General features: G+C 59.6%; 100 protein-coding genes, 1 rRNA gene and 1 pseudogene. 38 read left to right on the top strand and 64 right to left on the bottom strand.

Annotation, left to right across the window (positions count from 1 at the left end; translation table 11 throughout):
* Positions 1-97: 97 nt before the first annotated feature.
* Positions 98-985, top strand: coding sequence for a LysR substrate-binding domain-containing protein (locus J5M72_RS20790; RefSeq protein WP_207866944.1), 888 nt, complete (start codon positions 98-100; stop codon positions 983-985).
* 305 nt (positions 986-1,290) lie between these two features.
* Entirely contained in the window at positions 1,291-1,647 is a 357-nt protein-coding gene (locus tag J5M72_RS20785) for a VOC family protein (protein WP_207866943.1), read from the top strand.
* Between the two features lie 187 nt (positions 1,648-1,834).
* Here the strand turns inward: J5M72_RS20785 and J5M72_RS20780 are convergent, their stop codons facing one another.
* Positions 1,835-2,227, bottom strand: coding sequence for a MerR family transcriptional regulator (locus J5M72_RS20780; RefSeq protein WP_207866942.1), 393 nt, complete (start codon positions 2,225-2,227; stop codon positions 1,835-1,837).
* Positions 2,228-2,301: 74 nt separating this feature from the next.
* Here J5M72_RS20780 and J5M72_RS20775 point away from each other — a divergent pair, with 74 nt between their 5' ends.
* Positions 2,302-3,381, top strand: coding sequence for an SDR family oxidoreductase (locus tag J5M72_RS20775; RefSeq protein WP_207866941.1), 1,080 nt, complete (start codon positions 2,302-2,304; stop codon positions 3,379-3,381).
* 128 nt (positions 3,382-3,509) lie between these two features.
* Entirely contained in the window at positions 3,510-4,409 is a 900-nt protein-coding gene (locus tag J5M72_RS20770; protein ID WP_207866940.1) for an EamA family transporter, read from the top strand.
* Positions 4,410-4,636: 227 nt separating this feature from the next.
* Here J5M72_RS20770 and J5M72_RS20765 read toward each other — a convergent pair whose 3' ends face one another.
* Both J5M72_RS20765 and J5M72_RS20760 read right to left on the bottom strand, forming a co-directional pair.
* Positions 4,637-6,067 (bottom strand): IS1182 family transposase, encoded by a 1,431-nt coding sequence (locus J5M72_RS20765; RefSeq protein ID WP_207866939.1) that lies wholly within the window; start codon positions 6,065-6,067, stop codon positions 4,637-4,639.
* 145 nt (positions 6,068-6,212) lie between these two features.
* Positions 6,213-6,428, bottom strand: a complete 216-nt coding sequence (locus tag J5M72_RS20760) for a hypothetical protein (protein WP_207866938.1) — start codon at positions 6,426-6,428, stop codon at positions 6,213-6,215.
* Positions 6,429-6,722: 294 nt separating this feature from the next.
* Here J5M72_RS20760 and J5M72_RS20755 point away from each other — a divergent pair, with 294 nt between their 5' ends.
* The 3 genes from J5M72_RS20755 to J5M72_RS20745 are packed head-to-tail and all read left to right on the top strand — an operon-like array spanning position 6,723 to position 9,647.
* Positions 6,723-7,157, top strand: coding sequence for a hypothetical protein (locus tag J5M72_RS20755; protein ID WP_207866937.1), 435 nt, complete (start codon positions 6,723-6,725; stop codon positions 7,155-7,157).
* Positions 7,154-8,611 (top strand): ATPase domain-containing protein, encoded by a 1,458-nt coding sequence (locus J5M72_RS20750; protein WP_207866936.1) that lies wholly within the window; start codon positions 7,154-7,156, stop codon positions 8,609-8,611. The genes J5M72_RS20755 and J5M72_RS20750 overlap by 4 nt, the downstream gene beginning before the upstream one ends.
* Positions 8,612-8,621: 10 nt before the next feature.
* On the top strand, positions 8,622-9,647 hold the full coding sequence (locus tag J5M72_RS20745) for an ATP-binding protein (RefSeq protein ID WP_207866935.1): 1,026 nt from the start codon (positions 8,622-8,624) through the stop codon (positions 9,645-9,647).
* Between the two features lie 630 nt (positions 9,648-10,277).
* On the opposite strand, the gene J5M72_RS20740 is transcribed toward J5M72_RS20745, so the two are convergent.
* The gene (locus tag J5M72_RS20740; RefSeq protein ID WP_207866961.1) at positions 10,278-11,402 is read right to left on the bottom strand and encodes a site-specific integrase; all 1,125 of its coding nucleotides are present in this window, start codon (positions 11,400-11,402) and stop codon (positions 10,278-10,280) included.
* 102 nt (positions 11,403-11,504) lie between these two features.
* Here J5M72_RS20740 and dusA point away from each other — a divergent pair, with 102 nt between their 5' ends.
* Both dusA and J5M72_RS20730 read left to right on the top strand, forming a co-directional pair.
* The gene (gene dusA / locus J5M72_RS20735; RefSeq protein ID WP_207866934.1) at positions 11,505-12,515 is read left to right on the top strand and encodes a tRNA dihydrouridine(20/20a) synthase DusA; all 1,011 of its coding nucleotides are present in this window, start codon (positions 11,505-11,507) and stop codon (positions 12,513-12,515) included.
* A 75-nt stretch (positions 12,516-12,590) separates the two neighbouring features.
* The gene (locus J5M72_RS20730; protein ID WP_243433410.1) at positions 12,591-12,971 is read left to right on the top strand and encodes a DUF2388 domain-containing protein; all 381 of its coding nucleotides are present in this window, start codon (positions 12,591-12,593) and stop codon (positions 12,969-12,971) included.
* On the opposite strand, the gene J5M72_RS20725 is transcribed toward J5M72_RS20730, so the two are convergent.
* Positions 12,972-13,802 carry an undecaprenyl-diphosphate phosphatase gene (locus tag J5M72_RS20725; protein ID WP_207866932.1) on the bottom strand — a complete coding sequence of 277 codons (831 nt, stop codon included), beginning with the start codon at positions 13,800-13,802 and terminating at the stop codon, positions 12,972-12,974.
* Positions 13,803-14,309: 507 nt separating this feature from the next.
* Here J5M72_RS20725 and J5M72_RS20720 point away from each other — a divergent pair.
* The 3 genes from J5M72_RS20720 to J5M72_RS20710 all read left to right on the top strand — a co-directional run bounded on the left by J5M72_RS20720 (position 14,310) and on the right by J5M72_RS20710 (position 17,762).
* Complete coding sequence (locus tag J5M72_RS20720; protein WP_207866931.1) at positions 14,310-15,050, top strand: winged helix-turn-helix domain-containing protein; 741 nt, start codon at positions 14,310-14,312, stop codon at positions 15,048-15,050.
* A 290-nt stretch (positions 15,051-15,340) separates the two neighbouring features.
* Positions 15,341-15,985 (top strand): helix-turn-helix domain-containing protein, encoded by a 645-nt coding sequence (locus tag J5M72_RS20715; protein WP_207866930.1) that lies wholly within the window; start codon positions 15,341-15,343, stop codon positions 15,983-15,985.
* 382 nt (positions 15,986-16,367) lie between these two features.
* Positions 16,368-17,762 (top strand): undecaprenyl-phosphate glucose phosphotransferase, encoded by a 1,395-nt coding sequence (locus tag J5M72_RS20710; RefSeq protein WP_169431182.1) that lies wholly within the window; start codon positions 16,368-16,370, stop codon positions 17,760-17,762.
* A 178-nt stretch (positions 17,763-17,940) separates the two neighbouring features.
* Here J5M72_RS20710 and J5M72_RS20705 read toward each other — a convergent pair whose 3' ends face one another.
* From J5M72_RS20705 to galE, 6 genes are all read right to left on the bottom strand, one after another.
* The gene (locus tag J5M72_RS20705) at positions 17,941-20,019 is read right to left on the bottom strand and encodes a YjbH domain-containing protein (protein WP_169431183.1); all 2,079 of its coding nucleotides are present in this window, start codon (positions 20,017-20,019) and stop codon (positions 17,941-17,943) included.
* Positions 20,016-20,780, bottom strand: a complete 765-nt coding sequence (locus J5M72_RS20700; RefSeq protein WP_207866929.1) for a capsule biosynthesis GfcC family protein — start codon at positions 20,778-20,780, stop codon at positions 20,016-20,018. The genes J5M72_RS20705 and J5M72_RS20700 overlap by 4 nt, the downstream gene beginning before the upstream one ends.
* A complete protein-coding gene (locus J5M72_RS20695; protein ID WP_207866928.1) occupies positions 20,777-21,442 on the bottom strand; it encodes a YjbF family lipoprotein in 666 nt (221 codons plus the stop codon). Before J5M72_RS20695 ends, J5M72_RS20700 begins: the two co-directional genes overlap by 4 nt.
* Positions 21,443-21,454: 12 nt before the next feature.
* Positions 21,455-22,516: a polysaccharide biosynthesis/export family protein gene (locus J5M72_RS20690; protein WP_207866927.1), complete on the bottom strand. Its 1,062-nt coding sequence runs from the start codon at positions 22,514-22,516 to the stop codon at positions 21,455-21,457.
* A 143-nt stretch (positions 22,517-22,659) separates the two neighbouring features.
* Positions 22,660-22,896, bottom strand: a complete 237-nt coding sequence (locus J5M72_RS20685; protein WP_003226528.1) for a hypothetical protein — start codon at positions 22,894-22,896, stop codon at positions 22,660-22,662.
* A 228-nt stretch (positions 22,897-23,124) separates the two neighbouring features.
* Entirely contained in the window at positions 23,125-24,141 is a 1,017-nt protein-coding gene (galE, locus tag J5M72_RS20680; RefSeq protein ID WP_207866926.1) for a UDP-glucose 4-epimerase GalE, read from the bottom strand.
* Between the two features lie 379 nt (positions 24,142-24,520).
* On the opposite strand from galE, the gene galU reads away from it, so the two are divergent.
* Both galU and J5M72_RS20670 read left to right on the top strand, forming a co-directional pair.
* Positions 24,521-25,354 (top strand): UTP--glucose-1-phosphate uridylyltransferase GalU, encoded by an 834-nt coding sequence (gene galU / locus J5M72_RS20675; protein WP_207866925.1) that lies wholly within the window; start codon positions 24,521-24,523, stop codon positions 25,352-25,354.
* Between the two features lie 31 nt (positions 25,355-25,385).
* Positions 25,386-25,796: a mannose-1-phosphate guanylyltransferase gene (locus tag J5M72_RS20670; protein WP_207866924.1), complete on the top strand. Its 411-nt coding sequence runs from the start codon at positions 25,386-25,388 to the stop codon at positions 25,794-25,796.
* A gap of 3 nt (positions 25,797-25,799) precedes the next feature.
* Here the strand turns inward: J5M72_RS20670 and J5M72_RS20665 are convergent, their stop codons facing one another.
* Genes J5M72_RS20665 through J5M72_RS20630 form a run of 8 tightly spaced genes read right to left on the bottom strand, consistent with a single transcriptional unit; the run spans position 25,800 to position 35,282 of the window.
* Positions 25,800-26,948, bottom strand: coding sequence for an SGNH/GDSL hydrolase family protein (locus J5M72_RS20665; RefSeq protein ID WP_207866923.1), 1,149 nt, complete (start codon positions 26,946-26,948; stop codon positions 25,800-25,802).
* Positions 26,948-28,000: an acyltransferase gene (locus tag J5M72_RS20660; RefSeq protein ID WP_207866922.1), complete on the bottom strand. Its 1,053-nt coding sequence runs from the start codon at positions 27,998-28,000 to the stop codon at positions 26,948-26,950. Before J5M72_RS20660 ends, J5M72_RS20665 begins: the two co-directional genes overlap by 1 nt.
* 12 nt (positions 28,001-28,012) lie before the next feature.
* The gene (locus tag J5M72_RS20655; RefSeq protein WP_169431192.1) at positions 28,013-29,116 is read right to left on the bottom strand and encodes a hypothetical protein; all 1,104 of its coding nucleotides are present in this window, start codon (positions 29,114-29,116) and stop codon (positions 28,013-28,015) included.
* Positions 29,107-30,339 carry a phosphoribosylaminoimidazole carboxylase gene (locus tag J5M72_RS20650; protein ID WP_207866921.1) on the bottom strand — a complete coding sequence of 411 codons (1,233 nt, stop codon included), beginning with the start codon at positions 30,337-30,339 and terminating at the stop codon, positions 29,107-29,109. Before J5M72_RS20650 ends, J5M72_RS20655 begins: the two co-directional genes overlap by 10 nt.
* Complete coding sequence (locus tag J5M72_RS20645) at positions 30,336-31,448, bottom strand: polysaccharide pyruvyl transferase family protein (protein WP_169431194.1); 1,113 nt, start codon at positions 31,446-31,448, stop codon at positions 30,336-30,338. The genes J5M72_RS20650 and J5M72_RS20645 overlap by 4 nt, the downstream gene beginning before the upstream one ends.
* A gap of 14 nt (positions 31,449-31,462) precedes the next feature.
* Entirely contained in the window at positions 31,463-32,539 is a 1,077-nt protein-coding gene (locus J5M72_RS20640; protein ID WP_207866920.1) for a glycosyltransferase, read from the bottom strand.
* A gap of 41 nt (positions 32,540-32,580) precedes the next feature.
* The gene (locus J5M72_RS20635; RefSeq protein WP_207866919.1) at positions 32,581-34,803 is read right to left on the bottom strand and encodes a polysaccharide biosynthesis tyrosine autokinase; all 2,223 of its coding nucleotides are present in this window, start codon (positions 34,801-34,803) and stop codon (positions 32,581-32,583) included.
* Positions 34,804-34,841: 38 nt separating this feature from the next.
* A complete protein-coding gene (locus J5M72_RS20630) occupies positions 34,842-35,282 on the bottom strand; it encodes a low molecular weight protein-tyrosine-phosphatase (protein ID WP_169431197.1) in 441 nt (146 codons plus the stop codon).
* A 291-nt stretch (positions 35,283-35,573) separates the two neighbouring features.
* Between J5M72_RS20630 and J5M72_RS20625 the strand changes: the two genes are divergently transcribed.
* The gene (locus tag J5M72_RS20625) at positions 35,574-36,518 is read left to right on the top strand and encodes a glycosyl hydrolase family 5 (RefSeq protein ID WP_207866918.1); all 945 of its coding nucleotides are present in this window, start codon (positions 35,574-35,576) and stop codon (positions 36,516-36,518) included.
* 191 nt (positions 36,519-36,709) lie between these two features.
* Complete coding sequence (tal, locus tag J5M72_RS20620; RefSeq protein ID WP_169431199.1) at positions 36,710-37,636, top strand: transaldolase; 927 nt, start codon at positions 36,710-36,712, stop codon at positions 37,634-37,636.
* Between the two features lie 72 nt (positions 37,637-37,708).
* Here the strand turns inward: tal and rssC are convergent, their stop codons facing one another.
* The 3 genes from rssC to J5M72_RS20605 all read right to left on the bottom strand — a co-directional run bounded on the left by rssC (position 37,709) and on the right by J5M72_RS20605 (position 40,385).
* The gene (gene rssC / locus J5M72_RS20615; protein WP_042560140.1) at positions 37,709-38,191 is read right to left on the bottom strand and encodes an anti-sigma factor antagonist RssC; all 483 of its coding nucleotides are present in this window, start codon (positions 38,189-38,191) and stop codon (positions 37,709-37,711) included.
* Positions 38,191-39,372 (bottom strand): two-component system response regulator RssB, encoded by a 1,182-nt coding sequence (gene rssB, locus J5M72_RS20610; protein WP_169431200.1) that lies wholly within the window; start codon positions 39,370-39,372, stop codon positions 38,191-38,193. Before rssB ends, rssC begins: the two co-directional genes overlap by 1 nt.
* A 323-nt stretch (positions 39,373-39,695) precedes the next feature.
* Positions 39,696-40,385, bottom strand: a complete 690-nt coding sequence (locus J5M72_RS20605; protein WP_169431201.1) for a VacJ family lipoprotein — start codon at positions 40,383-40,385, stop codon at positions 39,696-39,698.
* A gap of 186 nt (positions 40,386-40,571) precedes the next feature.
* Here J5M72_RS20605 and J5M72_RS20600 point away from each other — a divergent pair, with 186 nt between their 5' ends.
* Together J5M72_RS20600 and J5M72_RS20595 are read left to right on the top strand one after the other, a co-directional pair.
* Positions 40,572-41,192, top strand: a complete 621-nt coding sequence (locus tag J5M72_RS20600) for an HAD family phosphatase (protein WP_169431202.1) — start codon at positions 40,572-40,574, stop codon at positions 41,190-41,192.
* A 108-nt stretch (positions 41,193-41,300) separates the two neighbouring features.
* Positions 41,301-41,564: a DUF4404 family protein gene (locus tag J5M72_RS20595; protein WP_207866917.1), complete on the top strand. Its 264-nt coding sequence runs from the start codon at positions 41,301-41,303 to the stop codon at positions 41,562-41,564.
* A gap of 170 nt (positions 41,565-41,734) precedes the next feature.
* Here J5M72_RS20595 and queF read toward each other — a convergent pair whose 3' ends face one another.
* Positions 41,735-42,565 (bottom strand): NADPH-dependent 7-cyano-7-deazaguanine reductase QueF, encoded by an 831-nt coding sequence (queF, locus tag J5M72_RS20590; RefSeq protein ID WP_169431203.1) that lies wholly within the window; start codon positions 42,563-42,565, stop codon positions 41,735-41,737.
* A 61-nt stretch (positions 42,566-42,626) separates the two neighbouring features.
* Entirely contained in the window at positions 42,627-43,160 is a 534-nt protein-coding gene (locus J5M72_RS20585; RefSeq protein WP_207866916.1) for a cupredoxin family protein, read from the bottom strand.
* Between the two features lie 155 nt (positions 43,161-43,315).
* Between J5M72_RS20585 and J5M72_RS20580 the strand changes: the two genes are divergently transcribed.
* Positions 43,316-43,996, top strand: a complete 681-nt coding sequence (locus tag J5M72_RS20580) for a heavy metal response regulator transcription factor (RefSeq protein ID WP_169431205.1) — start codon at positions 43,316-43,318, stop codon at positions 43,994-43,996.
* The gene (locus tag J5M72_RS20575) at positions 43,996-45,336 is read left to right on the top strand and encodes a heavy metal sensor histidine kinase (protein ID WP_207866915.1); all 1,341 of its coding nucleotides are present in this window, start codon (positions 43,996-43,998) and stop codon (positions 45,334-45,336) included. Before J5M72_RS20580 ends, J5M72_RS20575 begins: the two co-directional genes overlap by 1 nt.
* Positions 45,337-45,366: 30 nt before the next feature.
* Here the strand turns inward: J5M72_RS20575 and J5M72_RS20570 are convergent, their stop codons facing one another.
* The 3 genes from J5M72_RS20570 to J5M72_RS20560 form a co-directional block, all read right to left on the bottom strand.
* The gene (locus J5M72_RS20570; RefSeq protein ID WP_169431207.1) at positions 45,367-46,611 is read right to left on the bottom strand and encodes a lipoprotein-releasing ABC transporter permease subunit; all 1,245 of its coding nucleotides are present in this window, start codon (positions 46,609-46,611) and stop codon (positions 45,367-45,369) included.
* Positions 46,612-46,674: 63 nt separating this feature from the next.
* Entirely contained in the window at positions 46,675-47,358 is a 684-nt protein-coding gene (lolD, locus tag J5M72_RS20565) for a lipoprotein-releasing ABC transporter ATP-binding protein LolD (RefSeq protein WP_207866914.1), read from the bottom strand.
* A gap of 7 nt (positions 47,359-47,365) precedes the next feature.
* Positions 47,366-48,616 carry a lipoprotein-releasing ABC transporter permease subunit gene (locus J5M72_RS20560; protein ID WP_169431209.1) on the bottom strand — a complete coding sequence of 417 codons (1,251 nt, stop codon included), beginning with the start codon at positions 48,614-48,616 and terminating at the stop codon, positions 47,366-47,368.
* Between the two features lie 94 nt (positions 48,617-48,710).
* Between J5M72_RS20560 and J5M72_RS20555 the strand changes: the two genes are divergently transcribed.
* Positions 48,711-49,292, top strand: a complete 582-nt coding sequence (locus J5M72_RS20555; RefSeq protein WP_169431210.1) for a PilZ domain-containing protein — start codon at positions 48,711-48,713, stop codon at positions 49,290-49,292.
* Between the two features lie 13 nt (positions 49,293-49,305).
* Positions 49,306-50,028 carry a glycerophosphodiester phosphodiesterase family protein gene (locus tag J5M72_RS20550; protein ID WP_207866913.1) on the top strand — a complete coding sequence of 241 codons (723 nt, stop codon included), beginning with the start codon at positions 49,306-49,308 and terminating at the stop codon, positions 50,026-50,028.
* Positions 50,029-50,070: 42 nt separating this feature from the next.
* Here the strand turns inward: J5M72_RS20550 and sthA are convergent, their stop codons facing one another.
* Together sthA and J5M72_RS20540 are read right to left on the bottom strand one after the other, a co-directional pair.
* Positions 50,071-51,465 carry a Si-specific NAD(P)(+) transhydrogenase gene (gene sthA / locus J5M72_RS20545; RefSeq protein ID WP_065260713.1) on the bottom strand — a complete coding sequence of 465 codons (1,395 nt, stop codon included), beginning with the start codon at positions 51,463-51,465 and terminating at the stop codon, positions 50,071-50,073.
* A gap of 197 nt (positions 51,466-51,662) precedes the next feature.
* Positions 51,663-52,712: an FAD:protein FMN transferase gene (locus tag J5M72_RS20540; protein ID WP_207866912.1), complete on the bottom strand. Its 1,050-nt coding sequence runs from the start codon at positions 52,710-52,712 to the stop codon at positions 51,663-51,665.
* A gap of 75 nt (positions 52,713-52,787) precedes the next feature.
* Between J5M72_RS20540 and J5M72_RS20535 the strand changes: the two genes are divergently transcribed.
* The gene (locus J5M72_RS20535) at positions 52,788-54,080 is read left to right on the top strand and encodes an MFS transporter (RefSeq protein WP_207866911.1); all 1,293 of its coding nucleotides are present in this window, start codon (positions 52,788-52,790) and stop codon (positions 54,078-54,080) included.
* A 65-nt stretch (positions 54,081-54,145) separates the two neighbouring features.
* Here J5M72_RS20535 and J5M72_RS20530 read toward each other — a convergent pair whose 3' ends face one another.
* Entirely contained in the window at positions 54,146-55,609 is a 1,464-nt protein-coding gene (locus J5M72_RS20530; RefSeq protein ID WP_169431213.1) for a glyceraldehyde-3-phosphate dehydrogenase, read from the bottom strand.
* Between the two features lie 354 nt (positions 55,610-55,963).
* On the opposite strand from J5M72_RS20530, the gene mfd reads away from it, so the two are divergent.
* Genes mfd through J5M72_RS20515 form a run of 3 tightly spaced genes read left to right on the top strand, consistent with a single transcriptional unit; the run spans position 55,964 to position 62,707 of the window.
* Complete coding sequence (mfd, locus tag J5M72_RS20525) at positions 55,964-59,413, top strand: transcription-repair coupling factor (RefSeq protein ID WP_207866910.1); 3,450 nt, start codon at positions 55,964-55,966, stop codon at positions 59,411-59,413.
* A 10-nt stretch (positions 59,414-59,423) separates the two neighbouring features.
* Positions 59,424-60,005: a CsiV family protein gene (locus J5M72_RS20520; protein WP_169431215.1), complete on the top strand. Its 582-nt coding sequence runs from the start codon at positions 59,424-59,426 to the stop codon at positions 60,003-60,005.
* 11 nt (positions 60,006-60,016) lie between these two features.
* Complete coding sequence (locus J5M72_RS20515) at positions 60,017-62,707, top strand: DEAD/DEAH box helicase (protein ID WP_207866909.1); 2,691 nt, start codon at positions 60,017-60,019, stop codon at positions 62,705-62,707.
* Positions 62,708-62,749: 42 nt separating this feature from the next.
* Here J5M72_RS20515 and J5M72_RS20510 read toward each other — a convergent pair whose 3' ends face one another.
* The 3 genes from J5M72_RS20510 to J5M72_RS20500 form a co-directional block, all read right to left on the bottom strand.
* Entirely contained in the window at positions 62,750-63,487 is a 738-nt protein-coding gene (locus J5M72_RS20510; RefSeq protein WP_207866908.1) for an S-methyl-5'-thioinosine phosphorylase, read from the bottom strand.
* A gap of 12 nt (positions 63,488-63,499) precedes the next feature.
* A complete protein-coding gene (gene nagZ / locus J5M72_RS20505) occupies positions 63,500-64,498 on the bottom strand; it encodes a beta-N-acetylhexosaminidase (protein WP_169432674.1) in 999 nt (332 codons plus the stop codon).
* Between the two features lie 170 nt (positions 64,499-64,668).
* Complete coding sequence (locus tag J5M72_RS20500) at positions 64,669-65,376, bottom strand: TetR/AcrR family transcriptional regulator (protein WP_007953037.1); 708 nt, start codon at positions 65,374-65,376, stop codon at positions 64,669-64,671.
* A 230-nt stretch (positions 65,377-65,606) separates the two neighbouring features.
* Between J5M72_RS20500 and lexA the strand changes: the two genes are divergently transcribed.
* Together lexA and sulA are read left to right on the top strand one after the other, a co-directional pair.
* On the top strand, positions 65,607-66,215 hold the full coding sequence (gene lexA / locus J5M72_RS20495; RefSeq protein WP_007953044.1) for a transcriptional repressor LexA: 609 nt from the start codon (positions 65,607-65,609) through the stop codon (positions 66,213-66,215).
* A gap of 10 nt (positions 66,216-66,225) precedes the next feature.
* The gene (gene sulA / locus J5M72_RS20490) at positions 66,226-66,699 is read left to right on the top strand and encodes an SOS-induced cell division inhibitor SulA (RefSeq protein ID WP_169431218.1); all 474 of its coding nucleotides are present in this window, start codon (positions 66,226-66,228) and stop codon (positions 66,697-66,699) included.
* Positions 66,700-66,777: 78 nt separating this feature from the next.
* Here sulA and J5M72_RS20485 read toward each other — a convergent pair whose 3' ends face one another.
* The 7 genes from J5M72_RS20485 to J5M72_RS20455 form a co-directional block, all read right to left on the bottom strand.
* Positions 66,778-67,011: a hypothetical protein gene (locus J5M72_RS20485; RefSeq protein ID WP_003226592.1), complete on the bottom strand. Its 234-nt coding sequence runs from the start codon at positions 67,009-67,011 to the stop codon at positions 66,778-66,780.
* A 106-nt stretch (positions 67,012-67,117) separates the two neighbouring features.
* The gene (locus J5M72_RS20480) at positions 67,118-67,642 is read right to left on the bottom strand and encodes a DUF6586 family protein (protein ID WP_207866907.1); all 525 of its coding nucleotides are present in this window, start codon (positions 67,640-67,642) and stop codon (positions 67,118-67,120) included.
* Positions 67,643-67,813: 171 nt separating this feature from the next.
* Entirely contained in the window at positions 67,814-70,444 is a 2,631-nt protein-coding gene (topA, locus tag J5M72_RS20475) for a type I DNA topoisomerase (protein ID WP_169431220.1), read from the bottom strand.
* A 114-nt stretch (positions 70,445-70,558) separates the two neighbouring features.
* Positions 70,559-70,795 (bottom strand): DUF1653 domain-containing protein, encoded by a 237-nt coding sequence (locus tag J5M72_RS20470; protein WP_007953059.1) that lies wholly within the window; start codon positions 70,793-70,795, stop codon positions 70,559-70,561.
* 99 nt (positions 70,796-70,894) lie between these two features.
* Positions 70,895-72,070 carry an acetyl-CoA C-acyltransferase FadA gene (gene fadA / locus J5M72_RS20465; RefSeq protein ID WP_207866906.1) on the bottom strand — a complete coding sequence of 392 codons (1,176 nt, stop codon included), beginning with the start codon at positions 72,068-72,070 and terminating at the stop codon, positions 70,895-70,897.
* 29 nt (positions 72,071-72,099) lie between these two features.
* The gene (fadB, locus tag J5M72_RS20460) at positions 72,100-74,247 is read right to left on the bottom strand and encodes a fatty acid oxidation complex subunit alpha FadB (RefSeq protein ID WP_074689251.1); all 2,148 of its coding nucleotides are present in this window, start codon (positions 74,245-74,247) and stop codon (positions 72,100-72,102) included.
* Between the two features lie 540 nt (positions 74,248-74,787).
* Positions 74,788-75,225, bottom strand: a complete 438-nt coding sequence (locus tag J5M72_RS20455) for a hypothetical protein (protein WP_169431221.1) — start codon at positions 75,223-75,225, stop codon at positions 74,788-74,790.
* Positions 75,226-75,343: 118 nt separating this feature from the next.
* Here J5M72_RS20455 and J5M72_RS20450 point away from each other — a divergent pair, with 118 nt between their 5' ends.
* Complete coding sequence (locus tag J5M72_RS20450; RefSeq protein ID WP_011335197.1) at positions 75,344-75,781, top strand: universal stress protein; 438 nt, start codon at positions 75,344-75,346, stop codon at positions 75,779-75,781.
* A gap of 75 nt (positions 75,782-75,856) precedes the next feature.
* Here J5M72_RS20450 and J5M72_RS20445 read toward each other — a convergent pair whose 3' ends face one another.
* Complete coding sequence (locus J5M72_RS20445; RefSeq protein WP_207866905.1) at positions 75,857-77,779, bottom strand: ATP-binding cassette domain-containing protein; 1,923 nt, start codon at positions 77,777-77,779, stop codon at positions 75,857-75,859.
* 213 nt (positions 77,780-77,992) lie between these two features.
* Here J5M72_RS20445 and J5M72_RS20440 point away from each other — a divergent pair, with 213 nt between their 5' ends.
* Positions 77,993-79,921 carry a transglycosylase SLT domain-containing protein gene (locus J5M72_RS20440; RefSeq protein ID WP_169431223.1) on the top strand — a complete coding sequence of 643 codons (1,929 nt, stop codon included), beginning with the start codon at positions 77,993-77,995 and terminating at the stop codon, positions 79,919-79,921.
* Positions 79,922-80,026: 105 nt separating this feature from the next.
* Here J5M72_RS20440 and J5M72_RS20435 read toward each other — a convergent pair whose 3' ends face one another.
* Complete coding sequence (locus tag J5M72_RS20435) at positions 80,027-81,820, bottom strand: ABC transporter transmembrane domain-containing protein (protein WP_169431224.1); 1,794 nt, start codon at positions 81,818-81,820, stop codon at positions 80,027-80,029.
* A 259-nt stretch (positions 81,821-82,079) separates the two neighbouring features.
* Here J5M72_RS20435 and J5M72_RS20430 point away from each other — a divergent pair, with 259 nt between their 5' ends.
* On the top strand, positions 82,080-82,259 hold the full coding sequence (locus J5M72_RS20430; RefSeq protein ID WP_065260694.1) for a PA1571 family protein: 180 nt from the start codon (positions 82,080-82,082) through the stop codon (positions 82,257-82,259).
* A 57-nt stretch (positions 82,260-82,316) separates the two neighbouring features.
* On the opposite strand, the gene pdxB is transcribed toward J5M72_RS20430, so the two are convergent.
* On the bottom strand, positions 82,317-83,459 hold the full coding sequence (pdxB, locus tag J5M72_RS20425) for a 4-phosphoerythronate dehydrogenase PdxB (protein ID WP_207866904.1): 1,143 nt from the start codon (positions 83,457-83,459) through the stop codon (positions 82,317-82,319).
* A gap of 160 nt (positions 83,460-83,619) precedes the next feature.
* Here pdxB and J5M72_RS20420 point away from each other — a divergent pair, with 160 nt between their 5' ends.
* The gene (locus J5M72_RS20420) at positions 83,620-85,029 is read left to right on the top strand and encodes an MATE family efflux transporter (RefSeq protein ID WP_207866903.1); all 1,410 of its coding nucleotides are present in this window, start codon (positions 83,620-83,622) and stop codon (positions 85,027-85,029) included.
* A 49-nt stretch (positions 85,030-85,078) separates the two neighbouring features.
* Here the strand turns inward: J5M72_RS20420 and tusA are convergent, their stop codons facing one another.
* Positions 85,079-85,330 (bottom strand): sulfurtransferase TusA, encoded by a 252-nt coding sequence (gene tusA, locus J5M72_RS20415; protein ID WP_011335204.1) that lies wholly within the window; start codon positions 85,328-85,330, stop codon positions 85,079-85,081.
* A gap of 65 nt (positions 85,331-85,395) precedes the next feature.
* Positions 85,396-86,469: a 23S rRNA (cytidine(2498)-2'-O)-methyltransferase RlmM gene (rlmM, locus tag J5M72_RS20410; RefSeq protein WP_169431227.1), complete on the bottom strand. Its 1,074-nt coding sequence runs from the start codon at positions 86,467-86,469 to the stop codon at positions 85,396-85,398.
* A gap of 220 nt (positions 86,470-86,689) precedes the next feature.
* Between rlmM and acnA the strand changes: the two genes are divergently transcribed.
* Entirely contained in the window at positions 86,690-89,431 is a 2,742-nt protein-coding gene (gene acnA / locus J5M72_RS20405; protein ID WP_169431228.1) for an aconitate hydratase AcnA, read from the top strand.
* Between the two features lie 337 nt (positions 89,432-89,768).
* On the opposite strand, the pseudogene J5M72_RS20400 reads toward acnA, so the two are convergent.
* A pseudogene (locus tag J5M72_RS20400) lies at positions 89,769-90,023 on the bottom strand (aminoglycoside phosphotransferase family protein); the annotation flags it as partial.
* The gene (locus tag J5M72_RS20395; RefSeq protein WP_085713126.1) at positions 90,010-90,498 is read right to left on the bottom strand and encodes an SRPBCC family protein; all 489 of its coding nucleotides are present in this window, start codon (positions 90,496-90,498) and stop codon (positions 90,010-90,012) included. The pseudogene J5M72_RS20400 and the gene J5M72_RS20395, both read right to left, overlap by 14 nt.
* 134 nt (positions 90,499-90,632) lie before the next feature.
* On the opposite strand from J5M72_RS20395, the gene J5M72_RS20390 reads away from it, so the two are divergent.
* Positions 90,633-91,037, top strand: coding sequence for a lysozyme inhibitor LprI family protein (locus tag J5M72_RS20390; RefSeq protein WP_096822101.1), 405 nt, complete (start codon positions 90,633-90,635; stop codon positions 91,035-91,037).
* A gap of 49 nt (positions 91,038-91,086) precedes the next feature.
* On the opposite strand, the gene peaD is transcribed toward J5M72_RS20390, so the two are convergent.
* The 4 genes from peaD to peaA form a co-directional block, all read right to left on the bottom strand.
* A complete protein-coding gene (gene peaD / locus J5M72_RS20385) occupies positions 91,087-92,205 on the bottom strand; it encodes a quinohemoprotein amine dehydrogenase subunit beta (protein ID WP_207866902.1) in 1,119 nt (372 codons plus the stop codon).
* A gap of 23 nt (positions 92,206-92,228) precedes the next feature.
* Positions 92,229-92,552, bottom strand: a complete 324-nt coding sequence (gene qhpC, locus J5M72_RS20380) for a quinohemoprotein amine dehydrogenase subunit gamma (RefSeq protein WP_207866901.1) — start codon at positions 92,550-92,552, stop codon at positions 92,229-92,231.
* A 1-nt stretch (position 92,553) separates the two neighbouring features.
* Positions 92,554-93,984: a quinohemoprotein amine dehydrogenase maturation protein gene (gene peaB, locus J5M72_RS20375; protein WP_102621854.1), complete on the bottom strand. Its 1,431-nt coding sequence runs from the start codon at positions 93,982-93,984 to the stop codon at positions 92,554-92,556.
* 94 nt (positions 93,985-94,078) lie between these two features.
* A complete protein-coding gene (peaA, locus tag J5M72_RS20370; RefSeq protein WP_207866900.1) occupies positions 94,079-95,659 on the bottom strand; it encodes a quinohemoprotein amine dehydrogenase subunit alpha in 1,581 nt (526 codons plus the stop codon).
* A 363-nt stretch (positions 95,660-96,022) separates the two neighbouring features.
* Here peaA and J5M72_RS20365 point away from each other — a divergent pair, with 363 nt between their 5' ends.
* Entirely contained in the window at positions 96,023-96,379 is a 357-nt protein-coding gene (locus tag J5M72_RS20365) for a hypothetical protein (RefSeq protein WP_169431233.1), read from the top strand.
* Positions 96,380-96,430: 51 nt separating this feature from the next.
* Here the strand turns inward: J5M72_RS20365 and J5M72_RS20360 are convergent, their stop codons facing one another.
* Positions 96,431-96,673 carry a DUF1652 domain-containing protein gene (locus J5M72_RS20360; RefSeq protein ID WP_169431234.1) on the bottom strand — a complete coding sequence of 81 codons (243 nt, stop codon included), beginning with the start codon at positions 96,671-96,673 and terminating at the stop codon, positions 96,431-96,433.
* Between the two features lie 270 nt (positions 96,674-96,943).
* Between J5M72_RS20360 and J5M72_RS20355 the strand changes: the two genes are divergently transcribed.
* Entirely contained in the window at positions 96,944-98,434 is a 1,491-nt protein-coding gene (locus tag J5M72_RS20355; RefSeq protein WP_207866899.1) for an aldehyde dehydrogenase family protein, read from the top strand.
* A 182-nt stretch (positions 98,435-98,616) separates the two neighbouring features.
* Here the strand turns inward: J5M72_RS20355 and J5M72_RS20350 are convergent, their stop codons facing one another.
* The 7 genes from J5M72_RS20350 to J5M72_RS20320 form a co-directional block, all read right to left on the bottom strand.
* Positions 98,617-99,918, bottom strand: coding sequence for an FAD-dependent monooxygenase (locus J5M72_RS20350; RefSeq protein WP_207866898.1), 1,302 nt, complete (start codon positions 99,916-99,918; stop codon positions 98,617-98,619).
* Complete coding sequence (locus J5M72_RS20345) at positions 99,915-100,592, bottom strand: S8 family serine peptidase (protein ID WP_207866897.1); 678 nt, start codon at positions 100,590-100,592, stop codon at positions 99,915-99,917. Before J5M72_RS20345 ends, J5M72_RS20350 begins: the two co-directional genes overlap by 4 nt.
* Positions 100,582-102,300, bottom strand: a complete 1,719-nt coding sequence (locus tag J5M72_RS20340) for an ABC transporter ATP-binding protein (RefSeq protein WP_207866896.1) — start codon at positions 102,298-102,300, stop codon at positions 100,582-100,584. The genes J5M72_RS20345 and J5M72_RS20340 overlap by 11 nt, the downstream gene beginning before the upstream one ends.
* A complete protein-coding gene (locus tag J5M72_RS20335) occupies positions 102,300-104,204 on the bottom strand; it encodes a sigma-54-dependent Fis family transcriptional regulator (RefSeq protein WP_169431239.1) in 1,905 nt (634 codons plus the stop codon). The genes J5M72_RS20340 and J5M72_RS20335 overlap by 1 nt, the downstream gene beginning before the upstream one ends.
* A gap of 117 nt (positions 104,205-104,321) precedes the next feature.
* Positions 104,322-105,347: a histone deacetylase family protein gene (locus tag J5M72_RS20330; protein WP_207866895.1), complete on the bottom strand. Its 1,026-nt coding sequence runs from the start codon at positions 105,345-105,347 to the stop codon at positions 104,322-104,324.
* A gap of 3 nt (positions 105,348-105,350) precedes the next feature.
* The gene (locus J5M72_RS20325) at positions 105,351-106,589 is read right to left on the bottom strand and encodes a Zn-dependent hydrolase (RefSeq protein WP_207866894.1); all 1,239 of its coding nucleotides are present in this window, start codon (positions 106,587-106,589) and stop codon (positions 105,351-105,353) included.
* A gap of 22 nt (positions 106,590-106,611) precedes the next feature.
* Positions 106,612-107,922 (bottom strand): MFS transporter, encoded by a 1,311-nt coding sequence (locus J5M72_RS20320; protein WP_207866893.1) that lies wholly within the window; start codon positions 107,920-107,922, stop codon positions 106,612-106,614.
* A 162-nt stretch (positions 107,923-108,084) separates the two neighbouring features.
* On the opposite strand from J5M72_RS20320, the gene J5M72_RS20315 reads away from it, so the two are divergent.
* On the top strand, positions 108,085-109,020 hold the full coding sequence (locus J5M72_RS20315; RefSeq protein ID WP_207866892.1) for a LysR family transcriptional regulator: 936 nt from the start codon (positions 108,085-108,087) through the stop codon (positions 109,018-109,020).
* Here the strand turns inward: J5M72_RS20315 and J5M72_RS20310 are convergent.
* The 3 genes from J5M72_RS20310 to J5M72_RS20300 are packed head-to-tail and all read right to left on the bottom strand — an operon-like array spanning position 109,014 to position 111,993.
* The gene (locus J5M72_RS20310) at positions 109,014-109,943 is read right to left on the bottom strand and encodes a glyoxylate/hydroxypyruvate reductase A (protein ID WP_207866891.1); all 930 of its coding nucleotides are present in this window, start codon (positions 109,941-109,943) and stop codon (positions 109,014-109,016) included. The genes J5M72_RS20315 and J5M72_RS20310 overlap by 7 nt on opposite strands.
* A complete protein-coding gene (locus J5M72_RS20305; protein ID WP_011335215.1) occupies positions 109,940-110,695 on the bottom strand; it encodes a class II aldolase/adducin family protein in 756 nt (251 codons plus the stop codon). The genes J5M72_RS20310 and J5M72_RS20305 overlap by 4 nt, the downstream gene beginning before the upstream one ends.
* Entirely contained in the window at positions 110,692-111,993 is a 1,302-nt protein-coding gene (locus J5M72_RS20300) for an MFS transporter (RefSeq protein WP_207866890.1), read from the bottom strand. The genes J5M72_RS20305 and J5M72_RS20300 overlap by 4 nt, the downstream gene beginning before the upstream one ends.
* 144 nt (positions 111,994-112,137) lie before the next feature.
* On the opposite strand from J5M72_RS20300, the gene J5M72_RS20295 reads away from it, so the two are divergent.
* Positions 112,138-113,097: a LysR family transcriptional regulator gene (locus J5M72_RS20295; RefSeq protein ID WP_207866889.1), complete on the top strand. Its 960-nt coding sequence runs from the start codon at positions 112,138-112,140 to the stop codon at positions 113,095-113,097.
* Positions 113,098-113,109: 12 nt separating this feature from the next.
* Here the strand turns inward: J5M72_RS20295 and mrdA are convergent, their stop codons facing one another.
* Both mrdA and rrf read right to left on the bottom strand, forming a co-directional pair.
* Positions 113,110-115,002 carry a penicillin-binding protein 2 gene (gene mrdA / locus J5M72_RS20290; protein ID WP_169431247.1) on the bottom strand — a complete coding sequence of 631 codons (1,893 nt, stop codon included), beginning with the start codon at positions 115,000-115,002 and terminating at the stop codon, positions 113,110-113,112.
* Between the two features lie 216 nt (positions 115,003-115,218).
* Positions 115,219-115,334, bottom strand: a 5S ribosomal RNA gene (gene rrf, locus J5M72_RS20285).
* Between the last annotated feature and the right edge of the window lie 9 nt (positions 115,335-115,343).

Genomic DNA, 115,343 nt, shown 5'->3' with positions numbered 1-115,343 from the left:
CATCATGCTAGTGGCACGGTAATGACCCATAAAACGATTTTTCGGCACCCTTTAGTGACTAAACATCAAGGTGGCTGTCTTGACTCCAGGAAAGACCATGCGTCGAAAGCTTCCTAGTAACGCAGCACTGATTGCCTTTGAAACAGCAGCCCGCCATGGCAGCTTCGCCCGTGCCGCAAACGAATTGGCCTTGACCGAGGGCGCAATTAGTCGGCAGATAGGCCGCCTGGAAGCCTTTCTGGGCGTCACCCTATTCGAGCGCGTTGGCAACCGCGTGCGGCTCTTGCCTAACGGTGAGCGCTACGCGGCGCAAGTGCGCGAACTACTCGACCGCCTCGACAGGGACAGCCAGTATTTGATGGGCCAGCCCAGAAACGGCGCAAGCCTGGATATCGCCGTCAGCCCAACCTTTGCCCTGCGCTGGCTAATCCCTCGGTTGTCTGGCTTTAGCCAGCAACACCCAAATATCTGCGTACACCTCTCGGAACGCATGGAACCGTTCGTACTTGCCGGTAGCGGCTTTGATGCCGCCATCCATTTTGAGCACCCGGCCTGGACAGGCATGCACACGCACCGCCTGTTGAACGAGGTGTTAATTCCGGTTTGTCACCCTGCCCTCCTGAATCAGGGCAAGCAGGCAACGGTTCTGGATTCACTGCCGCGATTACACCGACGACAGAACCCGGATGCGTGGCAGCGCTATGCCCAGGAAACCGGGATTGTCCTGAGCAACCCGGCGATGGGCGCGCGCTACGATTTGCATGCGATGTTAATTGAGGCCGCACTGGTTGGTCTCGGTGTGGCACTCGTACCGCGCCTGTATGTGGAAGCGGAGCTGGCGCAAGGCCGTCTGGTTGCGCCATGGCCGCAGGAGAAGAATGTCGCCAAGACCTTTTGTCTCGTGTTACCCGAACCCCTTAAGCTGAGCCGCGCGCCCATCCAGGCATTTGCGCATTGGCTGTTGGAGGAGGCGCAGGTGAAGTAAGGGCATGCGGAGGTGCCAGTACCGGGTCGGTTTCGTAGGCCACGCTAGTGCTGATCCCCCCGGGTGACGGTGTCTATGCACAACCAGTTATTCAGTGGGTAGGTGATAAAGGTTTTGTGTCTGCTTTTGGCCGGTTGCAGCCCTTCGAGACAGGCAGCAATCGGCCAGGAGCAGTCATTCGTGGATGGGCGTTTTCGCCCCATGGCGGTCAATCATGATGTAGCGACGGTAATCGACATCTGCTTTATCGCTTGAATAGCCAAATGTCCTAAACTCGCTTCTCCCAATCAACTAAGGAAGCGACAATGGGCATGCAAGGAAAAGACCGTCAGATCGACAACATCGAGTTCAATGTCGTTGACATCGATCGAAGCAAGACCTTCTACGGAAGCATTTTCGGCTGGAGTTTCGTTGACTACGGCCCGACTTATACCGAGTTCAGCGACGGACGCATGAGGGGTGGATTCACTACTGGAGAGTCAGTACGTACGGGTGGACCTTTGATCATTCTATATGCGGATGATCTTGAGCAAACCCAGCTAAGGATCAAATCAGCGGGTGCGACCATTAGTCGTGAAGTGTTCTCGTTTCCGGGTGGTCGCCGTTTCCACTTCATCGACCCCGATGGCTATGAGCTAGCCGTGTGGTCGACCTCTCCTTGATATTGACGCGAGTCCTAAACGGCGCGGCTGCATCGCTTCAGTGCGGCAGCAATGTCTCCTACATCGCAGAAACAGCCAAAGATCTTTGTTGTGTTGTAATGTCGGCTCCTGGCCGATTTCCGCCCATCGTGACTGGAAGAAATCGGCCAGGAATGGTCACCGTGATGCGCCGGTAAAGCGTGCAGGTTTAATGATTGGAAGAGTTGCTCAGTTGCTGAAGCTCAAGTTGCCTGGCAGCACTGGCTTCTAGGGTTACACGCTCTTCATCCAGATACCGATAAATGCTTTGGAGGTTGGCGATTTTCTGTTTGATTTCTGCCATCTTCTTTTCAATTAGCTGCGCGCCTTCAGCACAATCGATCAGCTTGTTCCGCTGCGCATCCAGAATCTCGCCTATTTCCCCTAGGGAAAAACCCATGCTTTGCGCGCGCTGGATAAAGTCCAGATCCTGCAGAGTTTGCGTTGTGTAAACGCGATAGTTGTTCACTTGCCGTACAGATGAAATCAGGCCGATTTGCTCGTAGTAACGCAGCGTATGGCGGCTGGCCCCGCTACGGGTTTCGAGTTCGCCGATTTTCATGAAAACACCGCTTGACTGTAGAGTTGGGTCGATAGTTTACGCTTGATTTCTCACCGTCAACAAGGAACAGAGAAATGAGCGTGGAGTGCTTTGTCACAGGAGGGACTGGCTTCGTCGGTCAACATTTAGTGGCGAACCTGAGTGCAAAAGGTCATACCATTCGGGTGTTGATGCGTCGCCCGGAGCGATTGGCAGCCTTGCGCGAGCAAGTTGATAATTTGGGAGGATGCGCAAACCGGGTATTTGCCGTAGCTGGCGATCTGGAACGGGACAACCTCGGGCTGAGTGTTGCTGACCGAGAAGTGCTGAGGCACGCCAGCGTTATATTCCACTTGGGCGCCCACTTCGCATGGGGGCTCTCAGTGGAGCACTCTCGTGCGGTGAACGTAGAAGGGGCAAAGCGCGTGGCGCTGTTAGCGACTGAGCAAAAAAGCCGTTTAGTGATGATCGGCGGCTACATGCTGAAAAATCATGAACATCTGCAACGTATCGGAATTGATCCTCGTCATCCGGAGTTGACGAATTGGTCTGCCGTCTACCGGCGTGTCGGTGGTTACGAGGGAAGCAAGCTGGAGGCGCATTTTGCGACGCTGGAGGTCATGTCCGCCAAGGGTGGGGAGATTACCGTTGTCCACCCTTCGACCGTCTGTGGCCATAGCCGCACAGGGCATATCCTTGACGGTCAGCCGCTGGTGGAGCTGATACGCAACCTTGTGCAGGGAAAGCTGACGGCGGTGCCCGGTACCGCCGAACACTGGCTGCCACTGGTAACCGTGGACTACCTGGTTGAGCTGGTGGCAGTTTGTGCTTTTGATCCTGCCATGGTGGGCCAGGAACTGCTGGCGCTTGATGACCAAACTCCAAACTTGCGGGAACTCCTGATTCAGGTGGCACAACCTTTGGGCTTAAAGTCTCCCAAGCATCACATTTCACTCCGATTGCTGAAGTTGCTACTGAGCATTCCTCCCGTCGCGTGGTTTTTGAATACAAAACCCGAAGCCTTGGACTTTATCCAGACCACTCGTTTTGATACAGCGGCGGTCGAACAATTTGCCAACAAGCATGGAATAGCCAAACCGGATATACGTCAGTCTTTGCAGCACACTGCAACATTCGTCAACTCATATTGCATAGCCAAGGGCCAGGCCCTCTGACCTCTGGCAACAAGAAGGCGAATAGCCTTCTACTTGGATTGGGGGGGCTCCTCGTGCCCTCAAACTTTGCGCCGTCGATCCAGGGCGGCATTCATCGAACGACCATTCAGCTACAGGGATCGTCATCCATGCAGTCTACTTTCAGGAAAGGCGTCATATTTGCACTCTCCGCTGCGGCACTGAACGCAACGATCGGTGTACTCAGCAAAATACTCATGAGTAATGGTTTTACCGCTAGCAGTGTTGCTGTCATCAAAACCGTACTGGGTTGCGTGCTTCTCTCGATCCTTTTGTTTTTCCTCAAGCGCCCGGCGGCGTCGACCAAATGGACTCAGGCGGCTATCTGCGCATTCCTTGGCATCTTTGTGCTGTTCCATTTCGAAACGTCCGCCTATCGACACTACGCTGCGGCAGGTGTGGTGGTGGTGCTGATGGCCAGCGCCTCAATTTCCTCGATCGTTCTGGGGCGCATTTTCCTCAAGGATGCGATCACCGCGAATGCTACTGTGGGTGCCACACTGGCTATCGCGGGGATCTCGGTGATCTTCGGCGGCGACCTGCAGCAAGGCTTTACCCTGCAGGGTGCTGCGCTCGCCGCCATGGCCGGCTCCGGCTATGGGGCCTTTTCAGTCGCCATGAAGCGTATGGGGGTGTCGGGGGGGATGCACTTCACCCGGCAATTGTTGTTCTTTGGTAGCCTGTACTTACTGATGCCGGCAGCGGCCGATGGTTTCGTGATAGGCGAGCTGTCGCCGCTCGCGATCGCCGTGCTGCTAGCGCTGGCCACGCTGCCAACAATCCTGGGCTTCTTCTGCACCACCAAGGCCATCGAGTATCTCAAGCCATCCCAAGTGCAAGCGCTGGAGCTGACCGAGCCACTGTTCGCCGCGCTGCTGGCGTTTGTGGCGCTCAACGAAGTACCGCGAGAAAGCCTCTACGCGGGAGCGATACTGATCATAGTCGGCCTGTGTTTCTCCAATGAACTAATACGCTTGGGCAGCAAAACATCCGTCCCTTCGACCGAGTGAGCAATTTTGGATCTTGATTGCTTTAGCAATCAGTAATTTTTAAGTGTTTTGAACGACCGACCGCTGCCGGCCGAGAGTGTGTAAAAACGTCAGATTGGGTTTCTATATCGACGCCAGGAGACCGTGCTCACGTTTCGCAAACTGATCAAGGTCACGACGTTTTCGGGAACAGTTAAAACGGCTCAGCAGCCTCTTAAGTCCTTTGGCCGGGGTGTAAAGACCGGTTTTTACGCCGTTAACGCTTTCATCAGGCCTGTGGTGCCGATGATTTTCATAACCCTTTTCAGATTGTAGGCGAGCACATTCAGGCTCATCTCTGCACTCACCCCGTTAAGCTTTCGGGTCAGGAAGTGTGTCGTGCCCATCCATTGTTTGAGCGTCCCGAAGGGATGTTCAACAGTCCGTTTTCGGATTCGCATCATCTCCGGCGCGTTGCTCAGGCGGGTCTGCATTTCCTCCAGCACGGCTTCATGTTCCCAGCGCCGTACTCGCCGCTCCGTACTCGGAGTGCATTGCGGTTTCATGGCGCAGCCCCGGCATTTCGAACTCCAGTAACGGTGCAACGTCAGGCTTTTTTCAACGTTGGTATAGCGCCAGATCAGCGCCTCTCCAGCCGGGCAAATGTATTCGTTTTTTGCCGCGTCATAGATGAAGGCATCGTTATTGAAACGCCCGTCAGCCTTGGCTCCGGAGGTCATCGGCTTGGGCACATAGGCGGTGATGTTGGCATCGTGACAAGCCAGGATTTCTTCGCTTTTGAAGTAACCTCGGTCAGCCACTACCGACAGCACTTTTGGCGCCATCGCTTCGCGGGCCTGCTTGGCCATCGAGCTGAGTTGATCGCGGTCGGAGCCGACGTTGGTAACCTCATGCGCAACGATCAAATGGTGCTGGGTATCGACCGCTGTCTGCACGTTGTAGCCGACGATTCCAGTGCCGCGAGTCATCATGGAGCGGGCGTCTGGATCGGTCAGTGAGACCTGTTTATCGGGCGATTCATTGAGCTGGATTTCGATCGCCTGAAGCTCCTTCATTTGAGTTTTCAGCTTAGCGATTTTCTCTTCCAGCCGCACGGTGCTGGGCTCGGGAGCTGTGGGTTCTTGCTGGTCGGCTTTGTCGAGCGCAGTCAGATATCGATTAATACTCAATTCAATTTCTTCCATTCGCCGCTTTAGTTTGGCGCTGGTGAAATTGCGGTCGCGGTTGTTGACGGCTTTGAATTTACTTCCGTCGATGGCGACCAGATTTTCTCCGAATAATCCCAACTGCCGGCACAGCACCACGAATTGGCGGCAGACGCCTCGGATGGCCTTGCTGTTGCCTTTTCGGAAGTTGGCAATGGTCTTGAAATCGGGCATCAAGCGGCCGGTCAGCCACATCAGTTCGACGTTACGCTGGGCTTCTCGCTCCAGGCGCCGGCTCGACTGAATGCGGTTCAGATAGCCGTAGATGTAGATCTTCAGGAGGATCGCGGGATGGTAAGCAGGCCGGCCAGTATCGGCTGGAATGGCACCTTCAAAACCCAGTTTGACCAGGTCGAGTTCGTCGACAAAGACGTCGACTACGCGCACCGGGTTGGTATCGCTGACGTAGTCGTCGAGGCTCTCGGGAAGTAAGGTGCCTTGGCCTCGATGTTCACCCTGGATAAAGCGCTTCATGGGCGATCCCTGCGATGAAATCCTCAGAAATCATAGCAAGGGTTCGCAAAAGCGTTTACACACTCTGAGCCAACGCAGTCTCCTATGAGAGGCGACTATTGACCCAAGGCTGACCCTGCTCTCGCGAAACGCGGAGTCGGAGTTATCAGATTTGGAACAGGCGGGAGATCGCGGTCATGGCCTTGTCTCCGTCAGTTTCATAAAGACCGAACAGGCGCGTTTGGTCGCTCAGACGATGAAGCCGAAAATGGTTATAGAACGCTTGGCCTAAGCGCTGATTATCGAACGCTCCGCGTTCCCAAAGAGTTAAAAACTCTTGATACGCAACGCGCTCAATTTCCATTCTCGGCATGCTTTCCATATACACATCCATTTATGTCAGTGATGACCGAATCCTACTGACGCCGGACAGATGCGGCAATGTGCATTTTGGGGGCAATTTTTAATCATCCGAGCAGGTTTTGGAGTTTTTACACACTCTGGGCCAGAGGCAGTCGTTCACAGGAGGCAGCTTTTGAACCCAGGCGGTCACTTAAACTTAAAAACTCATTCGTCCATCGTAATGGACGGCAATTGGTATGCCGTGTCTGGATAAGCGCTCCACGTCAAAAATAGGGTGTACCATCAAACCCTGTCCATCGGAAACCATTTAGCCATGTCCGCGCTAAGCGAAGAGAGCCGCCAGATTGTAGCTTTTCTGGCGCACCGGATTGGCGCCAACGCTGACATCGCAGCGATCGCGCAAGCGATTGTTTCAACCTTGCAGGGTATGGACGCCGCCCTCACACCCATCATTGGTCACCAAGGCGGGGCTGCGCTCTATCGGCGCAGCCTCCTCTTGTGCACCTCCCGGAATCCGCGCCTGGCCGGTATCTATGATCAGGCACAGGTTTCGTTCGATCTGACTGCTCTCAAGCAGGCGCTACTTGAACAAAGCGAAGACGATGCGTTGTTCTTCGGTGAAGTGATGTTGACCACCTTCTATGAATTACTCACCACTCTGATCGGGCCCTCGCTCACCGCAAGGCTGCTTCGCGACGTGTGGGAGCCTCCTTTGAGCAACACCCCCTCGCAGGAAAAATCGCCATGAGCACCAAAGTGACTATCAACCGACTGGCCACCGGCGTGCCAGGATTGGACGAGGTGCTGGGCGGTGGTTTGCCGGAGTTTTCGTTCAACCTGATTGCAGGCCCGCCCGGCTGCGGTAAGACCACCCTGGCCCATCAAATGATGTTTGCCCTGGCAACACCTGAGCGCCCCGCATTGTTCTTCACAGTACTGGGCGAGCCGCCGCTCAAAATGCTGCGCTACCAGCAGCAATTCGACTTTTTCGACACTGAAGCGTTTAACCGCTCGATCCGCTACATCAACCTGGCTGACGACACGCTGGCCGGAAATCTGGACGAAGTGTTACGCCGGATAGTCGACGAAGTAGAGATTCATTCACCGGCGCTGGTGTTTGTCGACTCGTTCCGTTCGGTGGTGCTGGCCAGCCAGACCCAAAACAACCCCAACAACAACCTGCCACAGTTCATTCAGCAACTGGGCATGCTGATGACCACCTGGCACGCGACGACTTTCCTGATTGGCGAGTACTTCACCGAAACTGAGACCAACCCGATTTTCACCGTGGCCGATGGCCTGATCTGGCTGCGTCAGAGTGTTCAGCGCAACTCTATGGTGCGCAAGATGGAAATCATGAAGATGCGTGGCCAGCCGACCTTGCCGGGGTTGCACACCTTCCGCATCGCCTCCTCGGGCATCAAGGTCTTCGCGCCGGCCGCATTCAACCCTGTTGAAGCGCCACTGGAGTTTCCGCTTCAGCGTCTGAAAATGGGCGTGCCGCAGCTCGACAAAATGCTGGGGGGCGGTCTGCCTCGAGGTTACTCATTGCTGGTGGCCGGGCCGTCGGGATCGGGCAAAAGCATTCTGGCAGCCACCTTCCTTGCCGAAGGCGCGCGCAATAGCGAAACCGGCGTGATTGCGGTGTTCGAACAACGGCCCAATCATTCGCAGAACGCGACCCTAGCAACGCTAATTCAGAGCGGCCAGGTCGGGCTGGTCGACAGCCGTGCCCCTGATTTGTCCATCGATGAAATCGTACACTTGTTGTTGGGCGAAATTACCCGATTGAACGCGACCCGCGTGGTCATCGACTCATTGTCGGGGTTCGAACTGGCACTGGCCCCAACCTTCCGCGAAGACTTCCGTGAATCCCTGTCGCGAATGGTCACGGCACTGACGAGCGTCGGCGTCAGCGTGCTTATGACCTCGGAGTTGGAAGATCGCTATACCGACCTGCGTTTCAGTCCTTACGGCACGGCATTTCTCACCGACGCCATCATCGTCCAGCGCTATATTGAAGTAGAGAGCCGTTTATTGCGCATCATGGCCGTCGTCAAAGTGCGTGCGAGTGCTCATTCCGATGAACTGCGTTTGTACCAGATTGACGATAACGGATTACAGATTGGCGAAATGCTGTCGGATCAGGAAGGCCTGCTCGGCGGACGACCTACCAGGCGCGTGGGCAAAGACGACGGGTGAACAAACCATCATGAATGAGGCCAATGGCAAGACCAAGCAGGCGCTAGCCACCGCCGCTAGAGAACTATTCCTGCTTGGCCAGAAAACTGTCGAGGCCCGCGCGGTGCTTGCGGCGCTTCATAAGGAACTAAACGACGCCAACACACAGCTTGCCGATAACCTGCAGCTCGAACAACTGATCGAGGCCAATCAGCAATTGGTCCTGGCGATCCTTTTGGCGCAGTCCGATGCAGAAAAACCAGAGCGCAAACAGCAAGAGCAGCGGCTGTACCTGGAAATGCGCGAAGCCAACGAGCAATTGGTGATCGCAACGCTCAGCGCACAACACCTGCAGGCGGCTGCCGAACTCGCGCTGGATCAGCAACGCAAAGTCCTGACAATTGTAGCCCACGAGCTGCGCAACCCATTGACGCCCATCAGCATGATAGCGGGTCGTCTGGTACGCGTGCCGAGTGAGGAACTGCCGCGCATGCAGGAGCTGATCGAAGGTCAGGTGAAGCATATGTCCCGTTTGGTGGAGGATTTGCTCGACATCGCCCGTGCCAGCACTGGCAAGTTTCACCTCGATTGCAGCAATGTCGATATGACTCAGATCATCCATGACGCTATAGACATCTGCACACCCGTCATGATCGCTCACCAGTTGCAATTTAGCGCGGTACTGCCTGAACGCGCATTGATGGTGAAGGGTGACCCTATGCGCTTGACTCAAATTCTTGGCAACTTGCTGGGCAATGCTGCCAAGTACACCCCTGCGGGCGGTACCGTCAGCCTTTCGGTGACCGCCGAGGACGGAGTGATGAAGATAAACATCCGCGATACCGGCATTGGGATTACCGCTAAGGCATTGCCGTTCATCTTTGAGCCTTTTGTGCAGGACGTCCATGCGGTGGGTTTTAACGGGGCGGGCCTGGGCATTGGTCTGACAGTGGTGCGAGAGTTGGTCGAAGCTCACGGTGGCACAGTTACCGGCTACAGTGCTGGAGATGGCAACGGGAGCGAGTTTGTGGTGACATTAACGTTGCTCAACTATTAATCTCTTAACACCATCTGGAGGTTCAGCATTTGGAGACTAAATCTCGACAGATGTATGCAAATGTACGCCTATGGTTGCAGAGCAAGGGCTGTTGCGAAAACCTACTGGGAATCGCTCATTGGGAAAGTGAGGGCCCGTTGTAGGAGAGCCTGATTGATCCGCCATTTGAGCCTTACAATTTTTCCATGAAAGAAAATTTTTTCGTCGTTTTACACGTATGTCTATGTGTTATATGGGGCGCGACAGTTATCTCGGTGATCTATTGGTTCAGTCAGTAACACTTTGATCGAAACCAGCTAACTCCATCAGTTGAATCTTCCCAACTATAAATGACTGCTTTTGGCCGATTGCTGCCGGTGCCAAATCGCAGCTAGTGGCTGTTAGTAACTCGTCACAAAAATCCACCAAAATCCCAAAGCGGTTACCCGCCATCCGACGCCCCTATGTCTAGGGGGTGGAAAGATGTAATTCCGTTACAGACATGGTGAGTATCAGTTTGGATTTCCCACTCTGATAATCGAATGCGTCGCCTCAACATACCTCCTATCGCCACTGTTCAATAATGTCCAAGCCTGTGGTCGGCTCTTTTTCAGCATAAACATCTGAGTTCCATGTCGTGCAGTTACTGCCTCACTTCAACGTTTTGGCGCCCAACTTTATGGGGGCTTGCAGGATTCGCTCGAGCCACTCCCATGTTGCATAAACATCCCCTCGCCCACGCAAGTGGGTATAGCGGCGCATCGAGTTCCAATCTCGATGGCCCGACACGCTTGCTACACGCGGAATATCCCAATCCATTTCAAAAAGACGACTGACACCTTCGTGGCGCAGATCGTGAAAGTGCAGATCTTCAATGCCCAGGATTTTGCAGGCCCTTGTCCAGGACGTCGACACGGATTCAGCGCTGTAAGGAAAGATCTCAGGCAACACTTTAGGCATGGTCTGAAGGATCTCCCATGCTTCTGGCGGCAAATGACACCAGACGTCGTTACCGATTTTTTGCCCAGGGTTCTTCATGTCACGAACCAGAACCCGATGGCCTGCTTCATCCAAGTCATCCCACCGGATCCGGGTAATCTCTTCTTGCCTACGCGTGGAAAACAACGCGAATCCAGTCAGCTTTAGCATGTTGATAGAAGTCGGACGACGGCTTTGAATACTCCGAAAGTGCGTCAGCAGTTTGTCGAGTTCTTCCAAGGTGGGCCGGCGATCGCGCTCGCGACTTTTCATGTTGTAACCGAGCTTTTTCAACACTCGGCGGGCGTCCGCCATTGCGTGCGGATCCACCTCATACCCCCAAGCGGGCCGAGCTATCGAGAGAACCGCACCCAGGTGTGCGAGATCGTTGCCGGCGGTTTGAGGCTGAACGCCCCCGCCCTCCTTGCCCATGCGCCATAACGCGTATTCGACCAGGTGCTGGCTGCTTACATCTCTGTCGTTCAACTTCCCCAGGTAGCATTCGCTGATCGCCTTCAACGTGCCGAGCTTCGTCTTCCCGAGAGGGCGCGCCTTGGTCATCTCGGCCAAGTACCGATCGATCATTTCCTTAATCGTCGCACCCGGTCGGTTCGCCCGCTCGATCGCACCTGGTTCATCCAGTTCGGTTTCTCTTTTACGTACCCAAGCCTGTGCGGCCTGTTTTCGGGCGAAGGTCTGGCTCTCTTGGTAAACTTGCGCACCATCGCGAAACAGGCGTATCTGTGCCGTGTAACTGGTGCTGCCGTCGGTGCGTTTCCGTGCTCTGATCGTGGCCATAGTCAACTGGTACAATTTGAAAAGTGGTTGGTACATTGTACCAACCGACCTCAGAAAACGCCTATTTACCCCCTGAAACCGGCTTAGAACACGTAGAGCAAAATGGTACAGAATTCAGCTACATACCCAACAAACACAGGCTCTACGCTGTCTAGAAGGTTCTCCGTTGCGCCCATGATGGATTGGACTGACCGTCACTGCCGGTACTTCCTACGCCTGCTGTCGAAAAACGCCCTGCTCTACACCGAGATGGTCACCACCGGCGCGCTGCTCAACGGCGATCACGAACGTTTCCTCCGTCACAACGAAGCCGAGCACCCGTTGGCTCTGCAACTGGGCGGTAGTGTTCCGCTGGACCTGGCCGCGTGCGCACGCATGGCGCAGGAGCACGGTTACGACGAGGTGAATCTGAACGTTGGCTGCCCGAGTGATCGGGTGCAGAACAATATGATTGGTGCGTGCCTGATGGGGCATCCGCAGTTGGTGGCGGATTGTGTGAAAGCGATGCGTGATGCGGTGTCGATTCCGGTGACGGTGAAGCATCGGATCGGGATCAATGGGCGGGACAGCTACGAAGAGCTGTGCGATTTCGTCGGCACGGTACGGGATGCCGGGTGCACCAGTTTTACGGTGCATGCGCGGATTGCGATTCTGGAGGGGTTGTCGCCGAAGGAGAACCGTGACATTCCGCCGCTGCGTTATGACGTGGCGGCGCGGTTGAAGGCGGATTTTCCGGAGCTGGAGTTCATTCTGAACGGCGGGATCAAGACGATGGAGGCCTGCCATGAGCATTTGCAGACCTTTGACGGTGTGATGCTGGGCCGTGAGGCTTATCACAATCCGTATCTGCTGGCCGAGGTGGATCAGCAGTTGTTCGGCAGTTCGGCGCCGGTGATCACCCGGGCCGAGGCGTTGGCGCAGCTGCGACCTTATATTGCCGCGCATCTGGCGACAGGCGGGGCGATGCATCACATCACGCGCCATGTGCTGGGCCTGGGCACCGGGTTCCCGGGGGCGCGCAAGTTTCGGCAGTTGTTGTCGGTGGATATTCACAAGGCCAAGGATCCGCTGGCGTTGCTGGATCAGGCGGCGGAGTTGCTGGCGGGTCGTTGATCGATGCGTTGAGCGTGCGGGCAACGAATGAGCGTTGCCCGGTGTTTTGTTGTACTGACAGGATGTCTTTTGGTTATGCCCGCGTTCAGCCGCGTTTTATTCAAGCGTTTCACCCTCCTCGCTTTACTCTCGACTCTCTATGCCAACGCCTACGCCTCCTGCGATTTCGCGAAGGGATGCGGTGAGGGGGGAGATGGCCCCTTTCAATCGACCCAGATGTCTGGATTTCTGGTTTTCACGACGACGATGGTCACGGTCGACGGGATGTCGGACATTTCCGGACTGAAAAAACGTGTGTATTCGGTAGAGGAAATAGAAGCGGCACGTTATTTCCTCGCCAGCGACGGCATGCTGCAAGCCGCGTATTTCAGCTCGGCCTTGCAGCGTTTTCGTCAGGAATTGCCTGATACGGAGTTGAGTGACCTCGCCATCGCCGCGCTGATCAGCAGTCAGTGATCAGGCCGCCGCTTCTGTCCAGTTCACCCAGCCAAACATCCACGTCGCCAGGATCAGCAAACCAAACGCGATCCGGTACCAGGCGAACGCGGCGTAGCTGTGGTTCGCGATGAACTTGAGCAAGCCGCGTACGGCGATCATCGCGAACACGAATGCGGTGACGAAGCCCAGGGCGAAGACCGGCAGGTCGCCTGCCTGAAACAGGTCGCGGTACTTGTAGCCGGAATACACCGCCGCACCGACCATGGTCGGCATTGCCAGGAAGAACGAGAACTCCGTGGCAGCCTTGCGCGACAGACCGAACAGCAGGCCGCCGATAATGGTGGAGCCGGAGCGCGAGGTGCCGGGAATCATCGCCAGGCACTGTACGCAACCGATCTTCAGCGCGTCGGACCAGACCATGTCGTCGACATGTTCGACACTCACCACGTGTTTGCGCCGTTCGGCCCACAACATCACGATACCGCCCACCACCAGTGCGACCGCCACGGTGATCGGGTTGAACAGGTAATGATGAATGGCGTCGGCGAATAACACGCCGAGAATCACTGCCGGAAAGAATGCGATCAGCAGATTAACGGTGAATCGTTGCGCATTGCGTTGGGTCGGCAGGCCTTTGACGATCTCGAAGATCTTCGGACGGAACTCCCAGACCACGGCCAGAATGGCGCCCAGTTGAATAATAATGTTGAACGCCATGGCGCGTTCGCCACCGAAATCGAGCAAGTCGGCAACGATAATCTGGTGGCCCGTACTGGAGATGGGCAAGAACTCGGTGAGACCTTCTACCGCCCCTAAAACCAACACCTTGAACAAGGTCAGTAAATCCATTAATCCTCCGTCAGAACGCTCTTGAAGAGCGGTCGGTCAACTGCACTCAGGCATTGGGTATCTGAAATTAAACAATTGGCAGATCAACGCCCCTTGCCCGATTCGGTGACGGAGAATAGGTCTTATCAAAAGACACACTCAAGCCATGTTAATAATCGTCCGTCTGTGAACTTGTTCACTTAGTGGCAAAAATAACCTTCAGCCCTTAAAATGTGACCCACCTCACACTCCCCCTGATTCTGGCGACGAACCATACTGGCCATAGGACATAAAAATCGGTCGCCATAATTACAAAATAGTGGCACCATTGCACATCGCCACTATCTAACGACGCTCGTTTCGTTAGTTCAGCACTCCGAGAAAATCAACTAAAAGCTTGAAAAGCTTAATTATTGTTAAAAAACTCGGGAGCCACGTCTAAAAATCGCGCGAATGTTACCAATTGTCAGTCACAGATGAGAACCGGTGCTTTAACATCCCGATGTCCGCACTTTTTCGAGTCAAGGCATGATGCTTACAGGGAACTTAGCGACTAGAAGCTCGCACCAGACAAACGACGCGCCAGGTGTTCTTGCCCTGGCGCGTACCCGTGCTGTGGCCGAACACTTCAAAACGCTAATCGCCCAGCATGTGCAGTCCGGTCTGGCACTGGAAGCCGACTCTTTCACTAGTTCATATCAGCCAAACGAATATCACGGCGCCTATCGCGCCATTTTCATCGTCATCGATACTCCGCAAGCACTGGAAGACAATCTGGCGCTGGTGGAGAACCTGCGCACCGAGAACTTGAAGCCAATCATTTGTGCGGTGATTACCGGTCGCGGCGCCCATAACAAGATCAAATACCATCTTGCCGGCGCAGACTTCTGTATCAAGCTCAATACCCTTTCCGAAGAAGGTGGCGAGTTGCTGGGGGATTTCTTCAGCAGTGAAGAATGGCTGCGTGACATTGATCTGATACTGGACCCGACCCGTATCTGCCTCTCCGACACCAGCAAGAAACTGGACATTTCCTTTGCCGAGATGAAGATCCTGGAAGCGTTCTCGCAAACCAGCAATCACATTCTCAGCCATGACGAAATTGCCGGCATCATGGGGCTCAACACGCATTTCTACGACCCTCGCGCGCTGGAAAAATCCATCAGCCGCTTGCGTGGGAAAATCAAGGACGTGTACGGTACGAACGCCATACAGAGCATTCGCGGGTATGGCTACCGTCTGATGAGGGGGTTGATCTCAACCGCCTGAATCAGGGAAATCACCATTGCAGCATACGAGGGAACGTCTGATGCAACGCTTCAACAATCCACGGTCTCACCGCTTTATTTGCAATATCCATCCAATAAAAAGCTGTCAATTGAATGAGCGCTGCAACACTTAAACATAACAATAAATCATTACTCTAAAAGCAGACCCAGTGGAACTTGTCGCGGGCCATAATTGGGCCCAGACCCTGCCTGTCGATTATTCCGAGCGCGTTATAACTCGTCTGCCGATTACCTTTTAGCCAAATTTGGTGCGTTATTCAGGAGAGAGACATGGAAACCAGTACAACCCTCCCAAGAAAATATTTTGTTGTCGTGACCAATAACTCAGCGTCGCAACGTGAACTCGAGAGCATCCTCTCCAGTGAACGTTTCAATTCGTTCGGTACGTCCCGGGCACAAATGTTTGTTGAAGGTGTTGCTTCGCCCTCTTCCACTCCCACGCTCATGGAGTTCACTTACCCACGCGGCACAAGGAAAAGCGTCGCTCGCAGTATTGAACATGATACACAGCGCATATTGGCCACACTCGAATCCGAGTGGCTGGCAGCACAATCGGTGAACTCATTCCAGAACTCGCCGGTAATAGAAGATACCGGTTCCATTGAAGGCAATGTTCCCTGCACAGAAGCCTGGCATCTGGACAATGATCAGGGCGCACTCGTCAAGGAAGGTGTCGAGATCAGCCTTACCGGCCTTGAAACCGCACTGGTCAGAAAGATGCTGCACCATGAAGAACGCGTCGTCAGTCGTGACGAACTGATCCTCAGCATCGGCCGGGAACCGGAACAATATCGCGGGCTGGAAATGTGCCTGAGCCGTCTTCAAGACAAGTTCAAAAGTGCCAGCAATGGTGAACGACTGTTTCGTGCCGTGCGCAATCGTGGTTATTGCCTGATCCAGGAAGTGGTTGCCTAAGCACAGCCTGCACATTCAGTAATCGAAGCAAGTGCAATAACAAAAATAAAAAAGCACTTTGCTTGTTTGAACCTCCTTTTCGCTAATGCCTCCCTCCTCACCCTTCCTACGATAGCAAACACATTATTGTTTGTTCACCCTTTGCCCTTTGACCTTTTCTAACGTTCGATTATTTCCCAATACAATTGATTGGCACTTTGCCATCTTGTTAGAACTCGTCAGACAGCATCTTTCCCAATAACTTAGTCTATTCACTGACGACAGTTCGGCATACCGATGTTGTTCCCTCAAGACACCGGCACCTACAACAAAAACAAGTCTGTTTGACAACTCGGATTTCAACTGTCGAAACCTGAATGGAAGTCTTTTGGGGATATCGCATATGGATCTCACTCTACGTATCAACCGAAACACCGGCCTCAAGGGACTTACCTTCTGGGGCCAATGGGCACTGGCACAGTGCTTTATTGTTTCACTGTTGTTTATATTGGCTGAGCAGCACACGGGGACGGTCGAGTTCTATTACCGGATGTGCACCATGCTGGCCGTGTTGGCTTCGGTTCCGGCCTACACCTTCAGCGGCGCCTACCGAAAACGCGACAACTACCTGACCGGACTGGGACGGCTGCTGATGGGCTGGTCGATGACCATGGCCGGACTGACGTTCATCGCGTTTATCTGCAAGGCCGACGAGCTGTTTTCCCGTCAGGTGATCCTTGACTGGGCGGTGTACGGTTTCCTCGGTCAGGCGCTGCTGTATGCTCCGCTGCACGCGTTTTCGAAGTACTACCAGCGCTCACGCAAAAGCGAGCACAAGACCCTGATCGTCGGCACCGGCGAACTGGCCCTGGGCCTGGCGAAGAAGCTCAGCGAACACGAAAACCTGCCGTTGGTAGGTCTGGTCAGCAACGGCACCCTGCCCGCTCTGGACGCAGACGCTCCACGCGTGGTCGGCGATCAGGAAAACCTTCTGGAGCTGATCAAACGCCACGACATCCGTCGTCTCTACATCACGCTGTCGCTGTCCGAAGCGGCGAAGATCGAGGCGATGTATGTCGATCTGCTGGATGCCAACGTCGACGTGGTCTGGGTGCCGGACCTGAACAGCCTGACGCTGCTCAATCACTCGGTAAAAGTCGTGGACGGCCTGCCGGCGATCTACCTCAATGAAAGTCCGCTGACCAGCCGCCCGACCGCCGCCCTGAGCAAGAGCCTGATGGAGAAAAGTGTCGCGCTGCTGGCCATCATCCTGTTGAGCCCGGTGCTGCTGCTGATCTCTTTGGCGGTGAAGCTCAGCTCGCCAGGCCCGGTGTTCTTCAAGCAGGATCGCCATGGCTGGAACGGCAAGGTGATTCAGGTCTGGAAGTTCCGCTCGATGCGCGTCCACGATGATCGCGACGTCAAGCAGGCCAGCCGTAACGACTCGCGCATCACCGCCGTCGGGCGCTTTATCCGCCGCACGTCGCTGGATGAACTGCCGCAACTGTTCAACGTGTTGCAAGGTCACATGGCGCTCGTCGGCCCGCGCCCGCATGCCGTGGCGCACAACAACTACTACTCGGGGAAAATCCTCGCCTACATGGCCCGCCACCGAATCAAACCGGGCATTACTGGCCTGGCACAGATCAGCGGTTGCCGTGGCGAGACCGACACCCTCGACAAGATGGAAAAGCGTGTCGAGATCGACCTCAAGTACATCAACAACTGGTCGCTGTGGCTGGATGTGAAGATTCTGGTGAAGACGCCGTTTACCCTGCTGTCGAAGGATATTTACTGAGACGCAGAGCTTCACAAGGCAAGACCGCAAGGGGACGAAAGTCCCCTTTTTTGTGGGCCGGATTTGGGGGTTGGACTGGCTGTGGATTTCGGTGAATCGGTCAATATGGATGTCGACAGGGCCGACGCCTTCGCCTGATCACCGCCCGGAACCTGCTTGTTGCCGCAGGCTCGCGGACTTACTCGGTAATCTTCCCGAAGTTGCGATAGAACATGTCGTCTTCACGGCTATCGGTCATGGAGTGCAGCTGGAAGCTGCGGCTGAGCCGCGCACCACCGTCACGGGTCAGCGGCGCCCAGACCAGGTTGGCCCGGCGCATGGTCGACATGCTCATCATTTCGTCGAACGGAATCGACAGATAGATGCCCTTGTCGAAGCTACCCTCGCCGTATTCGGTACTGCCCGCCGTGGTGATGGTCGCCCAGGCACCGAAACGCACGCCGTTGGAAAACTCCCGGGAGATATCCAGCGTGCCACCGAAGTCGCCCGCCAGATAGCGCCCGACGCTGACCGCCGCCAGCGTTTCATAAGGCAGGTCGGTGTAACCGGTGATGTGGCCGGTCAGCACCGAGTAGTCCCGCAGACCGAAACCCTGGTCGAATTCGCGCTGACGCACGTAGTTCAGGTCCGCGCCGATCGCCCAGCGCTCGCCGGTCGGACGGAACAGCACCTCGCCGCCGACACCGGCGAACATCGACTCCAGATAACCGCCGTAGACCATGCCATACAGATCCTTGTCCAGTTGCTCGGCGTGGCTGACCTGAAACAACGGCATGGTGGTGTCGGACGTGGTCAGGTACTGACGCAGGTCCGTACGCACACGCGGCAAGCCGCTGGGGGCGTCGTATTTAAACTTGTCGAAGTTGTTCGTCAGGTTCTGGCTGAGCATGCCGCTCCACCAGGTGTTGCGGTTGAAGCGGAACTCGGCGTCCAGGTCTGCACTGAACTGATAGAGCAAACCATCCGGACCGCCGACGTTCTGCTTGAAGCCCAGACCGGCGCCATAACTGAAGTGCTGCAGCGGCTGGGTGTAGAGCGTCTTCTCATTGTGCGGCATCGCCGGGTTGACCTCGGTGGTGCGGTGCAACGCTTGCAGCGGTTCCTCATTGTTGATCACTTCGCGGAAGGTCTGGCGCGGCACGCTGGTTTCTTCCAGCGGCAGGTCGTAGCGCTTGTTCACCAGGGTGAACCAGTCGATGTCGGCGTTGACGCTGTTGTCCAGCACCCGGCTCGCACGGCCCACCGCTTTGGCCGAATGAAAGTAGCGCTGCTGCTCGCCGTACACGATCAGCTCGGAATCACGCTGGGCGATGCGCTCGACCCGGTAGCCCGCATTCTGTTGCAGGCGCTGCGACACGTTGGCCCAATCGACCTGATCCATCGAGGTGGTCGGCGCCTTCGCCGGCAGCGGCTCCGGAAGCGGATCGAAATTCTTGGCCGGCGCCTTGCGGCTGACAAAGTTGGTGTGGAAGGTAACGCCGAACATCGCCGTGTTGCCCCGCTCCCACGCGGCGCTCACGTCGAGGGAGTCCGTCACCTTGAACACCGCGCCAAGGTTGATCGGCGAGTCCTGCTTGATCACGTTGTCCTTGGGTTCGTGCTTGTAATCGTTGCCTTCGTATTCGAGTTTCAGGCTCAGCCGGTCCCAGGGCGTCTGGTAACTCACGCCGCCGAAGAACGAGGGCTGGCCGCGAAAGTACGAACCGGCATTGACGTCACCGGTGCCTTCCATCGCCGGTCGGGTCTTGAAGCGATCATCGAGATAGCCAAGCGGGTTGTCGATATCGCCGCGATTGCCGATGTAGCCCCAGGCAATGCCGGCACTGAAATCCAGGTTGTCGAAGCGCTTGTTGGCCACCAGGAATTCACTGGCGAACAAACCCGTACCGCCGACGTCTCGGAAGCCCAGAGCGATGTCGGGCGCCCAGTGTGATTCCTCCCAGAGCCGGACTTTGACGTCGACCGCCTTGTCCTTGTAGCTCTGGTTGCCGCTCATCGACTCCGGGCCGTACGGGCGGTTGGTGATGGCGGTGTAGCGAAACGAACCTTCGAGCCAGTCCAGCGGTTGCAACGAAACGCTGTAGCGGCTGTAAGGCTCGGTGCGGTTGGCGTTGACGCTCAACTCACCGGCCGGAGACATGCGTGCGGTGGGCGTCTGCAACAGACCGGTGCCACCGAAATCACCCTGGGTAATACGCGGCTCGGCATGGACCAGGCCGCACGGCAATAACAACACAGCTGCAAAACGCAAATTCAACGAACCACCTCAGCCAACTGCGTGGCAATAAATTCGGCCAACTGCTGATTCAGTTCAGGGACAGGCGGATCCAGATCATCGTTTTTCAACGGCACCAGAATCTTGCTGCCGGCGACGGGGAACTGCCCGCTCTCACGATTCCAGTGAGCAATGCCGACGCGCCGCGTAACACCGTTGGGCTGGATCAGCCACAGGTAATCGGCGTCGGCATCGTCCTCCAGCAGCACGCAGCGGCTGAGGTATTCACGGGCCTCGAGCAACGGCTGATAAGGCAGTCGGCAGGTTCCGGCGACCGCGCCGAGCACTTCGACTTCATCGACCCGTCGCGGGTAGATCAGGCGATCGCCGTCATCCAGGCGAATGTTGCGGGCGAAACCGACTTCCAGCGCCACCGGGTCCAGATCCGCGATCTGGCGCCCGGTGACCGGCATCTGCCGCACGTCCTCGGCCATGCGCACCGCCAACGCTTTTCGACTCGGTCGATCGAACAGATCGGCCATGCGCTGCAACACGTCCAGGTCGAACAGCACGCCGACCTTGAGCCGGGTCTGCTCTTCCAGCAACGACTGTCGAAGCAGCGCACCCGCCAGCCAGTAACCCTCGGCGTTGGGCACAGCCTCGCTGATGACATCGGTCAATCGGCCACCGGGCGGCAACTCCACCGGCCCGGGGTTGGCGACATCGCCGCTGACGGTGACCGCCGCCTGACTTGCGCCGGCGAACAACATCAAACACGCCGACAGAACCCTCAAGCGCTTCATGGCAGATGCCTGCGATCAGGGGTCAGCTGCACGATCTTCACCCGCAGTTGCGAGGTCAGTTGCTGCTCGCTCTGCACAATGAAACCGTCCACCGGATCGACCCAATAACGATTGGTCGCCCGCAGGCCAATGGCCGGGACGTCGATACGCTCATCGACACGCAGCACGGCGTAGTCCTTGTTCAGGATATTCAGGGTTTCCATGGATTTTCGGGTGAAGCGGCTGTTGACGATCAAGCCGACTTCCTGGCCCTTGTAGAGATCGATCCAGCGCTGGCTGGTCTGGCCATCGGTAACGTTTTGCAGGCCGCGCTTGAACGGCGACGCATCGGACAACCGCGTGCCGTCCAGATCGCCCTCCACGCCCAGGCCGATGCTGCGCACCGCAAGACCGTCGCGCAGCAGCAGGACCTGCTTGCCGGACGCCACCCAGAACTGCAGGTCATCGCGCTTGCGCACCAGCGCCAGCACACCGGAACCGGACGGCGTGGTGAGTTTGAGTTGCGGATAATTGACTTCGGCCACCTGGGCCGGCGTTACGTCGATGTCATCCGGACCGACCATCGCCGACTTGAGGTTGGTCACCGAGGCAACCATCAGCGGATTACAGCCACACAGCAACAAGGCCGCCATCAGGCAGACGCCAACATTCAGGATTTTCAAAGTCGGCGGGCCTTATTTGCTGTTGTTGGTGAATTCGCTCCAGTTCTTCGCAGCGGAAGCACCGGTACCGACAATCGATGCCGACGGCACCAACTGGCTGATCAGACGGTTCCAGCGAGTCACGTTGGCAGGCCCTACATAAACGACGTCCTGGGGGCGCACTTCGAAGTGCGTGGCAAGGACCATGGCGGTGGGCGATTCAGCTTCCAGTTGATAGATTTTGGCCGGCTCCACATCGAGGTTTTCCACCCCGCGAATGACGTACACGGCGTTGCCGTTGGCGGTGGTCTGGCTCAAGCCGCCGACCGATCCAAGCACGTCGGAGAGATTCATCGTCGCCGTCTTGAAGCTCAGCGCGCGCGGCTGGTTGACCTCGCCCATCACGTAGATGCGCTTGTTGTCGTTGTACGGCAGATACAGCTTGTCGCCACCCTGGAGGTAGACGTTCTGCAACTCGGAATCCTGTTGATTGAGGGTATCCAGATTCAGCGGATAGACCCGCCCGTTGCGCGTCAGCAACAACCCGGACAGGTCGGCATTGTTGGTGTCGATGCCCGCCGAACCGAGGGCTTCGACCACGCTCAGCGGGTTGGTGGAAATCGCCTGCGGGCCAGCCTTGGCGACCGCACCGGTGACCACGACTTTCTGGCTGGCGAAACGCAGCACGGCGACATCCACTTGCGGCTCGGCGATGAACGCCGACAGCCGTTGTTCGATGTCGTCGCGCAGTTGCTGGATGGTCCGGCCGGCGGCCTGGACTTCCTTGATGTACGGGTAATACAGCGTGCCGTCGGAGCGCACCAGACGGCCGTTGGCGTCGATCTGCTGCTGCGCGCCCGACGGCGCGGTCAGCTCGGGGTGATCCCACACGGTGATGTACAGCACGTCGTTGTTGCCGATGCGGTACTCGGCCGGCGTCGCCAGCAGTTCCGTTGGAACCGACTCGCGCTTCTGCGTGGCCCGGTTCATGGAAATCAGCTTGGGCGTGATCGGAATCAACTCGACCCGGCTGCTTTCACTGGCGCCCTGGCGGGTGATGCCAAAGGTGTTCAGGTGTTGACCGGGGGAAAACATGCAACCTTGCAGAGCGAGACTTGCCAGCATTAAAAGAGAAAAACTACGAGTCATAATGGCACTACGCTATTCAAGGGCGAATCCAAAACAAAGTCACCCGACTTTCGTCGGGCGACCCTGTACTGCACCAACAGTTACTTCAGTTAGTTGTGCGTGCCGGTTGTACCCGTGGTACCGGTGGTACCCGTTGTACCGCCGTTGGCACTTCCACCACTGTTGGACGCCGCTACGGCACTGGCAACCATTGCAGTACTGGCAGCAGGCGCTGTAGAAGCCGCGACACTGCCAGATACATTGGTCACCGCAGTAAGCGGTGCTTCAGCTGCGGATGCCCAGTTGCTCAACATCGTCAACAAGGCAATCGCCATCACTTTTTTCATATCAACTCCTTTCTAACATTGCACCGGTACATCGGGTGTTCCGTTAGAGGTGGTAGAGTTCAAGTCGCAAAAAGCGCGAACAAGATCCGTCGTTCTTTCACAGTCATACGCAACTGATAAAAGTCGAACGGCAGGTTTATATCTACGGACTTGCAAAAGGCATTGCCAGTGTAATTTCCCGACGATATCTAACAACCTGACCGAAAATAACATCGGACTAAAAGGCCATCATTCCAGATAGCCTCTGGGGTGATTCGATTGCCATCGCCAGCTATCGGCGACCATGTCCTGCAAGTTGCGGGTGGCTTTCCAGCCCAGTTCTTTTTCCGCTTTGGAAGCGTCGGCCCAACTCTCGGCAATATCCCCCGAACGCCGTGGCATCACCCGAAAAGGCACGGGTTTTCCACATGCCTGCTCGAAGGCCCGCAGCACTTGCATCACGCTGTAACCGGCGCCGGTGCCGAGGTTCCAGGTGTGAATGCCGGTACGCCCGTCGATGGCCTGCAACGCTTTCAGGTGCCCGTCTGCCAGATCCACGACATGGATGTAATCACGCACGCCGGTGCCGTCGACCGTGGGGTAGTCGTTGCCGAAGATCGATAACTCTTGCAGGCTGCCGACCGCTACGCGACTGATGTAAGGCACCAGGTTATTGGGGATGCCACTCGGATCTTCGCCCATGTGGCCGCTGTCGTGGGCGCCGATCGGGTTGAAGTAGCGCAGCAGCGCGATGCTCCAGCGCGGCTCGGCCAGGGCCAGGTCGCGCAGCACGTTTTCGACGATCAGCTTGGACTGGCCATAGGGGTTGGTGGGGATGCCGGTGGGGAAATCCTCGCGGATCGGCATCTGCTCAGGCTCGCCATAGACCGTGGCCGAAGAGCTGAACACCAGACGGAAAACCCCCGCCGCCGCCATCGCCTGACACAGCGTGATGCTGCCACTGACGTTGGTTTCGTAATACTCGAGCGGCTTGCGTACGCTTTCGCCCACGGCCTTGAGCCCGGCAAAGTGCAGCACGGCGTCGATCGAGTGCTGCTGGAATATCCGGTCCAGCAACGCCCGGTCACACACATCGCCGCGAATCATCAGCGCACTTTTACCGCAAATGGCTTCTATCGCATGCAATGCCGCATCGCTGCTGTTGCAAAGATTATCCAGAACGACAACTTCATGACCTGCTTCAAGCAATGCGAGTGTGGTGTGCGAGCCAATATATCCGGCGCCACCGGTTACCAGAATCTTCATAGCGCGGTCCGTAGTGGGAGAATGCCTGCCAACGTGTCAAGCCTCATTTGTTTAATGTGTGTCTTGCTTCACACAAACAAGGCGACAACAATCCAGGACAAAAACAGTTCCATCGCTGGCCAACAATATTTTTAAAGGCCAAACTGTATTGCCCGGTACTTATTAGCACTCCCGCACTTTCACCACTATCGACAGATACCGACTAAAAATAACTGTTATTTATCAAGTCGACATCTAATAACATTATCCTCTTTTACACTAAGCTAACATTGTCACTGACAACCTGACTCAGGTATTAAAGTACAGCTTCATCAACTTGCAACTTTCTTTATTGCAATGTAACCGATGGCTGTATGCCATGAATGTCCAGGAAACTTCTATGATTCGTAAATGTTTGTTCCCCGCGGCCGGCTACGGCACGCGTTTCTTGCCGGCCACCAAAGCCATGCCAAAAGAGATGCTGCCGATCGTCAACAAGCCGTTGATCGAATACGCCGTTGAAGAAGCACGGGACGCCGGCCTGCAGCACATGGCAATCGTCACTGGCCGGGGCAAGCGTGCACTGGAAGACCATTTCGACATCAGCTACGAACTCGAACACCAGATTCGCGGCACCGAAAAAGAGAAGTTCCTGGCCGGCACTCGCGAGCTTATCGACACCTGCACCTTCTCCTACACCCGTCAGGTGGAAATGAAAGGTCTGGGCCACGCGATTCTCAGCGGCCGCCCGTTGATCGGCGACGAGCCCTTCGCCGTGGTCCTGGCCGACGACCTGTGCCTGAACCTGGAAGGTGACGGCGTACTCACGCAGATGATCCAGCTCTACAAGAAATTCCGCTGCTCGATCGTGGCCATCCAGGAAGTCCCGCGGGACCAGACCCACAAGTACGGTGTGATTGCCGGCGAGGCGATTTCCGAGGGCATCTACCGGGTCAACCACATGGTGGAAAAACCCGCGCCGCAGGACGCTCCGTCCAACCTGGCGATCATTGGCCGCTACATCCTGACGCCCGACATCTTCGACCTGATCGCCGACACCGAGCCCGGCAAGGGCGGGGAAATCCAGATCACCGACGCCCTGATGAAACAGGCGCAGAACGGTTGCGTGCTGGCCTACAGATTCAAGGGCCTGCGCTTTGACTGCGGTGACGCCGAGGGTTACCTGCAGGCGACCAACTTCTGCTACGAAAACGTCTACCTCAAAGGCCGCTGACAGGCGCCCGCGCATCTCCGACGAGGCAACCATGAACATTGCACAACATTCGACAGACATTGAACGGGAGGTGGACAGCCTCGGGGTGATGAGCTGGCTGTCTCGTCACCAGCCGTTGCCCAGCGCCAATGAATCCTGGCTCGGGACCATCCTGCTGGTGGAGCGGATCGGCATGTTTCCATCGTCCGGGGACATTCGCCGACCGCTGCGCGATCCCTATCCCCTGCTCGCCCATCTGAAACGGATTTACAGCGAACAGGCGCTGGAGGTCGATGACCGCGACGGCCTGAAAGTGATTTTCAGCGACTGGCGATTCCGCGTGCGCCTCTGCTGCAACGAACCGGCGATCATCATCAATGTGGAAACCCGTTGCCTGACGCAATTGATGCCGCAAAAGACAGCGGAGCTTTTGGGTCAGCTCGAAGGTTTCGACAAGGACTGAGACCTACCGTGAGGCGGCGCCGCAAGCCTCCTGCGGCGTTGCCCCGTGGTTGCCGCCGACGATCATCCGATAGAAGTAATCGGCAATCACCTTCCCGCCCGTGGCCGGCACCGGATGAATTCTGTCCGGGCCGATCATCGCCGCCGCATAACGTTTGACGTCCGTACCGAACGCGCATTGCAGGTTGGCGTAACCCAGATGCTGCTCGCGGGCCCAGGGCTCCAGCACTTGCGCATACGCCGACATCGGATAAGCACTGGAACGCGTGGTGTCCTGGCGCATGATCAGGTTGACGCTCGCTGCCGGCTGAATCTCGCGGATCATTGCGACCAGCCCCTGGACATTCTTCAGGTACTGCTCGGGCTTCACACCAAAACCCTGGTCGTTGCCACCGAGCATGATCAGGTAGATATCCGCCGGAATCTTCGACACCACCGCTTTCCACTGCGCCTGCCACTGACCATCGGCATGATAGAAATCACCGGACGCTGCCCCCGACGCGGCCAGTTTCGACACCCGCAAACCGGCCTGGTCGTTGCTCATCCACAGGCCGAACAGGGTGGGCGCACCTTTCACCACTTCCAGCCTGAACGACCAGTCCGTGGCAGCGGACGTGCCCGGTAACGGGACTTCCTGAACGCCCGCGCCGGTGAGATTCAGCGGCTGCCAGTTCGCCGAGGGCGACCAGCGATAGCGAAGTTCACTGGATTCGCCATCCCCCAGATAAAGTAACTTTGCCTGGGTGACGGCAGTGTTTATCGCTTCGCTCGGATGCGCATCGACCTGCAGCCATGCACCGGGCCGTCCCGTCTCCGTGCGGCTGTCGGGACTGGGCTGTCCGAGGCCGGACACCCGCCAGTCGCCGCCGAAGTATTTTTCGCTGCTGCGGGTGTATTTGAAATGGCTGCCGCCCAACGCCGCGCCGTGGTTGAAACCGACGTAACCGGGACCGGCAAAACCGACCTCCCCGACCAGCCGCTGCACCAGTTTGTTCAGATAGAAATCCTGCCCGGCGCTGTAGCTGTCGCCGATCACCGAGACCGACAACACCTTCCCGGCCTTGCCTTCGCGCCACTGGGCAAACCGCTGGCGGGCGTCACCGACTTCGACCACCGACACCGCGACCGGCGCTGCGTCATCTACTGCAACCATCAAGCGCTTCCTTTAGCCGAGACCTGCACCGGGGAGACATCCGCCAGCGGTTTTTTCGCCGCTGCGCGCTCGCCCAAAAACAGCACCGAAGTGAAGTTGAACCGACTGAAGATCGTCGACAGCAGCACCGGCCCGAGCAAGCCGCACGCCACGCCACAGAACACCAGCACGCTTTCGTCCTTGATGCCCAGACGTCCGAGCACCGAGCGCGATGTCGCGGCGAACAACACATGAAACAGGAAAATCGCGTAAGAGTAACCACCGAGCCAGGTCAGCGCCTTCGAACGCATGTCGCTCGACAGCAGCGCAAAGCAGGACACACAACCCACCGTCAGGCCGATCAGGCTGCGACGATCGATGATCAGCTCGCGATCCAGCGCCGCGATGTACAACAGCGTCACGGAAATCAGCATGAACACCAACGGGCCGAGCACTTTGAATCGCTGCTTCAGCGTGCTGACATTTTCCTGGCCGATCATCCCGGCCACAAAGAACGGCAACAGATAAGTCGCACCGTTGATGCCGAACGCATCGAACTTGAACGGCGGCAGCAGAAACACCGCGGCGGAGAACGCGAACAGCAGGTACAGACGCGTCGCCGAACGCAGCCAACCACGCCATTCCAGCAGGCCCACAAACATGAAGATGATGAACACCGCCTGCAGGAACCAGAAGTGGTTCACCGGTACATAAAACGCCAGCAAGGCATCGATCACGCTGACGTCCTTGTTCACACCGGGGCCTACCGCCTGCAACACCGAGAACGGCACACCCACGCAAAACAGCGGCGCGATCAAGCGCCGCACCTTGCCGGTGAAGAACGCCGAAAAGTCATTGCCGCGAATCTTGTAGATGGAATAGATGTAGCCCGAGATGAAGGTGAACAGCGGCATGCGCACGTACACCATCGAATCGGCGATCACCCGGAACGGTGAGCCGATATCGATCTTCAAACCGCCGCCCAGCGGACCGATCACGTGATAGAGCACCAGCAGCAGGCACGCCAGGCCGCGCAGGGTTTCGATCTCCAGGGACTTTTTCTTGCTCGACATAAAGCACCCGCCTCAATTCAGAATTCTGGATTCGACCCGCACCGGTTTGTTCGCCCGCAGCATCAACCCCAGGCCCACGAACAACACCGGCACCACCATGGAAAAGTGCCGGGCGAACGAGCCGAAGTCCGGTTCGAACAAGCCCTGAACCAGCAGAAACGCCAAGGGAATCGCGATCAGCTCCTTGGGTTTGGTCTGGATCGGCGCGCCTTTGTAATCGGTCGAGGTAATCACTTTGAACAGCAGCAACGCGGTCATGATCATCAACGCCACGAAGATCACCTGACCCGGCCCGGACAGCAGGATCAGCTCCACGGGGAACGACAAGCGGAAGAAGATGATCATCGAGTCCAGTGCCTGCGAAACAAAGTCGCTGCCACTGAGCCATGACACGATCAGCGATTTGGAACCCTCCTCGCCCGCGGTGCGCAGTTCGTTGTTGCTGGCGCGAATCGACGACACCGGAAAGCCCAACGCCAGTTGAATCGCCATGGCTACCGCCAGATAAAACAGGAACAGCATCAGAAAGAAGGTCGTGCGCGACACATACTTCTTCATCACGCAGACGCCGACCCAGGACAGGGAAAACAGAATCCAGTAGGGCCGGATCAGCACGCCGTAGATCACCGCCGACAGGAAAAATCCGCCGCGATACTTGCGCGACAGCGAGCTGAACAGAATGCTCAGCACCGCCACCGACACGATGATTTCCTTGGTCAGGTTCTCCAGGAAGAACGAGCGCACCACACCCCACAGGCAAAGAGTCCCGAAAATCGCCAGCGGCATGCGCCGGAACACCACCACCGGAATCGCCGTGAGGAAAAAATTGCAGAACATTCCGTAGGCCCAGGCGTTGGTCAGGTTGATCCCGGTGGGCCGCAGCAGGAACGCCGAACACTCGTAGGACGAGCGATCCGGCGAGAACGGATTCCAGAAATTGCAATTGTCGGCCCGGGCATAGGACGACCACAGGGTCATCGCATCCGGCCCCGGATCCCGGGGGACCAGCAGCGGCATGGCCACTGACAGAAACAGCCCGGTGAACAGGATCAGGAACGACAGTGACGAGTCGAGTTTCTTGCCGCGAAACTCGATGCACGGCAGTTTCAGGCCCATGACACGACAGCCTTTTTTGCTCGCGTCGCACGAGTCAGCAGCGCGATCACGGCGAGCTGCACGATGATTGCGAAGACGTTGCCCCAGGCTGCGCCATAGATAGACCAGTGCTTGATCAACACATAGCTGACCGGCACCGAAATCAGCAGGCAAATGGCCGAGCTGGCGAGGGATACCCGGCTGTTTTTCGACGCGATCAACCCGCCCCAGACGATGTCGCCGATGGCACGCAGGGCGAAGGAAAAGGTCAGCACGCCAAGAATCCCGTTGTCCGGACGCGGCACCGCTGCGCCGACGTAATCGAGCACGATATTGAAGAACAGATAAATCGCCACCGCGACCGCCGCCGACACCACCAGCGAACGCGCGACCCATTTGTTCACGAACAACTGCTTGACGGTGAACGGTTGCTGATCGGCCTGGTAACGCTTGGCGAGCACAGGGATACCGACCACCGCCACCACCGCATAGGACAACGCCTGCAAGGTGTTGGCCGCCGACCACGCGTACACGTATTTACCGAGACTGGCGTAGGGTTCGAGGTCGATGATCAGAAAGCGCTCGGCGTACTGACTCAGCGCGATCAGGCCGGTGCCCAGGTAGAACGGCAACCCGGCTTTCCAAACGGCCGCCGTCGCCAGCGTACCCTCTTCGCGCCCACGATGGACGCTCACCACGATCAGGTAACCGGCGACGATCACCAGCACGTTGGCGATGACCCACAACCACAGCACGCTGGCAATTGCGGACACCCGGCCGAGCATCATTCCGCCCACGGCCAGCAGTGCCCAGAGGCCGGTCTTGACGAAGAACAGCAGCGCCCCCGCCGTGGCTTTCTGCGCGGAAAACACGAACGAGTTGATCTCGAACGACAGGTGCTCGGTCAGCAGTACCAGCGTCACGCAGGCGATCAATGCCGCCGTCGCTTCGACCTGCTGGAACAGTGAGTAGATCAGCACCGTCACCACCGACAACATCAGACCCACGGCCAGGTACAGCAGCAGAACCTTGTCGACGACTCGCTTCGAACTGCCGCCGACGCTGATCAGCCGGTTGATTTCGGAACTGAAACCGACGCTGTAGAACTTCGACGCGATCAACGATGCGGCGACTACCACGCCATAAAAACCCAGCGCCTCGTACCCGAGGTAATGGGTGATGGCGAGCACCAGCAGAAACTTCGCGCCCAGTGCTCCGCCCCGCAGCAACAAGCGGAATATCATCGAATGACGCCCTTGATGATGTCGTCCATGGCCACGGTTTTCGCTTCGATCTCGCGGCAGGTATCGGTCAGGCGCTTGCCGAAATTCGACAGTGCGTTCGGTGCGTAGACCGTGTCGATGATGGTGTCGACATTGATGTCACCCCCGTTGATGACCCAGTCCTCGACGCCCATGTCCTGATAGGCGCCGAAGCCTTTGCGTTCGTAGCTGATGTGGTACGCCGGCACACCCGAGAGCAGCGATTCGATCGCCCCGTGCAGGCGCACGGAAATCACCAGGTCCGGTTGGTATTTGGCCAGCGTCGCTTTCAACGGCAGCAGGTCTTCGGTGATACCCAGTTCGCGATAGAACGCGCCGTCATCGTTGCCGCGTACAGCGCTCTGCACCGCGCAGACCACTTTGCTTTTGTTCTTCAAACGCTGCAGCAGCACCTTCAGATTGGCCACGTAGGCGAGCTTCTTTTCCTTGCTCCACGCCGGTGGCTTGCGCAGCACCACGCACACGGTGGCCGGTGTCGAAGCGCAGCGGGTGAACTTGGGTTGCTGCAGGATTTTGCCGGCCAGGGCCTGCACCGCAAGGTCCGGTGCGCGGTAGACATTCTCGCAAGCATCGAACAGCGCCGAGGAGCGGTTGTCGCGCACGAACACCGCATCGGCGCTGGCGTAGTGGCCGACGATCTTGTCGCTGTCGCCGTGAAACGGGCCGATGCTTTGCGGCAGATACACCGAGGGGATCTTGCTGAGAATCGCGGTTTCCAGCTGCTTGGCATGTCCCAGTTTCAGCTTGATGTGCTCGAAGGCGCTTTTGGAGCGCATGTAGCCGCCACCGACGCCGACGATCAGATCGGTTTTCTTCAACAGATCCGCCAGGCCGGCGTAGGAGCGGTTGAGAAACACCGCCTGCTTGACCCGGCCCAGCCCCTTGGCGGCCATGACCGGCGCATCGAAGCGCGGGTGCGGCAGGTATTTGAAAGAGTCCGGATCGGAGGCCACGACATTGATCCTGGTGTCCTCGCCAAAGTTGCGCTGCACCAGCGCGATGGCCAGATCGACCAGCAGACCATCACCGGAATTGGACGCACTGTAGCCATGCAAAATCGTTACGTTCATGAGCGGAGTTCTACTTAACAAGAGGGAGCGGAATACAGGTCGTAGGTCTGGCGGATCATCAACGCGGCGCTGAAACGCTCGCGGACGATGCGCCGACCTTCGATGCCCAGGGCCGACAACGCAGGCTTCTGGATTTTCTTCAGGCGATCGGCCAGCGCCTGGTGGTCACCGGCGGGGAACACGTAGCCGGACACGCCATGGGTGACCAGTTCGGGCAACGACGTGCAGTCGCTGGCGATTACCGGCAGGCCCAGCGCCATGCCTTCCAGCGGCACCATGGCAAAGCCTTCCCAGCGACTGGGGACGATCAGCGCATCGGCTTTCTGATACAGCGCGTGTACCTCGGTCGGCGTCACCCAGGGCAGGTATTCCACCCCGTCCAGCGGCGGACACTCGACGACATCCTCGTTCACCGCGCTGCCCACCACCGTCAGTTTCAGGTCGCTGCGCTTTGCTTCGGTGTACGCCTTGAGCAACACGTCGAAGCCTTTCTGGTAATCGAGGCGACCGACGAACAGCAGATGAATCGGTGCCGGATTGTCGATCTTGCGTTCGTCATCCTTGTGATCGATGCCGTTGTAGATCAGCGTCATGCGCTGGCGCTCGATGCCAAACTTCGCGGCCTTGTCCAGTTCGAACTGGCTGACGCAGATGATCTTGTCCGTGACCTTCTGCAGCACCCGCTCGATCCACGCATAAGCTTTCTGCTTGATCGGCGAGCTTTCCATCAGGAACGAAAACGCATGGGGGCAGTAGACGATTTTCGGCTTGCGCCACGGTCGCAGGAGCACGGAGACGCAACGGCCGATGACCCCGGAAAAGGTACTGTGCAGATGCACCACATCGGGTTTTTCCTTGAGCAGGACCCGCGCCAGTTGCCAGGAAAAACGCAGCAGCGACGGCACATTCCGCCCGCTTCGGGCGAAGGTGCGGATCTGCTGTTCATCGATGCCGTGCAGTTCTTTCTTCTGGTCGAGCGGGACCAGATACACCAGCTCATAGCGCCCGTCTTCCGGAGCCGCCGAAATCGTGCGGATGACCGTCGCCACCCCGCCTTTGATCGTTTCCGCCACGTGCAGTATTTTTTTCACAACCCACCCACTTTCATGCCTGTAAGGACCGTCGCTGAGATTCAGGACTGGTCGGACGCGTATTCGTAGTTGTAATAGCTGCCGTTGCCGTAATAGCTGGCCGCACGCTTCTCCACGCCGTTGAACACCGCGCCCTTCAACTCGATGCCGTTCTGGGCGAAGCGGCGAATGGTCAGTTCGATCTCTTTGGCCGGGTTCACCCCGAAGCGCGCGACGATCAGGCTGATGCCCGCCTCGCGGCCGACAATCGCCGCATCGGTCACCGCCAACAGCGGCGGCGTGTCGATGATCACCACGTCGTAGCGCTCGCTGAGTTCTGCCAGCAGTTCGCGGAAGTTCGCGTGCATCAGCAATTCGGAAGGGTTGGGCGGAACCTGGCCACGGCTGATGAAGTGCAGGTTGTCGACCTCGACCTTGTTGATCGCCTGCTCCAGGGTGCAGCGCTTGACCAGCAGATCCGACAGGCCGTTGGTGATCGGCGTGTTCAGGCTCTTGTGCAGATGCCCCTTGCGCATGTCGGCATCGATCAGCACCACACGCTGGCCGCTCTGGGCCATGACCGCCGCGAGGTTGGAAGACACGAACGTTTTGCCGACCTGCGGGCTCGGGCCGGAAATCATGATGCGGTTGTTGGTCGAATCCAGCGCCGCGAAATGCAGGCAGGTGCGCAGGCTGCGGATCGACTCGATGGACAGGTCCGTCGGGTTGCGCAGAGCCAGCAGATAGGCCGGTGTATCCGTCGTGACTTTGGCGCGGACTTTCTTGGTGTCCTCTTCCTGTTGCAGGGCGCTGTAGGGAATCGACGCGTAGACCGGCAAGCCGAGCTGCTCGATGGCTTCCGGACCTTCCAGGCCCTTGCTCAGCGACTTGCGCAACAGCACCAGGGCCACGCCGACAAAGGCGCCGAGGAAGGTGGCGATCAGCACGATCAGGGCTTTTTTCGGTTTGACCGGGCTGGTCAGATCGACATCCGCCGTATCCACCAGACGCACGTTACCCACGGCGCCGGCGCGAATGATGTCCAGCTCCTGGGATTTGTTCAGCAACTGGGTGTAGATCTGCGAAGCGACTTCGACATCGCGGGTCAGGTTCAGCAATTCCTGTTGCGTGGCCGGCAGGTCCTGGACCTTGCCCTCCAGCGACCGCTGTTGCTGGGTCAATTCACCGATCTGAGTCATCAACGCGCGATAGGCGGGGTGCTGCTTGGTGAACTTGCGATCCATCTCCGCCTGTTGCAGTTTCAGCTCGGAAATCCGCGTTTCGAGCGCGACGGACTGACCGAGCACCGATTGGGTTTCCAGGGAGATGTTCACGGTTTTGCCGTGGGTCTGGTAGACATTGAGCGCATCACTGGCCTTGGTCAGATCGCGTTTGACCTGGGGCAACTGACTTTGCAGGAAGGCCAGGCTCTGCGCCGCTTCGGCCGAGGTACGGCGTACGTTCTGGTCCACGTACAGCGAGGCGATCTTGTTGAGGATCTTCACCGCCTCGGCGGCATCGCTGCTGGCCAGGGCCAGACGGATGATCCCCGACTCCTTGCCTTGCTCGGAAATATCCAGCGCGTCCTGATAACCCTGAATGGTCACGATTCGTGGGTAGCGCACCACTTCGAAACGGGTGCCGGAGTTGGCCTGCAAATGCGTGATCTGCCCTTCTACCCCATCCTGCGCGAAGGGTTCGCCGGCCACCCCTTCGATCAGCAGGTTGTCGTTGTCGTCGAACAACTGGAAGTGCTGTTGCTCGCCGGCAATCAGGCTGAGTTTCTTGCCCAGCAGTTCTTTAGGAAGATCGAGCCGGGCAAACTCCAGGCGCTCACCGCCCCACGCGTAGCTGCTCAGCCCGAAACGTGGCGGCGCGACGCTGAGTTCGGTTTCACCGCGATAGCGGCGGGAGAGAAAGCCGCCAATCAGCGGAAAGGTGTTGGGGGTGACGTCGATGTCCAGCCGCAGATCATCGACGGTCTTGCCGATCACTGCGCGGGATTTGATGATGCCGATCTCGGTCACCGACGGCGACTGGCCGCCGAGCATGCTGTTGAGATCGGAGAAGCCGAGCATGTCGTTCTTTTTCGGTTCGACCTGCACCAACGCGTTGGCCAGATACACCGGCGTGGCCAAAATCGCATAGGCAACGCCGGTCATCATGAACGCACCGGTCAATGCGCCGATCAGCCATTTCTGATCGATCAGGCTGCCGAATATGCCGAGTAGATCAATACTGTCTTGATCGTTTTCACGGGTGCCGATTACTGACGGTAACTGCATAAGTCTTTCTTACCATTCACTGATCTGAAGAATATTCATCAACGCGCCAAGCGTTGCGCCCATGAGCTGACAGCAGCTTCAATCAATGCATGGGCATGAATAAACGCGGCCTGCCCTTGACGATACGGATCCTGTATTTCTCGCTCGCTTTGCCATTTGCCAAGAAGAAACACTTTGCCCCTGGCGTGAGAGGCAATCTTCAGTACTTGTTTTACATGCTCTTTTTCCATGACCAGAATCAGATCCGACTCATTGACGATGTCGGCGGTCAGTTGCCGGGCCTTGAACCCTTCGGCACTGTGCCCACGGTCTTCCAGAACCTGGCGCGCGGTCGACTCCATGCCTTCGCCGACCCGCGCAGACAGGCCTGCGGAGGTCACGCTGATTGCCGAGGGTGTCAGTGCATTGCGCAACAGAAGTTCCGCTGTCGGACTTCGGCAGATATTGCCTACGCAAACGACAAGAATCTTTTTGAACAAGGTTTACTTTCCCGTGTAATGTCAATCGGCCAACATGCCCTGCAAATTCGAATGAACCCGCAAGACCTTCCTTCACTCGGAAATAGATTCACCCGTTAATACCGATGCATTAAGTACCACGGCCTCTAAAAGTCCCCCAACCAGAATTACCGGACTAAAAATAACTGTGATTTTCAGGCGAAAGTTTTCCGACAAAAAATAACATTCGTGCACTTCGCGCCCTATTCGTCATCGAAATACAGGCAACGAGATAACTATTGGCTAGATGTCATTCTCATCAGGAGAGCAGACATGAAATCAGCACATTTCAAACATCTTGGTGCCGCCGCCCTGTTGATGCTCAGTGCTACCGCGCAGGTTCACGCCAGCGCGCTGTTCCCGTCACTGCCCGTCAGAACCATCGGCGTTCAGGTCAAGATCCAGAACTTCACCCCGACCGACGCCGAGCAGATCAAAGCGGCCGGATTCAGTTTCGTGCGCTTCGGCGTCTGGAGCGACAGCCTCGGCGCCAAGGCCTATCAGAAACAGATCAGCGATGCGTTCGCGGCGGCACGATCCGCCGGCTTGCCGGTCTTGATGACCGTGCGCGCCACTAAACCGTTGACCGGAGACCTGGCAACCGCCGGTGAAGCCTTCGCCAACGCGGTGACCGGGCTTGAGCAAGCCTGGAGCGGGCAACTGGTGGGGATCGAAATCTGGAATGAGCCGGATCTCGACACCTACTGGCCCACCGGAAACTTCAAAAACACCTTCGTGCCGTTCATGACGGCCATGTGCAAGACGCTGCAGGGCAAACCGCAATCGACGCCCCTGGTGGGATTCGGTTTCGCCCGCCCGCCGACGGCAGGCTCTGCTTCGACCGTGGCACTCAACAGCATTCTCGGCACTTATCCGCAGTGCCTGGATGCGATTTCCTATCACCCTTACGGCATGACCGCGACGCAGATCAGTAACGCGCAAACCTTCATCCAGCAAAACTTCCATTTGCCGGGCGTCATCAGTGAATGGGGCATTTCGGCACTCGCCTCCAACGGCGGGCCGGAAGGGCAAGCGAGTAAAATCGGCGCGTTCATCGCCGATGTTAAAAGACTCAGCATTCCGCTGACGTCGATTTACGAATGGAAGAACAGCGAGTCGGGCAGTAACGACCGGGAGAAGAATTTCGGCCTGCTGACCTCCGACGGACAGTCGAAACCGGCACAAACGGCGGCCTCGACCCAGCTCAACGCCGAATAGTCGCTGCGCAACGGGTCAGTTGCTTTGAACCTGTGGTCCTTTTTGGCATCGTATTGATCGATACCGCGCCCCGCCCATTCAAACAGCCGTTTTCAGGTTGTTGCTCGCGGGGCTATCGATACACCCACATGCCCTTGAGTGGCTGTCAGCGCTCGGGTAATGTCTTCAGACCCATAGGACAGAGCACGCTCATGACTTCCAAGCTGGAACAACTCAAACAGTTCACCACCGTGGTTGCCGACACCGGCGACTTCGAAGCGATTGCCCGGGTCAAGCCGGTCGACGCCACCACCAACCCTTCCCTGCTGCTCAAGGCGGCAGCCATTCCGGCCTACGCCGAGCTGCTGAACGCCGCCGTTAGCGACTGCAAGGGCGATGTCGGCCTGGCCAGCGACCGTTTCGGCGTCGCGGTCGGCCAGGAAATCCTCAAGGTGATCCCGGGCCGTATCTCCACTGAGGTGGATGCACGCCTGTCGTTCGACAAGGACGCGATGCTCAAGCGTGCGCACCGTCTGATCGAGCTGTACGACAAGGCCGGCGTCGGTCGCGACCGCGTGCTGATCAAGATCGCTTCGACCTGGGAAGGCATCCGCGCCGCCGAAGTGCTCGAGAAGGAAGGCATCCAGACCAACCTGACCCTGCTGTTCTCCTTCGCTCAGGCCGCTGCTTGCGCCGACGCCGGCGTGTTCCTGATCTCGCCGTTCGTGGGCCGTATCTACGACTGGTACAAGAAGGCCAACGGCAACGACTACACCGGCGCCGACGATCCGGGCGTGCAGTCCGTGACGCGCATCTACAACTACTACAAGGCCAATGACTACAAGACCGTGGTCATGGGTGCGAGCTTCCGCAACCTCAATCAGATCGAGCAACTGGCCGGCTGCGACCGCCTGACCATCAGCCCGGACCTGATCGACAAACTGGCGGCAGACACCGGCAAACTGGAGCGAAAACTGGCCCCGGGCCACGCTGGCGAAGCTCGTCTGAGCCTCAACGAATCGCAATTCCGCTGGTTGTCCAACGAAGACGCGATGGCCACCGAGAAACTGGCTGAAGGCATCCGTCAGTTTGCCCGTGACCAGGAAAAGCTCGAGGCGTTGTTGCAAGCCAAGCTGTAATGGGCTGACGGCAAACGCAAAAAGGGCGAACCCTCACAGGTTCGCCCTTTTTTGTGCCTGATGGCTGGGGAATCAATGCCTTTCGAGGGCATTCACCAGATCATGGAAAGCTTCGCGATTGGAGTCGTTCAGGCCCATGAGGATCTTGTGCGCTTCGAGCACCTTGATCCGCACGACTTCCTCCGACTGATCCTGATCCGGCAGGTCATCGAGGCATTCCGGGCAAGGCACGGGATGGTTGACGATATTGAACACCTGCTCGAAACCCATCGATTGAAGCAGACGGGTGATGTCGTCATGGGTGGTGACCACGGTCGGCAGCAGGCCGACCTTCTGCCGCGACAGGATCGACAGCTTGGCCAGCAGGCCCAGCGTGGTGCTGTCGATGCTGCGGGTTTCGGTCAAATCGATCACGATCGCGTTGAAATTCAGCGCGGTGAAGATTTTTTCAATAGTCGCATCCAACGCCGAACACAGGGTCAGGCGAACTTCACCGACGAACTTCAGGACAAAGGTGCCGTCCTGCTCGGCGAACTGGATTCTACCGGTACTCATTAAAGATTCCTGCTCAACACCAACAGGGCGATATCATCCGGCATCTCCCCTAGCGTGGCCAATCCAAAAACCTGCCGCAGGCCATCCAGGCTGCCGCCCGCCGACTTGACCCGTTCGGGCAAGGCGGCTTCTTTTTCTTTGAGTGTGGGTTCTGGCAAAAGATCCAGAATGCCATCAGACATCAGCGTCAGGCTGAACGTCGGTGGCAGCTCGAGCACGTGGTCTTCGTAGGTGGCTTCGTTGAAAAGCCCCACGGGCAGACCGCGCCCCTCGAGGTAGCGAACACTGTCAGGCGTGTACAACACAGGCAACGGCAGATGGCCGCCGATGCTATAGGTCAACAAACCGGTCTCCTCGTCGATGACTCCACCGACCATTGTGACGTGTTTACCCAGCTTACAACTGATCAGCCCCCGGTTGATATGACCAAGGACTTCCGAAGGCTTGAATTCCGGCAAGGTGCCGCTGCGCCTGGACTCGAACAGCAAGCGCGTGGTCATGAACTTCAGCAGCACGGTGACGAACGCCGAAGAGGCGCCATGGCCTGAAACGTCCGCCAGATAGAACGCGACCCGGCGTTCGTCCACCCGGAAATAGTCGACAAAATCACCCGACAGGTACAACGACGGAATGATCTGGTGGGCGAACTTGAACGTGTCGATGGTCCAGGGGCTTTCCGGCAGCATGTTCATCTGCACCTGGCGACCGGCGTTCTGGTCTTCCTGAAGCAGGTTCAGGCTGGCTTCGAGCTCGCGATTGGCCTTCTCCAGCTTCTCGCGGTAGCGCTGGTTTTCCAGCAGCAGGCGCGCACGATCCAGAGCCCGGCGTACGGAGTGCTCGAGCACCGCCAGATCTTCGAGAGGCTTGATCAGGTAATCCGCCGCGCCCAGGCGCAGAGCCTCGACCGCGTCGTTCATCACGCCGGCACCGGAAACCACGATCACCGGTGTCTGCGGGGATCGCTCGGTGACCTGACGGATAAGTTCGAGACCGCCCATCTGCGGCATGCGCAGATCGCAGATGACGAGGTCGGGCTTGTCTTGCTCGAATACCTGAAGACCCTGCTGACCGTTACTGGCCTGCAAGACGCTGAAACCACTGTCTTCCAAATAGGCCGCGAGGCTCGCGCGCACTACTTCGTCATCATCGATTATCAGCAGCGTGGCACTGGTTTTTGGCATGTGGGCAAACGGCGCCAGAATTAGGTTGGCGTAGCAGGCGGGGCAACGGCCCGGCGCAGACTACTGGATTCGCTTTCTAGCCTCTCTGCTGCACCGCTTCGGAGCGTTTGCCCCGCACACGGATGCACCAGAGGTGCCCTTCTAAGGCGCAGACGGTACTCCCATCCTTCGAGCGTTTCAAGCATGCGCGGATCGTCACTTGACGACTTTGTTTGTCAAATCACAGAGAGTTATAAGAACGTTCGAAACCGTAACTCAATGGAAGGACGCACGGACAAAAAAAGGCGACCTTTCGGTCGCCTTTCGGGGTTCACGGGCCGAAATCAGAAATCGTCTTCGACGTGACCGTCCTTGACCTTGAACTCGCGGTTCTGCAGGTAGGCATTGCGGATGAAGGTGTACTTGTCGCCGCTGATCAGCTTCTCGCTGGACAACAGGCTGGCGCGGGTGTCGACGATGTTCAGGCCGTAAATAGTGTTGCGCGCCGGAATGTCGTTCATGTAGCGATACGGTGCGGTGTAGGTGTCGACGTATTTCGACGGCGCGTCACGCAGGGTGCTCGGGCCCAGCAACGGCAGCATCACGTACGGACCGCTGCTCACGCCCCAGTAACCGAGGGTCTGGCCGAAATCTTCGTCGCTGCGCTGCAGGCCCATCTTGGTGCCTACATCGAAGAAGCCCAGCAGGCCGAAGGTGGTGTTGAAGATCAAACGCGCGGTGTCGACACCGGCAGCGGCCGGTTTGGCCTGGAGAATGTTGTTCGCCAGGTTGGTGATGTCACCGACGTTACGGAACATGTTGTGGATGCCGTCTTCCAGGAATTGCGGCGTTACAAATTCGTAGCCCTGCGCCAGAGGCTTCAATGCGTAGGTATCGACGAAGTCGTTGAACTGGAAAATCGGACGGTTGACGCTTTCCCAAGGGTCTTCTTCCGTTGCCGCCTGGGCAACGAACGGAACCAGCATCACGCTGGCGCATACACAAAGCTGAGCGAGAGGGTTGCTCCAGCGCATAGAAAAACTCCTTGGATTGTACATACGCGGCATGCGGGCCACGGTTATAAGACGCTCAGTATAAGACGGAAACACCTGTTTAGGCATTTCCTGCATCATCGGCTCTGTAGGACGCTTCGTAATGCATCTGTCATCCAACTGTCACCAGGATTGCTTAGCCTGATCCCTATTTCAGGGACGTTTTTCATGCCACACGCCGAAGTACTGCACCCTGCGGCACCCAACCTGACGGCCGTGCTGTTCGGACTCAGCGGCTGCCTGGTGGATTTCGGTGCCCGCGTCCACAATCACGCTGACGCCACAACGGATCACGCCGAGGCCACTCCCGGAGCCCTCGACAGCCTCCGCAGCCTGCAACAGCAACAGATTCCGTGCGCGTGGCTGGACGAACTCCCCCCTGCCCTCACCCGAATGCTTTCAGCAACGCTGCCCGACTGGGTCAAATCTTCGCAACATCCTGCAACAATCAATCCGTGGCCGGCGCCCGATGCCTGCTGGCAGGCGTTGATGGCATTACGGGTCTGCCGCCTCGAGGGTTGCGTGCTGGTCAGCGGTGAACCGCGCCTGCTGCAATCCGGCCTCAATGCCGGGTTGTGGACGATTGGCCTGGCGTCCTGTGGCTCACTCTGCGGCCTCGCGCCTCACGAATGGCAAGCACTGAGCCAGAAAGAGCGCGAGCAGTTGCGCGGCAAGGCGACGGTGCAGCTGTTCGGGCTGGGCGTGCACTCGGTGATCGATCATCTGGGCGAACTCGACACTTGTCTGGCGGACATCAGCCTGCGCCGCCTCAAAGGCGAAAAGCCCTGACCGGGATCATGCAGGTTGCAGCAGAGTGGATTAGTCTTAGAGAGAGCCATAGACCTTTGGCGCACGGCTGCGGTCTATGCCAGTGCCTCTCGATAAAAGGAAACAACCATGCCCGCTCAAGAACTGCAAAAACAGCTCAATGCCCTGCGCGAGCAACTGGATCAAAATCCTCCGCTGACCGAAGCCGAGCGCGCTGATCTACATGCGCTGATGGCGCAGATCGAACTGGAACTTGAACTGGAAACCAAAACCAAGGACTCCAACATTGCCGATGGCGTGAACCTGGCCGTTGAGCGTTTTGAAGTTGATCACCCCACCATCGCCGGCGCACTGCGCAACATCATGAATTCCCTGGTCAGCATGGGCATCTGAAACCCGCGAATGCAAAAAAGCCCTGCCATCACTGGCAGGGCTTTTTCATATCTGGAGCCTGAAACAAAACCCTTGTGGGAGCGAGCCTGCTCGCGATAGCGGCATGTCAGCCAACATCAGCGTCACTGACACATCGCCATCGCGAGCAGGCTCGCTCCCACATGGATTCTTTACTGACGAACCAGACGGTGGTTCGGCAGTTGCACGCTTTCAGTGCTGCGGTACGGGTTGATGTCCAGTCCGCCCCGACGTACGTAACGCGCGAACACCGTGAGTTTTTCCGGCTTCAGCAGGCGCTGCAGGTCAAGGAAGATCCGCTCCACACATTGCTCGTGGAAGTCCGAGTGCTGACGGAAGCTGACGATGTATTCCAGCAGACTGGCGTGATCCAGCGCCGCGCCGCGATATTCCACCACCACGCTGCCCCAGTCCGGCTGACTGGTCACCGGGCAGTTGGACTTAAGCAGATGGCTGTGCACGCTCTCCTCCACCACCCGCGAATCGTCGCAGCGCAGCAGCTCGGGACGCGGATGCTCGTAGTTGCTGACGCTGATATCCAGATCGTCGATGCACACGCCCGGTAGCGCAACCACGCCTTCGGCTTCAACCTCTTTCAGGCTGCGAACCCGTACGCCCACCGGTTTGCCGGCAGCAGCGGACAGATCTTTGACCAGCGTCGCTTCGAGGCTTGCGATGTCGGCGAACGGCGTCTGGTTCAGCGAGTTCAGGTACAGCTTGAACGACTTGGATTCGATGATGTTCGGCGAATCCGCCGGAATGCTGAATTCGCCGATTGCCACCACCGGTTTGCCCGACGGCAGCAGCCACGACAGTTCGAAGCAGTTCCAGAAATCCACGCCTTTATACGGCAGGGTTTCGGCGGTCAGGCCCAGCTCGGCCCATTTCGCGGTGCGCGGAATCGGGAACAGCAAGGACGGCGTGTAAGTGGCGATGTATTCGCTGGATTTGCCCAGCGGCGAATGTTCGGCTGCGGGATGCATGGCGGAAACCTGACTGAAGAATCAGCGGATTCTACCAGCCTTTGCTCCCGCCTTTGAGTGCTTACTGACTGACAGTCAGTTTGCCGACCATCCCGGCCTGGTAATGCCCTGGAATGTTGCAGGCGAATTCCAGGCTGGTCGCCTTGCTGAACGTCCAGGTCAACTCGGCAGTCTTGCCGGGCTCGACCAGCACGCTGTTGGGGTCGTCATGCTTCATTACGTGCCCCATCGAGCCATGATCCATGCCCGCCATATCGTGGGACATTTCCTTCATGCCGGTCGGCGTCAGCATGCCAATTTGCTGCATCTGCAACATTTCCTGCTGGTGTTTGGCATGCATCGCTGCATCCCCGAGGTTGAATTCGTGCAGCAACTGGCCTTTATTCACCAGTACAAAACGAATGGTCTCACCGGCCTTGATGTCGATGGCCTTCGGATCGAACGACATGTCGCCCATCACTACTTCAATGGTGCGGCTGGCCTTGGCGGCCGGGGCCGGCTGGCCGAAGTCGTACGTGTGCGCAGGATCGGCCCAGACGGATGAACTCAGCGCCAATAGACAAGCGACAACGGCCAGAGGGTTGCGCAAAAACATAGTCATACTCCAACAAGAAAAGGTTCAGCCTGTGGGAAACTCTAGCCCGCCCGCGCTGGCAGCTACCTGACAGAGAGATTACAACTTTGTCAGGTTGGCGCTTGTGACAACATCCCACGGTATAAAGCTTTCGATCCTACAAACCCGAGCCGCCCATGAAACTGCTGATCGTCGAAGACCAACCGAAAACCGGCCAATACCTGCGCCAGGGGCTGACCGAGGCCGGTTTCAACACCGAGCTGGTGGCCGACGGCAACACCGGGCAACAACTGGCGTTGAGCGGTGACTACGCCTTGCTGATCCTCGACGTGATGCTGCCCGGGCGCAGTGGCTGGCAGATTCTGCAAGCGGTGCGCAGCGCCGGGCTGGAAACGCCGATCCTGTTTCTGACGGCCAAGGACACCGTGGAAGACCGGGTTCACGGTCTCGAACTGGGCGCCGACGACTACCTGGTCAAGCCGTTCGCTTTCTCCGAACTGCTGGCCCGGGTGCGCAGCCTGTTGCGCCGCGGCAGCGCCACACCGCAGGAAACCTGCCTGCAATTGGCCGATCTGCGTCTGGACCTGATTCGCCGCCGCGTCGAACGCAGCGGCCAGCGCATCGACCTCACTGCAAAGGAGTTCGCCTTGCTGGAAATGCTCCTGCGCCGCCAGGGTGAAGTGCTGCCCAAATCCCTGATCGCGTCCCAGGTCTGGGACATGAACTTCGACAGCGACACCAATGTGATCGAAGTGGCGATCCGGCGATTGCGGCTGAAGATCGATGATGACTTTCCCGACAAACTGATCCACACCGTGCGTGGCATGGGTTACGTGCTTGAAGAGCGTGCCGACTGATGCGCCGACTGTCCTTGAGCAGCCGGCTGGCGCTGTTGTTCGCCGGCTGCACCGCAGTGGTTTCGCTGGTGGCCGGGGTCGTTTTCAATCGGGCCAGCGAAGGCCACTTCATCGAGCTCGACCAGCAACTGCTAGAAGGAAAACTGCTCAGTGTGCGTCAGACGCTGCTCAGTGGCAGCGACGCCGCGCACATCACCGATGAATTGAGCCAACAGGGCGATGTTTCGTTGCGCATCAGCACCCCTGAGGGACAACGCTGGTTCGGCCGCTCGTTGCATACCCCGGCGAATCTGCCGAAACAGCCCGGCCTGGCCACCATCACCGACAACGGTACGGACTATCGCCTGCTCAACGCCCCGCTCTCCCCGGAACAACCCGACTCCCCGCAATTGACCTTGCTGCTGGACATCACCCACCACCAGCACTTCCTGCAACGCATGCAGCATCTGATCTGGCTGACCGTCGGCCTTTCGGCGCTGGCTACTGCGTTGCTCGGCGCCTGGGCGGCCCGCAGCGGCCTTCGTCCGTTACGCCGTATGAGTGCGGTGGCCCGTGGGATTTCGGCCCAATCGCTGAATGCCCGACTCCCGGAAGCGCAGATGCCCGCAGAACTCACGGAACTGGCCCACAGTTTCAACGCCATGCTCGGACGTCTCGATGACTCGTTTCAGCGCCTTTCCGCGTTCTCTGCCGACATCGCCCATGAACTGCGCACCCCATTGTCGAACCTGCTGACCCACACGCAGGTCACCCTCACCCGGCCTCGCCCGCTTGAGGACTACCGCGAGGCATTGCACAGCAACCTCGAAGAGCTGCAATGGATGGCACAACTGGTCAACGACATGCTTTATCTGGCCAAGGCCGACCACGGATTGCTGGTGCCCAAGCGCGAACCGCTGGAACTGGCGAAAGAAGCCGATGCGTTGCTGGAGTTTTTCGCACCGCTGGCCGAAGACGCTCAGGTCAGCCTGAGCCGTGACGGTGCGGGGCGATTCGAGGGTGATCGCGCGATGTTGCGCCGGGCGCTGTCGAATCTGCTGGATAACGCGTTGCGCTTCACGCCGGCAGCGGGCGAAGTGCGTGTGAGGATAGCCGAGCAGGCGAAATCCTTGAGGGTGACCGTGGAAAACAGTGGCGAGGGGATTTCTGCTGAGTTGCTGCCGCGCTTGTTCGACCGGTTCTACCGGGCCGATCCGGCGCGCCAGGAAGGCAGCAGCGAGCATGCGGGATTGGGGCTGGCAATCACTCAGTCGATCATCAAGGCCCATGGCGGGCAGATTCATTGCGAATCGGCTCAGGGCTGGACGCGGTTTGTGATTGAGTTGCCGAAAAAAGATTGAGGCCGGCAATGCCGGCCTCAATAGGAGAACTTACGAATAGCGCAACGCGTGCGCCGGTTCGATCTTCGCCGCTCGCCAGGCCGGGTAAACCGTGGCCAGGAAGCTGAGAATGAAGCCCGCCGAGCAGATCAGCAGCACATCGCCGCCCTGCAATTCCGAGGGCAGGTTGCTGACGAAGTACACGTCCGAACTGAAGATGTGCTGCCCGGTCACTCGCTCGACCCAGCCCACCATCTCACTGACATTGAGTGCGGCAATTACGCCAAGCACGCCACCGATGATGGTGCCGACGATGCCGATCACCGTGCCCTGCACCATGAAGATCGCCATGATCTGCCGTGGCGTGGCGCCGATGGTGCGCAGGATCGCGATGTCCGCGCCCTTGTCGTTCACCACCATGATCAAAGTCGCAATGATGTTGAACGCCGCCACCGCGACGATCATCAGCAGCAACAGACCGATCATGGTCTTTTCCATTTTCATCGCACTGAACAGGCTGCCCTGGGTGTGGGTCCAGTCGTCAGCCTTGAAATCAACGCCGAGGCCGGTGGCGATATCGGAGGAGACTTTAGGCGCCGCGTACAGGTCTTTCACTGCCAGACGCACGCTCTGTACCTGATTCGGCTCCCAGTGCTGCATCGTTGCGGCGTCGGCCACATGGATCAGGCCCATGGAACCATCCAGTTCGGCGCCGACCTTGAAGATGCCGACCACATTCAGACGCTGCATGCGCGGGGTGATGCCGCCGGGTGCAGTACTGACTTCCGGCACGATCAAAGTGATCTTGTCACCGACATTGAGGCGGAAGCGCCGGGCCGTGATTTCACCCAGCACCACGCCGAACTCGCCCGGCTTCAAGGCATCGAGACGGCCCTGAACAATGTGCTGGGCAACGATCGACACCTTGCCTTCCTGGGCCGGATCGACACCGCTGATCTGGATCGGCTGCATCATGCCCTTGTAGGACAGCATGCCTTCCATCTCGGTGAACGGCACAGCGGCAGTGACTTCGGGGTTCTTCATCGCGGCGGCGGCCACGGGTTGCCAGTCGTCGATCGGCTTGACGCCGACGATGGTCGCGTGGGGCACCATGCCGAGGATGCGCGAGCTCATTTCGCGCTGAAAGCCGTTCATCACCGACAACACCACGATCATCGCCAGCACGCCGAGGGCGAGACCGATCATCGAGGTCATCGAGATGAATGAAACAAAGCGATTGCGGCGCTTGGCGCGGGTATAGCGCGTGCCGATAAAGATCGATAACGGTCTGAACATTCGCTGGGGCACCGTATAAAAATAAAAGACCCGACGCCTTTTCAGGCATCGGGTTTCAAGCCGTCAGATGGGGGTCAGGCAACCTTCCTGCAATTGCAGGACGCGGTCCATCTGGCGAGCCAGGTTCATGTCGTGAGTCACCACCAGAAACGCCGTGCGCATCGACGTGCTGAGTTCCAGCATCAGGTCCTGAATGCCTTCGGCGGTGTGGGAGTCGAGGTTGCCGGTCGGCTCGTCGAGCATCACCAGGCCCGGATTGTTCACCAGCGCCCGGGCGATGGCCACGCGCTGGCGTTCGCCGCCGGACAGCTCGGCCGGTTTGTGTTCCAGACGATGGCCGAGACCGACTCGTTCCAGCAACGCCGTGGCCCGCTGACGCGCTTCCTGGATCGCGGTCTTGCCGATCAGCAACGGCATGCAGACGTTTTCCAGCGCGGTGAATTCCGGCAGCAGGTGGTGGAACTGGTACACGAATCCAAGGGCACGGTTACGCAGCAGGCCGCGCTTCTTCTCGCTCAGCGCCGACAGCTCTTCACCGTCGAGCCAGACACCGCCCTTGGTCGGCGTGTCGAGACCGCCCAACAGGTTGAGCAAGGTACTTTTGCCCGAACCGGATTTGCCGACGATCGCCACGCGCTCGCCCGGGTGCAGCTCCAGTTGCAGGTTGGCCAGCACTTGCACCGACTCCGGGCCTTCCTCGTAGGACTTGCCCAGGTTGCGGCAGCTCAGGATTGCTTTTTCACTCATGCCCGACTCACTCATAACGTAGCGCCTCCGCCGGCTGGGTGCGTGCGGCACGCCAGGCTGGATACAGGGTGGCGAGGAAACTCAGGACCAACGCAGCCGCGCAGACCATGACTACGTCCTGGCTCTGCACCTGCGATGGCAGGTAATCGATGAAATACACGTCGGCGTTGAGGAACTTGTGTCCGATCAAGCCTTCGAGTGCCGAAATCGCCGCGCTGACATTGAGCGCCGCCAGGATTCCGACCACGGCGCCGATGGCCGTACCGACCACGCCGATCACCGTGCCCTGCACCATGAACGTGCGCATGATCGTGCCCGGCGTGGCGCCCAGCGTGCGCAGAATGGCGATGTCGCCCTTCTTGTCGTTCACCACCATCACCAGTGTGGAGATGATGTTGAACGCGGCAACCGCGACGATCAGCAGCAACAGCAGGCCGATCATGGCTTTTTCCATGCGGATCGCCTGATACAGGTTGCCGTGGGTGCGGGTCCAGTCGCGGGCGTAGTAATGGTCTTCGCCGAGCCGCTGGGCGATGTTCCACGCCTCACGCGGCGCCTGGAACAGATCGTCGAACTTCAGGCGCAGGCCCTGCACCTGATCAGGCTTCCAGCGGTGCATCTTCGCCAGATCCTGCAGGTTGGTGACGCCCAGATAACCGTCCAGTTCACCGGCGCCGACATGGAAGATGCCGACCACGGTGAAACGCTTCATGCGCGGGAACATCCCGGCGGGGGTCACACTGACCTCCGGGGCGACGAAGGTGATCTTGTCACCGATGCCCACGCCGAGCTTGGTCGCGGCCTTGTCGCCGATCACGATGCCGAAGCTGCCCGGCGTCAGGTCGTCGAGTTTGCCCTGCTGCATGAAGTTGTCGATGATCGAGACGTTGCGTTCCAGCGCCGGATCAATGGCATTGAGCAACACCTTGGACACCTGTCCGTTGTTGGTCAGCAATCCCTGCATCTGGGTGAACGGCGCGACGGCCGCCACCTGCGGGTTCTGCTTGACCTTGGCGGCCAGGCTCTGCCAGTCGCTGATGGCTTCACCGGACTCGATGGTCGCGTGGGGCACCATGCCCAGCACGCGGGTGCGCATCTCATGATCGAAGCCGTTCATCACCGACAGCACCACGATCATCACGACCACGCCAAGGGCGAGCCCGATCATCGAAGTCAGGGAAATGAATGACACAAAATGATTGCGACGCTTTGCACGGGTATAACGCGTGCCGATAAATACGAAGAGAGGTCTGAACATGTCGGGGCTTGTTCGGAGGGAAAAGGAACGTCCTTGTGGCGGGGGTCGATAACCAGCTTTACACTCAGACCACCGCCGCTACCATGGGTTCGCCATGTCGACATTAGATGAAGAAGATCGCCGCGAATACTACCGTATCGAGGACACGATCGCACTGGAAATTCGGCCCCTGTCCGCTCCCGAAGCCGCCGGCCAGGAAGTGTTGCAGGATGCTTCCCCGCTATTCAACCTGCTCAGCGAACTGCACCTGAGCGAATTCGAGTCGCAGCACCTGCTGCGCCAGATCAGTGAACGCGACCGCGCCATCGCGGCGTTCCTGAAATCCCAGAACAAACGCATCGACCTGCTCAGCCAGGTGGTCGCCCTGACCGTGCTCGGCCATATCGGCGAACCGCAACCGGTGATCATCTCCGAGGGCGGCATCGACTTTCAGCACCCGACCCCGATCGCCACCGGCGCCCACCTGTCGGTGAAACTGGTGCTGATGCCCCAGGCGCTTGGCCTGTTGCTGCGCGCCCGGGTCACCCATTGCGACCGCAAGGGTGACGGCTACGATGTCGGCACCGAGTTCGAACACCTGACCGAAGCCCAGCGCCAGCTGCTCGCCCGCTATATCTTGCAAAAGCAGGCCCAGGAACGACGCCTGGCCCGCGAACAGAACGAATCAGGCATTTAATTAAGGAAAAAACGTGACCCTTATCTACGGCCACCGCGGCGCCAAGGGCGAAGCACCGGAAAACACCCTGACCAGTTTTCAGGAATGTCTCAAGCACGGCGTTCGCCGTTGCGAACTGGATCTGCACCTGTCCAAGGACGGCGAGCTGATGGTCATCCACGACCCGACCCTCAAGCGCACCACCGAGCGCCGCGGCAAGGTGGTCGAGCACTCCGCCGCCGAACTGGTGACCTACGACGCCCGCAAGGGTGGGCCGGGCTGGATCAAGCCCTGCCCGATTCCGACCCTGGAAGAACTGTTCGAGAAATGTGATTTCGAGCACTGGCAGCTCGAAGTCAAAAGCGCCTCGCGCACCCGCGCTGCGACGACCGTTCTGGCCATCCGTGAAATGGCGGTCAGACACGGGCTGCTCGACAGGGTGACGATCACCTCGAGTTCGCGGGAAGTATTGAAGGCTGCGCTGGATCTGGTACCGGACGTGTCACGGGGCCTGGTGGCCGAGTACGCCTGGCTCGACCCGCTGAAGGTCGCGGCAAGCTACGGCTGCGAGATACTGGCCTTGAACTGGACGCTGTGTACGCCGGAACGCCTGCAAAAGGCGCAGCGTCAGGGGCTGCATGTGTCGGTGTGGACCGTCAACGAGCCTGCGCTGATGCGCAGACTCGCCGACTTCGGCGTTGACAGCCTGATTACAGACTTTCCCGGTTTGGCCACTGCCACCCTCGGGAATAGCTGAAATCGGTCTCCCCGGCCGGCTCAGGCCACCGGCCGGAGCCGCTCAAAAAAGCCGGTTGAGGCCGTCGTACGCCGCTACCCGATAGGCTTCGGCCATGGTCGGGTAGTTGAACGTGGTGTTGACGAAATACTTCAGGGTATTGAGCTCACCCGGCTGGTTCATGATCGCCTGACCGATGTGCACGATCTCCGATGCCTGATAACCGAAGCAGTGAACGCCCAGCACCTGCAGGGTTTCACGGTGGAACAGGATCTTCAGCATGCCTTGCGGCTCGCCGGCGATCTGCGCCCGCGCCATGCTCTTGAAGAACGCCTTGCCCACTTCGTACGGCACCTTGGCCTGGGTCAGCTCCTGCTCGTTCTTGCCGATCGAGCTGATCTCCGGAATGGTGTAGATGCCGGTCGGCACGTCATTCACGAAGCGCCAGCTGCCATTGTCGACAATGCTGCCAGCAGCCGAGCGACCCTGGTCGTGGGCGGCACTGGCCAGGCTCGGCCAGCCGATCACGTCACCGGCGCCGTAGATGTTCTGTACGCAGGTGCGGTAATTTTCGTCGACTTCGATCTGGCCGCGGCTGTTGACCTTGACGCCAATGTTTTCCAGACCCAACTGATCGGTGTTGCCGGTCCGGCCGTTGCACCAGAGCAAGGCGTCGGCCTTGATCTTCTTGCCGGACTTCAGGTGCAGGATCACGCCGTTGTCCACGCCTTCGACGCGGTCATACTCTTCGTTGTGACGCACGGTGATGTTGTTGTTGCTGAAGTGGTAGCTCAACGCCTGGGAGATTTCCGAGTCGAGGAAGCTCAGCAACTGCCCGCGGTTGTCCACCAGCTCGACCAGCACGCCCAGACCGCTGAAGATCGAAGCGTATTCGCAACCGATCACGCCGGCGCCGTAAACGATCAGTTTGCGCGGGGTGTGGCCGAGGCTGAGGATGGTGTCGCTATCGTAGATACGCGGGTGGTGGAAATCGATGTCCGCCGGGCGATAAGGACGCGAACCGGTGGCGATGATGATGTGTTTGGCTACCAGCTTCTCGACCACGCCATTGGCGCAGACCACTTCGATGGTCTGCTCGTCGGCGAAGCTGCCGGTGCCGAAGAACACGTCGACGCGATTACGGGCGTAGTAGCCGGTACGCGAAGCGACTTGCTTGGAGATGACTTTTTCGGCGCTCTTCAACACGTCCGGGAAGGAGAACCAGCGCGGTTCACCGATCGCACGGAACATCGGGTTGGTGTTGAACTGCATGATCTGCCGCACCGAGTGACGCAAGGCCTTGGACGGGATGGTGCCCAGGTGGGTGCAGTTACCGCCGACCTGGCGACGGCTGTCGACCATCGCCACCTTGCGCCCTGCTTTGGCGGCGTTCATTGCCGCGCCTTCTCCCGCCGGGCCGGAACCCAGCACCACCACGTCGTAGTTGTAGACAGCCATGCGTACTCCTCAGAACAGGCCGCGGTGCCAGCAGCACCGGCGGCTAAATCACGCCGAACGACGGCGCGAAGGAACAATTGGGGGCCAGTTGAAAACCCGGACACAGTCTATAGAAGCGTCAACGCCGCGCACATTAACCCTTGGTCGCGTCGTAGGCTACTTTTGCCTGCACTACAACACCAGCTTTCGTACTGTTCTCAGTCAATTTTTGCGCCACTGAGCCGTTGGAAAGCGTGACTGGTGCGTGTGACGAAACCTTTATCGGCACGAATCACAAAGAATGCACCAATGTCGTGTTTTTCGGCATAGTCCCAGGCCCTTTCCGGGCCGAGAATCAGCAACAGTGTCGATAGTCCATCGGCCATCAAGGCTGAAGGATGAATCACCGTGACTGACGCCAGGTCGTGTAGGACGGGCGCGCCGGTGCGGGCATCGAAGGTGTGGGAATAGCGCCTTCCGTCCTGCTGAAAATAGTTGCGGTAGTCGCCGGACGTGGAGAGGCCATAGCCATCAACGTCGATGATCCGCTCGGCCACTTGCCGATCGTCACGAGGCGCCTCCAGCGCGATGCGCCAGGGGGAGCCGTCGAGCTTCCTGCCGGACGCCTTGAGCTCCCCCGTGGCTTCGGCGAGGTAATCATGAATGCCCATGGCATCGAGCCGCGCCGCAATGGTATCGACCGCATAACCGGCGGCAATGCTGTTGAAGTCGACCTCGACCGCCGCATCCTTGCACAGTTGGTCGCCTTCAACGCGCAGATGGCGGTAACCCACGCGCTTCTGCACCTCGGCCAGCGCCGAAGCGCTCGGAACTTTCTCCTCGCGCCCTTGCGGGCCGAAGCCCCAAAGATTGAGCAACGGCTCCACCGTCAGGTCGTAGGAACCTTCGCTCTGCTGTGACAGCTGTTCGCCCACACGGACCAATTCAAGAATCGCCGCCGGCATGGCCTGACAACGATCGGCTGGCAACGCGTTGAAACGTGAAATATCAGAGTTCGCGCGGTAGGTGGACATCTGCTGATCGACATCGGCAAGGATCTTCTCGACTTCGACACGGACATCCTCAGACGCAGGCAGATTGGCGCGGCGCACGTACTTGATCGAATAGGTGCTGCCCATGGTCGGGCCGCCGAAGCTCTCCATGGAATCGCCGTTGCCGCAACCGGACAAAACGCCGATCAGCAGCACGAAAACCACAAACCGTCCAGTTAACAATTCTTCATCTCCGAGCAAAACCGCGGCGGCCATTATGGCCACAGAGCCCGCTCGCTCCCAAACGGATGCACCGCTTTCATACAAAATCTAAAAAGTGAGTACCTGAACATGTCCTCCTCCACGGGCAAAGGCAAAGCGATTTTTCGCGTTGTCAGCGGCAACTTTCTCGAAATGTTCGACTTCATGGTCTACGGCTTCTATGCCACGGCCATCGCCAAGACGTTCTTCCCTACCGACAGTGCTTTCGCATCCCTGATGCTTTCGCTTGCCACCTTCGGCGCAGGCTTTCTGATGCGCCCACTGGGGGCGATCTTCCTCGGTGCCTACATTGACCGACACGGTCGTCGTCAGGGCCTGATCATTACCCTCGCGCTGATGGCTGCCGGTACCGTGCTGATTGCCTGCGTTCCGGGTTATGCCACGCTCGGCGTTGCCGCGCCGCTGATCGTGCTGTTCGGCCGCTTGCTGCAAGGATTCTCGGCCGGCGTCGAATTGGGCGGTGTATCGGTGTATCTGGCGGAAATCGCCACGCCCGGCCGCAAGGGCTTTTTCGTCAGCTGGCAGTCCGCCAGTCAGCAAGCGGCGGTGGTATTCGCCGGCCTGCTTGGCGTTGGCCTCAACCACTGGCTGAGCCCGGAACAGATGGGCGAATGGGGCTGGCGCGTGCCGTTCCTGATCGGCTGCATGATCGTCCCGGTGATTTTCGTCATCCGTCGCTCGCTGGAGGAAACCCCGGAATTCCAGGCGCGCAAACATCGCCCTACCCTGCAGGAAATCGTCCGCTCGATCGGTCAGAACTTTGGCATCGTCATCGCCGGCATGGCGCTGGTGGTCATGACGACGGTGTCGTTCTACCTGATCACCGCCTACACCCCGACGTTCGGCAAGGCGGAATTGCACCTGTCGGACTTCGATGCGTTGCTGGTGACGGTGTGCATCGGCCTGTCGAACTTCTTCTGGCTGCCGGTGATGGGCGCAGTCTCTGACAAGATCGGCCGCAAACCCCTACTGTTGGCGGCGACGATTCTGGCGATTCTGACCGCTTACCCTGCGTTGTCGTGGCTGGTGGCGAACCCGAGCTTCAGCCATCTGCTGATCGTCGAGTTGTGGCTGTCGTTCCTGTACGGCTCGTATAACGGGGCTATGGTGGTGGCACTCACCGAGATTATGCCGGTGGAAGTTCGCACCACGGGCTTCTCGCTGGCCTACAGTCTGGCGACCGCAACCTTCGGTGGTTTTACCCCTGCAGCCTGCACTTACCTGATCCATGTGCTGGACAACAAGGCAGCGCCGGGGATCTGGCTAAGTGGAGCAGCCGTGCTGGGCCTGATCGCCACGCTGGTGCTGTTCCGTGGCAACAGGCACGAACTGCGCACGGCACAAGCCGCCATCCCCCGCTGAAGCAAATCGCACACAAACAAAAACGCCCCGACAAGAGTCGGGGCGTTTTCATTTGCAGCTAAGGCTTAACGCGGGAATGCTGGCGGGTTTACACCGGCCATGTCTTCCATCACGCGAACGACCTGGCAGCTATAACCGAACTCGTTGTCGTACCAGACGTACAGAACAACGCGGTTATCCTGAACGATGGTCGCTTCAGCGTCGACCACACCGGCGTGGCGCGAGCCCACGAAGTCGGTGGAAACCACTTCCTGGGAATTGACGAAGTCGATCTGCTTGTGCAGATCCGAGTGCAGCGCCATGTAGCGCAGGTACTCGTTCATCTCTTCACGGGTGGCGGCTTTCTCGAGGTTCAGGTTGAGAATGGCCATCGACACGTTCGGCGTTGGAACACGGATCGCGTTACCGGTCAGCTTGCCGGCCAGCTCAGGCAGGGCCTTGGCAGCAGCGGTAGCAGCACCGGTCTCGGTGATCACCATGTTCAGCGCGGCGCTACGACCACGGCGATCACCCTTGTGGAAGTTGTCGATCAGGTTCTGGTCGTTGGTGTACGAGTGAACGGTTTCGACGTGACCGTTGATGATGCCGAACTTGTCATTCACGGCTTTCAGCACCGGCACGATGGCGTTGGTGGTGCAGGAAGCGGCGGACACGATCTTGTCGTCAGCGGTGATTTCGTTGTGATTGATACCGTGAACGATGTTCTTCAGCTTGCCCTTGCCAGGCGCGGTCAGAACAACGCGGTCGATACCCGGGCAGGCCAGGTGCTGACCCAGGCCGTCGGCATCACGCCATACACCGGTGTTGTCTACCAGCAGCGCATCTTTGATGCCGTACTGGGTGTAATCCACTTCGGTAGGGTTTTTCGCGTAGATAACCTGGATCAGGTTGCCGTTGGCGGTGATGGTGTTGTTTTCTTCGTCGATGGTGATGGTGCCGTTGAACGAACCGTGTACCGAATCGCGACGCAGCAGGCTGGCGCGTTTGGTCAGGTCGTTTTCGGCGCCCTTGCGCACCACGATGGCACGCAGACGCAGACCGTCGCCGCCACCGGTTTTCTCGATCAGGATGCGCGCCAGCAGACGGCCGATACGACCGAAGCCGTAAAGCACAACGTCAGTGCCTTTGCGGGCCGAAGCGTTTTGCTGGCCAACCACGTCAGCCATTTCTTCACGCACGAACTGCTCGGCGGTACGGCCGTTGCCTTCATTGCGGAATTTGAACGCCAACTTGCCCAGATCCACCGAAGCCGCGCCGAGCTTGAGCTCGCTCATGGCCTTGAGCAGAGGGAATGTTTCGTGGACGGAGAGTTCGCTATCGTCGGAAGAACGATGGCGAGCAAAGCGGTGAGCTTTGAGAATCGCGATGACAGACTGGTTGATCAGGCTGCGGCCATAGATCGAGCTCACCACGTTGTTATTGCGGTAGAGCTGACCGATAAGCGGAATCATCGCTTCTGCGAGTGCTTCACGGTCGATCCATTCACCAAGACACTGGTCGGGCTTCTGAGTCACGGGAACCTTCCACATGTAGGGGCAGAAAAAAGGGGCTACATTATGCCGCCGAGAACCTCTTGTAGCAATGCGCGCTTGTCGCGCAATCGGTAACAAAATTCCGTCCAAAAAAATAACGCCCTCCGCCAGCCCAGTAAAACCGGGGCTTTCAGAGCAGTCAGTTTTTCGACGACTGTTAGACGATGTCTGTAACCCTCCGTAACACCACCCACTTTCGGCACTACATAACCGTCAAAAAAGTGCTGGTTTTTATGGTTACCACTACATTTTGCTCAAACAGCGCAGATAGACGCAGTCTGCAACTGACAGGCGGCACCGGACGCCGCTACAATTACCGACTTTGTCGCAACGCCTGGAGCTCAACCTTCCGTGCCTGTTCTGCGTCTACCGCTTCTCCCTGCCGCGGCAGGTAAACAGCACTGGGGCAATCTGCCCGGTGCCGCACTGAGCCTGGCGATTGCCGAGGCTGCCAGCGCTGCCAAGCGCTTCACGTTACTGCTCACCGCCGACAGCCAGAGTGCCGAACGGCTGGAGCAGGAGCTGAGTTTCTTCGCCCCGGATTTGCCGGTGCTGCATTTCCCGGACTGGGAAACCCTGCCCTACGATCTGTTCTCGCCGCACCAGGACATCATCTCCCAGCGCATCGCCAGCCTTTACAGGCTGCCGGAGCTGGAACATGGCGTGCTGGTGGTGCCGATCACCACGGCCCTGCATCGCCTGGCACCGACCAGTTTCCTGCTCGGCAGCAGCCTGGTGCTGGATGTCGGGCAGAAACTCGACGTCGAACAGATGCGCACGCGGCTCGAAGCCAGCGGCTATCGCTACGTCGACACGGTCTACGAACACGGCGAGTTCACCGTACGTGGCGCCCTCATCGACCTGTTCCCGATGGGCAGCAAACTGCCTTATCGCATTGACTTGTTCGACGACGAAATCGAAACCCTGCGCACCTTCGATCCGGAAAACCAGCGCTCCATCGACAAGGTCGATTCGGTCAAGCTGCTGCCGGCCAAGGAGTTCCCGCTACAGAAAGAAGCGGTCACCCGCTTCAAGGCACGCTTTCGCGAGCGTTTCGACGTCGACTTCCGGCGCTGCCCGATCTTTCAGGACCTGAGCAGCGGTATCACGCCTGCCGGCATCGAGTACTACCTGCCGCTGTTCTTCGAAGAAACCTCGACTCTCTTCGATTACCTGCCCCAGGACACTCAGGTGTTCTCTCTGCCGGGTATCGAGCAAGCGGCGGAAAACTTCTGGAACGACGTGCGCAATCGCTACGAAGAGCGCCGCGTCGATCCATCGCGTCCTTTATTGCCGCCCGCCGAACTGTTCCTGCCGGTCGAAGACTGCTTCGCCCGCCTGAAGAACTGGCCGCGCGTGGTTGCCAGCCAGCAGGACGTGGAGACCGGCGTCGGCCGCGAGCGCTTCCCGGCGCAGGCATTGCCGAATCTAGCGATTGAAGCCAAGGCCACGCAACCGCTGGCCGCGCTGTCCGCCTTCCTCGACGAATTCCCGGGGCGCGTGTTGTTCACCGCCGAATCGGCAGGCCGCCGCGAAGTGCTGCTGGAACTGCTGGACCGTCTGAAGCTGCGACCGAAAACCGTCGATAGCTGGCCGGACTTCGTCGCGAGCAAGGATCGCCTGGCGATCACCATCGCTCCGCTCGACGAAGGCCTGATGCTGGACGACCCGGCGCTGGCACTGGTTGCGGAAAGCCCGCTGTTCGGCCAGCGCGTGATGCAACGTCGCCGTCGCGAGAAACGCGCCGACGCCAACAACGATGCAGTGATCAAGAACCTCACCGAGCTGCGCGAAGGCGCGCCGGTGGTGCACATCGATCACGGTGTCGGCCGCTATCTCGGTCTGACGATTCTGGAAATCGACAGCCAGGCTGCCGAATTCCTGACCCTGGAATACGCCGAGAACGCCAAGCTCTACGTGCCCGTGGCCAACCTGCATCTGATCGCCCGCTACACCGGCAGCGACGACGCACTGGCCCCGCTGCACCGCCTCGGCTCCGAGACCTGGCAGAAAGCCAAGCGCAAGGCTGCCGAACAGGTGCGTGACGTTGCTGCCGAATTGCTCGACATCTATGCCCGCCGCGCGGCTCGCGAAGGTTATGCGTTTGCCGATCCGAAGGCCGATTACGCAACCTTCAGTGCCGGCTTCCCGTTCGAAGAAACCCCGGACCAGCAATCCACCATCGAAGCCGTGCGCGAAGACATGCTTGCGCCGAAGCCGATGGATCGACTGGTCTGTGGCGACGTCGGTTTCGGCAAGACCGAAGTGGCCATGCGCGCCGCGTTTATCGCGGTGCATGGCGGCAAACAAGTGGCGATTCTGGTACCGACCACCCTGCTCGCCCAGCAGCACTACAACAGCTTCCGCGACCGCTTCGCCGACTGGCCGGTGACCGTGGAAGTGATGAGCCGCTTCAAGTCGGCGAAGGAAGTGAACGCAGCTGTGGCCCAACTGGCCGAAGGCAATATCGACATCGTCATCGGCACCCACAAGCTGCTGCAGGACGACGTCAAGATCAAAAACCTGGGCCTGGTGATCATCGACGAAGAGCACCGTTTCGGTGTCCGTCAGAAAGAACAGCTCAAGGCCCTGCGCAGCGAAGTCGACATTCTTACGCTGACCGCCACGCCGATTCCGCGCACGCTGAACATGGCGGTGTCGGGCATGCGCGACCTGTCGATCATCGCCACGCCGCCGGCGCGACGCCTGTCGGTGCGCACCTTCGTCATGGAACAGAACAAGAGCACGGTCAAGGAAGCCTTGCTGCGTGAACTGCTGCGCGGCGGTCAGGTTTACTACCTGCACAACGACGTGAAGACCATCGAGAAATGCGCCGCCGAGCTGGCCGAACTGGTGCCGGAAGCGCGGATCGGCATCGGCCACGGGCAGATGCGCGAACGCGAACTCGAACAGGTGATGAGCGACTTCTACCACAAGCGCTTCAACGTGCTGATCGCTTCGACCATCATCGAGACTGGCATCGACGTGCCGAGCGCCAATACCATCATCATCGAGCGCGCCGACAAGTTCGGCCTGGCGCAATTGCACCAGTTGCGCGGGCGTGTTGGCCGCAGTCACCACCAGGCCTACGCCTACCTGCTGACACCGCCACGCCAGCAGATCACCGGCGATGCGGAAAAACGCCTGGAGGCGATTGCCAACACTCAGGATCTGGGGGCGGGCTTCGTGCTGGCCACCAACGACCTGGAAATCCGTGGCGCCGGCGAACTGCTGGGCGACGGCCAGAGCGGGCAGATCCAGGCGGTCGGTTTCACGCTGTACATGGAAATGCTTGAGCGCGCGGTGAAATCGATCCGCAAGGGCGAACAGCCGAACCTCGATCAGCCGCTCGGCGGCGGCCCGGAAGTCAACCTGCGGGTGCCGGCGCTGATTCCGGAAGATTACCTGCCGGATGTGCACGCACGCCTGATCCTGTACAAGCGCATCGCTTCGGCCACCGACGAGGAAGGCCTGAAGGATCTGCAAGTGGAGATGATCGACCGCTTCGGCCTGCTGCCGGAACCGACCAAGAATCTGGTGCGCATCACTGCGTTGAAATTGCAGGCCGAGCAGCTCGGCATCAAAAAGGTCGACGGCGGCCCGCAGGGTGGACGCATCGAGTTCGCCGCGCAGACGCCGGTCGATCCGATGACCCTGATCAAACTGATCCAGAGTCAGCCAAAACGCTACAAATTCGAAGGCGCCACGATGTTCAAGTTCCAGGTGCCGATGGAGCGCCCGGAAGAGCGCTTTAATACTGTGGAAGCGCTGTTCGAGCGCCTCCTCCCGAAAACTGCTTGAAGGACGCCGCATGCGCCTGTTTCGCTCTCTGACCTTGCTGCTGACCCCGTTCTTGATAACGATGGCGGCACCCTCGGCGTTTGCCGATGACCTGTATCAGGTTGAAATGATTCTGGTACGCCAGAACGCTGTTCCGGCGATCGTCAGCCGCGCCGCGCCGGAAGATTGGGCCGCCGGTGCACAGCGTCTGGACGATGCCAGCCAGCGCACACCGGCACTGGGCGAAGTCGCCAGCAAACTCACTGCCAGCGGCGAATACAGCGTGCTGATGCACAAGGCCTGGCAACAGACCCTTGGCGAGGTGCCGACGAAAGTCGCGATCAGCGACGGCAAGGAACAGTTCGGCCAGTTCCCCATCGAGGGCACGCTTGAAATGAAACTCGGGCGTTTCACCGACGTAAACGCCGATTTCTGGGTCAACCAGATCGACGCCAACGGCATGGTCAGCGCCAGCGAACGCCTGAAGCAGGACAGCCACACCAAAAATGGCCAGCTCAACTACCTGGACAACGGCCACCTGGCCCTGCTGATCAAGATCACTTCACTGACGGCGCCTGCGCCTCGGGAAGCGCCTGAATCCATTCCGGACTGATCGAAGTCCTTATGTCCCCGCCTCTGAGTAAACCGCTGGCCTCCTCCTGGGTCAGCCGGTTCAAGGAACAAAGCCTGGAGCGTGGCCGCCGCTACGCTCTGGAAAACCGGGTGCGGATCGTGCAGGTCGGCGATGCGACCATTACCGCCAGCTGCGAAGGCTCGGGCGGCAACATCTATCGCCAGACGATCCATTTGCGCGAGTCAGCCAAGGGTACCCTGCTGATGGTCGATGCCACCTGCACCTGCCCGGTTCACAGCAACTGCAAACATTGCGCAGCGGTATTGCTGCAAGTGCAGGAAACCCTGGAATACCCCGCCGCCGCCAAAGACGCCGAACTGCTGGAAAAGCTCCAGGCCGTCCTCGAAAACCGCAGCCCCAAGGCGCCGCCGCAAGTACTGGTGGACAATGTGCAACCGGTGCCACGCCTGTGGCTGGCCAGCGTCGAATTCAGCGCGTTCGAACCGCGCAACGGCAAGATGCAGCGTTACATCCAGCATCGTGCGGCGCTGTCCTTCAGTTATCTGGACGAATACGTCAGCGGGCAAAAAAACAGTGACATCCTGATACGCCAGGAAACCCAGACCCTGCGGGTCAAACGTCATCCGGACGTCGAGCAAAGCTACCGCGAACAACTGCGGATTCTCGGTTTTCGCATTGCCACAAGACAGAGCAAGGCGCTGCCGGAAAGCGCCGGCGAACTCTATGAAATGGTCAACGACAGTGCGTGGCTGACCTTCACCCTGAACGATCTGCCGAAGCTGCGAACCCAGGGCTGGGAACTGCTGGTCGACGATGAGTTCGGCTTCGATCTGACAGCCGTCGATGACTGGTATGCCACGGTCGAGCAGACCCCGGAACGGGACTGGTTTGACCTGGAACTGGGCATCATCGTCAACGGCGAACGCCTGAGTCTGCTGCCGATCCTGCTCAATCTGATGCGCTCGCACACGGAAATCCTCAACCCCGAACGCCTTGCCCGGCGACGGGACGATGAGCTGATTCTGGTGAACATCCCGCAGCGCAACAGCGAGCATGGACCGCTGCAAGTCGCCCTGCCCCTTGGCCGGTTGAAACCGGTACTGGCAACGCTGGGCGAGTTTTATCTGCAAGAGCCGGGTGAAACCACCCTGCGCCTGAGCAAGGCTGATGCCACCCGCCTCAATTCGCTGGAGGGCATTCCCCTGCTTTGGGAAGGCGGGGAGCAGATCCGCAGTTTCGCCCAACGCTTGCGTGATATCCGCGATTACAGCGCCGAAGCACCGGAAGGACTGAACGCGACACTGCGCCCTTACCAGCTCGAAGGGTTGAGCTGGATGCAGTCGCTGCGACAGCTTGAGGTGGGCGGGATTCTCGCGGACGACATGGGACTGGGCAAAACCCTACAGACACTGGCGCACATTCTCAGCGAAAAAAACGCCGGACGCCTGGATCGCCCCTGCATGGTGGTGATGCCCACCAGCCTGATTCCCAACTGGCTGGACGAGGCAGCGCACTTCACGCCGCAACTCAAAGTGGTTGCCCTGTACGGTGCCAGCCGCAAAAAGCATTTCGAGCATCTGGCCGATTACGACCTGATCCTCACGACTTATGCGCTGCTGCCCAAGGATGTCGAGCGTCTGGCGCGGCAGCCACTGCATGTATTGGTGCTGGATGAGGCGCAATACATCAAGAACCCGAACAGCAAAGCCGCTCAGGCTGCCCGCGAACTCAATGCACGCCAGCGCCTGTGCCTGAGCGGCACCCCTCTGGAAAACCACCTGGGCGAGCTGTGGTCGCTGTTCCACTTTCTGCTGCCCGGCTGGCTCGGCGACGTCAAAAGCTTCAACGCCGATTACCGCGTGCCGATCGAAAAGCGCGCCAGCGAAGTCAGACTTCAGCACCTCAACGGTCGGATCAAACCGTTCCTGCTGCGCCGCACCAAGGAACAGGTCGCCACCGAGCTGCCGCCGAAAACCGAGATCATCCACTGGGTCGAGCTCAATGAAGCGCAGCGTGACGTGTACGAAACCATGCGTCTGGCCATGGACAAGAAGGTGCGCGACGAGATCACCCGCAAAGGCGTGGCACGCAGCCAGATCATCATTCTTGAAGCGCTACTTAAACTGCGCCAGGTCTGCTGCGACCTGCGCCTGGTCAACGACGCCACACTGCCGGCCCGCGGCAGCACCTCGGGCAAACTCGACAGCCTGATGGAAATGCTCGAAGAGCTGTTCGAGGAAGGACGGCGGATTCTGCTGTTTTCGCAGTTCACCTCGATGTTGTCACTGATCGAGGAAGAACTGAAAAAACGCAATGTCGCCTATGCATTGCTGACGGGGCAGACCCGTGATCGACGTACCCCGGTGAAGGAATTCCAGAGCGGCAAGCGTCAGATCTTTCTCATCAGCCTGAAGGCTGGTGGTGTGGGTCTGAACTTGACGGAAGCGGACACGGTGATTCACTACGATCCGTGGTGGAACCCGGCGACCGAGAATCAGGCAACTGACCGCGCGTATCGTATTGGTCAGGAGAAACCTGTGTTCGTCTACAAGATGATTGCCCGAGGCACAGTCGAGGAAAAGATTCAGCACTTGCAGAGGGAGAAATCCGACCTGGCGGCCGGCGTGCTGGATGGGCGCAAGGCCGGGGACTGGAAGTTGCAGAGCGATGATATCGAGGCGCTGTTTGCGCCGCTGCCGGACAAGTTTGAAAAGCGCTGAGATTCTCAGCGCCTGTTCATTCAAGTCATTGCAGAGCCCGAATCAACCCTTGAGTACGCGCGCCAGTGTCGATTTCACCTTGCCCATGCCATCGTGCAACGCCTGCTCGATCTCGGCCATGGTGATCACTTCCGTGGTCTTGCCCGCCGCCGGGTTCACCACCAGCGACAGACAGGCGTAATCCAGACCCAGCTCACGAGCCAGCGCCGCTTCCGGCATGCCGGTCATGCCGACGATGTCGCAACCGTCTCGCTCCAGACGTACGATCTCGGCCACGGTTTCCAGTCGCGGACCCTGGGTGCAGGCGTAAACGCCCTGATCGCTGTATTCGCAACCTTCGGCAGCCAACGCTGCAATCAGTTGCTGACGCAGCGGCTCGCTGTAGGGAAAGCTGAAGTCGATATGTGTGACATGTTCCAGATCATCGGCGAAATAGGTGTGTTCGCGCCCACTGGTGTAGTCCACGATCTGATGCGGCACGCAGAAATGTCCGGTGCCCATTGCCGGATGGATCCCGCCCACGGCGTTGACCGCGATGATTGCTTCTGCCCCGGCCTGCTGCAACGCCCACAGATTGGCGCGATAGTTGACCTTGTGTGGCGGAAAACGATGCGGGTGGCCGTGACGAGCGAGGAACAGCACTTCCTTGCCGGCATATTCACCAATCTGGACTTCAGCCGAAGGCTCACCATAAGGCGTATCCACCGCCAGCGACTGACGAATGCTCAGGCCTTCCAGCTGGGTCAGGCCGGTGCCACCGATGATTGCGTAAACCGTCATAGCGAAAAATCCTTAATCGATCAGTTGAGCGTCTTTGAGCGCGCCGACAGCGGTCAGCCAGCGCGGATCCTGACGGTATTCGGTATTGGCGAACGCCTGACCACGCATGCGTGCGATGCGCGGCGACGGCTTGACCTTCATGCGCTGGGCGGCGCTCAGGGCCAGCTCGGCGGCTGCACGGTCGTTGCACACCAGGCCCATGTCGCAACCGGCGCTGAGTGCCGCCTCGATACGGCTCGCCGCATCGCCGACCACGTGCGCGCCAGCCATGGAGAGGTCGTCACTGAAAATCACGCCATCGAACTGCAACTCGCCGCGCAGGATATCCTGCAACCAGCGCCGTGAAAAACCGGCGGGCTGCGCATCGACTTGCGGATAAATCACGTGGGCCGGCATCACGGCAGCCAATTGTTTGCTCAGTCTGGCGAATGGCACGAGATCGTTGGCGCGGATCTCTTCGAGGCTGCGCTCGTCGTTGGGGATTGCAACGTGAGAGTCGGCTTCCGCCCAGCCGTGGCCGGGGAAATGCTTGCCAGTGGCAGCCATACCAGCACTGTTCATGCCTTTGATGAAAGCGCCGGCCAGCAATGCGGCACGCTCCGGATCGCCTTCGAACGAACGGGTGCCGACCACGGCGCTGCGCTGGTAATCCAGATCCAGCACAGGGGCAAAGCTCAGGTCGAGGCCGACCGCCAGTACTTCAGTGGCCATGATCCAGCCGCATTGCTCGGCCAGATATTCGGCGTTCGGATTGTCAGCGATGGCGCGCATGGCTGGCAGGCGTACAAAGCCCTGACGCAGGCGCTGGACACGACCGCCCTCCTGGTCCACCGCCAGCAGCAGATCCGGACGGATGGCCCGGATCGCCGCACTCAGCTCGCGCACCTGGCGCGGATGCTCGATATTGCGGGCAAAAATGATCAGGCCACCCACTTCGGGCTGACGCAACAATTGGCGATCTTCGGCCGTCAGCCAGGTACCGGCGACGTCCACCATCAACGAGCCTTGCAGGCCAGCAGTCATAGAAATTCCTTGAAAACGAAAAACCCGTCGCCCACGAAACCACCACCAGGGGCATTGCCCGGCAGGTTGGTGATTTCAATGAGAAACGGGTTCAGAACGAGAGTCGGCATGGGCGGCTAGCTTAGCGGATGTCCGCAGCCGCGCCCACCCATGGACCGTTAAACCTTGGCCGGTGCCGGCGCTGATTTGCTGCGCGGCCGCAGTTGTGCCGTCGCCATCGCGGTATCGGTGACACCGGTTTCGGCACGCATGCCGGCCGCCAGGAACGGCACCATCAGACGCATCACCTGCTCGATGGAGGTGTTGACGCCGAAGTCGGTCTCGGCAATCGCACGCAAGGCCTTGATGCCCGACATGCTGAACGCCGCAGCGCCGAGCATGAAGTGCACGCGCCAGAACAGTTCGATGGGGGGAATGCGCGGTGCGGCTTCGTTAACCAGCAACATGTAGCGGCGGAATACCTTGCCGTACATGTCTTCCAGGTAACGACGCAGGTGGCCCTGGCTCTGACTGAAGGCCAGCCCCAGCAGGCGCATGAAAATCGACAAGTCGTTACCACTGCGAGGCTGCACCACAAGAGCTTGTTCGACGAGGATTTCCAGCAGTTCTTCGAGCGATGGCTTGTTTTCTGGTTTAGCCTGGCGGCGCTCCAGCTCTTTGTCGAGGCTGATGCAGAATGGGCCGAGGAAGCGCGAGAACACCGCCTGGATCAGCGCCTTCTTCGAGCCGAAGTGATAATTCACCGCTGCGAGGTTGACCCCGGCCTTGCTGGTGATCAGACGCAATGAGGTTTCAGCGAAACCTTTTTCCGCGAACAGCTGTTCTGCAGCATCAAGAATGCGTTCAACGGTTTCCGACTGGGCCATGGCTACTCCGCCTGACAAACACTTGTTTGAAACATACGTTTCAGCCTATGCCTTGTCAAGCCTGCCGGTTCGTTTTGGGAATGGTCGGTCAGATATTTAACCACAACAAGGACGCCACATTAATCGATGCCGTCACTGACCGTCCGGCGGCCTGGCAAAAAACGATCATTGCCAAGATCACTTCACTGTATATAATCCCAGTCACTGTATAAAAAGACAGAGCGATCAATATGCTTAAGCTGACGCCACGCCAAGCCGAGATTCTGGCCTTCATCAAACGCTGCCTCGAAGACAACGGCTACCCGCCGACCCGTGCGGAAATCGCTCAGGAACTGGGTTTCAAATCGCCCAACGCTGCCGAAGAGCATCTCAAGGCGCTCGCTCGCAAAGGCGCGATCGAAATGACCCCAGGGGCCTCTCGCGGCATTCGAATCCCCGGCTTTGAAGCCAAAGTCGACGAATCGACCCTCCCGATTATCGGTCGAGTGGCCGCCGGTGCGCCGATTCTCGCCCAGCAGCACATCGAAGAGTCCTGCAACATCAACCCGGCCTTCTTCCACCCTCGCGCAGATTACCTGTTGCGGGTCCACGGGATGAGCATGAAGGACATCGGTATTTTCGACGGTGATCTTCTGGCAGTTCACACGACCCGGGAAGCACGTAACGGCCAGATCGTAGTCGCCCGGATTGGCGATGAAGTGACGGTCAAACGCTTCAAGCGCGATGGCAGCAAGGTCTGGTTGATCGCAGAGAACCCTGAGTTTGCCCCCATCGAAGTCAACCTGAAAGATCAGGAACTGGTGATCGAAGGCTTGAGTGTCGGCGTCATCCGCCGCTAAAGGAGGCTTTATGCAGTTCCCACACGCACCCCAGCAAACACAACTGCCGTTGTTCGAAGCGTTTCTCGCGCAACCTCTCGCCCCCATCCTCAAGGATGTTGTCGAGCGTCCGTGGAATACCGAACCCGAAGCGTTCAGCGAGCTGTCACTGCGCGGCGCAGCCGGGAACTGCCTGAACCTGCTGGCACCCATTCTTCGTGAATTGAGTGATGATCAGGACGCACGATGGCTGACCCTGATTGCGCCACCGGCGAGCCTGACCCAAACCTGGTTGCGGGATGCCGGATTGAATCGTGAACGCATCCTGCTGTTGCAGCCGCGCGGCGCACAGAGCGCTCAGCAACTGGCTTGCGAAGCCTTGCGCCTGGGTCGTAGCCATACGGTGGTGACATGGTTGAACCCGCTCAATTCAGGTTCACGCCAACAACTGATCAGCGCCGCCCGCACCGGGGACGCTCAAAGTCTGAATATTAGATTGGGCTGACTTGATACGCACTGTCTGAAGCGCGGGGCTTCTCAAGGGATAGAGAAGCCGACCGAAGCAATACTCGACGGGCGGTGCTCAATGAAGAACCCGTGGCCCCTCTTCCTTGTCAAACTCGCCTTCAACCATTCGACCGGCCATCTGCACGCCGACGCTCAGCATCGCTTTGGCAATTTCAACATGCTGGCCCTGCAGAAACGCCTTGGCATCCTCGGAGAAATCCAGAGTCACCAGAGAACCCTCGTCCTCAGCCCTGCGCAGTTCGATCCGGCCGTCTGGTAGCTCGACAATTTCTAGAAAGGATGTTGGCATAAAGGTCTGTTCTCCACGAAAGGCAGGGATTATATAGAGATCATTCGGGATTCGCTCAGGATCTTGACCAGCAGCATGCATCTCGCCGCTGCCAGCCAAGACGCCATCAGCACTCGTTCAAGCCTTCACGGAAACGGATAGCCAGGCCCTTCAGGTTCTGCCGCCAGCTCTCCAGCTCTTCACGACTCAACTCTTCGGGTGCCTGCTCTTCATCCAGATTGAACGCCTGAATCAGTGGCTGGGTCACATCACCTTTTGGCTTGTGTGGCACTCGTGGTGGCTGAAACAACGCGGAATGCGCAGACAGCAATTTAGCCAGCCAGGTTTGCGGATTACCCGCCAACTCAACCATCTCGGCCAACTCGGGGATCGCAATCGACTCGATCACTTCAGGGGTCAACAACGCTTCCGCCCGGGGCGCGTTAGCCTGTGGCAGCCGATAGAACCCTGCAATTTCGTGACACAGCCCCAGCAATGCGCCGTAGAGATGAAACAGCGCCGATTCGCGCCCGGCCTGAATCAACGCCAGCGAATTCATCGCCCGCCCCTCTTCAGCCCTGGCCAGCGCTTCCAGCGACAGACCCGCGAAATAGATCTTCTGATTGGTACGGGTATAGAGCTCGTGGGCCATATCGGCACTCTCCGCAGCGAAACAATTTCTTCATACAGGTCGGACAGTGTCATGGATCAACCAATCCGACCGCAAGCTTTAAACAAAAAGGCCACATGAAAACCAGAAGGTTGTCATGCGGCCTTTTGTGTTGAAGCCACCTTATCAGGGCAACCTCAGATCAGCACCAGCTCAAGCCTTGGCTTTCGCCGGACGCTTGTCTTCGACCGTCCACTTGCCACCGTCATAGAACGCCTTCCAGCCAGTCGGCTTGCCGTCGACTTCGGTCTGGACGTATTGCTCCTTGGTCTTGCGGCTATAGCGGATCACGGCTGGCAGGCCATCCGGATCCTTCTGCGGCGCTTCGCACAGGAAGTGGTACTTCGGATCGATCTCATCCTTGTGCGGCAGAATCTCGATCACCAGCGGAGCACGGGTTTCGCGGTTTTTCGGGAATTGGCTGGCCGCCAGAAACAGGCCGGAAGCACCGTCACGCAGAATGTAGGTGTCGTTGACCTTTTCGCATTTCAGCTCAGGCATCTTCACCGGATCCATCTTCGGCGGCGCCGCGTCCCCGCTCTTCAGCAGCTTGCGGGTGTTCTTGCACGTCGGGTTGGTGCAACCGAAGAACTTGCCGAAACGGCCGGTCTTGAGCTGCATCTCGCTGCCGCACTTGTCGCACTCCAGGCTCGGACCTTCGTAGCCCTTGATGCGGTAGCTGCCCTCTTCGATCTCGTAGCCGGCGCAATCCGGGTTGTTACCGCAGATGTGCAGCTTGCGCTTTTCGTCGAGCAAGTAGGCGTCCATCGCCGTACTACAGATCGGGCAGCGGTGCTTGCCGCGCAGTACCAGGGATTCCGACTCACCTTCGTCGTCCGCCGCGATTTCATCGCCCGGCACCAGGTTGACGGTGGCCTTGCAACGTTCTTTCGGCGGCAGGCTGTAGCCCGAGCAGCCGAGGAACACGCCAGTCGACGCAGTACGGATCTGCATCGGGCGGCCGCAGGTGGTGCACGGAATATCGGTCATCACCGGCTGGTTGGCACGCATGCCGGCTTCCGGATTCTCCGCCACTTCGAGTTTTTTCTTGAAGTCGCCGTAGAACTCGTCCAGCACGTTTTTCCAGTCGCGCTCGCCCTGAGCCACGTCATCGAGGTTCTCTTCCATGCCGGCGGTAAAGCCGTAGTCCATGAGGTTCGAGAAGCTCTCGGACAGACGCTCGGTGACGATGTCGCCCATTTTTTCCGAATAGAAACGACGGTTATGCAGGGTCACATAACCGCGATCCTGAATGGTCGAGATGATTGCCGCGTAGGTCGAAGGACGGCCGATGCCGCGCTTTTCCATTTCCTTCACCAGGCTGGCTTCCGAGTAACGGGCCGGCGGCTTGGTGAAATGCTGGGTCGGATCAAGCTTGATCAGCTTCATCACGTCGCCCTGAGCCATGTCGGGCAGGACATCGTCGTCGCCCGGCTTGGTGATTTGCGGCAGGACACGGGTGTAGCCGTCAAACTTCAGGATACGGCCCTTGGCACGCAGCTCGAAGTCGCCAGCGGCCACGCTGACGGTGGTCGACAGATATTGGGCCGGCAGCATCTGGCAAGCCAGAAACTGGCGCCAGATCAGCTCGTAGAGGCGCTCAGCGTCACGCTCCATGCCAGCCAGCTTGCTTGGTGTGGTGTTGGCGTCGGAAGGACGAATCGCTTCGTGAGCCTCTTGTGCGCCTTCCTTGCTGCTGTAGACGTTCGGCGTTTCCGGCAGGTACTTCTTGCCGAATTCGTCTTCGATGTAGGTACGCGCCATCGTCACGGCATCCGCCGAGAGGTTGGTCGAGTCGGTACGCATATAAGTGATGTAGCCGGCTTCGTACAGACGCTGGGCCATCATCATGGTTTTCTTCACGCCGAAGCCGAGGCGGTTGCTCGCGGCCTGTTGCAGCGTGGAGGTGATGAACGGTGCCGACGGCTTGCTGCTGGTCGGCTTGTCTTCACGCTTGACGATGCTGTAGCTGGAGGACTTCAGCTTCTCCAGCGCCGCCATGGCCTGAGCTTCGTTGAGGGGCTTGAAAGCTTCGCCCTTTTCACGCGCCACTTCGAAACGCACGGTCGAGCCTTTTGCAGTGCCGAGATCGGCATGCACTTCCCAGTATTCTTCCGGGATGAACGCGCGAATTTCACGCTCACGCTCGACCACCAGCTTCACGGCCACCGATTGCACGCGACCGGCGGACAAACCGCGAGCGATCTTCGCCCACAGCAGCGGCGAGACCATGTAGCCGACGACGCGATCGAGGAAACGACGGGCCTGCTGCGCGTTCACTCGATCGATGTCGAGTTCGCCCGGCTCCGAGAAGGCTTCCTGGATCGCCTTCTTGGTGATTTCGTTGAACACCACACGCTTGTAGCGGCTGTCGTCACCGCCGATGGCTTCGCGCAGGTGCCAGGCAATGGCTTCCCCCTCGCGATCCAAGTCGGTTGCGAGATAGATGGTGTCAGCATCCTTGGCGAGCCGGCGCAGCTCTTCGATGACCTTTTCCTTGCCCGGGAGGATCTCGTACTTGGCTTTCCAGCCATGATCGGGATCGACACCCATGCGCGAGACCAGCTGCTTGCGCGCCTTCTCTTTCGGCGACAGCGCTGGCGCTTCGCCTGCAGCTGCCTTGCCGCGCTTGGCGGCTGGCTCCTTGCTGGCGCTAGCCGAACCGCTGGTGGGCAGGTCTCGGATATGGCCGATACTCGACTTCACCACGTATTGGTTGCCCAGATACTTGTTGATGGTCTTGGCCTTAGCCGGGGATTCCACAATGACCAGCGATTTGCCCATGGATCAGAAAATTCCTGAATTCTAGAAGTGAAAGGCGGTTGGCGCCTGACGCGGCACCGCTATATATAGTGGCTACAAGGTGAGGTCAAGCGCAGGGTTTTGCGCGCACTCGCCTTACGGCTTCGAAAAAAGGCTCGGTTCGGCTTGCACCAAAGCAAAGCGTGGGACCTGCTCGCCGTCAACCTCGACGGACTCCAGGAACATGCTCAAGGGACGTACCCAGAAGCCGTAATCGCCATACAGGGCTTGGTAAAAGACCACTTCTTCTTCGGTCTCGGAATGCCGCGCGACACTGAATACGCGGTACTGCGGACCTTTGTAATGTTGGTAGAGCCCAGGTTGTATCGGCATGCTTCGGCCCTCACTCAAATTTTTTCAAAATAAAAACAAAAATAAATCCGCAAAAACAAAAACCGGGGCACTTGGCCCCGGCTTCCATCGACGAGACGCTTAAACGCGTTCGAAGACGGTGGAGATGCCTTGGCCGAGGCCAATGCACATGGTGGCCACCCCGAAGGTACCGCCATTCTGCTTCATCACGTTCAGCAAAGTGCCGGAAATACGGGCACCGGAGCAACCGAACGGGTGACCCAAGGCGATCGCGCCGCCGTGCAGGTTAACCTTCTCATTCATCTTGTCGAGCACTTTCAGGTCTTTCAGCACTGGCAGGGCCTGTGCGGCGAACGCTTCGTTGAGCTCGAAGAAGTCGATATCGTTGATACCCAGGCCCGCACGCTTGAGTGCTTTCTGAGTCGCCGGTACCGGACCATAACCCATGATCGCCGGATCCACACCCGCCACCGCCATCGAACGAATCACCGCCATTGGCTGGATGCCCAGGTCCTGCGCACGCTGCGCCGACATCACGATCATGCACGAAGCACCATCGGTGATCTGCGACGAAGTACCGGCAGTCACGGTACCGCCCTTTGGATTGAACGCCGGCTTCAGAGCCGCCAGACTTTCCAAGGTGGTTTCCGGACGAATGGTTTCGTCGTAGTCGAAGGTTTTCAGGAAACCGTGCTCGTCGTAACCCTGCATCGGGATGATTTCGTCCTTGAACTTGCCTTCCACAGTCGCCTTGTGGGCCAACTGGTGGGAACGCACGCCAAAGGCGTCCTGCTGTTCGCGAGTGATGCCGTGCATTTTGCCTAGCATTTCAGCGGTCAACCCCATCATGCCCGAGGCTTTCGCCGCGTACAGGGACATGTGCGGGTTCGGATCGACACCGTGCATCATGCTCACGTGGCCCATATGCTCGACGCCACCAACCACGAATACGTCACCGTTACCGGTCATGATCGCTTGCGCAGCGGTGTGCAGGGCGCTCATCGACGAGCCACACAGACGGCTGACGGTCTGGCCGGCCGAGGTGTGCGGGATCTGGGTCATCAGCGACGCCATCCGCGCGATGTTCCAGCCCTGCTCCAGGGTCTGGTTGACGCAGCCCCAGATCACGTCCTCGACTTCGGCAGGATCGACCTTGGTGTTGCGTTCCAGCAGTTTGCTGATCAGGTGCGCCGACATGTCTTCGGCGCGGGTGTTGCGGTGCATGCCGCCCTTGGAGCGGCCCATCGGAGTACGACCGAAGTCGACAATCACGACGTCTCTAGGATTCAAGCTCATAAGTTCACTCTCACTCTAGTTGGGGGCGCTTAACCGAAGAAGCTCTGGCCGTTCTTGGCCATTTCACGCAGCTTCGCGGTCGGGTGGTACAGCGCGCCCAAATCAGCGTACTGGTCGGCCAGGGCAACGAACTCGGCAACACCGATCGAATCGATGTAGCGCAGCGCACCGCCACGGAATGGAGGGAAACCAATACCGTAGACCAGACCCATGTCGGCTTCGGCAGCAGTTTCGACGATGCCGTCTTCCAGGCAACGCACGGTTTCCAGGCACAGCGGGATCATCATCCAGTTGATGATGTCTTCGTCAGTGACTTCACGCTGCTCGTAGACGATCGGCTTGAGCACTTCCAGTACCGACGGATCAGCAACCTTCTTCTGCTTGCCTTTCTTGTCGGCCTCGTAGGCGTAGAAGCCCTTGCCGTTCTTCTGCCCCAGACGCTTGGCTTCGTAAAGCACGTCGATGGCCGAACGACGGTCGTCCTTCATGCGGTCCGGGAAGCCTTCAGCCATCACGTCACGACCGTGGTGGCCGGTGTCGATGCCGACCACGTCCATCAGATACGCCGGGCCCATCGGCCAGCCGAATTTCTCCATGATCTTGTCGATACGGACGAAGTCCACACCGGCGCTGACCAGCTTGGCGAAACCGCCGAAGTACGGGAACAGCACCCGGTTGACCAGGAAGCCCGGGCAGTCGTTGACGACGATCGGGTTCTTGCCCATTTTCTTGGCGTAGGCAACGGTGGTGGCAATCGCCTGTTCGCTGGATTTCTCGCCACGAATCACTTCCACCAGCGGCATCATGTGCACCGGGTTGAAGAAGTGCATGCCGACGAAGTTTTCCGGACGCTTGAGTGCCTTGGCCAGCAGGCTGATGGAAATGGTCGAGGTGTTGGACGCGAGGATGGTGTCCTCTTTGACCTTGTCTTCGACTTCCGCCAGAACGGCTTGCTTGACCTTCGGGTTCTCGACCACGGCTTCCACGACCAGGTCGACGTGACCGAAATCGCCGTAGGACAGCGTAGGACGAATGCCGTTGAGCACTTCAGCCATTTTCGCAGCGGTCATGCGGCCTTTATCAACGCGACCGACCAGCAGCTTGGCGGCTTCCGCCAGACCTTGCTCGATGCCGTGTTCATTGATGTCCTTCATCAGGATCGGCGTGCCTTTGGACGCCGACTGATAAGCGATACCGCCACCCATGATGCCAGCGCCCAGCACGGCAGCCTGCTTCACGTCCTTGGCGATTTCGTCGTAGGCCTTGGCCTTTTTTTTCAGCTCCTGATCGTTCAGGAACAGCCCGATCAAGCTCTGCGCGGCAGAGGTCTTGGCCAGTTTCACGAAACCTGCGGCTTCGACTTCCAGCGCCTTGTCGCGACCGAAGTTCGCGGCTTTCTGGATAGTCTTGATCGCTTCAACCGGGGCCGGGTAGTTCGGGCCGGCCTGGCCAGCCACAAAACCCTTGGCAGTTTCGAAAGCCATCATTTGTTCAATGGCGTTCAGCTTGAGCTTTTCCAGCTTCGGCTGACGCTTGGCCTTATAGTCAAACTCGCCGGAGATGGCGCGCTTGATCAGTTCAAGGGCAGCATCCTGCAGCTTCTCGGGAGCAACCACCGCATCGACGGCGCCGACTTTGAGCGCGTCTTCAGGACGGTTTTCCTTGCCGGCGGCAATCCACTCGATGGCGTTGTCGGCACCGATCAGGCGCGGCAGACGCACGGTACCGCCGAAGCCCGGGTAGATGCCCAGCTTGACTTCCGGCAGACCGATCTTGGCCTTGGTGGACATGACGCGGTAGTCCGCTGCCAGGCACATTTCCAGACCGCCACCCAGGGCGATGCCGTTGATCGCGGCCACGGTCGGAACGTTGAGGTCTTCGAAATCGCTGAAGATCTTGTTGGCTTCGAGATTGCCTGCAACCAGCTCGGCATCCGGCAGCTTGAAGTTGTCGACAAATTCGGTGATGTCGGCGCCGACGATGAACACGTCCTTGCCACTGCTGACGATCACGCCCTTGATCGAAGCATCTGCCTTGATGGTGTCTACGGCCTGACGCAGTTCGTTCAGGGTAAGACGGTTGAACTTGTTGACGGACTCACCCTTGAGGTCGAATTTCAATTCGACGATGCCACTTTCAAGAGCTTTAACCGTGATGGCTTTACCTTCGTAAATCATCAACTGATCTCCACGATATGGAAGCTGAACAGTACACGTCGGACGCAGGCGAATGGCTCGGCAGGACGCTTTTTCGTCAATGCTGACACCAATCCACCCGGCACACCCGCCAACGCGATAGTCGGGATTCTGTAGGAGCAGTCTGCAATACAAACGCTCAATTCATACGCCCGTTTGATTTGGGTACGCCACCTTCACGGAATTTCCGACAATTGTCAATCGCCCTAAATACGGGTTGAAATGCGACTTTGCGGTCATTTCTGTAAGACGCAGCCCGGCCACACATGCCTGCATGTCAGGGCATTCATAAGATTAATAGTTAGAAAAGTCGCCCTAATTCGCTGCAAGCCTTGTTTAACAGGCTACGCTGGCGGGACTACGAAGGAAAACAGACGCACGTCTGCTGACCGGATCACTCGGAATCAGCACTGAAAAGAATTTCCGGCCTGCCTGGCCAACCCCGCCCGATGAATCATGTCGGGCTTTTTATTGCTCGTCTGCCAGACGTTTCGCACCGTTGCAGCGCGAAACTTCAGCGAATCATGCCAGCGCTTTCAGCGTTGCATCAATTTCCAGCAGAACCGAAGCGTCACCCTTCTCGCCCCAATAGAGCGCAATCATCTGTTTGTCGGCCTCAACCTTGAACACGTTGCCCGGCAATTTTTCGAAATGATTCAGCAAAAGTGGATCGTCACAGGCTTCCTGCCACTGATTGACCCACACACCCGGGGATTTCTGCCAATACGTCCAGCACGCAGGCTGCCTGCTGCGTCGCGGCCGGTGGTATTGCGCACACGGGTTTGGCGGCTCCTGGCTCAACCAGTGCGGCCACTCCTGAGGCGCCAGCTGCATGGCCAGCCCGATGCGCCGGGCCTCCGTGCGCAAGGCTATCCGGCCACTCTGTGCGCGGGACGGACGCAACCATGCCAGCGGACTCAACACCACCAGCAGGATTGACACCACCAGCCAGACCGTCATATCTCTACTCCCGTTTTTAAATGCGCCGATTTTGAATGAGCCCATTGCGTGACGCTGGAACCAATGCGCTTGAAACCAGCCATACTTACCAATATTGATCCCTCACGAGGAGCACCTCATGCCCTACCACCATATCCTGGTCGCCGTAGATCTGACCGAAGAGTGCGACCCTGTGATCCACCGCGCCCGAGAGCTGTCGGTGAGCAATGGCGCCAAGCTGTCGCTGGTGCATATCGTCGAACCGATGGCCATGGCCTTCGGCGGTGACGTGCCGATGGATCTGTCACAACTGCAACAACAGCAGTTCGATCAGGCCAAGGAACGTCTGGAACGCCTGAAGCACAAGTACACCGAACTCGAAGGCGCCAACTGCCACCTGACCTACGGCCAGCCCCGTCAGGAAATCCACCATTTCGCCAAGGAACAGCAGTGCGACCTGATCGTGGTCGGCAGCCATGGCCGACACGGTTTGGCGCTGCTATTGGGCTCGACCGCCAACGATGTCCTGCACGGCGCGCCTTGCGATGTGCTGGCGGTGCACCTGGTCAAACGCTGATCCCACTCGCTTGTGAAAAGCTGAAAAGCCCGGCACCCATTACTGGATGCCGGGCTTTTTCATGCCTTGAAACAATCAGGCGTCCAGCTCGGCCCAACGCTCCACCAGCGCATCCAGCTCAGCCTGCAATTGCTCCAGTGAAGCAATCACCTTGGCCGTCTCGGCCGGCGGACGCTGATAGAAACCAGCCTCAGCCATTTCAGCCTCGACAGCAGCGATCTGCTGTTCCTTGGCATCGATGTCGCCCGGCAGCGCTTCCAGCTCGCGCTGAAGCTTGTAGCTCAGCTTTTTCTTCGCCGCCGGGGCCGCCGCGACTGGTGCGGCAACCGGAGCCGGTTCGGCAGTGACCACCGCCGAATTCAGGTCGGCCTTGCCGGATTTGCTTTCGGTCACGCCCAACAGACGCGGCGAACCGCCCTGGCGGATCCAGTCCTGATAGCCGCCAACGTACTCGCGAACCTTGCCTTCACCTTCGAAGACCAGAGTGCTGGTGACCACGTTGTCGAGGAATGCCCGGTCGTGGCTGACCATCAGTACGGTGCCGTTGAAAGTCAGCAACACTTCTTCGAGCAGCTCGAGGGTTTCCACGTCCAGATCGTTGGTCGGTTCGTCGAGCACCAGCAGGTTCGCAGGCTTGCTGAACAGTTTGGCCAGCAGCAGACGTGCGCGCTCACCACCGGACAACGCTTTCACCGGTGTGCGGGCACGCTGCGGGCTGAACAGGAAGTCGCCGAGGTAGCTGAGCACGTGGCGGCTCTGGCCGTCGATGTCGATGAAGTCGCGCCCCTCGGCGACGTTGTCGATCACGGTCTTTTCCAGATCCAGTTGATGACGCAGCTGATCGAAGTAGGCCACATCGATCCGGGTGCCCTCTTCCACTTTGCCGCTGGTCGGTTGCAGGCCGCTGAGCATCAGTTTCAGCAGGGTGGTCTTGCCGGTGCCGTTGGCACCAAGCAGGCCGATCCGGTCGCCGCGCTGCAGCACCATCGAGAAATCGCGAATCAGGAACGGGCCGCCCGGATGCGCGAAGCTCACGTTATCCAGCACCATCACCTGCTTGCCAGACTTCTCGGCAGTTTCCAGCTGGATGTTGGCTTTGCCGGTACGCTCACGACGCTCGCTACGCTCGACGCGCAACGCTTTCAGTGCGCGAACCCGGCCTTCGTTACGGGTACGCCGGGCCTTGATGCCCTGACGGATCCACACCTCTTCCTGCGCCAGACGCTTGTCGAACAGCGCGTTGGCCGTTTCTTCGGCAGCCAGTGCGGCTTCCTTGTGAACCAGGAAACTGGCGTAGTCGCCGTTCCAGTCGATCAGGCCGCCGCGATCCAGTTCGAGGATGCGGGTGGCGAGGTTTTGCAGGAAGGAACGGTCGTGCGTGATGAACAACACGGCGCCCTGGAAATCCTTCAAGGCTTCTTCAAGCCAGGCAATTGCACCAATGTCCAGGTGGTTGGTTGGCTCGTCGAGCAGCAGCAGATCCGGCTCGGATACCAGCGCCTGCGCCAGCAGCACACGACGACGCCAGCCGCCGGACAGTTCGGCGAGGGTCTTGTCGGCCGGCAGTTGCAGGCGGCTCAAGGTGCTGTCGACCAAGGTCTGCAAGCGCCAGCCGTCACGGGCTTCGAGGTCGTGCTGGACGTGCATCAGCTTTTCCAGGTCGGCGTCGGTGACGATGTTCTGGCTCAGGTGATGGTATTCGGCGAGCAAGGCGCCCACACCGTCGAGGCCTTCGGCGACCACGTCGAACACCGTCCGCTCGTCGGCCACCGGCAATTCCTGCGGCAATTCACCGATTTTCAGACCGGGGGCACGCCACACCGAGCCGTCATCAGGCTTCTGGTTGCCCTTGACCAGTTTCATCATGCTGGACTTGCCAGTGCCGTTGCGACCGATGATGCACACCCGCTCACCACGGGCGATCTGCCAGGACACCTTGTCCAACAACGGCATCGCGCCGAATGCAAGGGACACATCGCTGAATTTGAGCAGGGTCATGAGCTTCTCCAAAAACCGGGCGCGCATTCTACCTGAATCGAGGGCCGAACAGGCCGGCAATTTCACCGCTGACGTACTCTGCACAACATTTGTTGCGATCTTGTGCCGCAAGGCCGGCAAAGCTTTCGCCGTCTGCTGGCAAAAGGCTAAGCTACAGACAATTCAGTGCCGCCCACGCTGGCACTTGTCATGATTTCTCTGCCCGGATGTCTCATGCGCAGTCGCCTTCTCAGTGTTTTGTCCTGTTTGCTACTCACCGCCGCTGCTGCTCAATCCGCCCAGGCGGTGGACCTGTCCACCCAGCGTCAGTATTACGATGAGGCCAAGCGCGCCCTGGCCAAGGGCGACACCGGCCCGTACTTCCGTTACAGCCAGGCCCTCGCCGACTACCCGCTTGAGCCGTACCTGGCCTACGACGAGCTGACCGCCCGCCTCAAGACTGCCAGCAACGCGGAAATCGAAAAGTTCCTCGCCGAACACGGTGATCTGCCTCAGGCCAACTGGATGAAGTTGCGCTGGCTGCGCTGGCTGGCCGATCGTGGCGACTGGGCGACGTTCGTCAAGTATTACGACCCGAAGCTCAACTTCACCGAACTGGACTGTCTGAACGCGCAGTACCAGATCAGCAGCGGCCACAAGGCCGAGGGTTACGCCAACGCCGACAAACTGTGGCTGACCGGCAAATCGCAGCCTGCCGCGTGTGATGCGCTGTTCGGGATCTGGGCCGCCGACGGTCAACTGACCGAGCAAAAACGCTGGGAGCGCACCAAACTCGCCGCACAGACACGCAACTATCCGCTGGCCAACAGCCTGGTCAATGGCCTGACCACCCTCGCCCCTCGCGGGCGCCTGTTGGTGGATGTGGCGCAAAAACCTGAACTGCTCAACCAGCCGTCGCGCTTCACCCCGGCCGACGAACCGATGTCGGACATCGTCAGCCTCGGCCTGCGCCGTCTGGCCCGTCAGGATCCGGACAAGGCCATGGATCTGCTCGATGGCTACGCCAGCAGCATGCATTTCTCCCGGGATGAAAAAGTCGCCATCGCCCGTGAAATCGGTCTGACCCTGGCCCGTCGCTTCGACAGCCGCGCCCTGGACGTGATGACCAAATATGACCCGGAACTGCGCGATAACACCGTGTCCGAATGGCGCCTGCGTCTGCTGCTGCGTCTGGCACGCTGGGACGATGCCTATCAGTTGACCCGTCGCCTGCCGCAGGATCTGGCGACCACCAACCGCTGGCGCTACTGGCAGGCCCGCAGCCTGGAACTGGCGCAACCGCAGAACCCCGAAGCACAAACGCTGTACAAAGGTCTGGCGCGGGAGCGGGACTTCTACGGTTTCCTCGCCGCCGACCGTTCGCAGCAGCCCTATTCGCTGGTCAACAAACCGCTGGTGCTCAGCCAGGCCATCATCAACAAGGTGCGCAACACCCCCGGTGTCCGCCGTGCACTGGAATTCCATGCCCGCGGGCAGATCGTCGACGGCCGTCGCGAGTGGTATCACGTCAGCCGTCACTTCAATCGCGACGAAATGGTCGCCCAGGCCAAACTGGCTTATGACCTGAAGTGGTACTTCCCGGCGATCCGCACCATCAGCCAGGCGCAATACTGGGACGACCTGGACATCCGCTTCCCGATGGCCCACCGCGACACCCTCGTGCGTGAAGCCAAGGTCCGTGGCCTGCACTCGAGCTGGGTGTTCGCCATCACCCGTCAGGAAAGCGCCTTCATGGACGACGCCCGCTCCGGCGTCGGCGCCAGCGGCCTGATGCAACTGATGCCCGGCACCGCCAAGGAAACCGCGCGCAAGTTCAGCATTCCGATGGCTTCGCCACAGCAGGTGCTCGATCCGGACAAGAACATCCAGCTCGGCGCCGCCTACCTGAGTCAGGTGCACAGCCAGTTCAACGGCAACCGCGTACTTGCCTCCGCCGCCTACAACGCCGGCCCCGGCCGCGTGCGCCAGTGGCTGCGCGGCGCCGACCACCTGAGCTTCGACGTGTGGGTGGAAAGCATCCCGTTCGACGAAACCCGCCAGTACGTGCAGAACGTGCTGTCCTACTCGGTGATCTACGGCCAGAAACTCAACTCGCCGCAACCGCTGGTGGATTGGCATGAGCGGTACTTTGACGATCAGTGATCGTTCAGCGCCTGGCTGACAGATCAGCGTAAACAAAAATGCCCGCATCGATAGATGCGGGCATTTTTTATGGCGCTCGACCGGGTCGTCTACAGGGTCGGTTACTCAGTCGGTTACTGGCTCGGTCGAAGCCTGATGTCCATCACTGAACTGCAACGCCGCCAACCGCGCATACAGCGGATTGCTGGCGATCAGCTCCTGATGCGTGCCAATCGCCACCAGTTTGCCCTGATCCATCACCGCGATCCGGTCGGCGTTTTTCACCGTCGCCAACCGGTGGGCGATGACCAGCGTGGTGCGGTTTTGCATCAGGCTCGGCAATGCTTGCTGGATCAGGTGTTCGCTCTGTGCGTCGAGGGCGCTGGTGGCTTCGTCGAGCAGCAGGATCGGCGCGTCGACCAGCAACGCCCGGGCGATGGCCAGACGCTGGCGTTGCCCGCCTGACAGGCCGAGGCCGCCGTCGCCCAGGTGGGTCTGGTAGCCGTCGGGCATTTGCTCGATGAAGTCGTGGGCGTGAGCGATTTTCGCGGCTTCCCGGACTTGCTCCGGCGTGGCGGTCGGGCAACCGTAGCGAATGTTTTCTTCGACACTGCCGAAGAACAGCGCCGGGGTCTGCGAAACCAGTGCAAAACAGCGGCGCAGGTCCAGCGGATCAAGACTCTTCAACGGCACACCATCGATCAGGATTTGCCCTTCGCGGGGATCATAAAAGCGCAACAGCAAGTCATACACCGTGGACTTGCCCGCACCGGACGGCCCGACCAGCGCGAGGGTTTCGCCCGCATTGACCGTCAGACTCAAGCCGTCAACGGCATAGCTTTCGGGACGCGAAGGGTAGGAAAAGCGCACGTCCTGCAACGCCAGTTCGCCCTTGATCCGCTCCGGCAAGGTCACAAGTCCATCTTTGGGCGGTTGGATAATGTTCTGCGAACGCAACAATTCGGCGATGCGCTCGGCGGCGCCCGCTGCGCGCTGCAATTCGCCGATCACTTCGCTCAACGTGCCGAACGCACTGCCGACGATCAGGCTGTAGAACACGAACGCCGCCAGTTCACCGGCAGATATTCGCCCGGCGATCACGTCCATGCCACCGACCCACAACATCACCGCCACGGCGCCGAGCACCAGCACAATCACCAGCGTAATAAGCCAGGCCCGCTGGAAAATCCGTTTGCGCGCCGTTTCGAATGCCTGCTCGACAGTGGAGGCGAAACGCTGTTCGTCCTGCACCTGATGGTTGTAGGCCTGAACAGTCTTGATCTGGCCGAGGGTTTCCGACACGTAACTGCCAATGTCGGCGATCCGGTCCTGGCTCAATCGCGAGAGATTACGTACCCGTCGCCCGAAAATCAGGATCGGCGCAATCACCAGCGGCAGCGCAATCACCACGATGCTGGTGAGCTTGGCATTGGTGATGAACAGCAACACGACACCGCCAATGACCATCAGTAAATTGCGCAGGAACAACGACAGCGACGAGCCGATCACCGATTGCAGCAATGTCGTGTCAGCGGTCAGGCGCGACTGGATTTCCGAACTGCGGTTGTCCTCATAAAACCCGGGATGCAGGTAAACCAGATGGTTGAACACCTGCCGACGAATGTCCGCCACCACCCGTTCGCCAATCCATGACACCAGATAAAACCGGGCAAAGGTGCCGACCGCGAGCCCCAGCACCAGGAGCATGAACAGGCCAATGGACTGATTGAGCAGGTGCGGCGACTGGGTCATGAAGCCCTGATCGACCAGCAGCTTGATGCCCTGCCCCATCGACAGCGTAATACCGGCCGTGACAATCAATGCGAGTAGCGCACCGAAGGCCTGCCAGCGATAGGGCGCAAGAAAATGACTGGTCAGGCGCAGGGCCCGGCGGTGGCGCGAGGAAAGCATCGGGATCATTCAGGTTCACGTCGTGTGCTGATGGATAGGGCCAGCCTACAGACTCAAATGGGGTGGAACTCTGCAAATCACAATGAGTCAGGTTAATTATGACCGGCCAGACTACCTCCTAGATGCTATCGGTCTAATGCCCGGGTTGAGACGAACGGTCATTTCTGCTTGAGTGGAGATACCGTTCCGGAAAGATCGAAGGGAGTTGTCACAGCCTGGTCACCTGACGGTTTTATTGTGCTTACACAACCTGATGAGGAGACAGGCCATGTCCTTGCAACACAGCAGCGACGACAAGATTCAAGTGATCCGCACCAAGCCCGGCCAACCTCTGGGTTGCTCGATTATCGATAAGGATGGGCGCGAAGTGCCAATCACTGAAGACATGATCCAGAACGCCTGCCGCGAACTGGAGAAGCGATTGGTCAAGCCTGCCGAACAAAAGTGATATAGCCACCGTCTTCCTGACCCGGCCCCTGCAGGCCGGGTTTTTTCTGTCCGGTGTTTAAACGGCCACCGCCCCCAATGCCGACACGATCTGCCGCAGGGCTGGTGAATCCCCCTCAATTCTTACTTTCAACCCTTCGATTTCGCGACGCACCGGATACTGCTTGCGCAACACATCGAACGCCGCGCGTTGCTCGCCGACGCTGCCCAACAGGGTGCTGCGAAAATCCGCATCGTCCCGGCGCGGGTCGTACACGCCTCGGCACAACATCGCCAGCGCCCAGGCCGGATCGCTGTCGGCATGCAGGGAAACTTCCGACAACCACGGTGCCGGCAACAGATCGCCGAGCTGAATGCTGGCCGGCTGACCGATGAATTTGCAGTAAGCCTGATAGATCTGCGCCGTGCCGCGCTGTTTGCCATCGAGGCTGTAACCGGCGATGTGCGGAGTGGCCAGCACACAGAGTTCGGCCAGCGCCACATCGACTTGCGGCTCGGCTTCCCAGACGTCAAGCACCGCTTGCAGGTCTTCTCGCTCCAGCAGCACTTTGCGTAATGCGGCGTTATCCACCACCGGGCCACGGGCGGCGTTGATCAGCCAGGTACCGGGTTTGAGTTGTTGCAAACGTGGCTCGTCAAACAAGTGCCAGGTCGCACCTTCACCGCTGCGGGTCAGCGGCGTGTGCAAGCTGATCACGTCGCATTGCTCGATGATCTGCTCCAGGCTGACATAGTCGCCGCCCTCGGCCGCCTGACGCGGCGGATCGCAGACTATCACCTGCCAGCCCAGCCCCTTGAGTACCTTGATCAGGCGACCGCCGACTTCACCGGCGCCGATCACGCCATAGGTGCGCTGCGTCAGGTCGACGCCTTCGATTTCGGCGAGCGTCATCAGGCTGCCCAGCACGTAATCCACCACGCCCCGGGCGTTGCAGCCGGGCGCGCTGGACCAGGTGATGCCAGCCTCGTTGAAATAATCGAGGTCCAGATGATCGGTGCCGATGGTGCAGGTGCCGACAAAACGCACCTTGCTGCCTTCCAGCAACGCACGGTTGACGTTAGTCACTGAGCGCACCAGCAGCACGTCGGCCTGTTCGACCGTGGCCCGGTCAATGGAACGGCCCGGCACCCGGCGGATTTCTCCAAAACCGGCAAAAAAGGCATCGAGCAACGGGATATTTTCGTCGGCAACAATCAGCATGGCGGGGCTCCTTGGGCGGATCGGCAGTGTAGGCGCTGGGACTGCGATGAGCCAGCAGGCTGTTGTTTACAAATCCGCAACAGAGGAATTTTCCTGACCATTGTGTCAGCGGCGTAGAATGCCCGGCCTTGCGCATCAACCCCCTGTGGACGCTTTGCCTGTGAACTCCGTAACCGAACGCCCTGACGCCGTTTCCCTTAACCGCCCTGCCCGGGTTCGCCTGGAGCTGAAGAATCTGCTCGGCCTGGCCCTGCCGATCATGATCGCGCAATTGGCAACCACCGCCATGGGCTTCGTCGATGCGGTGATGGCCGGGCGCGTAGGGCCCAAGGATCTGGCGGCCGTGGCGCTGGGCAACTCGATCTGGGTGCCGGTGTTTCTGCTGATGACCGGCACCCTGCTGGCCACCACGCCGAAAGTCGCCCAGCGCTTCGGCGCGGGTACTCACAGCGAGATCGGCCCGATCGTGCGTCAGGCCTTGTGGCTGGCTCTGGTGGTCGGACTGATGGCGACCACCCTGCTGTTCTGCGCCGAACCGGTTCTGCACCTGATGAAAGTCGATCCGGAACTGATCGGTCCATGCATGCAATACCTGCACGGCATCGCCAGCGGTCTGCCGGCCGTGGCCTTCTACCATGTGCTGCGCTGCACCAGTGACGGCCTCGGTCGCACCCGCCCGGCGATGGTGCTGGGCCTGTGCGGTCTGGCGCTGAACATTCCGCTGAACTACGTGTTCATTTATGGCCACTTCGGCGTGCCGGCCATGGGCGGCGTCGGTTGCGGCTGGGCCACGGCGATCGTGATGTGGGTAATGGCACTAGGCCTGGCCGGTTACGAGCGCTGGGCCCCGGCCTACAAGTCGAGCGAACTGTTCAGCCGTTTCGACTGGCCGCAATGGGCAGTGATCAAGCGTTTGCTGGCCATCGGTCTGCCGATCGGCGTCGCGGTGTTTGCCGAGTCGAGCATCTTCGCGGTGATCGCGCTGCTGATCGGCAGCCTTGGCGCCACGGTGGTGGCCGGACACCAGATCGCGCTGAACGTCAGCTCGCTGGTGTTCATGATTCCATACTCGCTGGGCATGGCCGTGACCGTGCGTGTCGGCCAGGCTCTGGGCCGTGAAGAACCCCGCGAAGCGCGTTTCGCCGCGGGTGTCGGCATGGGCACCGCGCTGGCCTACGCCTGCCTGTCGGCGAGCATGATGTTGCTGATGCGCGAGCACATCGCGGCGATCTATACCTCTGATCCGATGGTGATTCACATCGCGGCGATGCTGATCGTGTATTCGGCGCTGTTCCAGTTCTCCGATGCGATCCAGGTCACCGCCGCTGGCGCCCTGCGCGGTTATCAGGACACGCGGGTGACGATGATCCTGACCTTGTTCGCCTATTGGGGCATCGGCCTGCCGGTGGGTTACGCCCTCGGCCTGACCGACTGGTTCGGCGAACCTCGCGGCCCGAGCGGTTTGTGGGAAGGCCTGATCGTCGGACTCAGCTGCGCGGCGCTGATGCTGTCGATCCGCCTGACGCGCAGTGCGCGCAAACGCATTCGCATCAGCCGCTCGATGGGCTGACCGGCCATAAAAAAAGACCTGCATTTGCAGGTCTTTTTTTGCCTTTCGATCAACCGGACTTCTTGCGGATCCAGTACAGATAGGTCCCGGCCTCTTCGTGCTGACCTACCAGTTCATGGTCGAGAAACACGCAGAACTTGGGGATGTCGCGGCGGGTCGACGGGTCGGTGGCGATCACCTTGAGCAGGCCGCCGGGCACCAGGTCACGGATGTGCTGGTGCAGCATCATCACCGGCTCCGGGCAGTTGAGGCCCGTAGCGTCAAGGGTGCCGTCGACCGGCGTATTGATCATTTCACTCATGATTCACTCCTGAAACTGGCCGGCATTGTCGCCCAATGCCGGGTGTTCGGTCACCTGTCGCGCGCTCAGCGGGCTTTGGCTTTCTTCACGTCATGGCGGCGCAAATGGCAGGTCACTTCCTCGCGGTCGTGGTACAGCTGCTTGCAGCCGATATCGACCTTGATCCCGCGGGCCTTGAAACCATCGGCAATGCGCTCCAGCAGACGCTTCACTTCGGCGTAACGCTGCTTCATCGGCAACTTCAGGTTGACCACCGCTTCCCGGCAATGGCCCTCGCCGATCCATTCTTCGAGCATCGCCGCATTGCGTGCCGGTTTTTCGACGATGTCGCAGACCATCCAGTCCACCGGCTGCTTCGGTTTGAAGGTGAAGCCGTCGGCCATCAGGTGCTGCACCAGACCGGTGTCCATCAGGCTCTCGGCCATCGGGCCGTTGTCGATGGCCGTCACCAGCATGCCGCGATTGACCAGTTGCCAGGTCCAGCCGCCCGGCGCCGCGCCGAGGTCGACGCCGGTCATGTCGCTGTGCAGGCGATCTTCCCACTGGTCGCGGGGGATGAAGTGGTGCCAGGCCTCTTCCAGTTTCAACGTGGAACGGCTCGGCGCCTCACGCGGAAACTTCAAACGGGGAATGCCCATCGGCCACATCGCCGAGTTACCGGCATCGGCCAGACCGAGAAACACTTCACGGCCGCTCTTGAAGGTCAGCAGCAAACGCGGCTTGCTGGCGTCGTCCACCAGTTTGCCGGCGCCAGTCAGCGCCTTGCGTAGCGGGCCTTCGAACTTCTTGCAGAAATTCGACAGTTCCTTGCCGTCGTTGGTGTCGACGACTTCCAGCCACAGACTGCCGCACACCGGGAATTCGGCCATGTGCGCGAGGATCACGCTGATGCGATCGTTTTCCGGCAAATCGATGAAAAACCCGCGAGCCCACTGGCGCGGGAAGATCAGCTCGGCGAAACGCTGACCGCGCATCAGGCGCTCGGCGCCGTCTTCTTCGGTGCAGACGAACTCGGCGCAAGCGGTCGCCGGTTTGGCCTTGGCGTAGCCGGCCACGTTCAGTCGGGCGGCGAGATCGGAAATCTCCGAGCAGACTTCGCCTTCGAAGCCCGGCCGGCAATGCATGAATAGGGTGTTCATTCTTACTCCTGGGCGGGGGCGGTCATTCATCCCCTGCGCGATGTCCAGGCTTGCGTAAAAGCAAAGCCTGTCACGAAAACCGGCGCATGATAGCCCATGTCGGAACCTTGGACTTGCCCATAGAGTCCAGTTATTAGCCAGCTACTGAAAACAGGGCTACGTTGATAGCTCTGCCCGTCCCCTCAGTCCGTAGCCGTGCGGACTCAAAGGAGTGATCGTAATGCCGTCCCTCGATAGTCTGAATTCTCTGAAAACCCTGAAAGTCGATGACAAGACTTACCACTATTTCAGCCTGCCGGATGCCGCCAAGACCTTGGGCGATCTCGACAGGCTGCCCATGTCGCTGAAAGTCCTGCTGGAAAACCTGCTGCGCTGGGAAGATGAAAAAACCGTCACCGGCGCCGACCTCAAGGCGCTTGCCGCGTGGCTCAAGGAGCGTCGCTCCGACCGGGAAATCCAGTATCGCCCTGCCCGGGTGCTGATGCAGGATTTTACCGGCGTCCCCGCCGTCGTCGATCTGGCCGCGATGCGCGCCGCCATGGCCAAGGCCGGCGGTGATCCGCAGCGAATCAACCCGCTGTCGCCGGTAGATCTGGTGATCGACCACTCGGTGATGGTCGATAAATTCGCCAGCGCCAGCGCTTTCGAACAGAACGTCGACATCGAAATGCAGCGCAACGGCGAACGCTACGCCTTCCTGCGCTGGGGCCAGAGCGCCTTCGACAACTTCAGCGTGGTGCCGCCGGGCACCGGGATCTGCCACCAGGTCAACCTCGAATACCTCGGGCGCACCGTGTGGACCAAGGACGAAGACGGCCGCACCTATGCCTTCCCCGACACGCTGGTCGGCACCGACTCTCACACCACCATGATCAACGGTCTGGGCGTACTCGGCTGGGGTGTCGGCGGGATCGAGGCGGAAGCGGCGATGCTCGGGCAACCGGTGTCGATGCTGATTCCCGAGGTGATCGGTTTCAAACTCACCGGCAAGCTCAAGGAAGGCATCACCGCCACCGACCTAGTGCTGACGGTGACCCAGATGCTGCGCAAGAAAGGCGTGGTCGGCAAATTCGTCGAGTTCTACGGCGACGGCCTCGCCGACCTGCCGCTGGCCGACCGCGCGACCATCGCCAACATGGCCCCGGAATATGGCGCGACCTGCGGTTTCTTCCCGGTGGATGACGTGACGCTGGACTACCTGCGCCTGTCCGGCCGTCCGCCGGAAGTGGTGAAACTGGTCGAGGCGTACACCAAAGCTCAGGGCCTGTGGCGCCTGCCTGGTCAGGAACCGGTATTCACCGACAGCCTGGCGCTGGACATGGGCAGCGTCGAAGCCAGCCTCGCCGGGCCGAAACGCCCGCAGGATCGCGTCTCGCTGCCGAATGTCGGCCAGGCGTTCAGTGACTTCCTCGATTTGCAATTCAAACCCACCAGCAAGGAAGAAGGACGCCTGGAAAGCGAGGGCGGTGGCGGTGTCGCGGTGGGCAATGCCGATCTGGTCGGTGAAACCGATTACGAGGATGATGGCCACACCTATCGCCTGAAAAACGGTGCGGTGGTGATTGCCGCGATCACGTCCTGCACCAATACCTCCAACCCGAGCGTGATGATGGCTGCCGGTCTGCTGGCGAAAAAAGCCGTGGAGAAAGGCCTGACACGCAAGCCGTGGGTGAAGAGTTCATTGGCACCGGGTTCGAAGGTTGTCACCGATTACTACAAAGCCGCCGGGTTGACGCAGTACCTCGATCAGCTCGGGTTTTCACTGGTCGGTTATGGTTGCACCACCTGCATCGGCAACTCCGGACCGCTGCCGGAACCGATCGAAAAAGCCATCCAGAAAGCCGATCTGACCGTGGCGTCGGTGCTGTCCGGCAACCGCAATTTCGAAGGCCGGGTGCATCCGCTGGTGAAAACCAACTGGCTTGCATCACCACCGCTGGTCGTCGCCTACGCCCTGGCCGGCAGTGTGCGCACCGATATCAGTAGTGAGCCGCTGGGCAACGACCAGCAGGGCAATCCGGTTTACCTGCGTGATATCTGGCCGAGCAGCAAGGAAATCGCCGACGCGGTAAATCAGGTCAACACAGCGATGTTCCACAAGGAATATGCCGAAGTGTTTGCCGGTGACGAGCAGTGGCAAGCCATCGAAGTGCCACAAGCCGCAACCTACGTCTGGCAGGCGGACTCGACCTACATCCAGCATCCACCCTTCTTCGATGACATTGCCGGGCCTTTGCCGGTGATCGCCGATGTGGAAGGCGCGCGGGTGCTGGCACTGTTGGGCGATTCGGTGACCACTGACCACATCTCCCCCGCCGGCAACATCAAGGCCGACAGCCCGGCCGGGCGGTACTTGCGCGAGCAAGGTGTCGAACCAAGGGACTTCAACTCCTACGGCTCACGCCGGGGCAACCACGAAGTAATGATGCGCGGCACCTTTGCCAACATCCGCATCCGCAACGAAATGCTCGGCGGCGAAGAAGGTGGCAACACGATCTACATTCCGACCGGCGAAAAACTGGCGATCTACGACGCGGCCATGCGTTATCAGGCCTCGGGCACCCCGCTGGTGGTCATTGCCGGGCAAGAATACGGCACCGGCTCCAGCCGCGACTGGGCGGCCAAGGGCACCAACCTGCTGGGCGTGAAAGCGGTGATCGCCGAAAGCTTCGAGCGGATCCACCGTTCCAACCTGGTGGGCATGGGCGTGCTGCCGTTACAGTTCAAGCTCGATCAGAATCGCAAGAGCCTGAACCTCACCGGCAAGGAAACCCTGGATATTCAGGGTCTGAGCGGTGTCGAGCTGACGCCACGGATGAACCTGACCCTGGTCATCACCCGTGAAAACGGGCATCAGGAGAAAATCGAAGTGCTGTGCCGCATCGATACCCTGAACGAGGTGGAGTACTTCAAGTCCGGTGGGATCCTGCATTACGTGCTGCGGCAGTTGATCGCCTCGTAATATCGGCAGATGCAGAAACACCGCCAGATCGGCGGTGTTTCTGTTTGGGCACGGCACTTTTCCACAGGCGAAAAAAAACCCGCCGAGGCGGGTTTTTCCCAAGACCATTATCGACTCCCTGTCGGCAGCGATCCTTGCATATGGTCGATCATCCATGATCCTGAAACACTCCCTGTGCTTCAGTTGATGAGGCTAGATTACGCTGTGGATCCAATTGGCAATAGTCGATAAAGCTACCAGCGCGTGTAAGACATTCGCTATAGCGCCCCTTCCGAAAACCCTTAGACGTGTCGGGCATTGAGTGCAGAAGCCGCCAGATCCGCGACTTTCAGCTGTCCGGCGGCGTCGGTCGCGGTGCGTGCAGCCGGCCCAAGGCTCGGCACATGATCCGGGTAGCCTCACCGTCCCACCAGGTCATCAGCAGGTTGCCGTACTTTTCCTCATCGTCCACCGCGACTTTCAGCATCGCCGGTACGTCACCCTGACGCACCGGCAACAGCTTGCTGCCCGGCGTGATGATCGGAATACCGTCGGGCACCAGCGCCCAACGCTTCAACCACGGATCAAACCACTCGTGGTCAGCCACCTTCACGCTCGCGTGCCCTGTCGGTCTCGGCGAGAAAGTGTTCGAGTCGGCTCAATTGTTCTTCCCAGCCACGGCTGTCCATGTAGTACGCCTCTTTCTGACGGACATCGGGAATATGCGCGAAACCTGACTCGGAAACCTTCAGCAGCGTGCCGTTTTCATAGTCCTGCAGCTCGAATTTGACCAGTGTGGTCGGTTCTTGGGAGTAGTCGATTTTCGGGTTCACGGCATAGGGATGCCAGCGGAAGGAAAACAACTGCTGGGGCTCGACCCGCTCCACCAGCACGTTCCAGAGCACATGTTCATAACCGGGGTACGTGACCTGCCCCTGGGTCCACTCGCCGGCGATAAACCGCCGCCCCTCCAGGGCCACGCCAAACCACTGGCCAAACGCCTCGGCATCGACCAGCGCGCGCCAGACATGGGAGCGCGGCGACCGGAGCATGATTTTACGTTCAAAGCTGTTGGGTACTGGTTTCATACGTCACCTCCTGTTTTGAACAGTAGGCTTGTATGACCACATGTCCAATGCGAAGTTGTATCAAACGACTGATCAAAATCATCCTTCGCCTGTCTACACTGCACATTTCTTCACCGCAAACAGCGAGAAACCCCATGTCCCCACGCCTGCTTCTGGCCCTGACACCCTTTCTTTTCACTTCCGTCGCCCACGCGGCCGTGGACTGCGCCAATGCCAGCGATCAGGCGACGATGAATCAGTGCGCCGGGCAAGAGAGCAAAGCGGCGGATAAAGAGTTGAACACGGTGTATCAGCAGATCACCGCACGGCTGAAAGAAGAACCTGCCAGCAAGAAACTGCTGGTCAGTGCTCAGCGGGCGTGGATTGGGTTTCGCGATGCCGAATGCGAATTTTCGGCGTCAGGCGTAAAGGGCGGAAGTATGTACCCGATGATCTACAGCGTATGCATCACGCGTGTGACCAAGGGTCGAACCGAGGCTCTCAAGCAGTATTTGAAGTGTGAGGAAGGGGATGTGGGCTGCCCGGTGCCAGGGGCCTGATACTCAGAACCTGAGCTGCTCGCAGCTGCGGCAGCTCAGGCAATACTGATTACCGAACAAAAATCTGCGCCGTAGTAATCGCCATATCCCCACCCGGCAACTTGATGCTGCCGGTCTGCTTCATGGTCTCGGCATCAAAGATCGCCACGTCGTTGAACGTCCCGGCCAGGTAGATCTTGCTGCCGTCCTTGTTGAACGAAATGCAGTAGTAGGAATGGTCCAGTGTCGCCGCCTGAATCAGCTTTTTCTGCTTGATGTCGTATTTGGCCAGACGATTGAGCACACCGAACATCAGGTTCGGATCCTTCGGTGAGCGCATGCCGCTGAAGTAGATCTCGGTCAGCGGACCAAAATCGGTGGTTTCGGTCTTGCCGGTTTTCAGATCGACGCTGAACAAGCCGTACAGGTATTCAGCGGTGGCCGGATCCTGCTTCTTGTCCTTGAACTTCGCCGCCGTGTACAACAGCGAAAAGTCATGCCGATACGTCTGCTGGTTCCACACGTACAGCACGTCTGGCGCACTGTAATTCGGGCGTTTCCAGTGGCGGCTGGGGATCAGCACGTCGAACTTGCCGCTCTTCACATCGACCTTGTACACATCGGCGCCAGCCACATAGAGCGTGCCGTCATCGCCGCTCTGCATGATCGTCAACTGCCGTGGCGCCGGAAAGCTGCGTACCGGCTTGGCGTCCATCCCGGCATCGGTGGCGTACACGTCCAGACGCGGTTGTTTGACCTCGTAGCGGTCGTTGAGCATCTGGGTCGGGTTGGCGATGGTGTACAGCTCCTTGCCGTCATGGCTGACGGTGAAGGCGAACATCGACCGCGCCTTCTCGCCCGGCTGCTGGGTGATGCTGGCGTGGAACACCTGCTTGCAGCTGTCCAGCTCGACACCGTAAACATCGGCGTAATGGTTGTTCAGCACATACGCGGTCTTGCGATCCGGGGACAGCTGCACGGTGCCGGGGCCAAAGGCATCGGGCATCTTGCAGGTCTTGTACAAACTGTCGGTCGCCAGGTCGATGACGTGCAGGTTGTTCGGGTAGTTGGTGGTCAACATGTACTCGTGACCGTCTTGCAGCGCGGTGTTTTCATCGGCCAGAACCGAGAGCGAACAGGCGCTCAGAACCGCGAGTGCAGCAAGGCCGCAGGCTTTGATGTTGTGCATGCTGGAATCCTTCTTCTTAGGGATCACTTGTCTTTCGGGAAGACAGTGCCGAGGTTGCGCCAGTTGTCGTTGGACGCCTGGGCATCCTTGTTCCAGTCCGGGTAAGTGCTCATCATGTCCGGCACCTGGGCCGGCCACCAGCATGGGTCGGAGCAGCCAAACAGGTCGGCTTCCATCGGCTGGCACAGCGACGACACCCCGCCGAACGCATCGATTTCCCAACCCGGGTCGGTGGTCGAGGCGCAGCCCGCGACCGAGCTCATCGCCACCACTTCTTCGATGCGGTTATCAATCGCGGCCTGATCCAGCTTCAACGCTTTGTTATTGATTGCCTTGAGATGTTTCATATCAGTGAGCCTTGCGCGGAGTGATGTAGCTGCTGATGAACGCAGGGTTGTTGGCCATGATCCGGGTGTAGACCTCGATGCCGAAGTCGACCCAGTCACGCATCAGTTCGCAGTAGTGATAGGTCGGGTGGGCCGGATCGCCGTAGCGGGCGTAGCTCTCGTGGTAGCAGCCGCCGGAGCACAGGTTACGGATCTGACAGTCATGGCAACCGGTGTTGGTGCGATCCAGACGCTGGGACAGAAAGTCGTTCAACTCAACCTGTTTAACGCCACTGTGGACGTTGCCGAAGGTCGGCAGCGATGAGCCGGTGAAGCGATGGCACAGGTTCAGTTCGCCCTTGTGATCGACCGCCAGCATCTTCAGCCCGGCACCGCAGGGCAGGGCCTTTTTGTGGCCTTCGTGGATGTCGGTGATCAACTGATGCAGGTTGGAGAAACCGATATTGCGGTGCTCCAGCGCAGCCTCCAGATAACGCCGACCGAGGCGTTTCATGCTGGCGAAGACTTCGATCAATTCAGCGTTGGTCAGGTTGAAACTGCTGATGTCGCCGGAGGTCACCGGAGCAAATCCGACCTCGGCAAAACCCAGTTCGTTGAACAGGTGATCCCAGATGGTTTCGACGTCGGTGACGCCGGTAGTCAGGGTCACCCGCGCGCCGACCGGGCGGCTGTTGTAGCGCGACAGCAGCATTTCGGCCTTGCGCCGCACCACGTCATAGGTGCCCTGCCCGCCCACCGTGATGCGGTTGCGGTCGTGCACGGTTTTCGGTCCGTCGATGCTCACTGACAGCCCGAAGCGGTGGGCATTCAGGTAGTCCACGGTTTCTTCGGTGAGCAGCGTGGCGTTGGTGGTCATCACGAATTCGACGAACTTGCCGGCCTCGGCAAAACGCTTCTCGCAGTAATCGACCATGTACTCGATCAGCTTGCGATTGCTCAGCGGTTCGCCGCCGAAAAACACCACGGTGAAGCGCTCTTCATCGGGGGATTCACGCAGCAGCATTTCCACTGAAGCGATGGCGGTTTCAACGTCCATTTTCTTGCCGGCGGACGGCTTGTCGAGGTCTTCCTTGTAGCAGTAGGTGCAGCTCAGGTTGCAGCCGGTGTTGACGTTGAGCACCACGGTGTTGATCGCGGTGCGCTCGACGCGTTTGACCGCGATGTCCGGGGTCAGCGGCGAGCCATCGCTGACCAGTTCCAGCGAGATCAGCTCGCGCAGGGTCTCGTTGATTTCCTCGCCGTTGAACCGCGCACCGAGGCGCTGGATCAGGTCTTCCGAAGAGCAACCGGGGCCGCGCAACGCATCGATGATGGTGCCGGTCAGTTCATCACTGGCGAACAGCGAACTGCTGGGGATGTGGAACAGCATGCGGTCGGCGTCGACGTGCACTTCGTGCAGATTACGTTCGACCAGATTCAAGATAGCGCCCATTGCAAACCTCCTGTGCAAGCCCCGCTTGGGGGACTTGCGGTCATTCCGAAAAGTGTCTGAATCGCGGTGGCCCAGGACAACTCACGTTTCAACATCAGGGAATGGGTGGATTGTTCCAGCGTTGCACGGTGACGATGAGGTGGCCTTCGCCGGTCAGGGATTTCCCGGCGTCGTCGACGGCGGCGATCACCTTGAGGTTGCCGGCGTTGTTGGTGGACATCTTGCGTGCCGGATTCGGCCCGGCATCGCCCGGGGTGAACACGCCTGCGTCGGCCTGCATGGTGCCGGCGAACTTGACGTCCTCGTCCTCTTTGGCGCGCTCGTCGAACGCTTCGACTTTCCATTGCGCCGGGAACACGCCGATGCGATACGGCTTGCCGTCGGCGCCCTTGCCCCAGGCTTCGGCGTCGAAACGGCCCTGGACTTTCGGCGTCGAACCGCCACCCTCACCGATCCGTGCCACCGAGAACTCCGGCACCACTTTGACCGAGGCAATCTTGCTGTACACCGACAGGCCAGGGCCTTTCAGGCTGCCAACGCTGACGGTGCGCAGACCCGGCTGGGCATCGGATGCGGCTTTGACTTTGACCTTGATCCGGTCGGCGCTCTGCTCGACCACTTCGACCACGTCTACGCCTTTGCCGAAGTTCGGCTTGCCGCTCAGACCGCTGCCGATCAGGGTCACTTCGGTTTCGCTGCCGGCCTTCACGTAACCCGGCTGCACCGCCAGCAAGCGCTGCGAACCCTGTTTGGCGGCGACAAAGTCCAAACCGCGCTCATCGTGCTCGGCCTCGAACATCCGGCCCTGCATAGCGTTGCCTTGTGCGGCGAACACCTGACGCATGGTCACGCCATCGACGGTCACGTTGCCGCGCCACTCGTAACCGCTGTAAAGAATTGCGCTGCCGTCGCCGTTGAACGGGCTGCCATCGGCGTACTGACCTTTGACGACGACTTTGAAGGTGTCACTGCCATCGGCGGTGACACTCATGGTGCCGGCCAGTTCACCCTTGCCCGGCAGGTGACCGCTGAAGCTCCAGTCGCCGACCAGTGCTTGGGCTTTCGGCGCGGTTTTCAGCCAGGCCTGCCACGCCGGGTTGTCCAGCGGGTAACGCTTGGCCAGCAGCGGGACCATTTCCTTGCGGGCGATATCGAACCAGTCACGGTCGCGGGCCAGCGCCTGATACTCCAGCGACGGCCATTGGCCGAGGTGGAAATTCACCAGACGCTCCCATTCCTGGGCCGGACGCCGCTGCAGGGCGACCCGTGCACCGGAGTGGCAGCGGCCGCACATCTGGCTGGTTTTCTCATCGAACTGCTCGACGGTGTTCAGCCGCCGTTCCAGCGCATAACGCACGCCATCGGTTTCGCTGGGCGCCAGGCCCTGGGTGTCGGCCAGGTATTTGACCAGCGTGCGGCGGTCTTCATCGCTGATCTGCAGACCGTGCATGGTCTGCATCCGGGCGATGCTCATCAGCCAGCCTTCGGGGGTCTTGCGCTGGTGGCTGATGCGGCTCAACCGGTCGCCGGCCTCAGGGGTGTGACAGCCCTGGCAGGTTTCCTTGAGGATGGTCTGGGCGTCGCGGGCTGCCAGGCTGTGGGGCGAATGCAGGGCTACGCATGCGGCCACGGCCAGCAGGCTGGCGCTCATGCCTGATCGGAGTTTTCTCTTCATCAACGTCGAACCTCGCACGGTGCTTTCTTATTTTTGTGGCTTATCGTTTTTAGGGTTTCAGCCGTTCGGGGTGATGCACGAACGGAGGCAAGCGAAACGTCTGCCATGAGCAATACACGGAGCGTGCCAGCTTGCCGATAAGCTGTTCAATCAAGCAGTTACGTGAAGATCACTGCGTTTTGCCAGCGTCCGGGGTGTGGCCCGGCGTCCAATTTCGCGACAGGTGTTGCAGTGTGAGACAAGCATAGTCACGGGCGACAGCAGCGGCGTTGTGCCACATCGCAACTCATCGCCCGACGATTGACGACACCCGGATACAGGCGCGAAATGGTTGTTCACCGAATGCCGAAAAGGAGATCTGTAATGGCCAACATCACAGTCCTGGCGGGAGACTTTCTGCAAGGTGACGGAGAGTACAGGGACGGCAACTTTACACTGAGAACATCGCTGCACCCCTGGCCGGGTCTTACCCTCCCGCTGTCATCGATCAAGACACTGGAAGTGGCCAACGAAGAGTCGATCAATAACTTCAAGGATGCCATCGGCTATGGCGTGGCCGGTGCGATGCTGCTGGGGCCCATCGGCGCCATTGCCGGATTCATGCTGGCCGGTCACGAGACCGAAGTGACGTTCCTGGCCACCCTCAAGGATCAGCGCCGGATGCTGATTGCCGCCGACAGCCACACTTTTCAGGAAATATCCCGCAAGGTCGCCTGTTGAAGTTTTCGGACCATCCCGCTCGTCTTTCGCGGGCGGGAGGGATCAGATGTGCTACAGGGGTTGCCGGCTCTTGTGCGTCTCGATTTCCAGACGCATGTCGGCAATCAGCGTGGCCAGCGCGTGGGTGCTGTCCAGCGTCCACAGCGGCACATGGCTTGCCAGCAGTTCGACCCTGCCGGTCATGCAATCGCAGACACGGATCGTCAGCGACTGATCCGCTGCCACGCTGCAGGTGCAGACCAGCGGTTGAAAGCTGTGTTCGATGATGTTTTGGATTTCCAGGGTTGAAAGCATCGTCGCTACCTCCCGGTCGAGTGTTCCAGACCTGAATGCCTGCATCCTCCCAACGGGAAAGTTTATCCGCAACGAGCGCAAGTGGCGGAGCCGCCGACCGGTGGCACGACGTCTCACCGGTTGTCGCTTTTTGAGAATAAAACCTCCCCGCCGCGTTATCGCTGCACCGTCGCAAACCCGGCGCGACGGGACCTGCACGGCCACTTCACGCCTTTGGCACAGCCATTGCGAAGCCCTCTTCACGTCTACGAACAACAAGAGGTTTTCACCATGCCCCTGCCCTATCTGCTCCCTGCCACCTCGGCCTTCATCCAGCGCCCGCCGCGCATGCTGATCGGCGGCGACTGGGTCGAAGCCGCCGACGGCCAGACCATGCCGCTGCACAACCCGGCCACTGGCGAAGTGTTGTGCGTGGTGCCTCGCGCCACCCCGGAAGATGTCGACCGTGCAGTGCTCGCCGCTCGTCAGGCTTTCGATGACTCCGCCTGGAGTCGTACCCGTCCGCGCGAACGACAGAACCTGTTGTGGAAACTCGCCGACCTGATGCAGCGCGACGCCGAGCTGCTGGCGCAACTGGAATGCCTGAACAACGGCAAGAGCGCCGCAGTGGCGCAGGTGATGGATGTACAACTGGCGATCGACTTTCTGCGTTACATGGCTGGCTGGGCGACCAAGATCGAAGGTTCCAGTGTTGACGTTTCGTTGCCGCTGATGCCCGGCGATCAGTTCCACAGTTTCATCCGCCGCGAAGCCGTGGGCGTGGTTGGCGCCATCGTCGCCTGGAACTTCCCCCTGCTGCTGGCCTGCTGGAAACTCGGCCCGGCGCTGGCCACCGGTTGCACCGTGGTGCTCAAACCGGCCGACGAAACCCCGCTGACCGCGCTGAAACTGGCGGAACTGGTGCTGGAAGCGGGTTACCCGGAAGGCGTGTTCAACGTGGTTACCGGCACCGGCATCACGGCCGGTTCCGCCCTGACTCACAACCCGCTGGTCGACAAGCTGACCTTCACCGGCTCCACCGCCGTCGGCAAGCAGATCGGCAAGATCGCCATGGACTCGATGACCCGGGTCACCCTGGAACTGGGCGGCAAATCACCGACCATCGTCATGGCCGACGCCGATTTGAAAACTGCTGCAGCAGGCGCCGCCAGTGCGATTTTCTTCAATCAGGGCCAGGTCTGCTGCGCCGGCTCGCGCCTGTACGTGCAGCGCAAGCATTTCGACAATGTGGTGGCCGATATCAGCGACATCGCCAACGCGATGAAACTCGGCAACGGCCTCGACCCGAGCGTGGAGATGGGCCCACTGATTTCCGCGCGCCAACAGGAGCGGGTCTACAACTACATCGAAATGGGCCGGGAAAGCGGCGCGACCATCGCCTGCGGTGGCGAGCAGTTCGGGCCGGGGTTCTTCGTCAAGCCGACGGTGATTGTCGATGTCGATCAACAGCATGCGCTGGTGCAGGAAGAAATCTTCGGGCCGGTGCTGGTGGCGATTCCGTTCGATGACGAGGCCGATGCGCTGCGCATGGCCAATGACAGCCCTTACGGCCTGGGCGCGAGCATCTGGTCGAACGATCTGGCGGCGGTGCACCGGATGATTCCGCGGATCAAGTCAGGGTCGGTGTGGGTCAACTGCCACAGCGCGCTGGACCCGGCGCTGCCGTTTGGCGGCTACAAGATGTCCGGGGTCGGGCGCGAGATGGGGTATGCGGCGATCGAGCATTACACCGAGTTGAAGTCGGTGTTGATCAAGCTGTAGAAGATCAGGATCAGAAGCCCCTCACCCCAGCCCTCTCCCAGAGGGAGAGGGAGCCGACCGAGGAGTCTTGCGCTACACATCGACCTGAAAAACCGAGTTGATTTTGGATTCAATGCTGCACGTTCAAGTCGGCGTCATTCTTCAATATCCCCCGATCAGTCCCCTCTCCCACTGGGAGAGGGTTAGGGTGAGGGCCGATATCCCTGACTCAACAACCATCCTCGGATCACACGCCCCTGTTCTTCACTCAACCCTGCCAACACCTGATCCGCCGGCTCATCGCTTAACCGCCGCACCAGCGGCGCCAGCTCTATACCTTGCACATGCCAGATCCCCAGCGGCTGATCCGCTGTGATCACCACTTCAGCCTCATCGACAAACCCGTCACGCAGCACCGGCATCCGTTCGATGCGCAGCGCGGCAAAATCCGCTGACGCATGGGCCACTTCCGCGTCCGGCCATTGTCGTCGTGCCTGCCAGAACGGCTGATCGAGCCAGCGCTGTTCATCGGCATAAAAGTCCCGGCCGATCCGCGCAAAGCGCAGGAACAACTGCTCCACACGCTGCTGGTGAAAACGTTGCGCCAGTGCCGTCCGCTCAGGTTTACGCAACAGCGTGTTGATCACCGCCGGCGCCTGTAACGCCGAGGACAACGACTGAAAAATCCCGTTGCCCGACAGCGGGTCCACCGCCATCGCCGCATCGCCCACGCGAATCCAGTTATCACCGCAGACCTGTGGCGCAAGAATCGCGGTGCTGCTGCGAGCGTGCAGTTGCAACTCCAACTCCTGTCCACCGGCAAAAAACGCTTGAGCAAAATCCGAGGCCTGACGCCGCGCACGGCAGTAATCGAGCAACTGCGCCTTGCCGGGCAATTGGGCGCTGGCCACGTCCACCGTCCATTGCCAATAACACTGGCCATCGTCCCGTCGGGCCATCCACGCCCAACCGTCTTCAAGGCTTTCCACGGCGCTTGCCGTCACACCCGGCGTGCCTTGCCAGCGATTGAGCAGGCTGACCGTCTCCGGCCCGCGCAGACCTCTGCCGGACGCCGGTGCCTGCCGCCCCCGAGCCTCCACCAGGAAATCCGCCGTCAGCCTCTGGCCGCCGTCGAGTTCCACCCGATGACCGTCCGCCGAGGAGTGAACATTCAGGACTCGCCCTTCAATCACCTCGACCCCGGCCAACCGCAGGTCTTCGCGCAAGCCACGATCAAAGGTCGGGCGATCCAGCAGAAACTCGATGTTCTGCGCATGCTGCTGACCGTTCCACGCAACCTGCCTTTGGGACGGCAACGTGGCATTCGCCAAAGCATGATTCAACCCGGCACTGCGCAGCGCCTCCAGCACCCGTTGCGACACGCCTTCGAGCGCCGCAAACCGGCGCCACTCGCTGACCAGCGTCACGGCGTGACCCAGTCGTCGCAATCCCAATGCCACCGCCGCGCCAGCCGGTCCGGCACCGAGAATAAGGATCGACGTCATGGGCCGAAACGCCGTTCAGGACCGCGATAACGAGCGTGCTGTTTCAGCCAATCGAGCACTTCAGCGTTGCTCGCCTGTGGATGCGCCAGCAGATAGCCGGCGATATGCCCGCTCAACGCGGCACACCCCAGACTGGCCCCGGACTGCCCCGGATAAGTACCGTGAACACACGCGGCAAAATCCGCCTGCGCACTGTCGAGCCATGACCACTGCTCATCGGTGCAACGCGCATCGCCGGTCACCCGCAGCACCTGCGAATAACTGGCCGGAAACACCGCCGCACCTTGCGCCGGACTCGACGCACACAACAGAACCCCACGGGCCACCGCCGCTGCGCAGGCTTCGCGCAACAGACTGCGATCCTGACGCAGGCCCAGACTCAGATTGATCAGCCGCACGTCCTGCGCCACCAGCCAGTCAATGGCCGCAGAAATCTGCAAGGTGCTGGTGACGCCGCGCTGATCGAACACCTGAGCCACGCAAATCCGAGCGGCCGGTGCCCGTCGGCTGATCGCCTCGATCACCGCACTGCCATGCCCGAGCGGATCGTCGCGCAAATCCGATTCGGCCAAGCCGTCCTCCAGCAACGAGAAACGTCGCCCGGCAATCACCTGCACCCGTTGCGCCGCCGAGTGTCCGCTGTCGACCACGCCGATACGCAATTCAGGCTTCATGCAGCACCGTTTTCGAAATGAGCACACCGCCGAGCAACTCGAAACGCAGGTCGGCATCGGCCAGGGTCGACGGCCGGTGGCTGATGAGGATCCGTGTGCGCCCGGCAAACAAGCGGTCGATGGCGTCGATCACTTCGCGTTCGATCGCCTCGTCCACTGCCGAGGTGGCTTCGTCGAGCACCAGAATCAGCGGGTCCTGCAACAGCGCCCGGGCAATCGCGATGCGCTGTTTCTGCCCGCCGGACAATTGCTGACCGCGCTCTCCCAACGGGCTGTCGAGGCCTTCGGGCAACGACGTGATCAGGCTGTCGAGTTGCGCCAGCCGTGCGACTTCGGCGATAGCTTCGCGGCTGGCGTCCGGCACCGCGTAAGCCAGGTTGTCGGCGAGGCTGCCGCGAAACAGCACGATGTCCTGACTGACCACGGCGATGCGTCGACGCAGTTCGAACAGTTCCAGTTCGCGCAAATCCACTTCGCCAAGCAGCACCCGCCCGGACTGCGGATCGTGATGCCGTTGCAGCAGATCGATCAGCGTCGATTTGCCGACGCCGGAGCCGCCGCTCAAGGCGACTTTCAAACCGTGGGGAATCGTCGCCTCGATGCCGCTCAACGTACTTGGGCGGCCCGGATGGCTGAAATGCACCGCGTCGAAACGCAGCTCGCCCGAAGTCGGAAACGGTTTCGGCGTGGCCGGTGAAAACACCGTGGGTTCTTCGCCGCGCAACTCCATGACCCGACCGAGGCTGACGGTCATGCGCTGGATCGCCACGTACAACCCCAGCAGGCTCTGCACAGGCCCGACCGCCATCCCCAGGTAGGTGGAAAACGCGATCAGGGCGCCGAGTTGCCAGGTGCCCTGCACCACCCAATAACCGCCAATCAGAAACGCGCAGGCGCGGGACAGCGAGGTCAACGTGCCCGGCACGGCCTGGGTGAAAAATTCGGTGACCTGCAGTCGCAGCAACTGGTTCATGTAACCCTGCCCGAGGCTTTCCAGACGCCGCGCTTCACGCTGCTGCTGGCCGGCTGACTGGATGAACTTCATCACCGGCAGGGTCTCGACCATGAACGACGACATGTCCGCCGAACGCTCGCGCAACTGTCGCACATCGCGCTCGACCTTACGCCGCATCCAGCGCAGCCACAGCACGTCGAGCGGGATCAGCACCAGCGCCAGCAACGACAGTTTCCACGACAAGGTGAACAACATCGCAATCGCAACCACCAGGCCGATCACGCTCGATACCGCCGAGAACAACGAGTCCACGGCGAAGCGCTGAATCTCGGCCACATCGCCGTCGAGCCGCGACATCAGATCGCCGATCCGCCGCTGCCCATAGAAGCTTGGCGACAGTTTCTGTAAATGCCGATAAAGGTCATCGCGCAGGGCAAACAGAATCCGCCCGGACAGCCGCGTGTGCAGATAGCGGTTGATCCCCGACAATGCGGTGCCGAGCAGCCCGGCGATGATCATCAGCACCGCGATCAGCACCAGCATCGGGAAATTGCGCGCCAGCAACCCGTCGTCGATCAGCAGTTTGACCAGCCACGGCTGCACCAGCACCAGCAGCGACGCGCACACCGACAGACCAAGCAGGCCGGCAATCGCCAGCCGCTGCGGCCGCACGAAACCGTACAACCAGCGCAGCGCCGCTTGCAGCGCGGCGGGGTTCTGGCTGTCGATCAGCCGCACGAACAGGCGCTGCATCACGAGCGCAACTGTTTGAGTTTGCGGTACAGGGTCGCACGACTGATGCCAAGGGCGTCGGCGGCGGCCGAGACGTTGCCCTGATGGGTGTCGAGGGACTGGCGGATCATCTCCAGTTCGTGCTCGCGAATGCTGCCGGTCTGGGGTTTCTCGGTGGCGGAGAGTTCGTCAAGCATGCTGTCGGGCAGGTGATCGAGGGTCAGCACGGTTTCACCGGGCTCGCGCATGGCCAGCGCGGTGCGCAGGACCATTTCCAGTTGGCGGATGTTGCCCGGCCAGTGGTAACCCGCGAGCAGGCGATTGAGGTCGTCGTGCAGCACGGCGTTCGGGGCGTCGAGTTTGCCCAGCAGCCGAGCGACCAGCGCGCTGAAGTCCTCGCGCTCGCGAAGGGCCGGGAGCATCACGCTGATGCCGTTGACCCGGTAGAACAGGTCTTCGCGAAATTGCTTGTCCTCGACCTGACGCTTGAGATCGCGGTGGGTGGCGCAGATCAGCGCGACGTCGATGTCTTGCTCTTCCCCCGCCCCCAGCGGCGCAACCTTGCGATCCTGCAAAACGCGAAGCAAACGCGCCTGCAGGGCCAGCGGCATGTCGCCGATTTCATCAAGGAACAACGTGCCGCCATGGGCCTGCTGCAGCCGCCCGATCATGCCGCCCCGACGCGATCCGGTGAACGCGCCTTCACGGTAGCCGAACAGCTCCGACTCGATCAGGCCTTCGGGAATCGCTGCACAGTTCACGGCCACAAACGGTTTGTCGCTGCGACTGCCGGCCAGGTGCAGAGCGCGGGCGATCACTTCTTTACCGGTGCCGGTTTCGCCGAGCAGCAGCACCGGCAGTTCATTGGCCAGGCCTTGGCGGGCCATGCGCAGGGCTCGAGCGTAGCGGGCGTTGTTGCCGGCCAGTGCTTCCAGATCCGGTTGCGCCTTGGCGGTTTTCGCCACGCTGCGCGGCGGGCCGCCGAGGTTGACCGAGCGCGCCGGGGCTCGCAGGGTCTTGTAGAAAAACTCGCCCTTGGCGGTTTGCACACTGCCGACGCCACCCTGTTGCAGACGGGTCAGCAACTGCACGCCATCGACCCCGAGGAATTCCTCACAGCGCTTGCCGACCAATGCCGAACGCTCGGCCCGCAGCAACTGACAGGCCTGGGCGCTGACCGCCAGAATTTGCCCGCCGAGACTGACCGCCAACAAGCCTTGCCACGGTGATTCCAGATACTGCCGGCGACTGTGGAAGGCGAGGACAATCTGATCGGGAAAACTGTTGTTGAACACCCGGCTCTCGATCTGGCTGACCGCCATGCTCAGCAGCGCGGTGCTGTCGTGGACGCGGCCGAGAGGGCCTTCGCGGGTCAGGTCGAGGACGCCGAGAATTTCGCCTTGGGGGCAATGAATCGGCACCGAGGTGCAGGAGAAATCGGTGAGACGGTCGAGGTAATGTTCGCCGCAATCGATCAGGGTGGGCCGAGCTTCGACCAGCGCCGTGCCGAGGGCGTTGGTGCCACGGGCGGCTTCGCTCCAGCAGGCACCGAGGGTAATGTCCTGCAGGCCGCTGCCCTTGAGCCGGTCGGCACGCCCTTCGACGGCGAGGATAGTGGCGTCGGAATTGGCGAGGATGATCAGGCCTTCCTTGCCCTGACGTTCGGCCAGGTAATCGATGGTCGGTATCGCCGCATCGATCAGCAGGCGGTTGCTCGCCAGCAACACCTCGAGACTCGCGCTCGACTCCAGCGTCAGCTCATGTTTGCCATTGAAATGCACGCCGTGGCTCAGGCTGCGCCGCCACGAAGCATCGATCTCGGCACGCAACACGCCATCCGGGACTTGCCCTTCGAGATGGAGTTTTTCCCGGGCGAGCCGGGCTTCGTGGTGAGACTTGGGATCGGTTGTTTTTATAAGAGTCATCAAGCGCTCCGGAGCGGTCCGCTTTGCGCTTCTTTACTTCAGCGCCCTGACGCCAATGTTTACGTTAACGTCAGGGCGATGGCAAGCACCACAGGGCGCTTCGGCAGGTGGATTGCCTCAGCGCTGCCACACCTCGGCATTCACGAAAAATGCCCGGGCGTTGTCATCAAGACTTTCCAGGTGATAACCGCCCTCCTGCACGATCAGGCATGGCAGGCCCAGGTGACGGATCCGCTCACCCAAAACTGCAAAGCCTTCACGGGTCACGGCGACTTTGCTTTGCGGGTCCAGCTCGTAAATGTCGAACCCCAGCGACAGCACCAGCACCTCGGCGCCGAATTCGCGCACCGCGTTCAATGCGACGTCCAGTTGCCCGAGGAAATCCGCTTCGCTTGAACCATGGGCCATCGGCAGGTTGAGGTTGAAGCCCTCCCCCGCGCCGCTGCCGCGTTCGTCGGCGAACCCGGCGACGCCCGGATAGAAGTTGGTCGGATCGCCATGCACCGAGACGTAGAGCACATCATCGCGGTCGTAGAAAATTTCCTGGATGCCCTGCCCGTGGTGCATGTCGGTGTCGAGCACGGCGACTTTTTCAAACTTGTCGCGCAATACCTGCGCCGCCACCGCTGCGTTGTTCACGTAGCAGAAACCGCCCGCCGCCTCGGCCCGGGCGTGATGCCCCGGCGGACGGCACAAGGCGTAGGCGGCCGGCTCGCCATCGATCAGCGCCTGAGCCCCGGCCACTGCGCTTTGCGCCGACCAGTAGGCCGAGCGCCAGGTCTGCTCGCCGACCGGGCAACTGCCGTCCGCCAGATAGCGCGCCGCCTGGGCAAGAATGCCGCGCAAGGCGTTGGGCTCGCGGACGAAAATGTTCGACATCACCTCGTCGCCCCAGTCTTCGGGGATTTCCTTCCAGCGCGCGTGGGCTTCCTGAAGGAACGTCAGATACGGCGCACCGTGTACCGCCAGCAACGGCGCGAGGCCGGCATCGACGGGTTGCTCGACACTGAAGCCCAAACCGTGGGCGGCCTGCACCAGACGCTGCGCACGCTCGGGGACCTCCTGCGGCGTACGCATCTGCCCGCGCGAGTAATAGCTGCGTGGATGGTGGAGCAACTGTTCGGGGTGGAAAAAACTGCGCATGGTTCAGGCTCCCTGTTCGATTCGACCGGCGCGAGCCAGCACGGCGTTAAGCAATACATCGGTGCCCTGCTTCACATCTTCGGGCAGCACGTCTTCGGCTTCGTTGTGGCTCAGGCCGCCAACGCACGGAATGAACACCATCGCCGTCGGGCAGTAACGCGCCAGATGGATCGCGTCATGCCCGGCGCCGCTGACAATCGACTGCTGAGCGTAGCCCAGCGCATCCACCGCCTCTTGCACCGCCGCCACGCATTCGGCGTCGAACGGTGTGGCCGGGCTGATCCAGTGCGGAGTGATCGTCAGGTTCAGGCCTCGCCCATCGGCAATCGCCTGCAACCGGGCGCGGACTTGTTGCTCCATGGCGGCAATGGTGTCGTCGCGGTGATGACGCAGATCGACGGTGAAATTCACCAGCCCCGGAATGGTATTGCGCGAGGACTTGTTGATGTTCAATTCGCCAACCGTGGTCAGGCCTTCGGGGGCAAAATCTGCGGCCAGACCTTCAATCGCCTGAATCATCCGCGCCACGCCGTACAAGGCGTCTTTGCGCAGCGGCATCGGCGTGGTGCCGGCGTGGGCGGCCATGCCTTCCACGCGCACATCGAGCCAGCGGATCGCCTGACCGCCCGTGACCACGCCGATGCTTTTGGCGTTGTCTTCGAGGATCGGGCCTTGCTCGATATGCGCCTCAAAATACGCATCCACCGCACCGCCCAACGGACGTTCACCGGCGTAACCGGTACGCTGCAAAGCCTCGGCAACGCTCACGCCATCGATATCGCGCACCGCCAGCGCGGCGTTCAGTTCCATGATCCCGGTGAACACCGCCGAACCGAACATGGCCGGGGTGAAGCGCGCACCTTCTTCGTTGGTCCACACCGCCACCTCCAGCGGTTTGCGGGTCTGGATGTTCTGGTCATTGAGGCAACGCACCACTTCCAGTCCGGCGAGCACACCGTAGACACCATCGAATCGCCCGCCCTCGGGCTGGGTGTCGAGGTGGCTGCCCATCATCACCGGCGCAGCGTCCGGATCGGTGCCGGCGCGACGGGCGAACAGGTTACCGATGGCGTCCACGCTCAGGGTCATGCCGGCTTCACGGCACCAGTGCGCAAACAGTTCGCGACCGGCCTTGTCTTCGTCGCTCAAAGCCAGACGGCAGCTGCCGCCTCGGGCTGTCGCACCGATTTCGGCCATGGCCATCAGGCTCGTCCACAGGCGCTGGCCATTGATTTTCAACATGAGGTTCTCCTGACATTCCGGGTTAGGCATTGGCCATTTCCGCACGATGGGCGCTGGCATGACGACGGGCGAGGGACAGCACGCAGACCAGCGAAATGCCGGCGATCAGGCTGTAGAAAACCGCCATCGGCCACCACTGCCCGGTGAACTTGTGCGCGAGCATCGTGCCGATCAGCGGCGTCAGCCCACCGGCCACCGCGCCGCAGATCTGATAGGCCAGGGAGATCGCGGTGTAGCGCACGCGGGTCTCGAACATGCCGCTGACGTAACCGGCGATCACCGCGTAGAACGACGCCATGCACACCACCGCCAGCGCGATGCCGAGGATGATCAGCGGCGCCTGGGCCGAACTGACCAGCACGAACATCGGATACGGTGAGGCCATCGCCAGCAGCGACACCAGGCACAGGAAACGCGTCGCGCCGATCTTCTGTGCCGTCCACGCAGCCAGCGGCTGAATGCAGAACTGGATGATCGCGACGAAGAACAGGCATTCGAGAATCAGCGAACGCGGCAGCGCCAGTTGCTGAGTGGTGTAGGCGATCATGAAGGTGTTGGTGAAATACACCCCGGCGATGCCCAGGATGTTGGCGCCGATGCACAGCAACAGCGGCCGCCACGCGGTGCGCAGAACCTCCATCACCGGCGCCTGCTCTTTCTTGATTTGCTTGCTGGCCTGCTCGCGGCTGGCGAGGAATTCCGGCGACTCGTTCACGCCCAAGCGAATCGCCAGGCCCACCAGCAGCAACAGCGCACTGGCGAGGAACGGCAGGCGCCAGCCCCAGCTCATCAAATCTTCTTCCGGCAGACGGGTCACCGCGCTGAAGGCCAACAGCGACAGGATCAAACCTGCCGGGCTGCCCAGTTGCGCGAACGAAGCGAAGAAATTGCGCTGGCCCTTCGGCGCATGCTCACCGGCCATCAACACCGCCCCGCCCCACTCGCCACCGACGGCGATGCCCTGGACGATGCGCAGCACAATCAGCAGCACCGGCGCCGCCACGCCGATCTGCGCGTAGGTCGGCAGCAGACCGATGCACACCGTGACCACGCCCATCATCAACAGCGTGATGATCAGCGATTTCTTGCGGCCGATACGGTCGCCGATATGACCGAAAATGATCCCGCCCAATGGCCGGGCAAAAAAGCCCACGGCGAAGGTGCCGAACGCGGCCATGGTGCTGAACAACGGATCGTCGGAGGGAAAGAACAGCGCACCGAACACCAGCGCGGCGGCGGTGGCGTAGATGTAAAAGTCGTACCACTCGATCATCGTGCCGATGAAGGCTGCGGCCGCCGCACGGCGCGGCTGGTTCGAAGCGTGGGGCTTCATGGGGTCGGGCTCCTTTGATTGTTTTTCTGGCAGGAGGAAAACGTAAATCCGAGGCGCTCTGGCGGCGCCTGTCGTGGGGTGATTTATCGTCCCGGGGCTATGATCAGTCAATTTTCTATTTATTATTCCGAGTATTACTTCACCTTATAATCGAGAGCCGCCATGGCCGAACGCGATGTGCAACGCCTGCTCAACGACCGCCTCGACTGGAACCTGTTGCGCACCTTCCGGGTAATCGGCCAGGAGCTGAGCATCAGCCGCGCCGCCGCGCGTCTGCACCTGACGCAACCGGCGGTGAGCCAGGCGCTCAAGCGTCTTGAAGAACAACTGGGCCGCCAGTTGATCGCCCGACGCGGCCCGCGATTTGCCCTCACCGAAGTTGGCGAGCAGATCTTCGAACTGGCCGGCGAGATCTATGGGCAGATGTCCCAGGTCAGCAGTCTGCTGGAACAACCAGCCGACGAAGTGATCGGCAAGGTCAGGTTGCTGATCATCAGCCGGATCTTTTCCGAGCGTTTCGATGACTTCCTTGCAGACTTCCATCGCCAATATCCAAGGGTTGATCTGGAGGTCGATGTGATGCGCAGTTCTGACATCGTCAGCGCCCTTCAGGAGAAAACCGCGACCCTCGGTCTGAGCCTCAATCGCCGCCCGCAACCGCGTCTGGAACAGCGTCTGTTCCTGCGTCAGCGCTATGCGTTCTTCTGTGGCAAACACCACGCGCTGTTCGGCCGGCAGGACATCGGCGAAGGGGATTTGCACAGAGAGAATTTCGTCAGTTTCACCAGTGACCAGATTGGCGGGATGCTCTCGCCACTGACGATTTTTCGCGATCAACAGGGTTTCAGCGGACGCATCGTTGCGTCATCGCCGAGCCTGGAAGAAGTGCGCCGCCTGGTGATCGCCGGATTTGGAATTGGTTGTTTGCCGGAACACGTTGTGGCGGCGGACGTCGAGGCCGGATTGCTCTGGCGCCTGCCGCCCCACGAAGGGATTGCCGATGTCGACATTCATCTGTTGTGGAACCGCGACCAGCGCATGAGCCGCGCCGAGACGCTGTTCATCGAACGTTTGCAGGCCTGTCTGGCGGATCAGTAACCGAGCAGTCGATCCGCGCTGTTGAGCAACGGCTCGCCGGCATTCAGACGGCGAAAGTTCTCGGCGATCTGCTCGGCGATGCAATCGTGAGATGCCGCCGAAGCCATGTGCGGGGTGATGGTCACGCCCGGGGTTTTCCACAGTGGATGATCGGCGGGTAACGGCTCCTGTTCGAAGACATCGAGCAGTGCACCGCGCAGTTTTCCACGGGCCAGCGCTTGTTGTAGATCCTCGATGTTCAGGTGCCCGCCGCGACCGACGTTGACCAGTGCCGCGCCGTTGGCCAGACGTTCGAAGGTCTGGCGATTGAGGATGCCACGCGTCTCGTGAGTCAGCGGCAACAGATTGATCAGCAATTCCACGCCGTCGAGGAAGGGGTCGAAGGCGTCAGAGCCGGCGAAGGCCTGCACACCTGGCAGATCTTTGCTGCTGCGCGCCCAACCCCGCACCTCGTAACCGGCGCTGGCCAGGTCCTGGGCAATCGCGCTGCCGAGCGAGCCGAGGCCCATCACACCGATCCTGAATTCATGTGCAGGGCGTTGCAGAGGCCGCTCCCAATGCTGTTGGCGCTGTTGCTCAAACACTTGATCGAAGCCGCGATGAAAGTGAATCACCGCCCAGCGCACGTACTCGTTCATGCCTTGACGGTGGCCGGGATCGACCACGCGGCACACCGGCAGATCCGGGCATGAAGGATCGTGTTCCAGATGATCGATCCCGGCGGCCACCGAGTGAACCACCTGCAGATTGGGCAACGCGGCAAGGCTGCCCGGCAGCGGAAACCAGCACGCCGCGATCTGCGCATCCGCCGCCCGGGGATCGTCGGCCAGTACCGCCGAGAGCTGCGGCGCACAACGGGCGAACGCTTCCTGCAATTGTTTGAGCAACAGCGTGTCGCGGGACATCAGTGCAACGGTGTTCATGAGAGATAAGACTCGCGCTGGGATTCGATCAGGGTCAGTGCGGCCTCCCAGGCCAGGTCGATGATGTTGTCCTGTTCATCGCGGTCGAACTGTTCGGCGGTGTGGGCGCAGACTTCCGGCGACGGGAAATGCAGCTCGCAACCGCCTGCCAGCGCCTGCACTTGCGCCTGGCAGGCGCGCTCCAGGAAGTGGATTTCCTGGAATGCCTGGGCCACACCGGAACCGCCAACCAGCAAGCCGTGATTGCGCAGGATCATCGCCCGGTGCGGGCCAAGGTCGGCGATTAAACGCTCGCGCTCATCCAGCGAAAGCGCGATGCCTTCATAGGTGTGGTAAGCGAGTTTTCCATAGAACTTCAGCGCGTGTTGACTGATCGGCAGCAGGCCCTGTTTCTGCGCGGCGACGGCCATGCCGGCAGCGGTGTGGGTGTGGATCACGCAGTTCAGATCCGGGCGCGCCATGTGGATCGCCGAGTGGATCACGAACCCGGCAGCGTTGACCCGATGCCCGGCGTATTCAGGGTCGACGATGCGCCCGTCCTGATCAATGCGCACCAGATCGGAAGCGCGCATGCGGTCGAAAATCACGCCATAGCGGTTGATCAGGAAATGATGCTCAGGCCCGGGAATTCGCAGGGTGATGTGGGTGTCGATCAGGTCGGTCATGCGAAAGTGCGCGATCAAGCGATACAGCGCGGCGAGCTCGCAACGGGCTTGCCATTCGATCGGGTCAATGTGGGCGGGCTTACTCACGAATACACCTCTTTGTTGGTATGAAGGACGACCGGGTTGGCCCGCAGACGCGCGAGGCCGCAGACACCGATCAGCGAAAGGGCCGACAGCAGCGTGAAGAACACCGCCAGCGGCAGCCATTGCCCGGAAAACTTGCTGGCCAGCAGCGTGCCGATCAGCGGCGTGGTGCCGCCGGCCAGCGCGCAGCTCAACTGGTAGGCGATGGAAATACCCGAATAGCGCAGGTGTACCGGGAAGGCCTGGGTCATGTACCCGGCGATTACCGCGTACAGCGCCGAAAGAATCACTACCGCGACGGCGATGCCGAGTGTCATCAACAGGATGTTCTGGGTACCGACCAGCAGGAACATCGGGTACGGCGTGACCATGCACAGCAAGGCGACCAGCATCAGGAACCGTCCTTCGCCAATGCGCTCGGCCAGCAGCGCCGACAACGGTTGCGAGAGCAATTGAATGACCGTCACCAGGAACAGGCAGTCGAGAATGGTCGACCGCGCAATGCCCTGATATTGGGTGACGTAGGTGATCATGAAAGTGTTGGTGAAGAAGAATCCGGCCGAGCCGATAGTGACTGCGGCGGCAGCGAACAGGATCTGCCGCCAGCACTGGCGAATCACGTCTTTCACCGGGTATCTGGCGGTTTCATGGTTGTCCCTGGCCTTGGCGAACTCAGGCGATTCGTGCACACCGGAACGGATCATCAGGCCGACCATCATCAGCACGCCACTGGCAAGAAAAGGCAGACGCCAACCCCAGGCGAGGAAGTCTTCTGGCGACAGTGACGTGACCAGACGGAACGCGATCAATGCCAGCAGCAAACCCGCCGGACTGCCAAGTTGCGCAAACGAGGCATAGAAGGTTTTGCGCTTGACCGGCGCGTGTTCGCTGGCCATCAACACCGCCCCGCCCCACTCGCCACCGACGGAGATGCCCTGGATCAAGCGCAACACGATCAACCCGATGGGCGCCCAGATCCCGACGCTGGCGTAGCTCGGCAATAGGCCAATACCCGCCGTGGCCAGGCCCATCAGCGCCATGGTCACCAGCAGCATTTTCTTGCGACCGAGGCGATCGCCCAAATGACCGAACACCATCCCGGCCATCGGGCGGGCGATGAAGCCGACGGCGAAACTGCCGAACGCGGCGAGTGTGCTGGTCACCGGGTCGCTGCTGGGAAAAAACACTTGCCCGAGCACCAGCGCGGCGGCGGTGGCGTAGATGTAGAAATCGTAGAACTCGATGGTCGTGCCAATGAAGGCAGCGGCCGCGGCGCGACGCGGCTGAGCGGTGGTGTGCATGCAAGAACCCTGTGTATTTATAGTTTTGGGCAGGTGTCGAGGCGGCTGACGGTCGCGCTCTGTGGCGCTTGTGGGCTTTATCGCTTCCGTGAAAGGATTAGTCAATTTTCAAAAACTTATCTTTACTATTAGCGTGGCTACTACATGACTTCCTCCGCGAATCCCTGGATCGGCCGGCGTTTTCTCAACGACCGCCTCGACTGGAACCTGCTGCGCACTTATCTGGTGATCGGGCAGGAAGGCAGCATGAGTCGCGCCGCGGCCCGACTGCACATCACTCAGTCGGCGGTCAGCCAGGCGTTGAAACGTCTCGAAGAACAACTGGATTGTGTGTTGATTGCCCGCAGCGGGCGGCGCTTTGATCTGACGGAAACCGGGGAAGAAGTCCTGCGGATTGCGGCGGATATCTACGGCGATATTTCCCGTTTGGGCACCGTGGTCGAGAACCGTCATGACGACGTGGTGGGCAAGATTCGCATCCTCACTGTCAGTGGCGTCCAGGCGCGGCATTACGATGAGTTTCTTGCGGACTTCCACGAGACTCATCCAAAAATCGAGCTGGAAGTCGAAGTGATGGGCAGCTCGAACATCATCAGTTCATTGCTGCAAAAGACCGCCACTGTGGGAGTGGGATTGTGTCGTCTACCGCAGCCGAGGCTGGAGCAACGGGTATTGTTTCGTGAGCGCTATGCGTACTTTTGCGGGCAGCGGCATCGACTGTTCGGGCAGCAGAATCTGACGCTGGAACAGCTTGCCGCGGAGAACTTTGTCAGCTTCACCAGCGATCAGCTTGGCGGCAATCTTTCGCCGTTGACGCTGTTTCGTGACCAGCAGGGCTTTACCGGAAAGATCGTCGCCTCCTCCACCAGCTTCGAGGAAATTTATCGTCTGATCTGTGCAGGGTTCGGCATTGGCTGTCTGCCGACTCACCTGGTAAGACGGGATGTCGAGCAGGGTCTGCTGTGGCGCTTGCCGCCGGAGGACGGGGTGGTGGATTTCGATATCCAGCTATTGTGGAATCGCGAACAGAAGATGACTCAGGCGGAAACCGTGTTCCTCGACAGCTTCCAGCACATGCTCAGCTTGCGTGAGCCTGTGCTGTGAAGCTGTTGTGGCTTACACGTGGGGATCGCCCGGCGGCTTGGTTGGCGCGGCATACTGTGGTTTGAGGTGGCCGTCCTGATCGAGTAACCAGGCGTCCATGATCTGCCGAACCACCGGACCTGCGACTCGACCACCCGCTTCACCGTTCTCGATCATCACAGAGATCGCGATCTTCGGATGCTCGGCCGGGGCAAACCCGACGAACAAAGCGTTGTCACGATGGCGTTCGAGGGTTTTCTCGCGGTTGTAGCGCTCACCCTGCTTGATCGCCACCACCTGCGCCGTACCACTCTTGCCAGCGATACGGTATTGCGCGCCGGCGGCAGCGGCACGGGCGATACCACGGGCGTCGTGCATCACCATCTGCATGCCGTGGTTGACCTGATCCCAGTCCCGCGGATCCTTGAGCAGGATATTCGGCATCGGGTGTTCGTCCACCGGGGCAACACCGTCGACGGTCTTGGCCAGGTGCGGACGGTTCCAGACACCCTTGTTGGCAATCAGCGCAGTGGCCTGAGCCAGTTGCAGCGGCGTGACCTGCATGTAGCCCTGACCGATACCGAGGATCACCGTCTCACCGGGGAACCAGGCCTGACGCCGGGTGGCGCGCTTCCAGGCCTGGGACGGCATCAGGCCCGGAGACTCTTCGAACATGTCGAGCGAGACTTTCTCGCCAAGACCGAACATCGCCATGTAATCGTGCAGACGATCGATGCCAAGCTTGTGCGCCAGGTCGTAGAAGTAGGTGTCGTTGGAGCGCATGATCGCCGCGTCCATGTCCACCCAGCCGTCGCCGCTGTGGTTCCAGTTGCGATACTTGTGGTCGAAGTCAGGCAGTTGGTAGTAGCCGGGGTCGAAGACTCGGGTTTGTGGCGTGACCACACCGGTGTCGAGGCCAGCGATGGCCACTTCCGGCTTGATCGTCGAACCGGGCGCGTATAGGCCGCGCAATACGCGGTTGAACAGCGGGCGGTCGATGGAATCACGCAGCGCGGAATATTCCTTGGAACTGATACCAGTCACAAACAGGTTGGGGTCGAAGCTCGGATTGCTGACCATGGCCAGCACTTCACCGGTCGAGGGATCCAGTGCAACCACTGAGCCGCGACGGTCGCCCAATGCGGCTTCGGCGGCTTCCTGGAGCTTGACGTCGAGGCTCAGGACGATGTTTTTGCCCGGTATCGGATCGGTGTGTTTCAGCACGCGCAGTACGCGGCCCTGAGCATTGGTCTCCACTTCCTCGTAACCGACATGGCCGTGCAGTTGCGCTTCGTAGAAACGCTCCACGCCCGTCTTGCCGATGGATTGCGTGCCCCGGTACTCGACGGAGTCGAGCGTCTTGGATTCTTTTTCGTTGATGCGACCGACATAGCCGATGGAGTGTGCGAAGTGCGCACCAAGCGGATAGTTGCGGATGAACTGCGGTTCGACATCAAGACCCGGCAAACGGAACTCGTTGACGGCGAGTACGGCGATCTGTTCTTCCGTCAGCTCATAGAACAGCGTTACCGGCGTAAACGGATGGCGCGACTGCTTCATCGCCTTGTCGAAAACCGTGCGGTCCTCTGCGGGCAGATGCAGGAGGCTGATGACCTCGTCCAGCTCCTCATTGACGTTGGTAGCACGTTCTCGGGTGATCGTCAGGTTGTAGCTCGGGCGGTTATCAGCCAGCAGCACGCCGTTGCGGTCGTAGATCAGCCCTCTCGTGGGCGGGATCGGCAAGACATGGACGCGGTTGTTTTCAGAGATAGTCGAGTGGTAGTCGAACTCCACCACTTGCAGGATGTACAGGCGAACCACCAGCGCACAGCTGATCGCAAAGACGAACAAAGCACAGGCGATCAACCGCTTGTTGACCAGGCGCGTCTCTTTTTCGTGATCCTTGATGGGTATGGGTTCAGGCATTTTCTGCAGCAACTCTTTGACAAAAATGAGCGCCGATCCTTGGGCGTGACATCAGTCCGTTAAAAAACGAGCTGCACCATACCAAAAACCGGCCGGCCATTTCAGAGGGATTTCCCCAATGGTTACCATCGCGACACTTGACCCCTCGCATCGAGCACTTTCCCGCGGGCAAAACAAAACCCCAACTGCTTTCGCAATTGGGGTTTCGGAATTTAATCTTGACGATGACCTACTCTCACATGGGGAAACCCCACACTACCATCGGCGATGCATCGTTTCACTTCTGAGTTCGGGATGGGATCAGGTGGTTCCAACGCTCTATGGTCGTCAAGAAATTCGGG

The sequence above is a fragment of the Pseudomonas sp. 58(2021) genome, from assembly GCF_017491585.1.
GTDB lineage: Bacteria > Pseudomonadota > Gammaproteobacteria > Pseudomonadales > Pseudomonadaceae > Aquipseudomonas > Aquipseudomonas fluorescens_BT.
This window is presented reverse-complemented; position numbering and strand designations above follow the sequence as displayed.

Coding starts and splice junctions, on each gene's coding strand:
- J5M72_RS20560 (WP_169431209.1), bottom strand. CDS start 48,616: ATGTTCAGACCTCTCTTCGTATTTATCGGCACGCGTTATACCCGTGCA.
- qhpC (WP_207866901.1), bottom strand. CDS start 92,552: ATGAAACATCTCAAGGCAATCAATAACAAAGCGTTGAAGCTGGATCAG.
- galU (WP_207866925.1), top strand. CDS start 24,521: ATGATTCGTAAATGTTTGTTCCCCGCGGCCGGCTACGGCACGCGTTTC.
- J5M72_RS20310 (WP_207866891.1), bottom strand. CDS start 109,943: ATGAACACCGTTGCACTGATGTCCCGCGACACGCTGTTGCTCAAACAA.
- J5M72_RS20670 (WP_207866924.1), top strand. CDS start 25,386: ATGAACATTGCACAACATTCGACAGACATTGAACGGGAGGTGGACAGC.
- J5M72_RS20395 (WP_085713126.1), bottom strand. CDS start 90,498: ATGAAACCAGTACCCAACAGCTTTGAACGTAAAATCATGCTCCGGTCG.
- J5M72_RS20345 (WP_207866897.1), bottom strand. CDS start 100,592: ATGAAGCCTGAATTGCGTATCGGCGTGGTCGACAGCGGACACTCGGCG.
- tusA (WP_011335204.1), bottom strand. CDS start 85,330: ATGAGTGAAATGATCAATACGCCGGTCGACGGCACCCTTGACGCTACG.
- J5M72_RS20605 (WP_169431201.1), bottom strand. CDS start 40,385: ATGCGCTGGAGCAACCCTCTCGCTCAGCTTTGTGTATGCGCCAGCGTG.
- J5M72_RS20320 (WP_207866893.1), bottom strand. CDS start 107,922: ATGAAGCCCCACGCTTCGAACCAGCCGCGCCGTGCGGCGGCCGCAGCC.
- galE (WP_207866926.1), bottom strand. CDS start 24,141: ATGAAGATTCTGGTAACCGGTGGCGCCGGATATATTGGCTCGCACACC.
- J5M72_RS20480 (WP_207866907.1), bottom strand. CDS start 67,642: ATGGCCCACGAGCTCTATACCCGTACCAATCAGAAGATCTATTTCGCG.
- J5M72_RS20700 (WP_207866929.1), bottom strand. CDS start 20,780: ATGAAGCGCTTGAGGGTTCTGTCGGCGTGTTTGATGTTGTTCGCCGGC.
- J5M72_RS20585 (WP_207866916.1), bottom strand. CDS start 43,160: ATGTTTTTGCGCAACCCTCTGGCCGTTGTCGCTTGTCTATTGGCGCTG.
- J5M72_RS20685 (WP_003226528.1), bottom strand. CDS start 22,896: ATGAAAAAAGTGATGGCGATTGCCTTGTTGACGATGTTGAGCAACTGG.
- J5M72_RS20570 (WP_169431207.1), bottom strand. CDS start 46,611: ATGTTCAGACCGTTATCGATCTTTATCGGCACGCGCTATACCCGCGCC.
- peaA (WP_207866900.1), bottom strand. CDS start 95,659: ATGAAGAGAAAACTCCGATCAGGCATGAGCGCCAGCCTGCTGGCCGTG.
- J5M72_RS20485 (WP_003226592.1), bottom strand. CDS start 67,011: ATGCCAACATCCTTTCTAGAAATTGTCGAGCTACCAGACGGCCGGATC.
- J5M72_RS20580 (WP_169431205.1), top strand. CDS start 43,316: ATGAAACTGCTGATCGTCGAAGACCAACCGAAAACCGGCCAATACCTG.
- J5M72_RS20720 (WP_207866931.1), top strand. CDS start 14,310: ATGATGCTTACAGGGAACTTAGCGACTAGAAGCTCGCACCAGACAAAC.
- J5M72_RS20660 (WP_207866922.1), bottom strand. CDS start 28,000: ATGTCGAGCAAGAAAAAGTCCCTGGAGATCGAAACCCTGCGCGGCCTG.
- J5M72_RS20665 (WP_207866923.1), bottom strand. CDS start 26,948: ATGGTTGCAGTAGATGACGCAGCGCCGGTCGCGGTGTCGGTGGTCGAA.
- J5M72_RS20540 (WP_207866912.1), bottom strand. CDS start 52,712: ATGGCCGCCGCGGTTTTGCTCGGAGATGAAGAATTGTTAACTGGACGG.
- J5M72_RS20790 (WP_207866944.1), top strand. CDS start 98: ATGCGTCGAAAGCTTCCTAGTAACGCAGCACTGATTGCCTTTGAAACA.
- J5M72_RS20765 (WP_207866939.1), bottom strand. CDS start 6,067: ATGAAGCGCTTTATCCAGGGTGAACATCGAGGCCAAGGCACCTTACTT.
- J5M72_RS20300 (WP_207866890.1), bottom strand. CDS start 111,993: ATGCACACCACCGCTCAGCCGCGTCGCGCCGCGGCCGCTGCCTTCATT.
- J5M72_RS20750 (WP_207866936.1), top strand. CDS start 7,154: ATGAGCACCAAAGTGACTATCAACCGACTGGCCACCGGCGTGCCAGGA.
- queF (WP_169431203.1), bottom strand. CDS start 42,565: ATGCATCCCGCAGCCGAACATTCGCCGCTGGGCAAATCCAGCGAATAC.
- peaB (WP_102621854.1), bottom strand. CDS start 93,984: ATGGGCGCTATCTTGAATCTGGTCGAACGTAATCTGCACGAAGTGCAC.
- J5M72_RS20755 (WP_207866937.1), top strand. CDS start 6,723: ATGTCCGCGCTAAGCGAAGAGAGCCGCCAGATTGTAGCTTTTCTGGCG.
- J5M72_RS20500 (WP_007953037.1), bottom strand. CDS start 65,376: ATGGCCCAGTCGGAAACCGTTGAACGCATTCTTGATGCTGCAGAACAG.
- J5M72_RS20745 (WP_207866935.1), top strand. CDS start 8,622: ATGAATGAGGCCAATGGCAAGACCAAGCAGGCGCTAGCCACCGCCGCT.
- J5M72_RS20600 (WP_169431202.1), top strand. CDS start 40,572: ATGCCACACGCCGAAGTACTGCACCCTGCGGCACCCAACCTGACGGCC.
- J5M72_RS20510 (WP_207866908.1), bottom strand. CDS start 63,487: ATGACGGTTTACGCAATCATCGGTGGCACCGGCCTGACCCAGCTGGAA.
- J5M72_RS20330 (WP_207866895.1), bottom strand. CDS start 105,347: ATGCGCAGTTTTTTCCACCCCGAACAGTTGCTCCACCATCCACGCAGC.
- J5M72_RS20715 (WP_207866930.1), top strand. CDS start 15,341: ATGGAAACCAGTACAACCCTCCCAAGAAAATATTTTGTTGTCGTGACC.
- J5M72_RS20315 (WP_207866892.1), top strand. CDS start 108,085: ATGGCCGAACGCGATGTGCAACGCCTGCTCAACGACCGCCTCGACTGG.
- dusA (WP_207866934.1), top strand. CDS start 11,505: ATGGTACAGAATTCAGCTACATACCCAACAAACACAGGCTCTACGCTG.
- J5M72_RS20535 (WP_207866911.1), top strand. CDS start 52,788: ATGTCCTCCTCCACGGGCAAAGGCAAAGCGATTTTTCGCGTTGTCAGC.
- J5M72_RS20350 (WP_207866898.1), bottom strand. CDS start 99,918: ATGACGTCGATCCTTATTCTCGGTGCCGGACCGGCTGGCGCGGCGGTG.
- acnA (WP_169431228.1), top strand. CDS start 86,690: ATGCCGTCCCTCGATAGTCTGAATTCTCTGAAAACCCTGAAAGTCGAT.
- J5M72_RS20360 (WP_169431234.1), bottom strand. CDS start 96,673: ATGCTTTCAACCCTGGAAATCCAAAACATCATCGAACACAGCTTTCAA.
- rlmM (WP_169431227.1), bottom strand. CDS start 86,469: ATGAACACCCTATTCATGCATTGCCGGCCGGGCTTCGAAGGCGAAGTC.
- J5M72_RS20710 (WP_169431182.1), top strand. CDS start 16,368: ATGGATCTCACTCTACGTATCAACCGAAACACCGGCCTCAAGGGACTT.
- J5M72_RS20625 (WP_207866918.1), top strand. CDS start 35,574: ATGAAATCAGCACATTTCAAACATCTTGGTGCCGCCGCCCTGTTGATG.
- tal (WP_169431199.1), top strand. CDS start 36,710: ATGACTTCCAAGCTGGAACAACTCAAACAGTTCACCACCGTGGTTGCC.
- J5M72_RS20655 (WP_169431192.1), bottom strand. CDS start 29,116: ATGGGCCTGAAACTGCCGTGCATCGAGTTTCGCGGCAAGAAACTCGAC.
- J5M72_RS20440 (WP_169431223.1), top strand. CDS start 77,993: ATGCGCAGTCGCCTTCTCAGTGTTTTGTCCTGTTTGCTACTCACCGCC.
- J5M72_RS20760 (WP_207866938.1), bottom strand. CDS start 6,428: ATGGAAAGCATGCCGAGAATGGAAATTGAGCGCGTTGCGTATCAAGAG.
- J5M72_RS20430 (WP_065260694.1), top strand. CDS start 82,080: ATGTCCTTGCAACACAGCAGCGACGACAAGATTCAAGTGATCCGCACC.
- sulA (WP_169431218.1), top strand. CDS start 66,226: ATGCAGTTCCCACACGCACCCCAGCAAACACAACTGCCGTTGTTCGAA.
- J5M72_RS20780 (WP_207866942.1), bottom strand. CDS start 2,227: ATGAAAATCGGCGAACTCGAAACCCGTAGCGGGGCCAGCCGCCATACG.
- rssC (WP_042560140.1), bottom strand. CDS start 38,191: ATGAGTACCGGTAGAATCCAGTTCGCCGAGCAGGACGGCACCTTTGTC.
- J5M72_RS20335 (WP_169431239.1), bottom strand. CDS start 104,204: ATGACTCTTATAAAAACAACCGATCCCAAGTCTCACCACGAAGCCCGG.
- J5M72_RS20295 (WP_207866889.1), top strand. CDS start 112,138: ATGACTTCCTCCGCGAATCCCTGGATCGGCCGGCGTTTTCTCAACGAC.
- lexA (WP_007953044.1), top strand. CDS start 65,607: ATGCTTAAGCTGACGCCACGCCAAGCCGAGATTCTGGCCTTCATCAAA.
- J5M72_RS20455 (WP_169431221.1), bottom strand. CDS start 75,225: ATGACGGTCTGGCTGGTGGTGTCAATCCTGCTGGTGGTGTTGAGTCCG.
- sthA (WP_065260713.1), bottom strand. CDS start 51,465: ATGGCTGTCTACAACTACGACGTGGTGGTGCTGGGTTCCGGCCCGGCG.
- J5M72_RS20530 (WP_169431213.1), bottom strand. CDS start 55,609: ATGTGGAAGGTTCCCGTGACTCAGAAGCCCGACCAGTGTCTTGGTGAA.
- J5M72_RS20770 (WP_207866940.1), top strand. CDS start 3,510: ATGCAGTCTACTTTCAGGAAAGGCGTCATATTTGCACTCTCCGCTGCG.
- mrdA (WP_169431247.1), bottom strand. CDS start 115,002: ATGCCTGAACCCATACCCATCAAGGATCACGAAAAAGAGACGCGCCTG.
- topA (WP_169431220.1), bottom strand. CDS start 70,444: ATGGGCAAATCGCTGGTCATTGTGGAATCCCCGGCTAAGGCCAAGACC.
- pdxB (WP_207866904.1), bottom strand. CDS start 83,459: ATGCTGATTGTTGCCGACGAAAATATCCCGTTGCTCGATGCCTTTTTT.
- J5M72_RS20365 (WP_169431233.1), top strand. CDS start 96,023: ATGGCCAACATCACAGTCCTGGCGGGAGACTTTCTGCAAGGTGACGGA.
- rssB (WP_169431200.1), bottom strand. CDS start 39,372: ATGCCAAAAACCAGTGCCACGCTGCTGATAATCGATGATGACGAAGTA.
- fadA (WP_207866906.1), bottom strand. CDS start 72,070: ATGAGCTTGAATCCTAGAGACGTCGTGATTGTCGACTTCGGTCGTACT.
- J5M72_RS20470 (WP_007953059.1), bottom strand. CDS start 70,795: ATGCCGATACAACCTGGGCTCTACCAACATTACAAAGGTCCGCAGTAC.
- J5M72_RS20325 (WP_207866894.1), bottom strand. CDS start 106,589: ATGTTGAAAATCAATGGCCAGCGCCTGTGGACGAGCCTGATGGCCATG.
- J5M72_RS20725 (WP_207866932.1), bottom strand. CDS start 13,802: ATGGATTTACTGACCTTGTTCAAGGTGTTGGTTTTAGGGGCGGTAGAA.
- J5M72_RS20435 (WP_169431224.1), bottom strand. CDS start 81,820: ATGATCCCGATGCTTTCCTCGCGCCACCGCCGGGCCCTGCGCCTGACC.
- J5M72_RS20355 (WP_207866899.1), top strand. CDS start 96,944: ATGCCCCTGCCCTATCTGCTCCCTGCCACCTCGGCCTTCATCCAGCGC.
- J5M72_RS20340 (WP_207866896.1), bottom strand. CDS start 102,300: ATGCAGCGCCTGTTCGTGCGGCTGATCGACAGCCAGAACCCCGCCGCG.
- J5M72_RS20595 (WP_207866917.1), top strand. CDS start 41,301: ATGCCCGCTCAAGAACTGCAAAAACAGCTCAATGCCCTGCGCGAGCAA.
- J5M72_RS20390 (WP_096822101.1), top strand. CDS start 90,633: ATGTCCCCACGCCTGCTTCTGGCCCTGACACCCTTTCTTTTCACTTCC.
- J5M72_RS20650 (WP_207866921.1), bottom strand. CDS start 30,339: ATGATATTCCGCTTGTTGCTGCGGGGCGGAGCACTGGGCGCGAAGTTT.
- J5M72_RS20515 (WP_207866909.1), top strand. CDS start 60,017: ATGTCCCCGCCTCTGAGTAAACCGCTGGCCTCCTCCTGGGTCAGCCGG.
- J5M72_RS20690 (WP_207866927.1), bottom strand. CDS start 22,516: ATGTTTTCCCCCGGTCAACACCTGAACACCTTTGGCATCACCCGCCAG.
- peaD (WP_207866902.1), bottom strand. CDS start 92,205: ATGCACAACATCAAAGCCTGCGGCCTTGCTGCACTCGCGGTTCTGAGC.
- J5M72_RS20555 (WP_169431210.1), top strand. CDS start 48,711: ATGTCGACATTAGATGAAGAAGATCGCCGCGAATACTACCGTATCGAG.
- J5M72_RS20635 (WP_207866919.1), bottom strand. CDS start 34,803: ATGCAGTTACCGTCAGTAATCGGCACCCGTGAAAACGATCAAGACAGT.
- J5M72_RS20450 (WP_011335197.1), top strand. CDS start 75,344: ATGCCCTACCACCATATCCTGGTCGCCGTAGATCTGACCGAAGAGTGC.
- J5M72_RS20730 (WP_243433410.1), top strand. CDS start 12,591: ATGCCCGCGTTCAGCCGCGTTTTATTCAAGCGTTTCACCCTCCTCGCT.
- lolD (WP_207866914.1), bottom strand. CDS start 47,358: ATGAGTGAAAAAGCAATCCTGAGCTGCCGCAACCTGGGCAAGTCCTAC.
- J5M72_RS20740 (WP_207866961.1), bottom strand. CDS start 11,402: ATGGCCACGATCAGAGCACGGAAACGCACCGACGGCAGCACCAGTTAC.
- J5M72_RS20645 (WP_169431194.1), bottom strand. CDS start 31,448: ATGAACGTAACGATTTTGCATGGCTACAGTGCGTCCAATTCCGGTGAT.
- J5M72_RS20785 (WP_207866943.1), top strand. CDS start 1,291: ATGGGCATGCAAGGAAAAGACCGTCAGATCGACAACATCGAGTTCAAT.
- fadB (WP_074689251.1), bottom strand. CDS start 74,247: ATGATTTACGAAGGTAAAGCCATCACGGTTAAAGCTCTTGAAAGTGGC.
- J5M72_RS20575 (WP_207866915.1), top strand. CDS start 43,996: ATGCGCCGACTGTCCTTGAGCAGCCGGCTGGCGCTGTTGTTCGCCGGC.
- J5M72_RS20520 (WP_169431215.1), top strand. CDS start 59,424: ATGCGCCTGTTTCGCTCTCTGACCTTGCTGCTGACCCCGTTCTTGATA.
- J5M72_RS20775 (WP_207866941.1), top strand. CDS start 2,302: ATGAGCGTGGAGTGCTTTGTCACAGGAGGGACTGGCTTCGTCGGTCAA.
- J5M72_RS20445 (WP_207866905.1), bottom strand. CDS start 77,779: ATGACCCTGCTCAAATTCAGCGATGTGTCCCTTGCATTCGGCGCGATG.